The 115,343-nt window shown below is 32.8% G+C and carries 107 protein-coding genes and 1 tRNA gene (1 of these 108 only partly in view); 53 read left to right on the top strand and 55 right to left on the bottom strand.

All coding sequences use genetic code 11. The features are described from left to right. The 8 genes from EG242_RS02665 to EG242_RS02630 form a co-directional block, all read left to right on the top strand. Nucleotides 1-179: the end of a type I restriction-modification system subunit M gene (locus EG242_RS02665; RefSeq protein WP_124898373.1), read on the top strand. Its footprint begins 1,372 nt before the window's first position; the window shows 179 of its 1,551 coding nt (coding positions 1,373-1,551); its start codon lies off the left edge, out of view; the stop codon is at nt 177-179. A gap of 222 nt (nt 180-401) precedes the next feature. Continuing rightward, entirely contained in the window at nt 402-1,607 is a 1,206-nt protein-coding gene (locus EG242_RS02660) for a restriction endonuclease subunit S (RefSeq protein ID WP_124898372.1), read from the top strand. An 18-nt stretch (nt 1,608-1,625) separates the two neighbouring features. Then, nucleotides 1,626-1,793 (top strand): DUF3800 domain-containing protein, encoded by a 168-nt coding sequence (locus EG242_RS02655; protein WP_124898371.1) that lies wholly within the window; start codon nt 1,626-1,628, stop codon nt 1,791-1,793. 148 nt (nt 1,794-1,941) lie between these two features. Beyond that, nucleotides 1,942-4,797: a type I restriction endonuclease subunit R gene (locus EG242_RS02650; RefSeq protein ID WP_124898370.1), complete on the top strand. Its 2,856-nt coding sequence runs from the start codon at nt 1,942-1,944 to the stop codon at nt 4,795-4,797. A gap of 20 nt (nt 4,798-4,817) precedes the next feature. Then, nucleotides 4,818-6,290 (top strand): hypothetical protein, encoded by a 1,473-nt coding sequence (locus EG242_RS02645; RefSeq protein WP_124898369.1) that lies wholly within the window; start codon nt 4,818-4,820, stop codon nt 6,288-6,290. Between the two features lie 56 nt (nt 6,291-6,346). Continuing rightward, nucleotides 6,347-7,894, top strand: a complete 1,548-nt coding sequence (locus EG242_RS02640; protein ID WP_124898368.1) for an ATP-binding protein — start codon at nt 6,347-6,349, stop codon at nt 7,892-7,894. A 239-nt stretch (nt 7,895-8,133) separates the two neighbouring features. Beyond that, nucleotides 8,134-10,713, top strand: a complete 2,580-nt coding sequence (locus EG242_RS02635; RefSeq protein ID WP_124898367.1) for an AAA family ATPase — start codon at nt 8,134-8,136, stop codon at nt 10,711-10,713. Nucleotides 10,714-10,722: 9 nt separating this feature from the next. Further along, a complete protein-coding gene (locus EG242_RS02630) occupies nt 10,723-11,649 on the top strand; it encodes a hypothetical protein (RefSeq protein ID WP_124898366.1) in 927 nt (308 codons plus the stop codon). A 363-nt stretch (nt 11,650-12,012) separates the two neighbouring features. On the opposite strand, the gene EG242_RS02625 is transcribed toward EG242_RS02630, so the two are convergent. The 3 genes from EG242_RS02625 to EG242_RS02615 form a co-directional block, all read right to left on the bottom strand. Then, on the bottom strand, nt 12,013-12,408 hold the full coding sequence (locus EG242_RS02625) for a helix-turn-helix domain-containing protein (protein WP_124898365.1): 396 nt from the start codon (nt 12,406-12,408) through the stop codon (nt 12,013-12,015). A gap of 1,234 nt (nt 12,409-13,642) precedes the next feature. Then, on the bottom strand, nt 13,643-13,942 hold the full coding sequence (locus EG242_RS02620; RefSeq protein ID WP_124898364.1) for a type II toxin-antitoxin system RelE/ParE family toxin: 300 nt from the start codon (nt 13,940-13,942) through the stop codon (nt 13,643-13,645). Next, a complete protein-coding gene (locus EG242_RS02615; protein ID WP_124898414.1) occupies nt 13,917-14,186 on the bottom strand; it encodes a type II toxin-antitoxin system ParD family antitoxin in 270 nt (89 codons plus the stop codon). Before EG242_RS02615 ends, EG242_RS02620 begins: the two co-directional genes overlap by 26 nt. 871 nt (nt 14,187-15,057) lie before the next feature. On the opposite strand from EG242_RS02615, the gene EG242_RS02610 reads away from it, so the two are divergent. Both EG242_RS02610 and EG242_RS02605 read left to right on the top strand, forming a co-directional pair. Further along, nucleotides 15,058-16,650 carry a hypothetical protein gene (locus EG242_RS02610; RefSeq protein WP_124898363.1) on the top strand — a complete coding sequence of 531 codons (1,593 nt, stop codon included), beginning with the start codon at nt 15,058-15,060 and terminating at the stop codon, nt 16,648-16,650. Nucleotides 16,651-16,739: 89 nt separating this feature from the next. Next, nucleotides 16,740-18,269, top strand: a complete 1,530-nt coding sequence (locus tag EG242_RS02605) for a hypothetical protein (RefSeq protein WP_124898362.1) — start codon at nt 16,740-16,742, stop codon at nt 18,267-18,269. Between the two features lie 163 nt (nt 18,270-18,432). Here the strand turns inward: EG242_RS02605 and EG242_RS02600 are convergent, their stop codons facing one another. The 7 genes from EG242_RS02600 to EG242_RS02575 all read right to left on the bottom strand — a co-directional run bounded on the left by EG242_RS02600 (nt 18,433) and on the right by EG242_RS02575 (nt 22,744). Beyond that, on the bottom strand, nt 18,433-18,648 hold the full coding sequence (locus EG242_RS02600) for a hypothetical protein (RefSeq protein ID WP_124898361.1): 216 nt from the start codon (nt 18,646-18,648) through the stop codon (nt 18,433-18,435). Between the two features lie 32 nt (nt 18,649-18,680). Then, entirely contained in the window at nt 18,681-18,986 is a 306-nt protein-coding gene (locus EG242_RS02595; protein ID WP_124898360.1) for a hypothetical protein, read from the bottom strand. 70 nt (nt 18,987-19,056) lie between these two features. Beyond that, nucleotides 19,057-19,575, bottom strand: a complete 519-nt coding sequence (locus tag EG242_RS02590; protein WP_124898359.1) for a DUF421 domain-containing protein — start codon at nt 19,573-19,575, stop codon at nt 19,057-19,059. A 52-nt stretch (nt 19,576-19,627) separates the two neighbouring features. Then, nucleotides 19,628-19,753 carry a hypothetical protein gene (locus tag EG242_RS15115; protein WP_262673184.1) on the bottom strand — a complete coding sequence of 42 codons (126 nt, stop codon included), beginning with the start codon at nt 19,751-19,753 and terminating at the stop codon, nt 19,628-19,630. Between the two features lie 17 nt (nt 19,754-19,770). Then, a complete protein-coding gene (locus EG242_RS02585; RefSeq protein ID WP_124898358.1) occupies nt 19,771-19,980 on the bottom strand; it encodes a hypothetical protein in 210 nt (69 codons plus the stop codon). Nucleotides 19,981-19,991: 11 nt separating this feature from the next. After that, on the bottom strand, nt 19,992-20,564 hold the full coding sequence (locus EG242_RS02580; protein WP_124898357.1) for a YciE/YciF ferroxidase family protein: 573 nt from the start codon (nt 20,562-20,564) through the stop codon (nt 19,992-19,994). An 11-nt stretch (nt 20,565-20,575) separates the two neighbouring features. Then, nucleotides 20,576-22,744: a catalase gene (locus tag EG242_RS02575; RefSeq protein ID WP_124898356.1), complete on the bottom strand. Its 2,169-nt coding sequence runs from the start codon at nt 22,742-22,744 to the stop codon at nt 20,576-20,578. Nucleotides 22,745-23,312: 568 nt separating this feature from the next. On the opposite strand from EG242_RS02575, the gene EG242_RS02570 reads away from it, so the two are divergent. Genes EG242_RS02570 through EG242_RS02555 form a run of 4 tightly spaced genes read left to right on the top strand, consistent with a single transcriptional unit; the run spans nt 23,313 to nt 25,189 of the window. Continuing rightward, on the top strand, nt 23,313-23,504 hold the full coding sequence (locus tag EG242_RS02570; protein ID WP_124898355.1) for a hypothetical protein: 192 nt from the start codon (nt 23,313-23,315) through the stop codon (nt 23,502-23,504). 20 nt (nt 23,505-23,524) lie between these two features. Further along, nucleotides 23,525-24,172: a hypothetical protein gene (locus EG242_RS02565; protein ID WP_124898354.1), complete on the top strand. Its 648-nt coding sequence runs from the start codon at nt 23,525-23,527 to the stop codon at nt 24,170-24,172. Then, nucleotides 24,169-24,567: a thiol-disulfide oxidoreductase DCC family protein gene (locus EG242_RS02560; protein WP_124898353.1), complete on the top strand. Its 399-nt coding sequence runs from the start codon at nt 24,169-24,171 to the stop codon at nt 24,565-24,567. The genes EG242_RS02565 and EG242_RS02560 overlap by 4 nt, the downstream gene beginning before the upstream one ends. 58 nt (nt 24,568-24,625) lie before the next feature. Beyond that, nucleotides 24,626-25,189 carry a YciE/YciF ferroxidase family protein gene (locus EG242_RS02555; RefSeq protein WP_124898352.1) on the top strand — a complete coding sequence of 188 codons (564 nt, stop codon included), beginning with the start codon at nt 24,626-24,628 and terminating at the stop codon, nt 25,187-25,189. A gap of 80 nt (nt 25,190-25,269) precedes the next feature. Here the strand turns inward: EG242_RS02555 and EG242_RS02550 are convergent, their stop codons facing one another. Together EG242_RS02550 and EG242_RS14910 are read right to left on the bottom strand one after the other, a co-directional pair. Further along, nucleotides 25,270-25,827, bottom strand: a complete 558-nt coding sequence (locus tag EG242_RS02550) for an HD domain-containing protein (RefSeq protein ID WP_124898351.1) — start codon at nt 25,825-25,827, stop codon at nt 25,270-25,272. 85 nt (nt 25,828-25,912) lie between these two features. After that, the gene (locus tag EG242_RS14910) at nt 25,913-26,071 is read right to left on the bottom strand and encodes a hypothetical protein (protein ID WP_203227673.1); all 159 of its coding nucleotides are present in this window, start codon (nt 26,069-26,071) and stop codon (nt 25,913-25,915) included. A 445-nt stretch (nt 26,072-26,516) separates the two neighbouring features. Between EG242_RS14910 and EG242_RS02545 the strand changes: the two genes are divergently transcribed. From EG242_RS02545 to EG242_RS02530, 4 genes are all read left to right on the top strand, one after another. Further along, nucleotides 26,517-27,470 (top strand): YihY/virulence factor BrkB family protein, encoded by a 954-nt coding sequence (locus tag EG242_RS02545; protein ID WP_124898350.1) that lies wholly within the window; start codon nt 26,517-26,519, stop codon nt 27,468-27,470. Nucleotides 27,471-28,010: 540 nt separating this feature from the next. Beyond that, on the top strand, nt 28,011-28,199 hold the full coding sequence (locus EG242_RS02540) for a hypothetical protein (RefSeq protein WP_124898349.1): 189 nt from the start codon (nt 28,011-28,013) through the stop codon (nt 28,197-28,199). A gap of 154 nt (nt 28,200-28,353) precedes the next feature. Continuing rightward, nucleotides 28,354-29,367: a hypothetical protein gene (locus tag EG242_RS02535; protein ID WP_124898348.1), complete on the top strand. Its 1,014-nt coding sequence runs from the start codon at nt 28,354-28,356 to the stop codon at nt 29,365-29,367. 12 nt (nt 29,368-29,379) lie between these two features. Next, nucleotides 29,380-30,390: a T9SS type A sorting domain-containing protein gene (locus tag EG242_RS02530; RefSeq protein ID WP_124898347.1), complete on the top strand. Its 1,011-nt coding sequence runs from the start codon at nt 29,380-29,382 to the stop codon at nt 30,388-30,390. Between the two features lie 54 nt (nt 30,391-30,444). Here EG242_RS02530 and uvrA read toward each other — a convergent pair whose 3' ends face one another. Next, entirely contained in the window at nt 30,445-33,249 is a 2,805-nt protein-coding gene (gene uvrA / locus EG242_RS02525) for an excinuclease ABC subunit UvrA (RefSeq protein WP_124898346.1), read from the bottom strand. Between the two features lie 203 nt (nt 33,250-33,452). Between uvrA and EG242_RS02520 the strand changes: the two genes are divergently transcribed. Beyond that, nucleotides 33,453-34,037: an RNA polymerase sigma factor gene (locus EG242_RS02520; protein ID WP_124898345.1), complete on the top strand. Its 585-nt coding sequence runs from the start codon at nt 33,453-33,455 to the stop codon at nt 34,035-34,037. Between the two features lie 219 nt (nt 34,038-34,256). On the opposite strand, the gene EG242_RS02515 is transcribed toward EG242_RS02520, so the two are convergent. After that, nucleotides 34,257-34,916, bottom strand: coding sequence for an endonuclease III domain-containing protein (locus tag EG242_RS02515; protein ID WP_124898344.1), 660 nt, complete (start codon nt 34,914-34,916; stop codon nt 34,257-34,259). A gap of 39 nt (nt 34,917-34,955) precedes the next feature. On the opposite strand from EG242_RS02515, the gene bcp reads away from it, so the two are divergent. Beyond that, a complete protein-coding gene (gene bcp, locus EG242_RS02510; RefSeq protein ID WP_124898343.1) occupies nt 34,956-35,408 on the top strand; it encodes a thioredoxin-dependent thiol peroxidase in 453 nt (150 codons plus the stop codon). A gap of 35 nt (nt 35,409-35,443) precedes the next feature. On the opposite strand, the gene EG242_RS02505 is transcribed toward bcp, so the two are convergent. Then, nucleotides 35,444-36,457 carry a peptide-N-glycosidase F-related protein gene (locus EG242_RS02505; RefSeq protein WP_124898342.1) on the bottom strand — a complete coding sequence of 338 codons (1,014 nt, stop codon included), beginning with the start codon at nt 36,455-36,457 and terminating at the stop codon, nt 35,444-35,446. A 116-nt stretch (nt 36,458-36,573) separates the two neighbouring features. Here EG242_RS02505 and recG point away from each other — a divergent pair, with 116 nt between their 5' ends. The 4 genes from recG (at nt 36,574) to EG242_RS02485 (ending at nt 41,981) form a co-directional block, all read left to right on the top strand. After that, nucleotides 36,574-38,682 carry an ATP-dependent DNA helicase RecG gene (recG, locus tag EG242_RS02500; RefSeq protein ID WP_124898341.1) on the top strand — a complete coding sequence of 703 codons (2,109 nt, stop codon included), beginning with the start codon at nt 36,574-36,576 and terminating at the stop codon, nt 38,680-38,682. A 3-nt stretch (nt 38,683-38,685) separates the two neighbouring features. After that, nucleotides 38,686-39,267, top strand: a complete 582-nt coding sequence (locus EG242_RS02495) for a non-canonical purine NTP diphosphatase (protein ID WP_124898340.1) — start codon at nt 38,686-38,688, stop codon at nt 39,265-39,267. A 71-nt stretch (nt 39,268-39,338) separates the two neighbouring features. Continuing rightward, nucleotides 39,339-41,186, top strand: coding sequence for a DEAD/DEAH box helicase (locus EG242_RS02490; protein ID WP_124898339.1), 1,848 nt, complete (start codon nt 39,339-39,341; stop codon nt 41,184-41,186). A gap of 78 nt (nt 41,187-41,264) precedes the next feature. Beyond that, the gene (locus tag EG242_RS02485) at nt 41,265-41,981 is read left to right on the top strand and encodes a carboxypeptidase-like regulatory domain-containing protein (RefSeq protein ID WP_124898338.1); all 717 of its coding nucleotides are present in this window, start codon (nt 41,265-41,267) and stop codon (nt 41,979-41,981) included. A gap of 80 nt (nt 41,982-42,061) precedes the next feature. Here the strand turns inward: EG242_RS02485 and EG242_RS02480 are convergent, their stop codons facing one another. The 9 genes from EG242_RS02480 to EG242_RS02440 form a co-directional block, all read right to left on the bottom strand. Next, on the bottom strand, nt 42,062-43,858 hold the full coding sequence (locus EG242_RS02480; RefSeq protein WP_124898337.1) for an acyl-CoA dehydrogenase family protein: 1,797 nt from the start codon (nt 43,856-43,858) through the stop codon (nt 42,062-42,064). Nucleotides 43,859-43,899: 41 nt separating this feature from the next. Then, a complete protein-coding gene (locus EG242_RS02475) occupies nt 43,900-44,262 on the bottom strand; it encodes a four helix bundle protein (RefSeq protein WP_203227671.1) in 363 nt (120 codons plus the stop codon). 45 nt (nt 44,263-44,307) lie between these two features. Further along, a complete protein-coding gene (locus EG242_RS02470) occupies nt 44,308-45,492 on the bottom strand; it encodes an acetyl-CoA C-acyltransferase (RefSeq protein WP_124898336.1) in 1,185 nt (394 codons plus the stop codon). Nucleotides 45,493-45,768: 276 nt separating this feature from the next. After that, nucleotides 45,769-48,159, bottom strand: a complete 2,391-nt coding sequence (locus tag EG242_RS02465) for a 3-hydroxyacyl-CoA dehydrogenase/enoyl-CoA hydratase family protein (protein WP_124898335.1) — start codon at nt 48,157-48,159, stop codon at nt 45,769-45,771. A 21-nt stretch (nt 48,160-48,180) separates the two neighbouring features. Then, a complete protein-coding gene (locus tag EG242_RS02460) occupies nt 48,181-48,609 on the bottom strand; it encodes a MarR family winged helix-turn-helix transcriptional regulator (RefSeq protein ID WP_124898334.1) in 429 nt (142 codons plus the stop codon). A 92-nt stretch (nt 48,610-48,701) separates the two neighbouring features. Beyond that, nucleotides 48,702-50,135 carry a hypothetical protein gene (locus EG242_RS02455; RefSeq protein WP_124898333.1) on the bottom strand — a complete coding sequence of 478 codons (1,434 nt, stop codon included), beginning with the start codon at nt 50,133-50,135 and terminating at the stop codon, nt 48,702-48,704. Nucleotides 50,136-50,599: 464 nt separating this feature from the next. Further along, nucleotides 50,600-52,372, bottom strand: a complete 1,773-nt coding sequence (locus EG242_RS02450) for an AMP-dependent synthetase/ligase (RefSeq protein ID WP_124898332.1) — start codon at nt 52,370-52,372, stop codon at nt 50,600-50,602. Nucleotides 52,373-52,443: 71 nt separating this feature from the next. Continuing rightward, entirely contained in the window at nt 52,444-52,905 is a 462-nt protein-coding gene (locus EG242_RS02445; RefSeq protein WP_124898331.1) for a hypothetical protein, read from the bottom strand. Between the two features lie 2 nt (nt 52,906-52,907). Beyond that, nucleotides 52,908-53,921, bottom strand: coding sequence for a M28 family metallopeptidase (locus EG242_RS02440; RefSeq protein ID WP_124898330.1), 1,014 nt, complete (start codon nt 53,919-53,921; stop codon nt 52,908-52,910). A gap of 79 nt (nt 53,922-54,000) precedes the next feature. Here EG242_RS02440 and EG242_RS02435 point away from each other — a divergent pair, with 79 nt between their 5' ends. Beyond that, nucleotides 54,001-54,807, top strand: a complete 807-nt coding sequence (locus tag EG242_RS02435) for an SDR family oxidoreductase (protein WP_124898329.1) — start codon at nt 54,001-54,003, stop codon at nt 54,805-54,807. A 132-nt stretch (nt 54,808-54,939) separates the two neighbouring features. Continuing rightward, complete coding sequence (gene fsa, locus EG242_RS02430) at nt 54,940-55,596, top strand: fructose-6-phosphate aldolase (protein WP_124898328.1); 657 nt, start codon at nt 54,940-54,942, stop codon at nt 55,594-55,596. 98 nt (nt 55,597-55,694) lie between these two features. Here the strand turns inward: fsa and EG242_RS02425 are convergent. After that, nucleotides 55,695-55,775: transfer RNA gene (locus tag EG242_RS02425), tRNA-Tyr, on the bottom strand. Between the two features lie 286 nt (nt 55,776-56,061). Continuing rightward, nucleotides 56,062-56,820 (bottom strand): copper resistance protein NlpE N-terminal domain-containing protein, encoded by a 759-nt coding sequence (locus tag EG242_RS02420; protein ID WP_124898327.1) that lies wholly within the window; start codon nt 56,818-56,820, stop codon nt 56,062-56,064. Nucleotides 56,821-56,961: 141 nt separating this feature from the next. On the opposite strand from EG242_RS02420, the gene guaA reads away from it, so the two are divergent. Continuing rightward, a complete protein-coding gene (guaA, locus tag EG242_RS02415; RefSeq protein ID WP_124898326.1) occupies nt 56,962-58,494 on the top strand; it encodes a glutamine-hydrolyzing GMP synthase in 1,533 nt (510 codons plus the stop codon). A gap of 60 nt (nt 58,495-58,554) precedes the next feature. Further along, nucleotides 58,555-59,433, top strand: a complete 879-nt coding sequence (rlmF, locus tag EG242_RS02410; protein WP_124898325.1) for a 23S rRNA (adenine(1618)-N(6))-methyltransferase RlmF — start codon at nt 58,555-58,557, stop codon at nt 59,431-59,433. Between the two features lie 307 nt (nt 59,434-59,740). Here the strand turns inward: rlmF and EG242_RS02405 are convergent, their stop codons facing one another. Beyond that, nucleotides 59,741-60,319 (bottom strand): pentapeptide repeat-containing protein, encoded by a 579-nt coding sequence (locus EG242_RS02405; RefSeq protein ID WP_124898324.1) that lies wholly within the window; start codon nt 60,317-60,319, stop codon nt 59,741-59,743. 147 nt (nt 60,320-60,466) lie between these two features. Between EG242_RS02405 and EG242_RS02400 the strand changes: the two genes are divergently transcribed. The 6 genes from EG242_RS02400 to yidC all read left to right on the top strand — a co-directional run bounded on the left by EG242_RS02400 (nt 60,467) and on the right by yidC (nt 67,146). After that, nucleotides 60,467-62,350, top strand: a complete 1,884-nt coding sequence (locus EG242_RS02400) for a LysM peptidoglycan-binding domain-containing protein (protein WP_158608838.1) — start codon at nt 60,467-60,469, stop codon at nt 62,348-62,350. Further along, on the top strand, nt 62,350-62,754 hold the full coding sequence (locus EG242_RS02395; protein ID WP_124898322.1) for an OsmC family protein: 405 nt from the start codon (nt 62,350-62,352) through the stop codon (nt 62,752-62,754). Before EG242_RS02400 ends, EG242_RS02395 begins: the two co-directional genes overlap by 1 nt. Before the next feature lie 41 nt (nt 62,755-62,795). Then, nucleotides 62,796-63,221, top strand: coding sequence for a hypothetical protein (locus EG242_RS02390; RefSeq protein ID WP_124898321.1), 426 nt, complete (start codon nt 62,796-62,798; stop codon nt 63,219-63,221). 62 nt (nt 63,222-63,283) lie between these two features. Next, the gene (locus tag EG242_RS02385; RefSeq protein WP_124898320.1) at nt 63,284-63,514 is read left to right on the top strand and encodes a DUF3820 family protein; all 231 of its coding nucleotides are present in this window, start codon (nt 63,284-63,286) and stop codon (nt 63,512-63,514) included. Nucleotides 63,515-63,613: 99 nt separating this feature from the next. Beyond that, nucleotides 63,614-65,230: a CTP synthase gene (locus EG242_RS02380; RefSeq protein WP_124898319.1), complete on the top strand. Its 1,617-nt coding sequence runs from the start codon at nt 63,614-63,616 to the stop codon at nt 65,228-65,230. 38 nt (nt 65,231-65,268) lie between these two features. Next, nucleotides 65,269-67,146 (top strand): membrane protein insertase YidC, encoded by a 1,878-nt coding sequence (gene yidC, locus EG242_RS02375; protein WP_124898318.1) that lies wholly within the window; start codon nt 65,269-65,271, stop codon nt 67,144-67,146. Nucleotides 67,147-67,303: 157 nt separating this feature from the next. On the opposite strand, the gene EG242_RS02370 is transcribed toward yidC, so the two are convergent. Continuing rightward, nucleotides 67,304-67,735, bottom strand: coding sequence for a hypothetical protein (locus EG242_RS02370; protein WP_124898317.1), 432 nt, complete (start codon nt 67,733-67,735; stop codon nt 67,304-67,306). Between the two features lie 170 nt (nt 67,736-67,905). Continuing rightward, nucleotides 67,906-69,021: an NAD(P)/FAD-dependent oxidoreductase gene (locus tag EG242_RS02365; RefSeq protein ID WP_124898316.1), complete on the bottom strand. Its 1,116-nt coding sequence runs from the start codon at nt 69,019-69,021 to the stop codon at nt 67,906-67,908. A 193-nt stretch (nt 69,022-69,214) separates the two neighbouring features. On the opposite strand from EG242_RS02365, the gene EG242_RS02360 reads away from it, so the two are divergent. The 5 genes from EG242_RS02360 (at nt 69,215) to acs (ending at nt 74,523) form a co-directional block, all read left to right on the top strand. Further along, complete coding sequence (locus tag EG242_RS02360; RefSeq protein ID WP_124898315.1) at nt 69,215-69,847, top strand: toxin-antitoxin system YwqK family antitoxin; 633 nt, start codon at nt 69,215-69,217, stop codon at nt 69,845-69,847. Nucleotides 69,848-69,895: 48 nt separating this feature from the next. Continuing rightward, nucleotides 69,896-71,092, top strand: a complete 1,197-nt coding sequence (gene mnmA, locus EG242_RS02355) for a tRNA 2-thiouridine(34) synthase MnmA (protein WP_124898314.1) — start codon at nt 69,896-69,898, stop codon at nt 71,090-71,092. Between the two features lie 65 nt (nt 71,093-71,157). After that, complete coding sequence (locus tag EG242_RS02350; protein ID WP_124898313.1) at nt 71,158-71,577, top strand: hypothetical protein; 420 nt, start codon at nt 71,158-71,160, stop codon at nt 71,575-71,577. Nucleotides 71,578-71,589: 12 nt separating this feature from the next. Then, nucleotides 71,590-72,528, top strand: a complete 939-nt coding sequence (locus tag EG242_RS02345) for an NAD(P)H-dependent flavin oxidoreductase (protein ID WP_124898312.1) — start codon at nt 71,590-71,592, stop codon at nt 72,526-72,528. 87 nt (nt 72,529-72,615) lie between these two features. Beyond that, nucleotides 72,616-74,523 (top strand): acetate--CoA ligase, encoded by a 1,908-nt coding sequence (gene acs, locus EG242_RS02340; protein WP_124898311.1) that lies wholly within the window; start codon nt 72,616-72,618, stop codon nt 74,521-74,523. A 72-nt stretch (nt 74,524-74,595) separates the two neighbouring features. On the opposite strand, the gene EG242_RS02335 is transcribed toward acs, so the two are convergent. From EG242_RS02335 to thrS, 6 genes are all read right to left on the bottom strand, one after another. Next, nucleotides 74,596-75,102 carry a hypothetical protein gene (locus tag EG242_RS02335; protein ID WP_124898310.1) on the bottom strand — a complete coding sequence of 169 codons (507 nt, stop codon included), beginning with the start codon at nt 75,100-75,102 and terminating at the stop codon, nt 74,596-74,598. A gap of 191 nt (nt 75,103-75,293) precedes the next feature. Then, a complete protein-coding gene (locus EG242_RS02330) occupies nt 75,294-76,109 on the bottom strand; it encodes a 2,3,4,5-tetrahydropyridine-2,6-dicarboxylate N-succinyltransferase (protein WP_124898309.1) in 816 nt (271 codons plus the stop codon). A gap of 134 nt (nt 76,110-76,243) precedes the next feature. Beyond that, a complete protein-coding gene (gene rplT, locus EG242_RS02325) occupies nt 76,244-76,588 on the bottom strand; it encodes a 50S ribosomal protein L20 (RefSeq protein WP_124898308.1) in 345 nt (114 codons plus the stop codon). 112 nt (nt 76,589-76,700) lie between these two features. Then, on the bottom strand, nt 76,701-76,898 hold the full coding sequence (rpmI, locus tag EG242_RS02320; protein ID WP_091518998.1) for a 50S ribosomal protein L35: 198 nt from the start codon (nt 76,896-76,898) through the stop codon (nt 76,701-76,703). 50 nt (nt 76,899-76,948) lie between these two features. Then, nucleotides 76,949-77,470 (bottom strand): translation initiation factor IF-3, encoded by a 522-nt coding sequence (infC, locus tag EG242_RS02315; RefSeq protein WP_124898307.1) that lies wholly within the window; start codon nt 77,468-77,470, stop codon nt 76,949-76,951. Between the two features lie 70 nt (nt 77,471-77,540). Continuing rightward, on the bottom strand, nt 77,541-79,481 hold the full coding sequence (gene thrS, locus EG242_RS02310) for a threonine--tRNA ligase (RefSeq protein ID WP_124898306.1): 1,941 nt from the start codon (nt 79,479-79,481) through the stop codon (nt 77,541-77,543). A 230-nt stretch (nt 79,482-79,711) separates the two neighbouring features. On the opposite strand from thrS, the gene EG242_RS02305 reads away from it, so the two are divergent. The 6 genes from EG242_RS02305 to EG242_RS02280 are packed head-to-tail and all read left to right on the top strand — an operon-like array spanning nt 79,712 to nt 85,217. After that, the gene (locus EG242_RS02305) at nt 79,712-80,545 is read left to right on the top strand and encodes a GNAT family N-acetyltransferase (protein ID WP_124898305.1); all 834 of its coding nucleotides are present in this window, start codon (nt 79,712-79,714) and stop codon (nt 80,543-80,545) included. Between the two features lie 9 nt (nt 80,546-80,554). Beyond that, on the top strand, nt 80,555-81,652 hold the full coding sequence (locus EG242_RS02300; RefSeq protein ID WP_124898304.1) for a DegT/DnrJ/EryC1/StrS family aminotransferase: 1,098 nt from the start codon (nt 80,555-80,557) through the stop codon (nt 81,650-81,652). Then, on the top strand, nt 81,652-82,641 hold the full coding sequence (locus EG242_RS02295; RefSeq protein ID WP_124898303.1) for a hypothetical protein: 990 nt from the start codon (nt 81,652-81,654) through the stop codon (nt 82,639-82,641). The genes EG242_RS02300 and EG242_RS02295 overlap by 1 nt, the downstream gene beginning before the upstream one ends. Further along, entirely contained in the window at nt 82,642-84,108 is a 1,467-nt protein-coding gene (locus EG242_RS02290; protein WP_124898302.1) for an oligosaccharide flippase family protein, read from the top strand. It begins immediately after the preceding gene. Next, nucleotides 84,105-84,824 carry an LbetaH domain-containing protein gene (locus EG242_RS02285; protein ID WP_124898301.1) on the top strand — a complete coding sequence of 240 codons (720 nt, stop codon included), beginning with the start codon at nt 84,105-84,107 and terminating at the stop codon, nt 84,822-84,824. Before EG242_RS02290 ends, EG242_RS02285 begins: the two co-directional genes overlap by 4 nt. Continuing rightward, entirely contained in the window at nt 84,825-85,217 is a 393-nt protein-coding gene (locus EG242_RS02280; protein ID WP_124898300.1) for a sugar 3,4-ketoisomerase, read from the top strand. Here the strand turns inward: EG242_RS02280 and EG242_RS02275 are convergent. Next, the gene (locus tag EG242_RS02275; protein ID WP_124898299.1) at nt 85,202-86,089 is read right to left on the bottom strand and encodes a glycosyltransferase family 2 protein; all 888 of its coding nucleotides are present in this window, start codon (nt 86,087-86,089) and stop codon (nt 85,202-85,204) included. The two genes, EG242_RS02280 and EG242_RS02275, sit on opposite strands and share 16 nt — an antisense overlap. A 26-nt stretch (nt 86,090-86,115) precedes the next feature. Between EG242_RS02275 and EG242_RS02270 the strand changes: the two genes are divergently transcribed. After that, nucleotides 86,116-87,189 carry a glycosyltransferase gene (locus tag EG242_RS02270; RefSeq protein WP_124898298.1) on the top strand — a complete coding sequence of 358 codons (1,074 nt, stop codon included), beginning with the start codon at nt 86,116-86,118 and terminating at the stop codon, nt 87,187-87,189. Here EG242_RS02270 and EG242_RS02265 read toward each other — a convergent pair. The 15 genes from EG242_RS02265 to EG242_RS02190 form a co-directional block, all read right to left on the bottom strand. Beyond that, complete coding sequence (locus EG242_RS02265) at nt 87,173-88,114, bottom strand: glycosyltransferase family 2 protein (RefSeq protein WP_124898297.1); 942 nt, start codon at nt 88,112-88,114, stop codon at nt 87,173-87,175. The genes EG242_RS02270 and EG242_RS02265 overlap by 17 nt on opposite strands. Then, entirely contained in the window at nt 88,115-88,999 is an 885-nt protein-coding gene (locus EG242_RS02260) for a glycosyltransferase family 2 protein (RefSeq protein ID WP_124898296.1), read from the bottom strand. It lies immediately after the preceding gene. A 1-nt stretch (nt 89,000) separates the two neighbouring features. After that, complete coding sequence (locus EG242_RS02255; protein ID WP_124898295.1) at nt 89,001-89,978, bottom strand: class I SAM-dependent methyltransferase; 978 nt, start codon at nt 89,976-89,978, stop codon at nt 89,001-89,003. A gap of 3 nt (nt 89,979-89,981) precedes the next feature. Continuing rightward, on the bottom strand, nt 89,982-90,665 hold the full coding sequence (locus EG242_RS02250) for a cell division ATP-binding protein FtsE (RefSeq protein WP_124898294.1): 684 nt from the start codon (nt 90,663-90,665) through the stop codon (nt 89,982-89,984). Between the two features lie 75 nt (nt 90,666-90,740). Then, complete coding sequence (locus EG242_RS02245) at nt 90,741-91,349, bottom strand: hypothetical protein (protein ID WP_124898293.1); 609 nt, start codon at nt 91,347-91,349, stop codon at nt 90,741-90,743. Between the two features lie 2 nt (nt 91,350-91,351). Further along, entirely contained in the window at nt 91,352-91,762 is a 411-nt protein-coding gene (locus EG242_RS02240; protein ID WP_124898292.1) for a hypothetical protein, read from the bottom strand. Next, nucleotides 91,759-92,508, bottom strand: coding sequence for an acyl-[acyl-carrier-protein] thioesterase (locus EG242_RS02235; RefSeq protein ID WP_124898291.1), 750 nt, complete (start codon nt 92,506-92,508; stop codon nt 91,759-91,761). The genes EG242_RS02240 and EG242_RS02235 overlap by 4 nt, the downstream gene beginning before the upstream one ends. After that, complete coding sequence (gene miaA, locus EG242_RS02230) at nt 92,492-93,433, bottom strand: tRNA (adenosine(37)-N6)-dimethylallyltransferase MiaA (protein WP_124898290.1); 942 nt, start codon at nt 93,431-93,433, stop codon at nt 92,492-92,494. The genes EG242_RS02235 and miaA overlap by 17 nt, the downstream gene beginning before the upstream one ends. Then, nucleotides 93,408-94,256 (bottom strand): ion transporter, encoded by an 849-nt coding sequence (locus tag EG242_RS02225; RefSeq protein WP_124898289.1) that lies wholly within the window; start codon nt 94,254-94,256, stop codon nt 93,408-93,410. The genes miaA and EG242_RS02225 overlap by 26 nt, the downstream gene beginning before the upstream one ends. Nucleotides 94,257-94,258: 2 nt before the next feature. After that, nucleotides 94,259-95,578, bottom strand: a complete 1,320-nt coding sequence (locus EG242_RS02220) for an exonuclease domain-containing protein (protein WP_124898288.1) — start codon at nt 95,576-95,578, stop codon at nt 94,259-94,261. Nucleotides 95,579-96,069: 491 nt separating this feature from the next. Next, on the bottom strand, nt 96,070-96,303 hold the full coding sequence (locus EG242_RS02210) for a hypothetical protein (RefSeq protein ID WP_124898287.1): 234 nt from the start codon (nt 96,301-96,303) through the stop codon (nt 96,070-96,072). Nucleotides 96,304-96,359: 56 nt separating this feature from the next. Next, nucleotides 96,360-97,019 carry a YggS family pyridoxal phosphate-dependent enzyme gene (locus tag EG242_RS02205; RefSeq protein ID WP_124898286.1) on the bottom strand — a complete coding sequence of 220 codons (660 nt, stop codon included), beginning with the start codon at nt 97,017-97,019 and terminating at the stop codon, nt 96,360-96,362. A 77-nt stretch (nt 97,020-97,096) separates the two neighbouring features. Continuing rightward, nucleotides 97,097-98,311 (bottom strand): DUF1015 domain-containing protein, encoded by a 1,215-nt coding sequence (locus tag EG242_RS02200; RefSeq protein WP_124898285.1) that lies wholly within the window; start codon nt 98,309-98,311, stop codon nt 97,097-97,099. Nucleotides 98,312-98,546: 235 nt separating this feature from the next. Beyond that, entirely contained in the window at nt 98,547-99,434 is an 888-nt protein-coding gene (locus EG242_RS02195) for a 3-hydroxyacyl-CoA dehydrogenase family protein (RefSeq protein WP_124898284.1), read from the bottom strand. A 44-nt stretch (nt 99,435-99,478) separates the two neighbouring features. Beyond that, nucleotides 99,479-100,444, bottom strand: a complete 966-nt coding sequence (locus EG242_RS02190) for a Gfo/Idh/MocA family protein (RefSeq protein ID WP_124898283.1) — start codon at nt 100,442-100,444, stop codon at nt 99,479-99,481. Nucleotides 100,445-100,598: 154 nt separating this feature from the next. Between EG242_RS02190 and EG242_RS02185 the strand changes: the two genes are divergently transcribed. From EG242_RS02185 to mqo, 4 genes are all read left to right on the top strand, one after another. Beyond that, nucleotides 100,599-101,243, top strand: a complete 645-nt coding sequence (locus tag EG242_RS02185) for a protein-L-isoaspartate(D-aspartate) O-methyltransferase (RefSeq protein WP_124898282.1) — start codon at nt 100,599-100,601, stop codon at nt 101,241-101,243. Nucleotides 101,244-101,420: 177 nt separating this feature from the next. After that, a complete protein-coding gene (locus EG242_RS02180; protein ID WP_124898281.1) occupies nt 101,421-102,602 on the top strand; it encodes an AIR synthase related protein in 1,182 nt (393 codons plus the stop codon). A 13-nt stretch (nt 102,603-102,615) separates the two neighbouring features. Next, complete coding sequence (ruvX, locus tag EG242_RS02175) at nt 102,616-103,020, top strand: Holliday junction resolvase RuvX (RefSeq protein WP_124898280.1); 405 nt, start codon at nt 102,616-102,618, stop codon at nt 103,018-103,020. A 37-nt stretch (nt 103,021-103,057) separates the two neighbouring features. After that, complete coding sequence (gene mqo / locus EG242_RS02170; RefSeq protein WP_124898279.1) at nt 103,058-104,548, top strand: malate dehydrogenase (quinone); 1,491 nt, start codon at nt 103,058-103,060, stop codon at nt 104,546-104,548. A gap of 468 nt (nt 104,549-105,016) precedes the next feature. Here mqo and EG242_RS02165 read toward each other — a convergent pair whose 3' ends face one another. The 4 genes from EG242_RS02165 to tsaD all read right to left on the bottom strand — a co-directional run bounded on the left by EG242_RS02165 (nt 105,017) and on the right by tsaD (nt 108,508). Next, nucleotides 105,017-106,195 (bottom strand): THUMP-like domain-containing protein, encoded by a 1,179-nt coding sequence (locus tag EG242_RS02165; RefSeq protein ID WP_124898278.1) that lies wholly within the window; start codon nt 106,193-106,195, stop codon nt 105,017-105,019. Between the two features lie 11 nt (nt 106,196-106,206). Then, nucleotides 106,207-106,911, bottom strand: a complete 705-nt coding sequence (locus EG242_RS02160; RefSeq protein ID WP_124898277.1) for a 16S rRNA (uracil(1498)-N(3))-methyltransferase — start codon at nt 106,909-106,911, stop codon at nt 106,207-106,209. A 158-nt stretch (nt 106,912-107,069) separates the two neighbouring features. After that, nucleotides 107,070-107,456: a hypothetical protein gene (locus EG242_RS02155; RefSeq protein WP_124898276.1), complete on the bottom strand. Its 387-nt coding sequence runs from the start codon at nt 107,454-107,456 to the stop codon at nt 107,070-107,072. A gap of 32 nt (nt 107,457-107,488) precedes the next feature. Next, a complete protein-coding gene (gene tsaD, locus EG242_RS02150) occupies nt 107,489-108,508 on the bottom strand; it encodes a tRNA (adenosine(37)-N6)-threonylcarbamoyltransferase complex transferase subunit TsaD (protein ID WP_124898275.1) in 1,020 nt (339 codons plus the stop codon). Nucleotides 108,509-108,653: 145 nt separating this feature from the next. Here tsaD and EG242_RS02145 point away from each other — a divergent pair, with 145 nt between their 5' ends. From EG242_RS02145 to gap, 3 genes are read left to right on the top strand one after another with little or no spacing between them, the layout of a single operon-like run. Further along, nucleotides 108,654-113,120, top strand: a complete 4,467-nt coding sequence (locus tag EG242_RS02145) for a translocation/assembly module TamB domain-containing protein (RefSeq protein WP_124898274.1) — start codon at nt 108,654-108,656, stop codon at nt 113,118-113,120. Between the two features lie 50 nt (nt 113,121-113,170). Next, nucleotides 113,171-114,160: a 6-phosphofructokinase gene (gene pfkA / locus EG242_RS02140; protein WP_124898273.1), complete on the top strand. Its 990-nt coding sequence runs from the start codon at nt 113,171-113,173 to the stop codon at nt 114,158-114,160. A 3-nt stretch (nt 114,161-114,163) separates the two neighbouring features. Next, nucleotides 114,164-115,171, top strand: a complete 1,008-nt coding sequence (gap, locus tag EG242_RS02135; protein ID WP_124898272.1) for a type I glyceraldehyde-3-phosphate dehydrogenase — start codon at nt 114,164-114,166, stop codon at nt 115,169-115,171. Nucleotides 115,172-115,343 lie beyond the last annotated feature (172 nt).

Here is a 115,343-nt window from a genome sequence, read left to right as displayed (position 1 = left end):
TTGCCGAAAACGATTACAATTTAAACATACCGCGTTATGTAGATACGTTTGAAGAAGAAGAAGCTATTGACGTACAGCAAGTAACCGAGCGTTTAAAAGCTATTAATACCGAGTTATCAGAAGTAGATAAAAAGTTAGCTTCATTTTGTGATGAATTACAGATACCCACACCTTTTTAAATGCGTCAGTTCGAGTGATTTTCGAAGAAAATTGTATCGAGAACACGAATTTAATAACACAGAGAGCCTGTCATGTTGAGCTTGTCGAAACATCTCTAAAATGAATTTTTTGTCATTCTGAACTTGTTTCAGAATCTCACAAGAGGAGATTGTCACACTGAGCCTGTCGAAGTGCAGAATCTCATACAAAACTTAAAAGGTAAAACTTTAATAAAAAACAAAATGAAACAACAACATACACTACAACCTAAATTGCGATTTCCTGAGTTTGATGGAGATTGGAGTTTAAAAAAAATAAAAGATATAGCACCACTTCAACGTGGTTTCGATTTACCATCAACGGAATTAATTTATGGAGAATACCCTGTAGTTTATTCTAATGGAATTCAAAATTATCATAATTCATTTAAGGTAGATGGTCCTGGAATTATTACAGGAAGGTCAGGAACAATTGGGAAAATTCATTATGTAGAAGGTAAATATTGGCCTCATAATACTTCTTTATGGGTTACTGATTTCAAAGGAAATCAGCCAAAATTTATTTATTATTTTTTCTTGAAATTAGATTTCACAAAATATAATGCAGGATCAACTGTTCCAACTTTGAATAGAAATGATGTTCATGATTTAAAAAAAATAATTCCCTCCCTTCCCGAACAACAAAAAATAGCCGGTTATTTATCTACAATAGATAAAAAAATCAATTTATTAGAAGAAAAGAAAGAACAATTGGTGTTGTACAAAAAAGCCATGATGCAAAAGTTGTTTTCGCAAGAAATTCGTTTTAAACCTACTCAATGTCACACTGAGCCTGTCGAAGTGGAGCCTGTCGAAGTGGAGCTTATGGAAACATATCCAGAATGGGAAGAAAAGAGATTAAAGGAAATTTCGGAATTTAGAAGAGGTAGTTTTCCTCAGCCTTATGGATTAGCTAAATGGTACGATGACGAAAATGGTTATCCATTTGTTCAAGTTTATGATGTTGACGATAATTTTAAACTAAAACAAAATACGAAAAGAAAAATTAGTTCCTTAGCTACAAAATCAAGTGTCTTTGTGAAAAAAGGTACTTTATTAATTACAATTCAAGGATCAATAGGAAGAATCGCTATTACTGAATTTGATTGTTATGTAGATCGTACATTATTAATTATAACTTCCTTGGATATTAAACTACATATTGATTATTACAAATATTGTTTATTTCTATTATTTGAAATTGAAAAACACAAAGCTCCAGGAGGTACAATAAAAACGATAACTAAAGAAGTTTTAAGTGATTTTGTAATACCTTTTCCTTGTTTACCCGAACAACAAAAAATCGCAGATTTCTTGTCGGCTATAGATGAAAGTATAGAAAAAGTAAACGAGCAAATTAGTCAAACGCAAAGCTTTAAAAAAGCCATGTTGCAGCAAATGTTTGTTTAGGTAAAAGTGAAAGTAAGTATGAAAAAATATTATTTGTTTATAGACGAAAGTGGAGATCATGGTTTAGTAAATCTTGATCCTTCTTTCCCTGTTTTCTTACTTTGTGCTATACTTACCAGCGAGGATAATTATTTTGATATAAGAAATAATATCAATGCTATAAAAACGGAAGAATGTATGGGTTAAAGATTTTTCCCTAAAAACAAAAGCCCATCAAATGATAGGCTTTTGCTCGACCGGGGACACCCCAATCCTTTATTTCTTTAATTATTAAAGACGATTTTGTAGTACAAATGTATAACATAATATTGTTAAAAACAAATGTTTAACAAAAATGAACGCACAACCAGAACAACTCTTAGAAAATAATTTAATAGATCAATTGGTACAATTGGGCTATCAACGTATCGTTTTAAAACACGAAACCGATGTAGTGGCTAATTTCAAACAACAGATTGAAAAACACAATAAAGTTTCGCTTACCGAAACCGAATTAAACCAAATACTCCTTTACATCAATAAAGGCAATACGTTTGAACGTGCAAAAACGCTGCGTTCTCGTATTCCGTATATTAATGAATTGGGAGAAAATAAAACCATACAGTTAATTGACAGTAAAAATTGGTGTAAAAACGAATTTCAAGTAGCGAATCAAATTTCTATGAAAGGAAATTACGACAACCGCTACGATGTTACTATTTTAATTAATGGTTTGCCTTTGGTTCAAATTGAATTAAAACGTAGAGGTTTAGAGTTAAAAGAAGCTTTTAATCAAATCAATCGCTATCAAAGACATTCATACGGCGCAGGTTTTGGGTTGTTTCAATTTATTCAGTTGTTCGTTATTAGTAATGGGGTAAATACCAAATACTATTGCAATGGTCGTGTAAAAGATCGTTCATTTAAGCAATCGTTTTACTGGACAGATAAAGAAAATAAACTAATTACAAACTTAGCTGAGTTTGCAGATGATTTCATGAATCCGTGTCATTTATCTAAAATGATTACGCAGTATATTGTACTAAACGAAACGCAAAAAGCCTTAATGGTGTTACGTCCGTACCAATATTATGCGGTAGAAGCCATCATTAATCAAGTAAAAACAACTACCGAATACGGTTATATTTGGCACACTACGGGTTCTGGGAAAACCTTAACGTCGTTTAAAGCTGCACAAATACTTACACAGTTACCCGAAGTTCACAAAGTGGTTTTTGTAGTCGATCGTAAAGATTTAGATACGCAAACGGCAAAAGAATTTAATAGTTTTAGTAAAGGAAGTATCGATTCTACAAACGATACCAAAACCTTGGTAAACCAAATGACGGGTTCCAATAAATTAATAGTTACTACGATACAAAAATTAAACAATGCAATAACGAAACCGTATTATCTTAAAGCGATGAAAGCGTTAGAAAACGAGCGCATTGTTTTTATTTTCGATGAGTGTCACCGTTCGCAATTTGGAAAAACCCATGAAGACATCAAGAATTTCTTTAAAGGTTGTCAAATGTTTGGTTTTACAGGAACGCCCATATTTACTGAAAATGCCGGAACCAACGATTATGGAAAACGTACCACCGAAATGTTGTTTGGTAAGCCGTTGCACAAATATGTAATTACCGATGCTATTAGAGATGGAAATGTTTTACGCTTTGCCATTGAATACATTAGAACATTCAAACAAAAAGATACTATTGAAGACATTGAAGTAGAAAAAATCAATGAACCCGAAGTAATGAATGCGCCAGTTCGTAGAAAAGCTATTGTAAAACACATCATTCAAAATCATCACCGAAAAACGCATAATAAAGAGTTTACGGCTATGTTTTGTGTAAGCGATACCGATGCTGCTATTGCCTATTATAAATTGTTTAAAGAAGCAAAAGAGCAAGGTTTACACGATTTAAAAATTGCAACTATTTTTACTTATACAGCTAACGAGGAACAGAAAAAGAACAGCAACTATTCTATAGAAGAAGACGAATTTAATATTGCGGCAGAAAGTGATACACCTTATTTAGCAAAATACAAACGAGAAGAATTAGATGATTTTATTGAAGATTACAATAAAATGTTTCAACGAAATTATTCAACAAAAGACTCTGCTTTGTTTTATCAATATTACAACGACATTGCCGATAAAGTTAAAAACAAACAAATTGATATTTTAATAGTCGTAAATATGTTTTTAACGGGGTTTGATAGTAAAACATTGAACACCTTATACGTTGATAAGAATTTACAATATCATGGATTGATTCAAGCATATTCTCGTACCAACCGAATTTTAGATGAAGTAAAATCACATGGAAATATTGTTTGTTATCGCAATTTAAAAGAGGCAACAGATAAAGCGATAGAGTTATTTGCAAATAAAAATGCCGTAGGTGAAATCATAGAATTGCCTTACGAAGCTTTAGACCAAAAGTTACAGGAAAAATATGATGCTTTAGTAACGATTGCGCCAACAGTTGATAGTGTAAACACGTTACAAAACGAAGAAGAGCAAGCCGAGTTTATTAAGGCTTTTCGGGAAGTAATGCGATTGCTGAATAAAATGAAGCAATACGGTGATTTTAATTACGATGATTTACCAATTACGCATCAAGAATTTGAAGATTACAAAAGCAAGTATTTAGACTTATATGAAGAAAACAAAGGTTTACACAAAGAAGATGATAAAGGGCATTCTATTTTAGATGACCTTGATTTTGAATTAGAGTTGATTCATCGTGATGAGATTAATGTAACTTATATCATGAATTTATTGGTTCGTTTACAAGCAGCTCCACAGGCTGAAAAACAGAGCCAAGAAAAAATGATTCAAGACTTATTGAATTCTGATATTCAGTTGCGTAGTAAAAAAGAATTAATTGAAAAGTTTATTCAAAAGAATCTGCCGTTAATTGCAGATTCTGAAGATGTTATTGAAGCATTTGAAGATTTTGTAGAACAGGAGCGTAAAGAAGCTATTCAAGAAATAAGTAAAGAAGAAGCATTAGACCAAGATAAATTGGAACACATAATTGGTGAATATTTATTTACTGATAAACAACCATTACGTGAGGATATTGTTGGTTTAATGATTCAAAAACCAAGTTTAAAAGAACGCAGTACCAAAATTGAACGTGTTACCCATAAAATCTATGATTTTGTGAATACGTTTATCAGTGGATTTGCGAGGTAGATTATAATATAAATAACACTATGAGTGAATTTAAAATACTATTTTCAGATTATTTTGATATAGACAAAAATGTACTAGAAAAATATGGGGCTTTAAACATTTGTTTAAGTTCGGATTTACCGCTCTTTATAGATCCATTCTTGCTATTTGCTTCTAAGGATACTGAATACCAAAAACTTCATAAGATTTTAATTGAACATATTATGTTTCTAAAGAACGTAGCAATAGAAGATAAAGACTTTGCTGTAAATAATAGTATATTTAGATTTCCAGAAATAAAGCAAAATTGGTTAGGGGTCTCAAAAGATAGTAATGGAGGAAGAGGACTAGGTAAAGACTTTGCAAAAAAAATGATAAATTCTTTTAATGGATTCTATAAATCATTTGGCAATGAGAAAATAACTCAGACTTCACATATTGAAAAATTAACATTAATGAATCCTGGTGTAGGGAGAGACTTTATTAGCGACTTTACTACAAATATCATCTATGATTTCTTGCTTGAATACACACAAGCGTTTGCTATTAATAACCTGAAGGATCATCAAATTAGAGAATTTAAATTAAATTCAATTTTTAATAAAGAGTTTCAAAGATGGATGCCTAAAACATACAGACTACCGTATTTGTTTTTGGAGGATAATGGAGATTTTATTATTTTAACACCACTAGATATTCTAACAAAAGATGATGCTGCAATTAATAATTCAGAGTTTTATTCGAATTTCAAGAACATATCAAATAGCATTCGTAATGTAGACTTAAGAGATTCTATAAACAAATATTTTAGGGAAAATCTTCCTAAAGACCCCTCAACTAAAGAAAGAAATCTTACCATCAACAAAACAGTTAACAAATTTCCGGAAATTTTAGATCATTATATTAAATCTAAAGAAGATAATAAGGAAAATGTTTCTAAGTTAACTAAAGATAAAATTTCTAAAATCACTCAGGAGCTTACTGAAATTTTAATATCACTACCTAAGTTGTTGGATGAATTTAGTGATTTTTATAAATTTAAACCAGATAGCTATGAAGAAGCTCTTAAACGAGTAGTCTATCTGAAAGAAGTAATAGAAGATAATGATGGTTATAGGGTTTTTTATAATGATGGAATACCTATTGCAAAAGAAGAAACGATTCAAAGGATGTTTAGATTAACTTGGTATGCAACTCCTTTTGACGTTAATTCTGAAGTAAATAACGGAAGAGGTCCTGCGGACTATAAAATATCTAATGGCTCTAAAGATTCAACAATTGTTGAGTTTAAATTAGGGAAATCATCTTCTCTAAAGAACAATTTAAAAAATCAAACCGATATTTACAAAAAAGCTTCTAAATCAATAAGTGACATAAAAGTCATCCTTTGCTATAATGACAAAGAAATTGAAAAAGTTAATTCAGTTTTGAATGATTTAGACCTTAAAGAGCAAGAAAATATAATCATAATTAATGCTTCTCCTAAAAAATCCGCTTCAAAAGTAAATGATTGAGGTAATGAAAAGTAAATTAATTTAAAGCAATAATAAACTTAATAAAACATAGTAAAATGAAATTGCACTCGATAAAAATTAAAAATTTTAGAAGCTATAAAGAAGAAGTTGAAATTAAAATAGATGATTTAACAACCTTTGTTGGAAAAAATGATATTGGAAAGTCTTCCGTATTAGAAGCATTAGACGTCTTCTTTAATGATGGAAAAGGAGATTATGTTGTCAAGTTAGATAAAGATGATGTTAATAAATATGCGTTAGAGGAAGGTAATAAAGATATTTTTATTACTGCGGTATTCACAGATTTACCGCCTTCGATTACTATTGATGCTACCAACCCTACTACATTTGAGAATGAATATCTATTAAATTCTAATGGTAGATTGGAAATCATAAAAAAATACCCAAATGCAGGAGCAGCAAAAGTTTTTATCAAAGCACATCATCCAACCAATGAAAAATGTTCTGATTTATTATTAAAAAAAATTGGAGATTATAAAAAAATAATCAAAGATGAATCTATTGAGTGTGAAAATCTAACCGTAAATGCAATAATGCGAACAGCAATTTGGAATCATTTTGCTGATGATTTACAGTTAAATGAGATCGAAATTGATACTTCAAAAGAAGATGCTAAAAATATTTGGGAAAAAATACAAACTTATCTGCCATTATACTGTCTTTTTCAATCTGATAGAAAAAATAGTGATAATGACAGCGAAGTACAAGATCCTTTGAAGAAGGCAGTATCTCAAATTTTAGCAGATCAAGAGGTAATCTCAATGTTTGAAGATATAGCACGACGTGTTACTGTGCACCTAAATGCTGTTTCTGATACTACTTTGGCGAAATTGAGAGAAATGAATCCAGAGATAGCGAATTCATTAAATCCGATAATACCAACAGCAAGTGCATTAAAATGGATAGATGTATTTAAGAATGTTTCTATTTCTGGTGACGAAAATATCCCAATCAATAAAAGAGGAAGTGGTGTTAAAAGATTAATCTTATTAAACTTTTTTAGAGCCGAAGCTGAAAGAAGAATGCGTTCTGGGAACTCACAATCAGTTATTTATGCGATAGAAGAACCTGAAACATCTCAACATACAGATCATCAAAGATTGTTGATTAAAGCTTTTAAAGAATTATCTCAAGCAAATAAAACTCAAGTTTTATTAACAACACATAGCTCTATTGTTGTTAAAGGATTGGAGTTTGATAACTTAAGATTAATCAATAAAGATGCAGAAGGAAATAAATCTATTTCAGAAGTTTTACCTAGTCAATTACCATATCCTTCTTTAAACGAAATAAACTATGTTGCTTTTAAAGATTTAACAGATGAATACCATAACGAATTACACGGCTATCTTTTCGCTGAAGAATTATGGAACGATTTCAAGATTGGAAAAGATTTGATTGATTATACTAAAATTTTTAATAATGGTTCTACTAAAAATGAGCAAATTGTTTTGACGGAATATATTAGGCATCAAATTCATCATCCTGAGAATATTTTGAATCCGAGGTTTACATTTGTGCAATTAGAAGAGTCTGTAAATTTAATGAGGGAATTTATATTAAATAAAAGAAGTGAGTTATAAATTCACTTCTAATAAAATAATCGTAATAACCCTTGGTAAGGTAAAGAACGACAATGTTGAGTTACATTTTCAAGTTTACCGTAACGGATTCTTGTATATGCCCTCACAAATACAGGTTTTACACCTACGCAACTAATGCATTTCATAGCTTTAAACTTTATTGTTAATATCCTATCAACATAAAAGTGCTATTTGCAAGAGTTGAGCAAATATAAATTATTTTATCCAATTTAGAAAAAATGAGCTTCAAACTATTAGCAATACGCCCATTAGAGGGATGTGAAGAAAATATCCTAAATAATTTACAAGTAAATAAATTTTATTTTTTTGATGACTCTTACAAACAATATAAGGATCATGATTTTATTATAAAAAAAGAAAACTACAATGAACTTAATCCTGATTTTTATTATAGTAAAAATGAAAATACTGAATCCACACTTCAGTCTATTAATATAAATGCTATTGTTGGAAAAAATGGTAGTGGAAAAAGCTCTATCATTGAATTTTTATTGAGATTGCTAAATAACTTTTTTAAAGGAATTGATGAAAATAATAAACTAGAAAAACTTATTTGCGTTGAAGGAATAGTAGGTGAGCTTTATATTTTACAAGATGAAAAATTATATAAGATTTATATTAATTTTTCAATTAATAAGTATAAAGAAGATGCAAAAAATAAAAAAAATGAAATTAGAGAGTATATAAACGTTTTAGAAATACCACAGATTATTAGTGGTAAAGTTCTAGAAAATGATGGATTTAAAAATCAATCATATAAAAATGAAAAATATTCAGTCAAAAACGAAACTAAATTCAAGGTTGATGATTATTTCTTTACAATGTATGTTAATTATTCTTTATATGGTTTAGATGAGAAAGATTTCGAAGATGATGGTTTCATTTATGATAATCGTAATAAAGTAAATGTTTCATGGCTAAATAAAATTTTTCATAAAAATGATGGATACCAAACGCCTGTTGTTATTCATCCGTATAGAGAAAGTGCAATGATTGATGTCAGGCGAGAAAAAGAATTAATGAAGCAAAGATTAAGTGCACTTATATTTACAAATGAAGAATATAGAACAGTTATTCCTCAATACAGTTTTGATGAAATTAGATTTAGATTAAAAGCTGAAACTGCTTTAGATCATTTTTTAATATATCAATTTGAAAAGCAGGAAGAAGACAAAGCAACTCTTGACATTTTTCCAATAAATATTTCTAAAAATATTATAAATGAAAAGATAGGTTTTTTATCAAAATGGATTGATGATAATATTGTGCTTGTAAATTATTTTAACAAAAAAATTAAAGAAATAACGGAAGGAGAAAAAAAAACGTACGATATAAAAATATATTTATATGCTGCTTATGCATTTTTATACGATATTGAAGTTAGAAAAGATGAAGACATTGATTCTGAGGATATAAATAAACCGTTTTTATCATACATTATTAAAAACCAGTTTGAGCACAGTAAATTAGATTTTTTATCAGAGGAAATAAAGAAAACTTCACCTTTTAATAAAATTTTGGAAAAAACTTCTAATATGAGCCTTGAAACGCTAATTAGTCTTATTCAACTGACAATTAGTTATGATGTTTTTTGTAAACACCTGGGGTATGGAAATCATGAGATTTACTATAAATTAAATACTGATAAATTTGAATATCATTTATTTTGGTACTGTGTTGTTAAAACGGTAAAAACAATAAAATACAATACAAACAGACTTTTTTCAGAATCGTTTGAACCTAAAAATATACTTAAAAATAATAAAAGCGATCTACAATATTTAACTAAAAGATATTTCGTTGACATTATCAGAATTGATAAAAGTCATATAACTGACAAACTTCGAAGATCTATATTATTGTTAGAATTGATAAAAAATCCGATAAAGAAGACGTTACAAATTGATGGTGAATATAAAATTTTCAGTAGTTCAAGTTTAATTGACTATTACAGAAAGATTGTTAATAATGGTAGATCTACTAAATGGAATCTCCAAAACTGGGAGTTTTCTAGAGATATAGAAGAATTAGGAGATTTGATAAACAATACAAAAGCAATTTATTCTAGAAAAAATATTGAATTGACAGATTTGTTACCTCCGGCAATTTTTGACTATGATTTTTATTCTTCAATAAAAGAGAAGGAAAAAAAAATACCTTTATCAAAAATAAGTTCTGGGCAATTTCAAAAATTAGGTCTTTTAAGTTCTATTGTTTATCATTTAAAAAATTTAGATTCAATTCAAAAACGTGCTAATTTTAATTCATACAAACAAGTTTTGGTTGTGCTTGATGAAATAGAACTTTATTTCCACCCCGAACAACAAAGGGAATTTGTTAATGATTTAGTTCGACTATTGAAATTAAATAAGTTTAAACAAATTGAAAATATAAATATTTTTTTTATCACGCATTCTCCTTTTATTCTTTCAGATATTCCATCTCAAAATGTTTTAAGGTTAAAACAAGGAAAATCTTTACAGGATGAAAATGGACTTAATTCATTTGGAGCAAATATTCATGATTTATTAGCAGATGAGTTTTTTCTTGAAAATGGTTTCATGGGAGAATTTGCTACACTCAAGATTAATGAAATTTTTAATAGACTTAAAGAAATTAATTCAAAAATCTCAAAGGAACAGTATGATTCTTTATTAAGAGAAATAAATCTTATTGGAGAGATAATTATAAAGCAACCGCTTTTGGATTTACTTCATAATAAATTTAAGGATTCATTATCAGATAATGAATTACTCGTTAGATATTACGAAAACAAAATTAAAGAATTAACTAAATAGTTTTAGGATATGGGACTTCCTGTTATAAAATTTGATAAAAAGGAAATAGATTTATATTCCAAGACTAATTTTGATTTTGATAAAATCAAGAATCTTAAAAGGTTTAATGATGTGAATTACCAAAAATACTTAAGATATTTAAGTTTAAATATTAAAAGTATTTTGACTTGTAGTGTAGATGATTTAGATAAAATTGCTAAAAATTTTAAAAAAATTATTGACTTTAAAAATAAATTGAAGTGTACAAATAGGATAGGTAGAAAAAATTGTTCGAATTGTTCAAATTGTAAAAAAAATATTTTAGATAATGAGTTTGTAAGCAAAATCCAAGAAGTTTTAAAATACTCATCAAATTCTTTATCCCCATATTTTAAAGGTAGAACGAATTCAGCTTGTTATATATGTAATGCCCAATATACTATATTTGCAAACAATTCTAAAGGAAGTAAACTAATATTCGAATTTGATCATTATTATCCTAAAAGTTTATTCCCAGGCTTGTCAGTTTCACTTTATAATTTGATTCCAATTTGCGGTTCATGTAATAAATTTAAAGGTAATAGAGAATATGACATAAAAAGAATGCATTCTAATTTGAAATTTGAACTAGATAATTTGTCATTAGGTAATTACCTTACAAAAGGTTTGAAACTAAGTATTAAAATTAACGATGTAACTAATATCTCAAAAAAGTTTTATTTAAGTGAAATTTATGAACATCATACAGATTACATAGAAGAATTAATACAAAGAAAAATAAAGTATAACAATGCATATAAAAGTAAACTTGAAAAAAAATTTGGAAGAATTGTTGGAAATTTCAGCGCTATTGAAAATAGGCTTGAATTAGGTACTTACACAAGTAATGAAGGTATTTATAAGAGACCACTATCTAAATTTTTGCAAGATATTAATGATCAGTTGAATTCTCTTTAAATATAAAATGTGTTCCCAAACTATACTAAACAACATTTTTGTAAATAGTGTATTATTAAATAAGTATTAAATTACCTATATACGGTTTTCATAAACAATTGCTAGACTTAAATATTTACGAATATTATACATTTTTGCTGTATAGCGGCTATAAAATTAATAATTACGCAAAACACCCCAACCGAAAGATTTTCTAAAACAGCAACTAGGGGGATGCTCCGTAGATAAAGCATAGTAAAGGCTACCTTAATGCATGAAACACATTTTCGGTAAAAAAGCATATAAATAGAAAATTCGGCAATCTCTTTATGAAATAGCCGAATTTTTTACTTTTTCTGGTATGTTTTACTAATTGAGTAATTCTTATTTTTTTAACAATTGCTCTAAATATGTGGTTTTATCTTTTTCTGCCTGTAATAGGCGTTCGTATAATTTCTTGTTCTCATCATATGCCTCAACAAGCTTGTCTAAAGGGTTGAAATTACAGAAATTGTTATATATAGGACTATCTGTGATTGTACTATTAATTATATTTAACATCTTTTCGTCCGAATATTCTTTGATAGCGTTTGCCGGTACCTTCAATGCTTTGGCAATTTCGTTCAACTTGGCATCGTCTAATTCTTCTGTATTTTCTATTACCGACATTTTCTGCTGGCTGATACCCAGAATCTCGGCAAGTGTTTCTTGTTTCATTCCTTTCATTTCGCGTATGCGGCTGATGTTGCGTCCTAAATGCTTTTTTTGAGTCGTCTCCATAAGTCCTCTGTATTTTGATAAATTCAAATATACTCATTTTTTTTTTAACAACAAAAAACTATACTGACACAGGAGTAGCTTTAAAATACCCACAGATTATTTTAGTAGTGCGCTTACAGTAGAACTGTATATAATTTATTAATACCGTATGCTTTAATAACAGATAGTTTTAAGCGCCATTATCATTAAAACGAGCGTTGACAAGTTGAAACCGTAAGGTTAACGGCTTCCAAGTTGTAAGATAAAGTATGGACGTAATTGAGCGAAAAATCATAAGGGAGAGAAGCGAAATCGAAGATTCAAGAATACATTAATATAAAATAAAAAAGAGTGAATACTTTTTTATGATTTAGCTTGCAAAACGTAGTCGACCGTTTTAATGATGAGGCAAGAAATCGGAGATTCATGATTTCAAAATGTATAATAGATAATTGATCATACAAAAAGAAAAGATTTTTGTTTCTTTTGATCTTTCAAAAGAAGAAAACAAACTTCTCGATATACTACTTTACTCGAAATGACGCTTCTCAACTCAATAGGCTATTTATGAGAATCTAAAACGGGCATTCACGGCGGTGTGAGCGTCAGTGAGTTGAATACAACGTAAAATCAAAAGCTGTTTGAGCTTTGATAAAGCGAGTTTTTTTGATATAGTTGTAAAAACGTATACTGACCACGAGAAGTGGAGCTGAGGCATTTTGTTTCTTTTGTGCGGCAAACTGTTAGGTTCACGGCTTCCAAGCTGTAAAATAAAGCATGGACGTAAAAGAAAAAGACTTTGGTTACTGAATCAAAAGTGCATTTAGACCGATTAAAAATGCACCGCAATGAAAGATTTTTATTCGTGCTTTAATATTTTGTTTTAGTAATCATGAACACTCGCCTAAGACCACTCTGTAAAGAATATATAAATCAGAATAGGCTTGTGTGTGGTACTTTTTATCTTTAAAAAGTACAGAGAAAGCGAAAGGAATCCATTAAGTACAATAGAGATTGAGAATAGAATGAGACATTTCAGTCTGCTCAAGATAGCCGTCACTTCGGTTAAGTTTCACATAATAAGTTCTCGACAAGCTCGAACGGACGTGGAGGGAAATCTTAAGGAAGTTAAATATTAAAGTTCTCGACGAGCTCGAACCGACGGATGTTTGATAATTTTGAGACAGTTTGTCATTCCGAGGTACGAGGAATCTCTTCACTCAAGATAACCTTCAGTTCGGTAGCTAACATATTTTTATCCGAACATTTTATTTTTCAAGTCCATATCAGCACCAAGAATTCTAACAACTTCAATGTGTTGGGTACTGATAATTTTGTAGAAAATTATATGTTTATTAGCCGAAAACTTGAAAATTTCAAGACCTATTTCCTCAAAATTTTTTCCAATAGTTGGATTTTCTGCAAGTAATTCGCAATATTCAATTAATTCAAAATAATATTTTTCAGCTTGGAATTCAGACCAAAATTCAAAAGTATACTCATAAATCTTAGAAAGATCCTCAACCGCTTTATTGCTTAATTTGTAATTTGGCATTATTCTTCATTTTTTCCTTTAAAGATTCAAGATGTTTTTTAGCATCAAAATCTTCTGCTATTCCGCTATCAATACCTTCTTGAATTGCATTTTTAAGAATTTGAATTTTATTCTCCTCATCTTCTAATAGTCGTAATCCGGCACGGATTACTTCGCTGGCATTTTTAAATCGTCCTTGCGTAACTTTTGTATCCACAAAATTCTCAAAGTAATCTCCTAAAGAAACTGATGTATTTCGTCCCATCTCTATGGCTTTAATAATTAATACCCTAAAGTTACCAAATTTTGGTAATTTATACAAATTTATTAAAATCTTTAGAACAATCACCACTAACATTATAAGAATGAATATGTGTATCCGTGGTAAATAAATGCTTAATGAATGAACTTCATCAGAATAAAAAAAAAAACTGAAATAACTGGTTAGGAGAATCAAAGCGCCATTGGGTTGGAAGCGCCAGTTAAATTGTTGAAACAAGCGTAAACTAATCGGGGAGCAAAGCGCCGATTCGATATAGTTAGCTTGTAGGACAATATTTAACCGCTTTTAACCCGCGGCAAGAAAAAAGATTTTTGTTTCTTTTGATCTTTCAAAAGAAGAACATAATCTTCTCGATATACTACTTTACTCGAAATGATACTTCTTAACTGAATAAACTATAATTAACAGCTTTCAATCTTTAAAATAATACCTATACTTAATTGTACAAATAACAGAAATAAAGAAAAATAATTTATGCAGTACAATCTATAAAAACAGAAGAAGTTGTATAAACTAGCGGTATGCATTTTTATCAGCTTGTCCCGAGAATCGGGAAGTGTCTATACACTGAGTGAAGGGTAAATCGTTGGGTGGTCAGTGAGCCCGCCGAACTGCGGTGTAGTAGCTTCAAAGGTGCATTTCGACCGATTAAAAATACACCGCAATAAAAGACTTTTGCTTCTTTTAGTCATAAAAGAAGGAGTATTACAATCGTTACATTAGATAGGTAAAAAACACAGAAAACCGCCTGTCGGTATTTTACTACACCTTCATGGTACAATACACTCCTTCATAGTACGGTACACAAAAACAGTTATGCAACTTTGACTTATACAACTTTAAATCTGTTAGTATGAAAAGTTCAAACCACACAATACCCACCGAAATCCACGATTCGTTAAGGCAGTTCATCTTAAACGCTATAAGAATTTCTAATGTTTATATGGTGTTCTATACACCAGTTGTCAACAGCAGCCTTAAACTGCTCACATTGGTTGTAGCTAAAGATACCGATGGAGATACGCTGGCAGGTTTACAAAGCCAGATACAGGTATTGGACGCCTTAACACGGCACGATACTTTGATAAGTGTAAACTACCATACCGTAGCACCGCAGCATTCGCAGTTTCATTTTAGTTTTCTGCAACTGCATTTACAGCCTTGCTTTGTAGTGTATGCCGATCAGCCAAAGCGGTGGAACGGCTTGTTTCAAAATTTTTACAGTAACGATAAACAGAAAGCATCAATGCTTTTTGCAAATCATATCAAGGCTGTGGAGCATCGAGTAAAAGAGGCTGTAGTACTGCTTGTAGAACCATTGGTGAAGCAGCAGTTATATCAGGCGGCTCATGTAGCGTTACTCGAAACCTTTTCCTATTATATCGATGTGCTTAAAAACGTATTGCTTCCCAAGTCGGTACATCAGGATTTTAATGAGTCGGAATTAACCCGCTTTGTGGAGTTGTATTATCCGGAGCTTTCTAAAAATTTAAAACGAATTGCTAAAATAAAAACGGTGTCGTTTAATGATCAGTCACAATATGTAATAGGGCATTCCCACGAAAGTATTATAGAAAAGATAACAACAAGGGTAGTAGAGCTGCAAACGGGTTGCTTTAACAGGTTGAACAGGTTTTACACTAAAAGGCTCGAAAGTCAGGTTCTAGATACTATAAAGCAAGAAACGCTCCTGCTGAAACAGCTGGTCTCTTTTCTAACCAATTGTTATAAGATAGATGCTGTTTATCTGTTAAGCACCAATAGCATCATTAAGGCGGATTCAGACAATACTTATAAATTCAATCTGTTATTGATAGCTCCTGCAATGCGAGTACAGCAACACGATATGCTAACGCACAAAGTATCCCATTATTTCAAAGGAAGGGTAGAGGTATTCTGTGTGATACATACGCTTGATTGGCTGCAAAATAACGGCAACAGGTTTCAATTGTTCTTAAAAGAATTCGTCATACCTCAAAATTTACGGTATCTGAGAAACAACCTTACCATTAACGAAAACGTGCTTCAAAGTACCAGCACGGCTGATATAAAGAAATTACAAAAGCAGTATTGGAATGAACGTCTTACGTATGTTTCTCCTTGGTTTATCGCATTTCAACAGGAAAATTTAGTCTACAAGTCCGGACATATATTACTTCTTAAAAGTATGTTCCAGCATTTGGTACTCGGGCTTTTACATAAGAAAGTGCAGTACGTACCCGCTATGTACAGTTGCCGATACCTTATGCAGTTATTGGAAGCCTTCTTACCCGAAATTTTTAAAGTATGTGTGCATACTGATGATGTAAAGGAAATTCTTGATCTGTTAAATACCTCGATGTATTTTTATCCCAGATGCGATGGCGGACTGCCGGAACATGATCAGTTGGTTTTTACGAAAACCTTGTGTTTGTGCGAAAAGTTGTACAATCACGCCGCAACGTAGCTGTTCATTGGGGGGAGGAATGCTTAGGGGATAATTAAAACAAACCTTATGATCAATAAACCGACTATTAATTTTAAAATATAGAAATGATGGAAACAAAAAAAGAATTTTTCAAAAAGGTAGATTTTACTAAAAAATTACAAAACGGACTGACAACACTGGTTAGTCAGAAGTTACTTTGCATCGCATGGTATGGCAATGCGGTCAGCAATAAAAAAATAAAAATACTGTGGCTCTATGTAAAAAACAAAAAGGAAGCCGCTGCTGTTTTTTCTGATCAAAACAGGGCAGTATTTTTTGCAGATGAAGAAGTGCTGGTAGTATTGTTGGACGAAGATGATGTAACAAAACATAAAAAGCTCAACAGTCCCTTTATACATTTAAACCTGAGCAAAGCGGAAGTAATGTATACCGATGATGAAACCGCAATGCTTTCGGACTATTACTTCTGGGAACACTTCAAAAAATTTAAGGAACGGTATATTGAAAGACAACAGCTGTTAAAATCGTATACCGATGATTTTATAAAAGATGAATTAGAAGGAAGCTGTTACCTGTTCCTTAAAGGTTACGAAAAAGAATTGGAAACATTGGAGCTTTTATTTCTGGGTGCTGTAAATGTTAAAGGCAGCTTAACAGAGCGCTTACTCATTATTGAAAAAATATGCCCATTATTAAAATCGGTCTTTGTTAAACAAGGCAGCGATACTTTTTATCTGCTTGAACAGCAAAGCCTTTCAGACGCTGGAATTTATGATGATTGGGGAAAAGCACTGAAAAAAGCACAAAAGAAGATAAAGAAAATCATACTGCAGATATTTGAGGAGTTGGATAAGAACAAACAAATAGTCAGTCTGCAACAACAAGATACAGTTCCATTTAAATATTCAGATCATTTAAAACAGCTGCAAAGTAGCGAGGAGGTCGAAGAAATATTCCTGTTCCACGAAACAGTGAGCTATTTGGGTAACAAAACGGTGCGCTGCTTCTATCTGTTGTTGATTACGAAAGAAAAAGTTTCAAAACCACTGCAGGAAATCATCAGGGAAATTGAAACGGCAGATGATGAGGTGCAGTTCGCAATAATTGCCCACAACCGTTTTTATATACAGTATAATGTATATGTACAGCAGGGCTTTTATAAAAAGGTGTGTAAATCCGGCAACAGAATTCATACTTCGGGATATCAACCTGCCATCCATTGGCGCAATAACTGGTATTCTGATTATCATGAGAATTTGTTCGAAATTAAGTACTCAACGAAAAACATTGCAAATTTTGTAGATAATACTATACTCGTAACAGAAGATTATTTAGAAATACCATCAAAGAAATTGCGAGAATGCTTCGTATGCACGTTGCAAATATATATTCTGTATTATTTGGATTACGTACCTAACTCTAAAAATATAAACACCTTGTTGCAGTTGGTACGGTATGCCGGTATAACAAATGAAGAATTTGAACAACTGGTACAAAACATCAAACCGCTACTTTTTAATGATGAGGTAGACAGAAATAAAGTAAGGGAAAAAAATATTAGATTGCAAGGGCAGATGCTGCAAAATTTGCAGTCCTTTTTCAGAATAATAAATTTATCACAAGCCGAGATCGAATAATTACACCAATTATATAATGATTGCTATTTCAATGAAAACAGTAGGTTTTGTATGAAGTAGCAATCATTTTTTAGAATGGTAAAGGTTCAAACTATATGTAACCGCACTAATAAAAGCTAATACGAAACAAAACAGCCTTTTTGAAGATCATTTGTGATGTTTGTTATACATATAAAACCCTGCCCACAAAAGGTTGTTCGTGAATTTCAAAGATATCATTTTTAGCTTTGGTTACTACGTTTATTTCTTCGTACGAACCATCGGGTTGTAAAGCTTCTACACCAAATTTTCTGTTTTCAGCACCATTGCACTGCATGGTGAATACAAAACCTGTCAGCGTTTCTTTAAAATCTTGTTCTGTGAATGTTACGGTGTTCATCTTGTTCTACTTTTTTAAAATGTTGTAATTAATTAATCAAGTGATTGTTTTGATTGTTTTAGTTTAAGTTCTATTTTGTTGCTTGCATTACCGTCAGTAGTTTTTTGAAACGGAGCAGCATCATCAACTGTAATGTCTGGCTCGTAAAATAAATCGAAAGAATAGACTCCGGCATCTAAAATAGCTTCGTGCGGTTCGTATGTCACTTCACATTCTTGTTTTAGAGAATTTAGTTCACTAAAAATAATGCCTTTCTGTACTTGATTTTGTCCTACAGCAGAAAGTTCAACATAAACATCAGACTGTGGTTTTTCTGTATTGTCATTACTGTGATTCATAGCTTTTAAATTTTGAATAGGTAAAATGTATATAAATACTTACAAAAAACAGACCTAATTTAAGTAAAGGTCATTCTTTAATGATATCGTCTAAAGAGGTATGCTTGCTTAAAAAGTCAGATTTTTTCACAACCGTCATTTCTCCATTCAATTCCATTACCACCGCACGGACATCTTCAATACGTTCTATGCGGTATTGCCGTATTTCTGAGTAGATTTCTTCTTCTATAATCAGTTCTTTCTTCATGGCTTCTTTTAAAAATTCACCATTATAAAACAAAAGGGTAGGTGTGGAATTGATGGCTTTTTCCATGGTTTCTGATTTTTTTGCAAGAAATGCCAACAGATATTGAAGCGCAATAATAACCGTTAGTGCAGTGAGCCCTTCAGTTACCGTTACTTTTAATAAAATCATTGACGATAAAGTTGAACCAAGTGTTACCGAGACTACAAAATCAAAAGCGTTCAATTTGGCAAGGGTTCTTTTACCCGAAATCCGAATGAACAGAAATAAGGTGATGTACGATACCGTTGCGCAAATTAGTATATGATACAGGCTTTCCCAGTCTTTAAAAAATAAGTCTTTCATAATATTTGTTTACATTATTATTACACAAAATAAGCACCCGAAGGTGCTTTTATTATCGCTGAACCATACTGCTTGTATTGTTACTTTGCCTGCCGTTTAAATAATGAATGGCGGCTACAATAAGTAACGGACTCAGTATTGAAATGGCTGCTATTGCTAAAAGGGTATTCTTTTTCATGAGTCATTATTTTAAAGTTAAACATGTGGTGTTACTTTGAAAGGATTAAACGCATTGATACCATCGATTAATTTTTCGCGATCGTTAGAATCATACCATCTTTTGGTATTTCTGTCGAAGAATGACAAAACAGTCATGTAAACATTGTTGATTTTCCAATTTACAACGTACAGACCAGATTCCTCTGGCTGACTTTCCGGGTATTTTATCCATCGTGCTATTTTCATAAGTTTATGGTTTACAATTGTGAAGCATCCATATTAATGCACCCGGTTGCTACATCTGTTAAGATTTTATCGGCTTCACATTCTTCTGCCAATGTTTGCTGCAATAATTTTGCTGCATCATTCTCTCCCAAAACTTTTGCAAAGGCAAAAAGAGTTCCGTAAGTTGCCATTTCATAATGCTCAATCTTTTGTGAAGCTGCTATAATTGCTGCATCACGCACCGGTCCGTAAGCGGTTTCTTCTAGCATATTGTCGCCTTCTTTTAAAAGTCCGGCAAGTGCTTCGCATTTTTTACCTACGGCTTTTTCATTCAAAAGCTGAAAAATCTGCTCTAAACGAACTACCTGATTTTCGGTCATGGCATGATGATCCGAAATACTTGACTGCAATTTCGGCGATGAAGCATTGGCAACCATTTTTGGCAGTGCTTTTACCAAAGCTTGTTCTGCCCAGTAAATATCTTTCAAAGCATCTATAAATAATTCTTTAAGGTTGGTTGATGCGTTTTCTGCTGCTTCAACAACAGCTTCCTTATTGTTATTTATAGGGGCTGCTGTACTGTTTTGTTTTTCGTTATTTTTCATAATTTATTGGTTTATTTGTTCGTTCCTAATATTTCTTCGCGTTTCCAGAATCGGTGCATTTTAACGGCATCAATAAAGGCTGTTTCAAATGAATTTTTATGGGTATGACTGTTGGTTATAATTCCGCCGTCTTTCAAATCATCGCCTTTAGCCATAAACTGCGGTGCAGATAGCAAATCAATACCGTCGCCGTCTGTTCCGATAATTTTACAGTGTCTGTAGGCATCATTTAAAAATTCCATGACATCGGGATCTGATGCTAATCCTGCCTGATTTTCCCCATCGGGAATAAAAACGGCATCAAAAAGTACCGATGACGAAGTGAAAAAACTAAATTTCACTGCAATTTCTCCTCCTTCTTTGGTTGATACAAATCCAAGGTTCGGACCAATAATACATGCTTCGGCATCTTCTGCTACCAATGCTTTCTTCATTTTCATAACCGAGGCCTCACTTACCCCATGATTACATATAAAAGCAATTTTGCGTGATGCAATGGTTGGTTTTACCGTAGGATTTTTAATCATACTCAACGCATCGGACGTTACAATATTTTTTGAAATTTCTGTCGGCTCGTTACCACCAACTTTGTCTGCACCCACACCATGGTTCATTGGTTGTTCGGGTTGTGCAGGAACTTTTGCTCCCAAGCCTTCTGCAACCTTTTCTGCCAATTCACGATTTATTTTTGATAATAAGCCCAACATACGCACGCGGATTGCAGTTGTTTCTACTTTTCCAAGTTCAAAACGTAATGCTTTAACCATGTGCTGTTGCTCGATAGTTGTCTGACTTTCGTAAAACATGCGTGCCTGACTGAAATGATCGTTAAAGCTGTTGCTTCTTGCACGAACTTTATGCGCATCAACACGTTCGTTAAAACTGGTAAATCCGCCTTCTGCAATCATTGCCTGATAAGGGCAACCGCCACCTAACGAATTTGGATGATAGCTTACCCGACCTTTGTTTATTTCTTGTCGCATGTGCCCGTCGCGCTGGTTGTTATGCGTTGGCGAGATACTGCGGTTGATAGGGATTTCATGAAAATTAGGACTTCCTAATCTGGAAAGTTGCGTATCTGTATAAGAAAACAATCTGCCTTGAAGCAGTGGATCGTTGGTGAAATCGATTCCTGGAACGATATGTCCTGGATGAAAAGCTACTTGTTCTGTTTCTGCAAAGAAATTATCCGGATTTTTATTCAAAACCATACGTCCTACAATAGTAATAGGAACCACTTCTTCGGGAACTATTTTGGTTGGATCTAATAGGTCAAAATCGAATTTATGTTCGTCTGCCTCCGGAATAATCTGTAATCCTAGTTCCCATTCAGGAAAATTGCCTGATTCTATAGCTTCCCACAAATCCTGACGGTGAAAATCGGGATTATTTCCTGATATTTTCTGCGCTTCGTCCCAAACAACGGCATGCGTTCCCAATTTCGGTTTCCAATGGATCTTTACAAAATGCGATTCATTCTCTGCATTTATAAATCTGAAGGTGTGCACGCCAAAACCTTCCTGCATGCGGTAACTGCGCGGAATGGCACGGTCGCTCATCAACCACATAATCATGTGCATAGATTCGGGCATCAGCGAAATAAAATCCCAAAAGGTATCGTGTGCCGATGCAGCCTGTGGAATTTCATTGTGTGGCTCTGGTTTCACTGCGTGAACTAAATCTGGGAATTTAGCAGCATCCTGTATAAAAAATACGGGCATATTGTTGCCTACAAAATCATAAATACCTTCTTCTGTATAAAATTTTACCGAGAAACCGCGAACATCTCTTGCTAAATCGGTAGATCCTCTTGATCCGGCTACGGTAGAAAATCGAGTAAAGATTGGAGTTCGTTGCCCTGCTTTTTGTAGAAATGCAGCTTTTGTAAACTGCGGAATTGGGTTAGTAACTTCAAAGAAACCGTGAGCTCCCGATCCTCTTGCATGTACAATTCGCTCTGGAATTCGCTCGTGATCAAAATGGGTGATTTTTTCTCGTAGGATAAAATCTTCTAAAAGGGAAGGACCTCTTTCACCGCTTTTCAGAGAATTATTGTCATCGTTGACTTTTACTCCCTGATTGGTTGTTAGAAATTTATTGGTTCCGTCTGATTTGTTTATCGACAAATCGTCTTGCTTGTCTTCTTGTCGATTTGGTTTGTTAGTGTTGTTTTCTTTCATTGCAATTTATGTTTGTTTTGTTAATTAGTCAGGTTGTTACTATTTAAATATTCAAACAATATTCCAATACTATTTAAGTTAGAACCTATAAGGAATTATTAAAGAGAAGATGAATTTTTTTCACAAATAAGTGTGGTTTTAATATACATTTTGTGAACTATTTTCATTATAATTTTTTATGATAATATTGTTTTTATTATTTTTTTAATTTGATTAATATTATTAATATTTCTATGTTTTAACTTATTTATGTTGATTATTTCTTTTGTGATTGAATTTCCTCCATGGCTTTTTACAATTTTAACTTTTATAGCGAAAGATGATATTTTATTTAAATTTTTTGTTGTAAGCATTTGATAATTAACTGAATATACACAATTGTTAAAATGTAGATAACCAAAATTTAACTATGGTCATATAATAATCACTTCGGAAAATTTAAAAAAGCATCTAATGAGTAATATTCAATTGGTTTCAATTTTGCTTATCAAAATAGAGTACGCTGTAAATATCCTTATACATTAATAAATCCACTAAAATGCTATTTGTCTCACTAAATACAAAAGTTATGGATACAGATAAATCAATCAGTGTAAATAACGCCGGTTTTAATGATGCCCCACATAAAGAACCCGATTACCTTTCAGGCAAAGTGATCGACGGTTTAAACGGGAAACTGTTTAACACGGGTAAGGGTAGTTATGAATCAACTTATAAGAGTCAGGAACAGGATTTAAATTGTGACAATTGGATTAATTAGGATATCAAACACAAAATCTTATGGAAAATGATGATTTTAATGCTATTCCCGCACAAATAAAAAAATGGATACCGTTACAGAATAAAGGGAAGTACAGTGATACATACAGCAGTTTGGAAATTAAAGAACTAAACAATCCGGATATTGCTTATAAGAGTATTAGACACCGCTTGCTTGATGTTAACAATTGGGCACATTATGCAACGTTGACAAATGCCGAATTTATATTGTTGGATAACAACGGAAAGAACTTGGAAGGATTGGCTGCCGAAGGTTGTTTTATGAAAGTACGATTTTATCGGTTGCAGAAAATTATTTCTGCACGGCATGATTTCGTTTTAGTAAAAAGTATAATTACGGTACCTGATATTTTTGGTGATGCTGTTGTTATGCAATTGATACCTGCACATAATCCTGCAAAACCGGGATCAGAAATTGAACATTTTTTTACTGCAGAGGCATCTAATACATTGGTACTTTACCGCGATGCTGTAAAGATCCATCTATCTGTTCATGGAAGAAACGAACTGCCGAATTTTAAGGTAACAAAAACAGCTAAAAAAATTAGAAATATGGTGTTTGCTGTTTTAGGTATTTTGGCTGTGAGTAAGGTGCAGTGGAAATCGCTTGCACACGGATTGTTGAACTATAACGAGAAATTATTATGAAAGAAACCTATGTTTTATTGTACGACGGCGAATGCGGATTTTGTAATTTCTGGGTAAACTGGGTAATGCAAAATGATCGCAAAGGTATTTTCAACTTCGCATCGTTGCAGGGTAATTTCGGACAGAATTTCCTTACAAATAAAAGCTTACCGCTAAAAAGATTCAATACCCTTTATTTAATACGACCAGATGGTACGGTTGATGAAAAATCTGATGCGGTTATAAAAATCTGTAGTCTACTAGGCTGTTGGTATAAACTGGGAGTTGTATTTAAGATAGTTCCAAAATTTCTTCGTGATAAAATATACGATGTTGTTGCAAAAAACCGACGCAAACTAGCATCAGGTAACTGCCCGTTACCAACCAAAGAACAACGCAAGAAGTTTATCAATTAAAAATCAAAATTTCATTAAATATATCGAACACATTATTATTAATTAAAATAATTGAGCTATGAAAAATGTACAAAAGAAAGATGCAGCAAAATCGGAAAACGGAACAATGGTAAAACCGAAAAGTTCTGCTGCCGAAGGATTACGAGAACTGTTTGTTGACGAGTTGAAAGACATTATTTATGCCGAACGAGCACTTTTAAAAGCACTTCCTAAAATGGCTAACAACAGTAGTAGTATCAAACTTAAAAAAGCAATTGAAAAACATGTAACTGTTACCGAAAAACAAGTGGAACGTTTAAAGGAAATATTTGATATTTTAGGCGAATCAGACCGAGGTAAGAAATGTGATGCAATGGAAGGGTTGATTAAAGAAGGTGACAGTATTCTGGAAGAAACCGAACCGGGACCTGTACGTGATGCTGCCATAATTTCTGCTTCTCAAAAAATCGAACATTACGAAATTGCATCGTACGGAACATTGGTTGCTTTTGCTAAAACTTTAGGTGAAGATAAAGTAGCAACTTTATTGGAAGAAACCTTGAACGAAGAAAAAGATGCCGATGTAACGCTTACCAAAGCAGCTTATAACGACATTAATTTTGATGCTGTTGAAGAAAATTAATATTTACGGTATTTGATTTTCATAAAACCATCCTTGTTACAGGATGGTTTTATTTTATTCCTATAAACGTTGTAGAAGCACTATCGCTTTCTTAAGTTTTGTAATTCTGTTTCTACCTCCTTGTAAACTTTTTCATATAAGTGTTTATCGCCTTTTGTTGCTACTTTTAAAATCATCATACATTCATTAAGAAACCGTGGTGCAAAATTTGGGTCGGATGCTGCTATTTCTTTACAATTGTCTAAAATATCTGCATATTTAATTGTTTGCGAATCGGCACTTGTTTGTGCAATACGTAAGGTTTCTTTTTCCTTTCGCTGTTTCCTGTTTAAATGCGGATACGCTTCTTTTATATATACATCTGTAAGCTTCACTACAAGTTCAAGAGTTTGCTTGGCAACCTCGTTATCCATTACTGTTTCTAAAAAAGAAAAAAGTTCCTCTTCGGTAACAGGCGTATCTTCCAGAACATCATGAAGCAGTGCAGCAGCCAGTATTTGAATCTTATTAGTATATGCTGAACAGGTTTCCATAACCCGTATGGGATGCACAATATACCGTTCATCGCTGTACTTGCGTTTCTGTTCACCATGAGCAATATCTGCAAATTGCAGTATTTTATAAAGCGTATCATCCATAATATGATTGTTTTTTGATATATTTAAAGTACAAAAAAGCGGATGTTCTACACCCGCTTCAAAAATTGTTAGAAAATGAAACGCTTTATTTTTTGTCTTTCGTTTCTTTTTCGTTCGATGTAATATCGTCACCTTTTACTTTTTGTTCTTCGTGCACCCGGCTGTCCAAATTATCTTTATTGTCCGGTCTGTTATCTTGCGATTTTTTAACTGGGTCTGTGTTGTTTTTCTGTTGATCTTTCATAACATAAATATTTAGGTTAAACTTATCTTCAGATTGATAAAACACACACTCATTGACCGACCAAAGCAATGAGTGTGCAAAATTCTGTTATTCAAAACTGATAATATAAATCCAATAGTTGTGCCGTGATACTGTATAAAAGGATATTTTTTTACCAATACTGTTATGGACCTTGATATTTATTGTTGGTTATAAAATCATAAAGATAATTACTGATTTTCAATCGTTTAAAAGTTCTACATTTTGTGAAAAATTTCACATATTAGATGTGAAAATTAATTCACTTAAACTTCTTTTCAAAAAAAGAAACATTTTTTCAAAAGTTTGATTTGCAGGAGATAATTTATAATATGTCCATTTATGTGTTGAATAAATTGGACTTAATTAAAGGATAAAACTGTATGGTTTACTATTTGCTTTTTTATAAATAATAAATAAAGAAAACATGGAGAAAAAGACTTTTTTTAAAACAGCATTCGGAATTCTTAAAGAAACCGTGAATACTTTCTTAGATAATAAGGGATTAAAGCTCAGTGCATCCTTGGCATATTATACTTTGTTTTCAATGGCTCCACTGTTGCTGTTGGTAATTTCATTGGCAGGGGCTTTTTTTGGAAGGGAAGCGATTGAAGGCAGTGTATTCGGAGAATTAAACGGATTGGTTGGAAATGAGGCGGCTGCGCAGATACAGCAGATCATTAAAAATATGGAACTTTCGGGTAGTACCACCTTATCTTTGGTAATTGGTGCTGTAAGTTTGATAATTGGTGCTACTACTGTTTTCGGAGATATTCAGGATTCTGTAAATAAAATATGGAGCGTAAAGGCAAAACCAGAGAAAGGATGGCTTAAATTGGTTAAAGACCGTTTACTTTCTGGCTCTATCATCATCGGACTTGGTTTTTTATTGATAGTAGCTTTGGTAGTAAATGGTGCTGTTTCGGCTTTTGATTACCTGTTGAAGGGATGGTTGCCCGATTTTTCAGTTATTCTTTTAACCGCACTTACTGCGTTGGTAAATTTCTTAGTATTGACACTTTTATTTGGTATAATTTATAAGGTTTTGCCCGATGCTAAAATCAAATGGCGCGATGTAAGGGCAGGTGCATTGTTTACGGCGGCACTCTTTATGCTAGGCAGATATGTCATCGGGATCTATATCGATAAAGCCGATGTAGGATCACCTTATGGCGCGGCAGGTTCGCTTATTATTATCTTAATTTGGGTATATTATTCTGCGGTAATCTTATACATAAGTACTTCGTTCACTAAAGTATATGCTGCTGCAAAAGGCGAAAACATCAAGCCGTCTGATCATGCGGTCTATGTAGAAGAAAAAGAGGTGGAAAGCGAGAACGAATCGGTATTGAAAGATGTTGACCAGCAGAAAGAACTATAAAAAGCATCTTGACTTTTACTTAAGTATTTTAATATTCTTTTTTTTTGTTTTACAGAAATAGATCCCTAAATAAAAGTATTGAGAACTTCAGCTAAAGCACAAAACCTTTAGCAAAGAAAACTTTTATTAAAATCAAGAAGAAGATTATTATGTGTGTTCTATGGGTCAAAAAATGCACAAAACCCATGAAAGCACAAAAAAGCCAATGGAAACCGAAATATAGAAATAATTTTAGACGATATTTGTTAAAAGGAAACCAAAAAAACCGAGTTAGACTTTAAATTAATAGCTTTACCGCACAACTTAAGAAAGAAAATTGCTGTATAAGGGCAATTTTATGCATGAAACAAAGAATTTTTAGAAGCCGGTAAAAATCGATTGTCTGGAGATATAAGCCGTTAGGCTACCAGTGACGAGATTTTAGATCTAAAGAAAGAAAAACGCCCGCTTAAAAGAAATGGTTACCGATTTGGTTTTACGCTACGCTATTGTTAAAAAAAGTTCGGAAATGCTCTATTAATCAAACAGTACAAAAGCTATATGAGATTATCGGTACCGCATTTGGCAAACGCTTTGGTACACCATAACAGTCGTTTTCAAAAATTTGGACGCGATGCCATTGTTCGTTTATGTGAAAAGAAAGAATTTAAAGACCACTTTAAAAAATTGATTCCGTATTTGCCACAAGACGAACACGACGCCTTGAAAAAGTTAATGGAAGAGATATAATTTTTAAAGAATAAAAAAAAATGGTATTAAAAAAAGCTAAAATTTATTTTAGCTTTTTTTTTGTTTTATTTAACATTTTGTTAATTTTTTTATTATATTTACAATATTAACAAGTTTAAAAACAACGAATTATGAAAAAATTTACCAAAATTTTGTGGGGGGGGTAATTGCGCTAACTCTTACAGCATGTACAACAGACAGCGTTTTTTACGACGTAGATAACCCAAACAACAGTTCCCAAACAGCTAATGGAAACAATGGTGGTATGACAACTAATAGTTACACTGGAGATGCTGCAAATCCAGATGGTTACGGATCTCATTGGGACATCTTTAGACATGTAGAAATGTATTACCATTACGAAAATACAACCGAATATTCAGGTACGCCGGCAACACGTCTAGAATTTGTAGTTACACCTTATATTGGGCTGGCTTATTCTGATAATGATGTGAACGACGATACATTTTTTGATATGAGTTCATCTTTACCTGAAGGAGATTTTATCAATATGGCTAGTCAATATCCCAATATGTTTTTACCTACCGACAATGAAATCGGTAATTTTGTTCCAGCAAACCCCATAACGATATCAGGATTGGCTACACCACTTTGGGGTAATACTGCACTTAGGGTGTTTTCTTTAGATCATTGCCACGTTATTGGTCCTTTAGCACCTGTATATCATAATCCTAACGGTATATTTTTTGATATTTCCTCACCACCTGTACCTTATCAAACATCTACTACTTTGGAACAAGATTTTTTGTCTAAATACGGTAAAGTGTTCTTTTATTATTGGGAAGCCAGAGACCCTGCAACATTTGCAGTAATTCACAGTGGTTACGTTACACCCTATTGCGATACAAACAGAGCAACATATTGGCAAGATACCAATGTACCAGCATCAAACTTGCCAGGTATAGCGTCTGGTACTGCAAGATTATATGAAAATATTCGTTGTAATGATACAAATAATCCTTCTCATGAACTTGTTTTAGAAACCGATACGTACCCGTCTGAAACAGTATTTACGCATCCTGGAACTGGAGAAGAATACAGAGTAAGTATAGAAACTTTTAGAAGTGGTTATTATCCTTATGGTCCTGGTGTTGGCGGTATTAGTATGGGTGGTACCATTTCAACCCTAAAACTAGAATTAAATTAATATACAAAAACAATGAAAAAAATAGCCAAACATTTCACTATCTTGTATGTGTTTTTTATGAGTTTTACAACACAAGCACAAACTTTTTTTACCGAAGATTTTAACAGCTACCCCATAGGGCATTTAAATACCAACTATGATAACACCACCCCAGGACATGGGGGGTGGTTGGTATCACGTAATCTTAGTAGTTTAGCAACGGGAATGATTACTGCAGAGGCGGGTAAAGGCAATGTGTTAACAATCACTACAAATTCAACCACATCTGATGGTTGTGGTTTCACGCAAGAAGAGGGCTTTTTAAATACTTTGTGGAACAACCGTACCCCGGGTAACAACATCTTTAAATTTGAATATGAGTTTTATGGGGGGGGGACTTTTAATTTTGGAGGAAATGTAAAAATTTCTTACAAAGCGGGTAGTTCAACTTTAACTAATATTGCCTTTCAGTCAATGTCAAATTTAAATCGTATATTGGGTGGCTATTTAGAAAACACTAGCAGTAAATCAATTACTTTAAAAAGTTACACCGCCTCAACTTTTCCGTACAATATGTGGATAAAGGCAGAAATGTTTGTAGATTTCAATGCCAATAATGTGTATTTTTACATACCCATATTAAACCTACAAGCAACAGCACCCTTTAATCATAATTATATACCTGGAAATTTATATTTTGGCGCAGGAAATTTAAATACAACTTCTACAGTTAAAATAGATAATATTAAAGTTTCGGGTTTAAAAACCTTGCCGCCTTATATATTAAGTGCCAACGAGCAGTTGGCTGCAAAATTTAATATGTACCCCAACCCGGCTACTAATGTGGTTAACATAACCAACGCTGAAAATATGTTGGTGCAACAGGTTACAGTTTATGATATTGCAGGTAAACAATTAAGCACCCAAAGTTTTAATAACCAAACAGAAATACAGTTAAATGTAGAAAATCTGGCTAGTGGTACGTATATGCTATACCTACAAACAACAGAGGGTATTGCAGTTAAAAAGTTGGTTAAAAAATAAAATAAATTATATCACAATAAAAAAGCGTTTCAAATTTTGAAACGCTTTTTGTTTTTACTTTAATTTTTCTTTTAAATACAAACCTGTAATTGATTTTTTGTTTTTAACAATTTCTTCTGGGGTGCCGGTTGCAACAACGTTCCCACCGTTTTTACCGCCATCGGGACCAATGTCAATAACATAATCAGCACATTTAATCATGTCTAAATTATGTTCAATAACAATGATGGAATGTCCTTTTTCAATTAATGCCTGAAACGATTGCAATAATTTCTGAATATCGTGAAAATGCAAACCGGTTGTAGGTTCGTCAAAAATAAATAAAGCCCGTTCCTTTACAGCTCCTTTACCTAAAAATGTTGCCAGTTTTACACGTTGTGCTTCACCACCCGAAAGGGTAGATGATGATTGTCCCAAAGCAACGTATCCTAAACCTACATCTTGCAAAGGCTGAATTTTCTGTACAATTTTATCCTGTTTGTGTTTTGTAAAAAACTCCATTGATTCATCAACCGTCAAATTCAAAACATCAAAAATATTCTTGCCTTCAAAATTCACTTCTAAAATTTCCTTTTTAAAGCGTTTTCCTTTGCAGGTTTCGCATTCTAAATGCACATCTGCCATAAACTGCATTTCAATGGTAACCACGCCATCGCCTTTACAAACTTCGCAACGACCACCTTCCACATTAAAAGAAAAATGCTTTGGCTGATAATTTCGCATTTTAGAAAGCTGTTGTTTCGCAAATAAATCACGAATATCGTCGTACGCTTTTATATAAGATATCGGGTTAGATCTCGAACTTTTTCCAATTGGGTTTTGATCTACATATTCAATATGTTTGATGTGCGAAAATGATCCGGTAATTTCATTAAATTGTCCAGGTTTTTCGCTGGCTCCTGTCAAATGTTTTTCTAATGCAGGATACAGAATTTTTTTAACCAAGGTTGATTTTCCACTGCCCGAAACACCGCTAACCATAGTTAAACAATCTAACGGAAAAACAACATCTATGTTTTGAAGGTTGTTTTCGCGGGCACCTTTAACTTCGATATAATTTTTTACAGGTCTGCGTTTTTTAGGAACTTCAATATGTAAATCGCCGTTTAAGTATTTTGCAGTTAATGTATCGGCTTTTAAAATCTCTTTAAAAGTTCCCTGTGCCATTAACTTTCCGCCTAAAACTCCTGCTTCCGGACCAATATCTATAATCTGATCGGCAGCTTTCATTACATCTTCATCGTGTTCTACAATAATCACGGTATTTCCTAAATCGCGAAGGTCTTTTAAAACTTCGATCAATTTTTCAGAATCGCGCGAATGCAGACCAATACTAGGTTCATCTAAAATATACATAGATCCAACCAAACTACTGCCTAATGATGTTGCCAAATTTATACGTTGCGATTCGCCGCCCGAAAGGGTAGAAGACCTGCGGTTTATAGTTAAATAATCCAAACCAACATCGCTTAAAAACTGCAAACGGTTGTTAATTTCTAACAGCAATCTTTTGGCAACTTTACTTTCAAATTCGTTCAACTGAATGGTTTTAAAGAAATCGCGCAGTTCGTTAATTGGTAAATCAACTAAATCTGAAATGGTTCTATTGGCAACTTTTACATAATTTGCTTCTGGTCGCAAACGCTTACCGTTACAAACATTACATTTGGTTTTACCTCGATAGCGTGACAATAACACACGGTTTTGTATTTTGTAATTATTCGCTTCAAGATCTTTAAAAAAGTAATTAAGCCCGGTGAAATAACTGTTTCCTTCCCAAACCAACTGTTTTTGCTCGTATGTTAATTCGTAAAAAGGTTTGTGAATAGGAAAATCGAACTTATGTGAATTATTAACCAACTGATCGCGGTACCACGACATACTTTCGCCACGCCACGGATAAACAGCGTTTTCGTATACTGACAAAGCAGTGTTTGGAATAACCAAATCTTCGTCGATACCAATAGTTGTTCCAAAACCATCGCATTTTGGACAAGCTCCGTATGGATTATTAAAACTAAATAAGTGAATGTTAGGTTCTAAAAAAGTAATTCCGTCTAATTCAAATTTATTATTGAATTCTAACTGATTTCCCGTACCTAATTCATACAAATGCAAAACGCCTTTTCCTTCGAAAAACGCCGTATCAACAGCATCGGACAATCTATTGTAGAAATCTTCTTCATGACGAACAACCAAACGATCAATAATCAGCTGAATATCTTCTGCTTTTATTTTTTTCGATGCAAATTCTTCAACAAATTCATCAATTCTTTTGGTTTCATTCTTATAAAAAAGTCGTGAAAAACCTTGTTGTAACGCAATTTTTAACTGATCAATGATAGATCGTTCCTTAATTTCGTAAACAGGAGCAAGCAATAACCATTTAGATTCTTCGTCGAAGCTTTTTACGGTATCAATAACATCGGTTACTGTATGTTTTTTAACTTCGTTGCCTGAAATCGGCGAAAAAGTTTTGCCGATACGGGCATACAATAATTTTAAGTAATCGTAAATTTCTGTAGATGTACCAACGGTTGAGCGTGCATTGGTTGTGTTAACTTTTTGTTCAATAGCAACAGCAGGCGCAATACCTTTAATATATTCGACTTTTGGTTTGTTGATTCTACCTAAAAACTGACGTGCGTACGATGATAAACTTTCAACATAACGGCGCTGTCCTTCGGCATACAAAGTGTCAAAAGCCAAACTTGATTTGCCAGAACCCGACAAACCTGTTATAACTACCATTTTATTTCGGGGAATAACCACATCTAAATTTTTTAAATTATGAAGATGCGCTCCCTTAATAATGATATTCTGTTTTGGATCGATTTTAGAAAAATCTATTTTTTTCATTTTTGTAAAATAACTACAAAATTACAAATTTTTAAACGAAGAAGTTTTATAGCTAAGCGACAATTAATTTAAAAAAAAGTGAATATTTTTTTTAAGTTTTTTTTAAGAAACGATTATTTTTATATATTTGTTTAAATAAACTTTAAAACAAAAGCCTATTACGTATCTATACTTATAGTAAAAACCTAAAAACATAAGTTAAGATGGCAAATGAAATTTTGTCAGACGCAGTGTTGGTAAGCCAATATGCATCTGGAAATGAATGGGCTTTGGCGCAATTAATTGAGCGTCACAAATCACGTATATACAGTTTTATCTTCTCTAAAGTAAAAGACAGAGATTTATCGGACGATATTTTTCAGGAAACTTTTATTAAAGTAATTAACACCATAAAAAAACAGAATTACAATGAAGAAGGTAAATTTTTGCCTTGGGTGATGCGTATTTCTCATAATTTAATTATTGATCATTTTAGAAAACAATCTAAAGTGAAATTTCAACGCGATCAGGAAGAATATTCGGTTTTCAGCAAAATGATTGATTCTGAAATGAATATTGAAAACAGTTTGATCGCCGGACAGATTGAAGATGATTTACATACGTTGATTCAAAAATTACCTACAGATCAGCAGGAAATTATTCGTTTACGCCTGTACGACGATTTAACTTTTAAAGAAATTGCGGAATTAAACCAGATAAGCATAAACACCGCTTTAGGCAGAATGCGCTATGCGATTGTTAATTTGCGTAAAATGATCGATAAAAATCAAATTATTTTAAACGACTAACAATAATTTTATTTACTGTTGCGTTATATCATAAAATGAAACCTATTCTATGATAAAAAATTACAAAAACAACAGTAAACCACAAACAAACCTTTTGCCAAAACAAAGTACTGTAAACTTTATTCTTAACTATTCAAAAAGTACAGTTGTTTTAAAGAAAGGATCAATAAATTTCATAACTTTTCAAAACTAAAAAGGAACTTGTAAAAAGTTCCTTTTTTATTGTTTATTGATTTTCAAAAGTTCATTAATCAATGATTTTTTCCCTATTTTTTGGGTAATAATGTCTTTTTCCAGTTTCCATCCACGAGCAGGCGAATATTCACGTCCGTACCAAATCATTTGTAAATGTAACTTGTTCCATAAATCAATTGGAAAAATTCTTTTAGCATCATTTTCGGTTTGTACTACATTTTTACCCGAACTTAAATTCCAACGATACATTAAGCGGTGAATGTGTGTATCAACAGGAAAAGCAGGAACGTTAAAAGCTTGCGACATTACAACCGAAGCCGTTTTATGACCAACAGCTGGTAACAATTCCAAAGCATTTATATCTGCAGGAACTTCACCGTTATATTGATCGATCAAAATTTTGCTTAAACCGTAAATTCCTTTCGATTTCATTGGCGACAAACCACATGGACGAATAATATCTGCGATATCTTCAATAGTTAGTTTAACCATATCATACGGATTATCTGCTATTGCAAATAGTTTCGGCGTAATTTGGTTCACGCGAACATCGGTACACTGCGCAGAAAGTAACACGGCAATTAATAGTGTATACGGATCTTTATGATCTAACGGAATAGGAACTTCCGGATAAAGCTGTTCTAAAGTATCAATTACAAACTGAACTTTTTCTTTTTTGGTCATTATGCTAAATGATTTGTAACTTTACAAAAATAGTAAATTATGACCACACTAAAAATAGGCGATAAGGCTCCTAATTTTTCAGGAATAGATCAAAACGGATCAACCGTTCAATTAAAAGATTTTAAAGGGAAAAAAGTTGTTTTGTTTTTTTACCCAAAAGCATCAACTCCCGGATGTACTGCAGAAGCTTGCGATTTACAAAACAACATGGAACGTTTTGTAGCACAAAATTATCAGGTAATTGGCGTTAGTGCTGATTCACAAAAACGACAGTTGAATTTTGCAGTAAAAAATAATCTGCAATATCCTTTAATTGCAGATGAAGATAAAATATTGATTAATACTTATGGCGTTTGGGGACCAAAAAAATTTATGGGACGTGAGTTTGATGGTATTCACCGTACAACTTTTATTATTAACGAAGACGGATTTATTGAAGATATTATAGAAAAAGTGAAAACCAAAGAGCACACACAGCAGATATTAAAATAAAAAGAGTTCCAAATTTTTGGAACTCTTTTTTATTATTAATTAGTTATTGTTGGTTTATTAATTGGCGAATTACTTTTAACAACTACAAAGGTAGATATTGCGTAATATGCGCCCTCTTTATTACTTCCGTTGTCTGTCCAATTTTCAAATTCATATTCAAAGGTAAAAGCCGTACCAAACATACTTTTTTGAATATTATTAAAACGTACAGGTACAACCATTCCAGGACACCAACCTGCACGATCAGGTTTCCAATTGCCCGGTTCTTGGTTATCAACAGGGTTTTTAGCACAACCTATACCTTCTAATTTATGTTGAAAAGTGTTTGTGTTATTAAGTTTTATGTTATGTGTTTTTACACACCATTCAGCACAAGTTCCAGGTAAAGCATGACCCCAACCAGAAATAATAGTTCTAAAATAAGCGATTTCTGCATCGTTTGGTATGTTAATTTGTCTTGTTAGGTCAAATTTATTGGTATCAAATTCTTTACCGTAAGGAACACCATCAATTGAAGACTTATTGTATTGAATTACGGGTACAACAGCAGAATATTTATAATCAGGTGTGCCTTTTTCAAAATCAAATTCTACACTATATTTTCTTCCTTTAGCATTCCAAGTTTCTGTGTAAATTTTTAGTTCGGTAGAACCACTTAAAAGCGATTTAAAATCGGTCACATCAATTTCATAACCTCTTTCAAGTTTTTCATTTCCAACCCAATATGGATTAATAAAACGTCCTAATTCATACCATTCACCAGTAGTTTTGTCTTTAGCATATAAATTGGCATATCTGTCCCATTCATCACAATCTTTGTTTAGACAAATGTCTTTAATATACATTTTTATGGTTTTGACATCATCTAAATTTGCAGGAAAATTAAAAGTTCCTTCAGCACTTTGCGATAAACCTTCACCAAAAGCAACTTTTGCGTTATCAAAAGTTTTTATAGTGATTTTTGAAGGTTCTTCGTCCGGTTTTTCATCATCTTTACATGAAATTAATGTAAAAGAAGAAAGTAAAATTAAGGTTAATAGCTTTTTCATCTTTAAAATTGTTGTTAATTATTTGTAAATATATGTAAAACTTAAGTCTTTAAATGTGTTTAAGAACAAATTTTAAAAAGTAAATAATTCCTTTTAACTTTACCAAAAAACTAAAAATGCAACAAACTATTTTAGACACACCTATTGAATACCTTAAAGGCGTTGGACCGCAAAGGGCTGCTGTACTAAAAAAAGAATTGCAAATATTTACCTATAAAGATTTAATCAATTTTTATCCGTACAAATATTTAGATCGAACCAAGTATTATAAAATCAACGAATTAAATTCGGGAATTAATGCAGAAGTTCAGCTTGTTGGTAAAATTATTCGGTTGAAAACGGTTGAACAAAAACGAGGCAGTCGCTTGGTTGCTGTTTTTACCGATGGAACTGCCGAAATGGAATTGATTTGGTTTCAAGGACATAAATGGATTAAGGAAAATTTACAGTTAAATATTCCGTATGTGATTTTTGGAAAAATCAATCATTTTAACGGATTATTTTCTATGCCGCACCCAGAAATGGAAACGGTTGAAGAGCATAAAAAAAGTCTGCAGTCTGCGCTGCAACCGGTGTATCCATCGAACGAAAAATTAAATCAGAAAAATATTTCCAATCGAAGCATTACTAAAATGATGCAACAGGTTTTTATAGAAACACATCATTTGTTTAAAGAAGTTTTTCCTGAAAATTTAATCAACGAGTTACGATTGCTTCCTAAAAATGAATCATTTTTTAATATTCATTTTCCTAAAAGTGCCGAATTGTTAAATAGAGCGCAATTTCGTTTAAAGTTCGAAGAATTATTTTTTATTCAACTGCAATTACTCTCTAAAAATCTGGTTCGTAAACACAAAATTAAAGGATTTGCTTTTAATGTTGTGGGCGATTATTTTAATTCGTTTTATCACGATTATTTACCGTTTCCGTTGACCAATGCACAGAAACGAGTGTTGAAAGAGATTAGAATTGATATGGCACACGAAGCCCAAATGAATCGATTGTTACAAGGCGATGTTGGTGCGGGTAAAACCATTGTGGGTTTTATGAGTATGTTGCTGGCTTTAGATAACGGTTTTCAGGCGTGTTTAATGGCTCCAACCGAAATTCTAGCGAATCAGCATTTTGCAGGCATTAAAGAATTGGCTGATAAGATTAATGTTAAGGTGTCGTTACTTACCGGATCTGTCAAAACAAAAGAGCGCAACCAAATTCATGAAGAATTAGAAAACGGAACCATTCATATATTAATAGGAACGCATGCGTTGTTAGAAGATAAAGTTCAATTTAAAAATTTAGGCTTGTCGATTATCGATGAACAGCATCGTTTTGGTGTAGAACAACGATCAAAAATGTGGAAAAAAAATTCGTTGCCTCCGCACGTTTTGGTAATGACAGCAACGCCAATTCCGCGTACTTTGGCTATGAGTTTGTATGGCGATTTAGATGTTTCGGTAATAGATGAATTGCCACCAGGACGAAAACCTATTAAAACACTCCATTTTTTTGAAAATAAACGTTTGCAGGTTTGGCATTTTATTAAAGAAGAAATTGCAAAAGGCAGACAAGTTTATATTGTTTATCCGTTGATTCAGGAAAGCGAAAAGTTAGATTATAAGAATTTAATGGAAGGATACGAAGCGCTTTCACGCGATTTTCCTTTTCCAAAATACAGAATCAGTATTGTTCACGGGCAAATGCATTCTAAAGATAAAGATGCAGAAATGGATCGATTTGTAAAAGGCGAAACCCATATTATGATTGCAACAACAGTGATTGAAGTTGGTGTGAACGTGCCAAATGCATCGGTAATGATTATAGAAAGTGCCGAACGTTTTGGGTTGAGTCAGCTGCATCAGTTACGAGGTAGGGTAGGAAGAGGAGCCGAACAAAGTTTCTGCGTTTTAATGACCGGAAATAAGTTAAGTGCCGATACCAAAGTTAGAATGGATGCCATGTGCCGAACAAACGATGGTTTCGAAATATCAGAAATTGATTTAAAACTCCGTGGACCAGGAGATATAATGGGAACACAGCAAAGCGGTGTATTGAATTTACAAATTGCCGATTTAGTTAAAGATCAAGACATACTAAAATTGGCACGAACAAAAGCAATCGAACTATTAAAAGAAGACATTAATCTTGAAAAACCAGAACATCAGGCACTAAAATTTGTGTTTGAAATACTGGCAAAGAAAAATAATATTTGGAATTATATAAGTTAACGTATGAAAATCATATTTGCATCAAACAATAAAAACAAGGTACAGGAAATTCAGAACCAAGTACCAAAATCAATTCAAATTGTAACTTTAGACGAAATTGGCTGTACCGAAGACATAGAAGAAACGGGAACAACTATTGAAGAAAATGCCATAATTAAAGCCAATTATATCACAGAGAAATACGGTTTACCTTGTTTTGCTGATGATACAGGACTAGAAATTGATGCGTTAAACGGTGAACCAGGCGTTTATTCAGCTAGATATGCTGGCGAAGATAAAAATGCCGATAAAAATATGAATTTGGTTTTAGAAAAGTTAAATAATTCTACAAACCGAAAAGCACAGTTTAAAACCGTGATTGCTTTAAATATTAATAATGAGCAACATTTGTTTACCGGAATTGTAGATGGCGATATTAGAAGTAAAAAAACAGGAACCAACGGTTTTGGTTACGATCCTATTTTTGAACCTGAGAGTTTAGGTAGAACTTTTGCCGAAATGTCAATTGATGAAAAAAATAAATTAAGCCACCGCGGTAGAGCAGTTGAAAAATTAGTAGCATTTTTATCAATTTTTACAAAATAAATAATTTAACCTAACTATAAGATTAAAATTCGCAAAAATAACCGTACCTTTGCAAATATTTTAAATATTATATGAATAAATTCCAAGAATTAGGATTAAACGAATTGTTGTTAAAAGCAATTCAAGACTTAGGTTTCGAAAACCCTTCAGAGGTTCAGGAAAAAGCTATTCCCTTATTATTGCAACAAGACACGGATATTGTTGCACTAGCGCAAACAGGTACTGGGAAAACAGCTGCTTTCGGGTTCCCTCTGATTCAGAAAATTGATCCAGAGAACAGAAGCACACAGGCATTGATCCTATCGCCTACCAGAGAATTGTGTTTACAAATTACAAACGAGATTAAACAGTATTCTAAATATGTAAAGGGTTTACATACAGTTGCTGTTTATGGTGGTGCCAGCATTACAGAGCAGGCAAGAGAAGTAAAAAAAGGGGCGCAGGTTATCGTAGCTACCCCAGGACGTATGCAGGATATGATTAACAGAAACCTTGTTAACATTAAAAACATACAAATTTGTATTTTAGATGAGGCTGATGAAATGTTAAACATGGGATTCTATGAAGACATTACATCTATTTTATCTGATACACCCGATGAAAAAAACACTTGGCTTTTTTCTGCAACTATGCCACAGGAAGTTGCTAGAATTGCAAAAGAATTCATGAAAAGACCACAAGAAATTACGGTTGGTCATAAAAATCAAGGTTCAGCAACTATTTCTCACGAATATTATTTAGTAGGTGCGCGTGATCGTTACCCTGCTTTAAAACGTTTGGCAGATATGAACCCTGATATTTTTTCGGTTGTATTTTGTAGAACTAAACGTGATACACAAGCAGTTGCCGAAAAATTAATTGAAGACGGATATAACGCAGCAGCTTTACATGGCGATTTATCACAAGCACAACGTGATGGTGTAATGAAAGCATTCCGCGGACGCCAAATTCAAATGTTGGTTGCTACCGATGTTGCAGCTCGTGGTATTGATGTTGACGATATTACACACGTAATAAATTATCAGTTACCAGATGAGGTTGAAACGTATAACCACCGTTCTGGTCGTACAGGTCGTGCAGGTAAATTAGGTACATCAATCGTTATCGTAACAAAATCAGAATTCAAAAAAATTCAGATGATTGAGCGAATCATTAAAACAAAATTCGTTCATAAACCAATTCCAACAGGAATGGAAATTTGCGAAGTGCAGTTAATTCACTTGGCTAACAAAGTAAAATCAGTTGAAGTTGATTCTGAAATCGATCAATATTTACCTAAAATCGAAGAATTATTAGGCGATTTAACGAAAGAAGATTTGATCAAAAAAATGTTTTCTGTAGAATTTAATCGTTTTATTGAATACTACAAAAAACAAAATACTATTGATTCTCCTAAAGCTCGTGAAAATAGCGAAGGTAGAAGCACTATAAATTCTGATGGTTCTGTACGTTATTTCTTAAACTTGGGTTCACGCGATAATTTCGATTGGATGAGTTTAAAAGATTTCTTACGTGATACCTTAGATTTAGGGCGTGATGATTTATTTAAAGTTGATGTAAAAGAAGGTTTCTCTTTCTTTAATACCGATGCTGCACACAGTGAGCGTATTATCGAAATTTTAAACAACATGCATCACGAAGGTCGTCAGGTAAACGTTGAAATTTCTACAAGTGGTGGTGGATCTGGAAGAAGAGACCATAACGGTAGAGGCGGTAGAAGCAGCGGTGGTTTCCGTGGCGAACGTAGTGGCGGTTTCCGTGGCGAACGTTCTTCATCAGACAGAAGACCATCAGGCGGTGAACGTTTTAACAATGATCGTAAAACAGAAAGTAGATTTGGACGCAGCAGAGAAGATGATCGTCCGGCAAGAAGTGAAAGAAGAGCTGTACGTGGCGATCGTCCACGCAGATCTAACTAATATTTGTTGTTAATATTTACAAAATAAATAACTGAAACTGCAAAATATCCATTATTTTTGGTGCATACTAAAAAAGATATGAGATATTTTGCAGTTTTACTTTTTATACTATTTTCTGTTTCAAGTTTCGGACAAGAAAAAAACATTAAAGGTATCGTTTACAGTGAATTAAGTTACCACCCAGAAACCAAGGCTAATATTGTTAATTTGAGTTCTTTAAAAGTGGCTCAAACAACAAGCGATGGATCTTTTACTATTCTTGCAAAAGTTAATGATACATTGCATATTTCTTCAGAAGGATATCGTTCCTTAAAAATAAAAGTTACCAATGATTGGTATAAGGAGGGAAGTATGAATATTTTTATTAAAGACCTTTCAACTATGTTAGATGAAGTGGTAATTAATACCCTAAAGTTAACCGGAATATTATCTGTTGATACCAGATTAATTGCTTTAGCAGATTACCCATACTACCGCGATTTTACATCAACAGGTTTTAGTGCTAACTATAATAGTGGATTAAACCCCATTAATGGAATTTATAATGCAATAAAACGAAACTCACGTGAAACTAAAAAAATCAACCAAATTAGAAAAGAAGTTGAATTGATTGAGTTAATGAAGAAGAAACACGATCGTGAAATGGTTTCTGCTTTATTAAATGTATCTAAAGAAGATATTGTAAAAGTTTTACAGCGTTGCAACCACACCGAGCGTTTTATTTATACCGCAAACGATTTTCAAATTTTTAATGCTGTAAATGAATGTTATGATAGTTACAAGATAAGTAAGTAAAATTATTGTTTTTTTAAATTAAAACTCCGTTTCAGTGACTGAAACGGAGTTTTTGCTTAACAATTGAACTTAACAAACTATTAGAAACAATATTTATTTTCTGCAATCACTTTTGATGCGATGATCTCTCTTAATTCAATTACATTCGGATAGTTATCGTATTTTGTAAATCGGCGTAAGCCCATTAACATCATGCGTTGTTCGTCGCCTTCTGCAAAAGAAACGATTCCTTCTTTTCCTTTTTGTGCAATGATTTCAACAGCGTTGAACAAATACAGTTTTGCCATGGAAATTTGCTCTTTAATCGCATCTTCTCCTTTAGCTTTCGCTAATTTTTCAGTACGTAAAATGGTAGATTCCGCCATGTAAACCTCAATTAACATATCGGCTGCTGCTAATAACAACTGTTGGTTTTCTTCTAGTTCCGTTCCGTATTTTTGAACTGCCGATCCTGCAACCATTAAAAATGCTTTCTTCAATTTAGCGATAATCGCTTTTTCTTCTGCAAATAACTCATCATAATCAGGTGTTGAAAAATCAGGAATTCCCATTAATTCTTCGCCAACAGCCATTGCTGGTCCTAATAAATCAACATGACCTTTCATTGCTTTTTTAATCAACATTCCTACCGAAAGTAATCGATTGATTTCGTTGGTTCCTTCGTAAATACGAGTGATACGTGCATCTCTCCAAGCGCTTTCCATCGGTGTATCTTCCGAAAAGCCCATTCCACCAAAAATCTGAATACCTTCATCGGCACACGTTTGAGCATCTTCTGAAACAGCAACTTTTAAAATAGAACATTCAATCGCAAATTCTTCTACACCTTTTAATTCTGCTTCTTGATGAGAATTTCCATCAGCTAAACGACTATTAACTCTTGTTTCTATATCGCCAGCCGCTCTATATCCAGCCGATTCACCTGCGTAAGCAGAAGTAGCCATATCAGCAATTTTTTTACGAATGGCTCCAAAATTAGCAATCGGAGTTTTAAATTGAATGCGTTCGTTTGCATATTCTACTGCTTTAGAAATAATTCTTCGTTGCGAATCTAAACAAGCAGCCGCTAATTTAATTCGACCTACATTTAAGGCGTTCATGGCAATTTTAAAACCTTCTCCACGACCTGCCAACATGTTTTCAACAGGCACTAACGTATCATTGAAAAATACCTGACGCGTAGAACTTGCACGAATACCTAATTTGTGTTCTTCTTCACCTAAAGTAATTCCGTTGGTGTTTGCCGGATCGTAATCTACAATAAAACCTGTGATGTTTTTATCGTCTTCAATACGTGCAAAAACGATCATTACGTTACAAAAACCTGCATTAGAAATCCACATTTTTTGTCCGTTGATTTTATAATGTATACCATCAGCTGTTAATTCAGCTTTGGTTTTCCCAGAATTGGCATCCGATCCTGCTCCCGGTTCAGTTAAGCAATATGCACCAAACCATTCGCCCGATGCTAATTTTGGAACGTATTTATTTTTTTGCTCTTCATTTCCGTACAAGGTAATTGGCATGGTACCAATTCCGGTGTGTGCTCCGAAAGCTGTTGAAAACGATCCTGATGCACCCGAAATATAATCGCATGTTAACATCGTTGAAACGAACCCCATGCCTAAACCACCAAATTCTTCTGGAACAGCTACGCCTAAAAAGCCTAATTCGCCTGCTTTGCGCATGGTTTCCTCGGTAAAAGCGTAATCTTTTTTCTCGAAGCGTTCTTTATTTGGCCATAATTCGCGGTCTACGAATTCTTTTACAGAATCGCGCATCATTTGTTGCTCTTCTGTGAAATCTTCTGGAGTGAAGATGTTTTCTGCCTGTGTTTCTTTTACGATAAATTGACCTCCTCTTGTGATATTTTCCATTGTTTATAGTTTTTTTGAGAGAAAAGAAAATAGATAATAGATTATTTCAAATTGTTTTGAAAAGCCATTGTCATGCGTTGAAATTCTTCTATTTTATTTTCGAGTTGATTAAAAAGTACTTGATTGATATAATTTCTATGTTGTGCAATATGTAATTGTGTAAGTAATTCAAAAGATGATCCTAAGGAAATATCTAAAAAATGACTAAAAGATTTATCTGTTCTTGCAGAACCTTCTGCAATATTTGAAGGAATAGAAATAGAGCAACGACTAATTTGTGAGTTAAGAATATATTTTTCATGTGTAGGAAAATTTAATAAGACATCAGAAATGTCATTAGCTATCTCCAATGCTAACTGCCAAATCTTTAAATTCTTATAATTATGTCTTTTTCCTATACTCATAACAATCTATTTTCTTTTCTTTTCTCTATGTTCTATTCTCTTAAATTAAAGCAACTCATAAATCCCAGCGGTTCCTTGACCGGTTCCTACGCACATGGTTACCATTCCGTATTTGTTGCCACGGCGTTTCATTTCATCGAATAATTGAACAGATAATTTAGCTCCGGTACATCCTAATGGGTGACCTAAAGCGATTGCTCCACCGTTTACGTTGATGATTTCAGGGTTTAAATATAACTCGCGAATTACAGCTAATGATTGTGATGCAAAAGCTTCGTTTAGCTCGATCAACTCGATATCATTTTGTTTTAATCCGGCTTGATTTAATGCTTTCGGAATCGCTTTTACAGGGCCGATCCCCATAATACGTGGTTCAACACCTGCCGATGCGAAAGTTACTAATCGAGCAATTGGCTCTAAATTTAATTCTTTTACCATTTCTTCAGACATTACTAAAACAAACGCCGCTCCGTCTGACATTTGAGAGGAATTTCCTGCTGTAACCGATCCATCAGCCGCAAATACAGGGCGTAATTTAGCCAATGCTTCTACACTTGTACCTGCACGAGGACCTTCGTCTTTGGTTACGGTATAAGAAGTGGTTTCTTTTTTACCTTTTTCATTGACAAAAGTTTGCTCTACCGTAATTGGGACAATTTGATTATCAAATTTACCTTCGGCTTGCGCTTTCAAAGCTTTCATGTGCGATTCAAACGAAAACTGATCTTGATCTTCTCGAGAAACATTGAATTGTTTGGCTACCGCTTCGGCAGTTAATCCCATTCCCCAGTAGTAATCTTCGTTACCAGCAGCCGCAGCTTTGTAATCTGGCGTTGCACGATAACCACCCATAGGAATAAAACTCATTGACTCTGCGCCACCTGCAATGATACAATGCGCCATTCCTGATTGAATTTTTGCAGTTGCCATTCCAATGGTTTCCAATCCCGAGGCACAATAGCGATTTACGGTAACGCCTGGAACATCAGTTACTTTTAATCCCATTAAAGAAATTAATCGAGCCATGTTTAATCCTTGCTCGGCTTCAGGCATCGCGTTTCCAACCATCACATCGTCGATACGAGTTTTGTCTAATTGCGGCACTTCGTTCATCATAAAATCGATGGTTTCGGCAGCCAACTCATCTGGTCTTTTAAATCGGAACAAACCTTTTGGTGCTTTCCCAACGGCTGTTCGATATGCTTTAACTATGTATGCTGTTGTTGTCATTATTAACGGGTCGCCTCTACGAGGCTTTTAATTATTATAATTTTATCAAATCTATTATTAGGGTGCTCCTACGGAGCTAAAGTGATGTTCAAACATTATTTTATTATCAGGGCGCTCCTACGGAGCTAAAGTGATGTTCAAACATTATTTTATTATCAGGGCGCTCCTACGGGGCTAAATTGATATTCAAACATTATTTTACTATCAGGGAGCTCCTACGGAGCTAAATTGATATTCAAACATTATTTTATTATCAGGGCGCCTCTACGAGGCTAATTAATTTCTCAACGGTTTCCCTTTGGTTAACATAAACTGAATTCTTTCTAATGTTTTTCTTTCGGTACATAAACTTAAGAATGCTTCACGCTCCAAATCCAATAAATATTGTTCGGATACTAATGTAGGTTCAGATAAATCGCCACCTGCCATTACATAAGCTAATTTGTTGGCAATTTTACGATCGTGTTCAGAGATGTATTTTCCAGCCATCATTCCATCGGTTCCGACTAAAAAGGCACCTAAAGCTTGTTTACCTAAAACTTCGATGTCTTTTCTGCGAACGGGTTGGGTATAACCAGCTTCGGCAAGTAACAAAGCGTGTTTTTTTGCTTCGGCAATTTGTCGGTCTTTATTAACTATAACAATATCTTTTGTAGGTAAAAGTACGCCGTTATCAAATCCTTCGTAGGCTGATGTAGCTACTTTTGCGGTTCCGACAGTTAAGAAATATTCTTGAAGAATGTTCAGTTTCACATCGTTCTTTTTGAATTGATCAGATGCACGTAAAACCATCTCTTTTGATCCACCACCGCCAGGAATCACTCCAACACCAAATTCAACCAAACCAATATACGTTTCTGCTGCGACAACGGCTTTGTCTGAATGCATCACCAATTCACAACCGCCGCCTAATGTCATTCCGTGAGGAGCTGCAATTACCGGAATGCCGGAGTAACGTACACGCATCATGGTATCTTGGAACGATTTAATGGCAAAATTCAATTCGTCGTATTCTTGTTCTACAGCCATCATGAAAATCATTCCTAAATTAGCACCCACAGAGAAGTTGGCAGCCTGATTTCCTATAACCAATCCGTTGTATTGTTTTTCGGCAAGATCGATTGCTTTATTGATTCCAGAAATTACTCCACCACCAATTGAGTTCATTTTAGAATGGAACTCTAAGTTTACAATTCCATCTCCTAAATCAAATAGGGTAGCGTCTGAATTGCCCCAAACTTTTTTCGATTCACGGATATTATCTAAAATGATGAACGCATCTTGCCCCGGAACTTTTTTCTGAGATTTAGAATCGATATCATAATAATAATTTGCTCCTTCTTTTACTGTGTAGAACGATTTGTTGCCCGATGCTAACATTTCTTCCACCCAAGCAGCTGGTTTTTCACCGGCTTCTTTCATAAATTCCAAAGCCGTTTCTACACCAATAGCATCCCAAATTTGGAAAGGTCCGTGTTCCCAACCAAAACCGGCTTTCATGGCATCGTCGATTTTGTATAAATCGTCTGTGATTTCTGGAATTCGGTTTGAAACATAAGCAAACAGTCCTGCAAACGATTTGCGGTAAAATTCACCTGCTTTGTCTTTTCCTTTTACCAACACTTTGAAACGATCTACAACCTTATCTATCGTTTTGGTTAGTTCTAAAGTTTGGAAAGATGCTTTTTTGTTGGGGCGATATTCCAAGGTATTCAAATCGAGTGACAAAATATCTTTGTCTACTTTTTTATAGAAACCTTGTTTTGTTTTGCTTCCCAACCATTTATTTTCCATCATGTGATTAATGAAATCGGGCAATTTAAACAATTCATGTGCTTCATCGTTTGGACAATTTTCGTACAAACCATTGGCAACATGCACCAACGTATCCAAACCAACCACATCAACTGTACGGAATGTTGCCGATTTTGGTCTGCCGATTACCGGTCCGGTTAATTTATCGACTTCTTCAATGGTTAGATCCATTTCTTTTACCAAATGAAACAAACTCATGATGCCGTAAATACCAATGCGGTTACCAATAAACGCCGGAGTATCTTTAGCCACAACCGATGTTTTCCCTAAGAATTTTTCGCCGTAATTGTTTAAAAACGATAAAACTTCGGGTTTGGTTTTTGGTCCTGGAATAATTTCAAATAACTTTAAATATCTAACCGGATTGAAAAAGTGGGTTCCGCAGAAATGTTCTTGAAAATCTTCGCTTCTTCCTTCGCTCATAAAATGAATCGGAATTCCGGAAGTGTTTGATGTGATTAACGTTCCTGGTTTACGGAATTTTTCAATTTGCTCGTAAACTGCCTTTTTAATATCCAAACGTTCCACAACCACTTCAATAATCCAATCAACATCTTTAATTTTTTGAAGATCATCTGTTGTGTTTCCTGTCGAAATTCGGTCGGCAAATTTTTTGTCGTAAATAGGTGAGGGGTTTTGTTTTAAAGCAGTTGCTAGGTTGTCGTTCACCATTCGGTTTCTTACCACTTTATCGTTAAGTGTAAGCCCTTTTTTTTCTTCGGCTTCGGTAAGCTGGTTGGGAACAATATCCAAAAGCAATACCTGAACGCCAATGTTTGCAAAATGACAGGCGATGCCCGAACCCATGATTCCGGAACCAATAACAGCCACTTTTTTTATTAATCTATTCATAGTTTTATGAAGTTTGGTTTCTTAAAATTTCTTTTTTGTTACGATGATGTTTTGAATTTTCTCTGACATCTGTATAAAATTATCAATCTCTTGTTGTGAAAAGGTTTCTAAAAGTTTATTATTAAAATTGATGACCGTTTGTTTTGATAATCCCCGTTTTTCAACCCCAAGTGGTGTTAAATAGATGTTTACACCACGACCATCCACCGGATTTTTCTTTTTAACAATCAAACCTTTTTCTTCCATTGTTTTTAAGGTACGCGTTAAACTTGTAGGTTCCATACCCAAACGCGGCGCCAAAGCGGTTGACGGCGTTCCGTCTTTATCTATGTTTAACAAGGCGTAACCCAATGCCATGCTTGCACCGTATTGCGAAGCTTCTTCGTTATACATGCGTGCAATGGCTTGCCAGGTATTTTTTATTACTGAATCTAGTGTTTTATTTTTCATGAATTTATTTCGTTATACCAAATATAATAAAAAAATAGTATGCACGCATACTATTTTGAATTTAATTTTTCGTTAAAAGAATAATTTATTGTTTATTTCTTTGGATGTAATTTAGTTATGCAATTATCATTATACAAAAATTGTACTTCTCCATTTTTATCGAAAGAAAAACTTGATTTGTTTTTATAAACTTCTAATTCTATTGATGATAGGAGCTCAATATCAGTTAATGCTTTTTCCGTGTTTTTGTCAATTTCCATTAATTTAAGATTTTTAGTAGAATCCTTATATAATAAAATGATACTTTGATCTTTGTCAAAAATATCAAGAACATAGTAGCTTGAAATTTTTCCTGTTTTAAGAGCCTCAGAAACAAGATTATTTAATGTACTATACTCACTTTCGGGAAAAGGTATTTTGTATCGTGTGTCCTTTTTGTAATCATATATAAATTCACCAAAACGTAATAAAATCAATGATTTATTAAAAAGATAATCATGAAAATTTCTAAAAATTTTATATTTTATGTAATTATTTGGGATGTCATTATTGATAATTTCTTTTAAAATTAATTCATTAGGATTATTTTTATTTATTTCAAAAACTGACAAATATTTATCTGTCACTACTGGATCGCTTTCTGTTCGTAATGGAATAATATATTTATCTTCAATTATATGGAAATTAGAACCGTTAGGGAAATACTTTTTCTCTTTTAATAAGGTATGTGATCTATTAATATATTTAGCTGAAACAATTGCTTTATTTTTAATATTATAAGTTATTAAGAAGTTTTTTTGTAAAATTAATTCTTCATCACTATCAGTTTTTCTTTCAATAAATTTTATTATTGCCATAAACAAGAGTTCTTCGTTATTAATTTTCTCACCATATTCTATTGAAGGATTAACAGCAGGGTATTGCTCTGCCAAACTAATAATTTCATTGTATTTTTCTTTAACATCATTTTCTTTATAATAAATATCATATGCCTTTTTTACCCATTCTTCATCAGCAATGATATCTAATGAATTCTGCTTATCATAATATGACCATCGTGATAATTGTGAATTATATAATAATAACGATTCATCAAATTGTATATATTGTACACCCTGTTTCAAATTGTTAAAACACATGTTCTTTTTATCTGAATATACATTAATAAAATCATTAATATTTAATTTGTACAAATCAGCTGAATATATTTTTTCTTCATTCTCTATTATATTGATAGTTGATTTAATACCATTAGAATATTTTTCAAAAAGATCATCTGAATATTTTACAGTACTTGATTTATAATTATCTACACCTGTTCTTTTGTTAACTAATAAAGAATCTGGTTCTAATTCACTTTTAAAAATAAAAAGCATTTCTGGATTGTTTAATGAGCTATTTATTTGGTATAAAGATGCTGTGCAACTAATACAATCATTGAGACTTAAGGCTACAATAATTTTTTTGTTATTTGGAGTACTTATAAAGCTTGATAATAATACTAAAAAAGTAAATATTTTTTTCATATTTAAGTTGGTTATATTGAAAATAAAAAGGGTTGTAATTAAAACACCACACCCCTTTTATTTATATTAATTATATTTTACTAATCTTCTACCATTTGAAATTGTATGAAATAATCAGTGTTTCCGGGTAAATTAAGAGGTAAACTTTCAAGATCTTGACCATTTATTGTTATACCACTTTCTGGCATAACAATATCTAATTCTAATGCCGGAGCTGTAAATCTTACAAAACCACCATCACCAGGATATGGTGTTACATTTTACAGTAACGGAATCTTCAGTTTGACCCGATAAAAAAGCACTACCAGCAGCTGATCTAATTTGCGAAAATCCTGTTGTTGCTATTCCTAAAAATAATAACGTAGCTAATTTTTTTTCATAATAAAAATATTTTTGATTGTTTATTCCACTAAAATATATATCATTATATTAATTAACAAAATATTTTCTAAAAATTTAGATAATTAAGAATACATTTTCTCATACAAATCTTTATACTTTTCTAAAATAACTTTACGTTTTAGTTTTAAGGTAGGGGTTAATTCGCCTGTATCAATTGCCCAGACATTTGGTGTAAGTGCAAACTTTTTAATTTGTTCCCATTTACCAAATTGTGGATTAATTAAATCTATTTCTTTTTGAATGCGTTCTATCACCAATTCGTTTTTCACTACTTCGTCTAACGTAAAACCAACATTTACTTTGTTGCGGTTTGCCCATTCTTTAATAAAATCGAAATTAGGTTGTATTAACGCGGCAGGCATTTTTTGTCCTTCGCCCACCACCATAATCTGCTCTATAAAACGAGATTGTTTCATGGCATTTTCAATCATTTGCGGCGCAACGTATTTACCACCACTTGTTTTAAACATTTCCTTTTTACGATCGGTAATAAATAAAAAGCCGTCGGCATCAACTACACCGATATCTCCTGTGTGGAACCAACCGTCAATAAATGCTTCTTTGGTTTTTTCTTCGTCTTTATAATATCCTTCTGCAACTGATGGTCCCTGACAAAGAATTTCACCGTCTTCGCCAATTTTAACCGTTACATTGCTTAAAATTCTACCTACCGATCCAATTTTCCAACCCTTGTTTCTTTGGTCGTTTACAGAAATTACCGGTGAAGTTTCGGTTAAACCGTATCCTTCCATCACCGGAATATCGGCTCCTCCAAAAATGCGAGCCAAACGTGGCGATAATGGAGCAGAACCCGATACCAACAATTCTAAATTTCCACCCAAGGCAGCTTGCCATTTAGAAAAGATCAGTTTGCGTGCAATTTTCAGTTTAAATTCATAAAAACCACCATTTGCGTCGTAAGGTTTAAAATCTTCAGCCAAACGCAATGCCCAAAAGAATAATGCTTTTTTAATACCCGAAAGTTCTGATCCTTTGGCATAAATTTTATCAAATACTTTTTCTAAAACCCTAGGTACAACCGTCATTACTTGTGGTTTTACTTCTTGCAGGTTATCGGAAATTTTCTCAATAGATTCAGCAAAATAAATCGATACACCCATATATTGAAACAGATACAAAATCATGCGTTCAAAAATATGGCAACAAGGTAAAAAGCTCAAACCAGTGTACTTTCCACGTTCAAACGGCACGCGCTCTGACGAGCCTAACACATTACTAATAATGTTATTGTGCGTTAATAAAACACCTTTTGGTGTGCCCGTAGTTCCTGAAGTATATATAATAGAAGCTAAATCATTTGGTTCTACATTAGCTTTCGAAACTTCCAAATCGGCATCGTTCATAGCATCTTTACCGGCAGTTAAAATATCTTTCCAATTGGCGCAACCAGGAATTTCATCGAACGAATAAATGCCTCGAAGTTTAGGAATATTAAATTTTACACGATCTAATTTCTCTAATATTTCTTTATCTGAAACAAACACATAAATGCTTTCGGAATGCTTTATAATGTATTCATAATCTTGCTCCGAAATAGTTGGATAAATAGGAACGGTAACAGCACCGGTCTGCAAAATACCAATATCCATGATATTCCATTCGGTTCTGTTGGTAGAAGTAATTAAGGCAATTTTATCGCCCTTTTTAACGCCCATTGAAAGCAAAGCCTTAGAAACATAATTTGCTTGCTGTATATATTCCTGAATGCTTGTTGATTTCCAAACACCATTGTATTTCGTAGAAAAAGCTTTCTCTAACGGATGATTTTGTAACTGATAATAAGGAATATCAAATAATCTACCTATTTGCGACATATTTTTTCATTGTTTATGTTACTGCATTTGCAAAATAATATTTTTTTGGCACAAATACATTCTTTTTGTAATTACTTTTGAGTAAAATCTACTTCTTTTAATTTTTGGACCCCTTCTGCATATAATAAATTAGATGGAAGCTCTTTATTTTCGTCAGCTGTATTAATTAGTTGTCCATTTTTAAAGAAGTAATCTGCGTAACGCAATAATTTGTTTGCGTTGTTAGCATCGGTTTCTTCAACAATGCACGCAATAAGTTCATTCTGCTTGTAATAAAAAACTTTTTGCAGGGTGTATTTATCAAAAACAGTATAAATAATTGAAAAGACAGAATCATCTGCTAAAACGTAGTACGATAAGTCATAAGCTAAACCTTTGGCGTTTGTACCTGGCTTGTTTATAGGATCGAACCATTCATTTTGCGATGTTGACTGTATATAGGTTTGTATTGTTTTAATTTCGGCATCGTTATTCTGTGCAAAAACCGATGTTCCCAAAAACACACATACAAGTGTTAGAATGATATTTTTCATTATTATTTTAGTTTAATTCGTTCAGCTCTATTTGCTATTTCCCAAGCAGTTACAAAAATTAATTGCGTACGTTTAAGCATGTCGTCAAAATTAATTTTATCAACCGTATCTGTTGGTTTATGGTAATCTGTGTGTTCGCCGCTGTAATAAAAAATTACCGGAATATTGTATTTAGCAAAGTTGTAATGATCTGATCTGTAATAAATCATTTCGGGATGTTTGTCATTGTTATACGTATAATCTAAAACCAATTTAGTGTACTTTTTGTTCATGGCTTCAGAAATATCGTGTAATTCTGTGCTTAATTTATCACTCCCTACTAAATAAATATATTCTTTTTTTGATTTTTCGTAGGTAAAATCCCTTCTACCAATCATATCAACATTTAAATTAGCAACAATATTTTCTAAAGGAATAATTTTAGAATTTACAAAAAAACGTGATCCGTGCAAACCATATTCTTCACCGGTACAATGAAGAAAAATAATTGATCGTTTTGGTCCGTTACCGTTTTTCTCGGCAATTTTTAACATACGCGCCATTTCTAACAGCGCTGTAGTTCCGGTTCCATTATCATCGGCACCATTATAAATTTCACCATTTGCAATTCCAACATGATCGTAATGTGCAGAAATCACCAAGTATTCATCGGGTTTTTCGCTACCTTTTATATAGGCAACAACATTTTCGCTGTCGTTTAATTTAGGGCTGAACATACGTTTCATAGCTTCAGATGGAACCGGCTGATAATAATCATCTGTTCCTGGCAAAGCTGCAATTCCTAAATTTTTATAGACATTTCGCAGGTAATTAGCAGCCATTTTTTGTCCGGCTTCACCTGTTTTTCTGCCTTCCATTTCATCACCTGCAATTATAGAAAGATGTTTTATTAATTCTTCTTTCGATAGATTTTCCATCATTTCCTTTACACGGTCTTTTTGTTTTTGGGCATGAATAAAGCCCGAATTTAAAGACGCCACCGCGATAAAAAGAAACATTTTATTTTTAAATTTCATGTGTACAATTTTACTTTACAGATACTAAAAATACTACTTTTTACGATTTGCTATTGTATATTTGTTGAAAATATTAAAAATGAACAAAGTTGTATTGATAACTGGCGGATCATCAGGCATTGGCAAAACCGTTGGAAACTTTTTAATAACCAAAGGTTACACGGTTTATGGCAGTAGTAGAAATCCAGCAAGTGTTGCGAACAGCAGTTTTCCGTTGGTTGCAATTGATGTTAGAAACAATGAATCGATACAAAGTGCAGTTGCCGAAGTGATTGCGAAAGAAGGTAGAATTGATGTACTGATTAACAATGCAGGAGTAGGAATTACGGGACCAATTGAGGAAATTCCGTTAGATGAAATTCAGAATAATTTTCATACCAATGTTTTTGGACCAATTGAAGTTATGAAAGCGGTTTTACCACAAATGCGCGAACAAAAATCGGGTTTAATCATTAATGTAACATCGATCGCGGGTTATATGGGCTTGCCTTACCGCGGAATTTATTCGGCATCGAAAGGAGCTTTGGAACTGATTACCGAATCAATACGAATGGAATTAAAACCTTTTAATATTAGAGTTACAAATGTGGCTCCGGGAGATTTTGCAACCGATATTGCTGCTCGACGTTTTCATGCTCCAGTTTTAGATCAATCGCCATACAAAGAAATTTACGGTCAGCAGCTTGCAACAATTAATGAGCATGTAAATGATGGCGGAGATCCAATTGAAATGGCAAAAGCAATTGATGAAATCATTCAGGCAAAAAATCCAAAAGTTCATTATAAAGTAGGTGCTTTTATGCAGAAATTTTCTATCTTTCTAAAAAAGATTCTGCCAGATACTGTTTATGAAAAAATGCTGATGAATCATTATAAAATTAAATAATTTATTTGCTACAGTTTCGCAAATTTTCACTAACTTTTAGTTGGTATAAAATCTTACATAAAAATCATTAAAATTTAAATAATCTGAAGTTAAAGACCAATTAATTTTATAAATAATTAAAACTACAACACAATGAAATTTTTTATAGATACAGCAAACCTTGAACAAATTAAAGAAGCACAAGCTTTAGGAGTTTTAGACGGCGTTACAACAAATCCGTCGTTAATGGCGAAAGAAGGCATCACCGGAAAGAACAATATTTTAAAGCATTATGTTGATATATGCACTATTGTTGATGGCGATGTTAGTGCCGAAGTTATTGCGACCGATTACGAAGGAATAATTAAAGAAGGTGAGGAATTGGCGGAATTAAACGAGCAGATTGTAGTGAAAATTCCAATGACACAAGATGGTATTAAAGCCTGCAAATATTTTTCTGATAAAGGCATTAGAACCAATGTTACATTAGTGTTTTCGGCAGGGCAGGCGTTATTGGCTGCAAAAGCAGGTGCAACTTATGTATCGCCTTTTATTGGTCGTTTAGATGATATCTCTACCGATGGTTTAAACCTGATCGATGAAATTAGATTGATTTATGACAACTACGCTTTCGAAACTCAGATTTTGGCAGCATCAGTCCGTCACACAATGCATATTATTAATTGCGCTAAAATTGGTGCCGATGTAATGACAGGTCCGTTAAGTTCTATTTTAGGATTACTGAAACACCCGTTAACCGATTCAGGGTTAGAACAATTTTTAGCAGATTACGCTAAAGGGAATAAATAAAAAATATCTAAAATCCTGAATAGTTCTATTTAGGATTTTTTTTTTGGTATAAACTTTGTTTAAATTAAAAAAAGCTACCATTTCTGGTAGCTTTTTTGTGGGGAGAGCAGGATTCGAACCTGCGAAGGTTTCCCAACGGATTTACAGTCCGTCCTCGTTGGCCGCTTGAGTATCTCCCCATTGGCTTGCAACTCTAAAAACATACTTAATTTGTTATTTTGTAACAGCTATTTGTTTGTTTCTTTTGTTGTTTTCAACGGTGCAAATATAGAGTGGTTTTTTTAATTACCAAAGCTTTTATTGGGTTTTTTATGAAAAAAAATTGCTTTTTTTTTCTTGTATTTAGTAATCAGATAGTTGCTGAAAAAATAAAATTAAAAAAAAATTAAGTTTAAAATAAATTCTAATAAAAATAGATAAAATTAGATTCTCACCGCGGTTTTAATTCTTTATAAAAACTACAAATTATTGTCTTTTTGTATATGATGCTTGAAAAGGAACAAAACGCAAACTATCATTACAATTAAATTTCACAGAATCTTTATGAATGTTTTCAAACAAAACATGCGCTTCTTTTTTAGTAAACACAATTCTTAAATTCCCATCAGGTTTTAAAGCAGCATTTAATTGGTAACTATTATCTAAAATGGCGTTTAATTTCGTAGTACAATTTGTTAACGAGTCTAATTTATTATAAAAAGTAAAATGTAAATTATACTTATCGTTTTTTAAGTGTTCTATATTTAATTTATTAAATAAATTTAAGGTATCTCCAACAGTATAATCACCTTCAATAGAACTAAATTTAAATTTATCTTTTTTATGTAAAACGTAATCGGGAGCAAGTTCGCCCTTAACTTCTTTTAAATCGCTACCAACTCGTAAAATACTATTATGATCTTTAATTTTAAAGAACAACTTTTCGCGATCAAATGTAGCTATAAACACACTGTCTTTAAGTTTCCAAGTACCTACTTTAGTTAAAGGTAACTCGTTCTTAGCTTCGTAATAAATAGTTCGGGAAATAGTACTGTCTTTATATATTCTAATAGAAGTTTCAACACCGGGACAATCAGGGCAAGGAATAATCCCTTCAAACGTATTGCTAAAAATAGTATCTAACATTGCGGGTTCAATAATTACGGCAACCTTATCATCTTTTTTACAAGCGCTAAAGAAATACATAAGCAGTATTACAATAAAAGCTTTGTTAAACCATTTCATAACTAATACATTTAAATTTACAAGTACTTAACAAAAATAGTTCCAATTTTCAGCAAATCAAAAAAAATAAGTTTAAAAAAAAGCCGATATATTTTAAAAATGCAAGAATTAGCTTATTTTTGCACAAAGATACACAACACAATGACACAAGGTATTATTATTTTAGATTTTGGTTCGCAATACAATCAGTTAATTGCACGCCGAATTCGAGAATTTGGAGTTTACACTGAAATTATTCCTTACAACACTCCAATTGCCGAAATTAAGAAACACAATCCTACAGGAATTATTTTGTCGGGCGGACCTTCTTCTGTTTTTGGAGCCGACGCTGCTTTAATTGATAAAGAACTGTTTGAAATGGGCGTGCCTGTTTTAGGAATTTGTTACGGTATGCAGTTAATTTCGCATCTTTTGGGTGGTGAAGTTAAAAAAGGCGAAAAAGGTGAATACGGAAAATCAGAATTAACGGTTTTAGCACAAAACAGTTTGTTTAATGGCGTTCCAGAAAAATCTATTGTATGGATGAGCCATTTTGATGAAGTAATAAAAGCTCCGGAAGGTTTTGTTGTTTCAGGAAAATCGAACATTGATATTGCTGCTATTGCAAACGAAAGCAGAAATATTTTTGCGGTTCAGTTTCACCCGGAAGTTACTCATTCTGAATTTGGATCTAAAATGTTAGAAAACTTTGTTTTCAATATCTGTAAAGCAGAGAAAAACTGGGTTTTAAAAGATTTTATCGAAACCGAAATTCAACGTATTAAAGATGTTGTTGGTGATAAAAAAGTTATTTTAGGACTTTCTGGAGGTGTTGATTCTTCGGTTGCAGCGGTATTAATTCACCGTGCTATTGGCGATCAATTGACTTGTATTTTTGTTGATACAGGTTTATTGCGTAAAGACGAAGGCAAAAAAGTAATGGAAAATTACGGCAAGCACTTCCACATGAATATTAAAATGGTTGATGCTTCTGAACGTTTCTTGAACAGTTTGAAAGGAATCGATGAGCCTGAAGCTAAACGTAAGGCAATTGGTCGTGATTTCGTGGCTGTTTTTGATGAAGAATCTCAAAAATTTGGTGATGCGTCATTCTTGGCGCAAGGTACGATCTATCCTGATGTTATTGAATCACAGTCTGTAAAAGGACCATCGGCAACCATAAAATCACATCATAATGTTGGTGGTTTACCAGAACACATGAAGTTGCAGTTGTTAGAACCGTTACGTGAATTGTTTAAAGACGAAGTTCGTAAAGTAGGGGTTGAGTTAGGTATTCCGCGTGAATTAGTGTATCGTCATCCGTTCCCTGGACCAGGATTAGGAATCCGCGTTTTAGGTGAAGTTGACGAAGAAAAAGTTCGAATTTTACAAGAAGCTGATCAGATTTTTATCGATGAGCTTTACAGTCATAATTTGTACGACGAAGTTTCACAGGCTTTCGTAGTATTGTTACCGGTAAAATCGGTAGGAGTAATGGGCGATGAACGTACGTATGAATATACTGCGGTTGTTCGTTCTGCAAACACTATTGATTTTATGACCGCAACTTGGAGCAAATTACCTTACGAGTTTTTAGAATTGGTTTCAAACCGAATCATAAACGAAGTTAAAGGAATTAACCGTGTTGCTTACGATATCAGCTCTAAACCACCAGCAACCATTGAGTGGGAATAAATAATTACAACAGCCTTAAATATAAATTTTAAGGCTGTTTTTATATAAAATCGTTTCTAAATGAATAATACAAAAAATAAATTGCACCCGCGTAGTTTTCATAATCAACCTTATAATTTTCAGGAATTGATACTAAAAGTTCCCGAATTAAAACAGTTTATTGTAAAAAATAGAGAAGGAATGGATACGTTGCAGTTTGCCAATCCTAAGGCAGTTTATTTGTTGAACAAAGCGTTGTTGCTGCATTTTTATAATTTGGATTTTTGGGATATTCCTAATCAAAACTTGGTGCCACCTATTCCGGGTCGGGCTGATTATATGCATTATTTAGCAGATTTATTAAAGGTTGATGATTCACAGAAACCTACTGTTTTGGATATTGGTACGGGCGCAAGTTTGGTGTATCCGCTTATTGGAAGTTCTGTTTATAATTGGAATTTTGTGGCAACCGATATCGAACCAAAATCAATAGAAGTAGCACAAGAAATCATCGATAAAAATCCGCATTTAACTTCTAAAATCACATTACGAGTTCAATCTGATCATAAAAAGATACTTATAGGAATCATTAATAAAGAGGATTATTTTGATGCAGTAATGTGCAATCCGCCTTTTTTTAAGTCGAAAAAAGAAGCCGAAGCACAGACAACTCGAAAGTTAAAAGGATTGGATAAAGGTAAAAATCCAAAACTGATTAACAATTTTTCAGGCGAAAGCAATGAATTGTGGTGCAATGGCGGCGAATTAGCTTTTGTATTGAATTACATTAAAGAAAGTTTTCTGTTTAAAACGCAATTTGGTTGGTTTACGAGTTTAATATCGAACGAAGACAATCTGAAACCATTACAGATCGAATTAAAAAAATCAGCCAAAGAAATCAAAGTTATTGATATGTCGCAAGGCAATAAAAAGAGTCGAATTTTAGCTTGGAGGTTTTAATTTTGGTATAAATTTTTAAGATATTTCGATTTCACTACGTTTCACTCAATATGACAAAAAAACGTAGGGCATTCCGAAATTGATTCAGGCACGAGCTTGTGAACTGACGAAGTAATCTTGTCAAGTATTTACCTACACTTAAAATAAAATACCCACAGATGCACAGATTATTAAACCACAATAGAAAACATACTTACGCTATATTTATTTTGTAAGATACAAAAACTATGTAACCTAAAATTTGGTCAACAGTAAATACAGAATCTATGTGGTAAAAAAATAACTATTTGTTTTTATAAGTTTTCAATTAACTAAGATCCAACTTATATTTATGCAATAGACCTTCTAACTGATGGGCTGAAAATTTGGAGTTCTTCATTTTGTTGAATTCTGGATCAATCGAAAAATTGCGAGCATTTCTAAAATCGGCTTTTTCTAAAACAGAGTTTGAAAATCGAGCGCCTGTTAAATCAGCATCCTGAAAATTAGCCGAAGTTAAATTGCTTTCAGAAAAATCAACTTCTCTCAATGAACATTTTACAAAAGAGGTGCCTTTTAATTTCGATCCATAAAAAATACTGTAATCAAGCATGCAGCTTTCAAAATTAAACGAAAACATAAATTTGCTGCATTTAGAAAAATCTACACCCAAAATTTTACAGTTCGTGAAAACCACATTGCTTAAACCAACATTTCCAATCAAAGTCATAGAAAAGTTACAGTTTTCAAACACACAATCTTCAAAATTATTGTCTCGTAAATCGCTATTTGTAAAATTGCAACTTATAAAGGTACATTTAGCAAACTCTCTATCGCGCAAAGATTTATCAGAATAATCAATACTTTTAAACTCTTTATTTTCGTGATAGATTGTTTTATTGTCCATTGTTTGTTTTGTTTACAATTCGTGAAATTTCAATCTTTAAATATCCGAAATAAAACCACAAAGTACAAGCGTATTTTAATTTAAAAAGATATCATAATATTATGAAAACGGCATATAATGAACGATTTTGTTTTTATATTTGTTACTATGAAAAGAATATTATTTACATTATCAACTTTTATTTGCACAACCGTTTCGTTTGCGCAAACTGCTACAAAAACACATACTGTAGCTAAAGGGGAAACCATTACACAAATTGCAAAAAAATATAATACTACCAATAATGTATTGTTTTTACTGAACCCAGAGGCTGTTGACGGAGTTAGTGAAAATCAGGTTATTAAGATACCAACTACCGCAGCTGTTCAACATCAAGTGCAACCCAAAGAAACGGTTTACGGAATTTCTAAGCAATACAATATTGCTACGAAAAAGTTATATGATTTAAACCCAGGATTAAAAGAAAACGGCTTAAAAATTGGTCAGTTTTTAAATTTGTCACAAACGAACCTAAGTAACAGTAAGCAACAAAGTACTATTGGAACAAGTACTGTTATTGTTGAAAAAGGCGAAACTATTTATGGTATTGCCGTTAAAAATAATACTACGGTTTCTGTTTTGTATGAATTGAATCAGGGTTTGTTGGAAAACGGTTTAAAAGTAGGACAGCCGATCAACATTCCTGTTTCAGGTGAAGTTAAAAGGGAAATTGCAGATGCTTCTAAAAAGACAAAACCAAAAACCATAGTTGTTCAGCCAAAACAGACTATTTATAATATTGCAAAAACAAATAATGTTTCGCAAGAACAGTTAATGGAATGGAATCCTGATCTAAAGAACGGTCTAAAAGATGGATCGACTTTAATTGTAGGATATTCTTATGAAAAAGTAGCTTTTAATGATCATGCTGCTCCAAAACCAATCGAAAACAAACCAAATACAGTAAAAAAAGGAATTGAACTGTCCTTACCAAACGATGGTTCTACCAGAGATTTAGTACTATTATTGCCGTTTAATATAGCTAATAACAACTTTAATAATCCATCGATCAATCAAAGTATAAAAGAGGATGTTTTCTTAAATATGACTTTAGATTTTTATTCGGGAGCTAAAATGGCAATTGATGTTTTAAAAGATAAAAACTACAATTTAAACATAAAATTTGTCGATTCTAAAGAAACAAACCGCGCATTAGATGTAAATATGTTGAAAGGTGACTTTGATTTTTCTACAACCGATGTAATTATTGGTCCATTTTTTCAAAAAAACGTAGATGCAGTTTCTGAAGTTTTTAAAAATCAGCAAACTATTGTTGTTTCACCGTTATCAACCGAAAAAGGAAAACCATTTCCACGCCAAATACATACCATGCCCAACAATGAAATCGTAAAAAAAGAAATGTTAGAGTATGTACTTTCTAAAGAAGAACAAGTGATTGCAATTACAGATGGTAAAAAAACATCTAAAGCATTTTACAATAAAAATTATCCCGATATAACCACCTTAAGTGTAACAACCGATGAAAAGGTTAGCGCAACCATTTTAAAAAACCTACTTTCTGCAACAAAAAACAATTATATTGTTTTAGATGCAACATCATTAACTACAACAGTAGAATTGATTACTACATTAAAAAGTTTACAGAAAGATTTTAAAATTGAGTTAATATCGTTAGAAAAATTAGATGTTTTAGAATCGTCTGATATTAATATAAATGATTTAATTGCTTTAAAATACACTTTTCCATCTGTAACAAATGATGCTTCAAGCGCTAAAAAAGACAAATTTGTAAAAGAATATAGAACCATTTACGGAAAAAACCCAAGTAGGTTTGCAACCCGTGGATACGATGTTACTTATGATGTAATTAGCCGTATGTTTGAATCGGACGAAGATTCTAATATTTTCGATTACGGTTCACAGCATATCGAAAATAAATTTGCCTACATAAATGAAAACGGCGGTGTGTATAACAACGCGGTTTATATTTTATATTACGATAGAGATTTAACCTTGAAAGAAGCGAAATAATGAGCACAAGCAAAGTAGTTTACAAAGGCGATATTAGAACAGAATCGACCCATTTACAATCGGAAACCATAATTTTAACCGACGGACCAACTGATAATCACGGCAAAGGCGAAGCTTTTTCACCAACCGATATGGTTGCAAATTCGCTGGCTACCTGTATGTTTAGTATTATGGGTATAAAAGCAAACGCAATGAACTTAGATATAGAAGGATCTACCGCCGATGTTACTAAAATAATGCAAGCTGAACCCAGAATGATTAGTGAAATTGTTGTGGTTTTAAATATGCAGGGAGTTAATGATGAAAAATCAAGAATTATTTTAGAACGATCTGCAATGACTTGTCCGGTGTTTTTAAGCTTGCATCCTGATATTAAAAAAACAATTCGTTTTAATTGGGGGTAAAAATATTGAAAAAAATTTTAAGTTAATAAAAGAATAAAGTTATGAATAAAATATATGTCCTATTTACTTTGATTATAATGAGTAATTTATCATTAGCTCAAGATGAAAAATTAGTTGGCACATGGGTTGGTAATGATAAGGAAGGAATTTTAATTAAATTTATTTTTGATGATGAAGGATATGTTACTATGGTATCAGATGGTGTTGAATTTGGAGGAAAGAAATTTGATGTTAATGGAATTTCAGCTTCAATGAAGTATAAAACAGATCAGTCTGTAAATCCCCATAAAGTAAATTACTTATTAAAAGATTTATCAGGTGAATATCCAACAACTACTATGGGGGGTGTTTACCAATATATCAATGATAATAGTATAAAGTTTAGAATTAATCCTAATTTAGGTGAAAGCTACGATCGATTTGTAGATGAAGTAGATGAAGATACTTTTATTTTAAAGAAAGAATAGTTATAAAATATTCTCAATTTTTATATTGAATCACCAAAATTTATATCTGTATCATATAAAATATGGAAGATCAAAACAAAGAATTATTAGAATTAGCACATACAAAAATGCCCTTTGGAAAGTACAATGGGCGTTTTTTAGTTGATATACCAGAGCCGTATTATGTTTGGTACAAAAACAAAGGTTTTCCGGCTGGTAAATTAGGTAAACAATTGGCAATGATGTACGAAATTAAACTCAACGGATTAGAGGTTTTAATACGTAATATCAAGAACAAATATCCAAAGCCATAAGCAAGTATAATTGTTAATAGTAAAACTTTCAAAACCCGAATTATAGTTGTAATTTTGCCAAGTTTAGAATAGCACAACAACATACAACATATTTTACAAATGAAACAATGTAAATATATTTTCGTAACAGGCGGTGTAACATCATCACTTGGAAAAGGAATTATTGCAGCATCTCTGGCAAAATTATTACAAGCAAGAGGTTATAGAACAACCATTCAAAAGTTCGATCCGTATATTAATGTGGATCCTGGAACTTTAAATCCTTATGAACATGGTGAATGTTTCGTAACAAACGATGGTGCCGAAACCGATTTAGATTTAGGTCATTACGAGCGTTTTCTGAACGTTCCTACTTCACAGGCAAACAACGTAACAACAGGTCGCGTTTATTTATCGGTAATCGAAAAAGAACGTCGTGGCGAATTTTTAGGAAAAACGGTACAAGTAGTTCCGCACATTACCAACGAAATTAAAGAACGTATGCAGTTGTTGGGCAAATCGGGCGATTACGATATTGTAATTACCGAAATTGGCGGAACTGTTGGCGATATTGAATCGTTACCTTATATTGAATCTGTAAGACAATTAGTATGGGATTTAGGCGATAAAAACGCCATTGTGGTTCACTTAACATTAGTGCCTTACTTGGCAGCAGCAGGTGAATTAAAAACCAAGCCTACGCAACATTCTGTAAAAACATTAATGGAAAGTGGTATTAAGGCAGATATTTTGGTTTGCAGAACAGAGCATGAATTATCTTTAGATATTAAACGTAAACTGGCAGCTTTTTGTAATGTTTCACAAGAATCGGTTATTCAGTCAATCGATGCTTCAACAATATACGAAGTTCCAAACAATATGTTAGAAGAAGGTTTGGATATTGTTGCATTAAAAAAATTGGATCTTCCTGAAAAAGGATTACCTGATTTAACCAAATGGAACGATTTCTTACACCGATTAAAAAATCCGAAACATACCATTAATATTGGTTTGGTAGGAAAATATGTAGAATTACAGGATTCATACAAATCGATACTTGAAGCGTTTGTTCATGCTGGTGCATCTAACTATGCTAAAGTCAATGTAGTAAGTATTCATTCAGAGTATTTAACTACTAAGAATGTTGCCGAAAAAATGAAAAATTTAGACGGTATTTTGGTAGCTCCTGGTTTTGGATCTCGCGGTATCGAAGGCAAGATCGAAACGGTTCGTTATGCACGTGAAAACAACATTCCATTTATGGGAATTTGTTTGGGAATGCAAATGGCTGTTATTGAATTTGCGAGAAATGTATTAGGTTACGAAAATGCCAATTCAACAGAAATGAACGATAATACGCCGTATCCGGTAATTACGTTTATGGAAGAGCAAAAAACAATTACCGATAAAGGCGGAACCATGCGTTTAGGTGGTTGGGACTGTGAAATCAAGGAAGGCACAAAGGCTTTTGATATTTACCAAAGTAACTTAATTAATGAACGTCACCGTCACCGTTACGAGTTTAATAACTATTATACCGAAGCATTTGAAAAAGCAGGTATGGTACTTTCGGGTGTTAACCCTGAAACAAAATTGGTTGAGATTATAGAATTGCCAAATCATCCGTTTTTTGTTGCAGCACAATATCACCCAGAATACAAAAGTACTGTAGCAAATCCACATCCTTTATTTTCTGCGTTTATTAAAGCCGCTGTTGATAAAAAACTTAATTCGTAATAAAATTACTCGTTTTCAAGAAGTAATAAATTTCAAGAATGGAAGAAAAAAAATTAGACAAAAGTAGCCTTATAGGTATGGCTATAATTACCGTTTTATTGTTTTGGATGGTTTCTGGAACCATGTTTTCTGATAAAAAAGACGACAAAACAACCGAAACAGCTACAACCGAAAAGGCTGTATCAACTCCAATAGATCAATTGGCTGCAAATGCACAAAATGATACATTGGCATCTGCGCAACTTCAAAACCAATTGGGTTCTTTTGCTTATGGAGCAACTTTACCAACTGTTGTTAATGCTAAAGATATCGAAGTAAATAATGGTGTATTAACTGTTGTTTTTTCTAAAAAAGGCGGATACATCAAAGAGGTAATTGTTAACGATCAAAAACGAATTTCGAGCAAAAATGATGATTTGGTTAAAATCATCACGAACAATAACTCTAAATTAGATTTAAAATTAGCTACAAAAGACAATCGCCTTTTAAGTACAAAAGATATGTTGTTTGAGCCTACTTTATCAAAAGAAGGTGAAAACACAGTGGTTTCAATGAAGCTTAAAACATCTGAAACTGCTTATTTAGAGTATCGTTATGTATTAATACCTAACAAATATATGTTAGATTTAAGCATTAAATCTGTTGGTTTAAGTTCGGTTTTAAATACAGCAAACCCAGCAGAATTAACTTGGCAGTTAAAAGCTACACGGAACGAAAAATCAATAACTTATGAAAACCGTTATGCAGAAATAGTTTATGAGTACGAAGATGGTAAAGATGATTATTTGAATCCTGCAAAAACTACTTCAGAGGATGTAGTAGATTTATCTTACGTAGCATTTAAACAACATTTATTTACTTCGGTTTTATTAACGGATACTGCATTTAAAACTGCCAAAATAAATCAAGAAAATTTAGTTGAAGATGAAGATGATAATGCTAAATTTTTAAAAGATTTTACTGCTGTTATGCCATTAGAATTTAAAGGTGGCGAACTTACCTATAGCATGAATTTGTATATGGGACCTGCAGATTATAACATTTTAAATGATTACGACAGAAACTTAGATGAAATTGTTCCGTTAGGTTGGGGAATTTTTGGTTGGTTAAACAAATTAATCATTATACCGTTGTTTACTTTATTAACGAATTTAATTCCACACGGAATTGCTATTATATTATTCACGGTTGTAATTCGTTTAATAATGTCGCCGGTTCAGTATAAATCGTATGTATCGCAAGCAAAAATGAAATTAATTCGTCCGGAAGTGAACGAATTAAATGAAAAGTATGCTAAAGATCCAATGAAAAAGCAACAAGAAACAATGAAGCTTTACAACAAAGCAGGGGTTAATCCAATGGCAGGTTGTATTCCAATGTTGATTCAGTTGCCAATTTTCTATGCATTGTTCAGTTTCTTTCCATCAGCGTTCGATTTAAGACAAAAAGCATTCCTTTGGGCAGACGATTTATCCTCTTATGATAGCATCTATACATTGCCATTTAGTATTCCTTTTTACGGAAGCCATGTAGCTTTATTCCCAATTTTAGCTGCTTTAGCAACGTTCTTTTACATGAAAATGACAACAGGCGATCAGGCTGCAATGACTCCGCAACAAGAAGGTATGCCAGATATGGGTAAAATCATGAAAGTAATGATTTACATTTCGCCAATCATGATGTTGTTCTTCTTTAACAATTACGCATCTGGTTTATCGTTGTACTATTTTATATCGAATTTAATTACCATCGGTATTATGTATGTAATTAAAAACAAGATTGTTACAGAAGATAAAGTAAAAGTGATTATCGAAACAAACAAATCAAAAGACAAGCCTAAATCTAAATTCCAACGTAAAATGGATGAATTGATGGAACAAGCGCAACAACAAAAAGCGAATCAAAATAAAAAGTAATTCAATAAAATAAATTACATTTAAAGCATCCTTGAAAAAGGGTGCTTTTTTTTAGTATGAAATAAATCTATTTAAGTTACGAAATTTTGAATATAAAATAGAAGGTAGATATGAAAATTTTTTGTAAATTTTTAAGTTTTCAATTTACATAAGTATTTTATTTCCTTTTAAAATTAATATTAGTGTGATTTTCAGTATCAGTAAAATCATCAGGTCTAATATCATCAAAAGAAAAGTTTATACTTAAAATTCCATACTCTATTTTATATATACATTTCATTGTTCTAATTTCAAAACCTGTTTTGTTATCAATAACAATAATATTCATATTATTTGGTTGAATAGAATTGTCAATTTCATATTTCATAGCAGCTCCTTGAATGCCTGCAAAAAAATAATTTTCCCCACCTAGACTATCACCATCTTTAGAAGTGAATTTCACAATTCCATCTTTTTGAAAATTAGCACTAACAAATTGATCATATTCAATCATTTCCCATTCTCCAATAATAGAATTATTATTTTTAGGTGAGCAATTCATCAATGCTATTGAAATAACAAATAATAATAGTATTTTTTTTGTATTCATTTTTGAAAATTAAATTAAGTGTAAACTTACAAAATTCTAATCGTATAGTTAATAATATCGAAGTCCGTTATTATTGTTTTTACCGATATGCAAAGTCTCCGGCTACACAAAGTCTCTGACTTTGCGTAATAATGTTAGCATAAATCAGGTTTGTAGCCAAAAGAATATAACTAATCTATCAAATCCGCCAACTCTTCACCCACAATCGAACCAATCGCAATGCCTGTTCCTGTTAAACGAACGCCACAAAAAACATTGTCAGAAAGCTGTTTCACAATCGGACTTCGCTGTTCGCCCATACCCATAATGCCGCTCCAACGATGATCGATTTCAAATGCATGATTCGGTAGAATAACTTCTTTTAAATAAGTTTCCAATTGATTTTGAATTAAATCTGTCGTGCCGAATTCAGTTGTGGTTTCGCCTTCCAAATCCAGATTTCGCCCGCCGCCAAACAAAACGCGGTTGCCAATATTTCTAAAATAATAAAAACCTTCGTCCATGTGAAAACATCCTTTAAAAGGTAAATTTTCAATTGGTTTCGTCACCAAAACTTGTGCGCGAGCAGGAACGACGTCCAAATCGTATAATTTTTTGGTAAATGCGTTGGTACACAAAAAAACTTTTTTAGAATTGAAATGAAATCTATTTTCAAGTTCAATTTCTACTTCAGAATTCAAATCGTTGATTGATTTAACTTCTACATTATTTAAAATGGATATTTTATTTGAAATCACTAATTCCACAAAAGATTTCATCATTTTACCGGTGTGAATATGACCTTCAAAATCAGTTTCAATCATTCCAATTGTGTTTTTAAAACCAAAATCTTTATCAGATTTTCTGTAAACATTTTCATTAAAAATCGGTTTTAGCCAAGAATTAATTTTATCTAAATTGGATAAACTTTGCTCCATCAACTCTTTGTCATTTTCCCGAAAAATTTCATAACCGCCGAATTGATGATAATCCATTTTTTTATCAGGAATTAATGATCGTAACTTTTGCAAACCTTTGAATCTTCTTTCGACCAATTTGTAAACTTCTTCTTCAGAATTCGATTCCAGATACCAAAGGATTTCTGACAAAGTTCCGAAACAAGCAAAACCCGCATTTTTGACACTTGCGCCTTCGGGCAACATTCCTTTTTCAATGATTACGATTTTTGCTTCAGCATGTTTTTTTCGTAAGTGATATGCCGTACTCAAGCCGACAATTCCACTTCCGATGATGGTAAAGTCAACATTTTTAAAATAGGTTTCGAGTTCCCAAAAACTTAAATTCATTTTGAAGTTATTTGTTTCAAAAATAAGCTGTTTTGAATAATTTTCAACTTCAAACTATAAATTTTTGATTTTTAGTTTATAAATGAACTACAAAATTAAATTTGAAAAAATGAAACTATAATTTCTGGCAAAATAATTGCAAATACATAACTAGAAAATGTATTTTTGAAACAATTTAATCAAGCAAGCAAAAATGAAACAATATATTATAACATCATTGGCAATTTTAGCTACATCAACAGTTGTTTATGCGCAAGATGTCAACAAAACCAATGCGCAAGGTAATCGTGAAGGTGTTTGGGTTGGTTATTACCCTAAAACCAATTTTGTAAAATACGAGGGCACTTTTAAAGACGGAAAAGAAACCGGAACTTTTAAATTTTATGCTGATGAACCCGAAAAAAAGCTAATTGCAACCAAAGAATTTAAAGCCGATGGTTCTGTTTATACAGTTTTCTTCAACGGAAAAAAGAAAATGTCTGAAGGTTTATATATAAACAAGCTAAAAGAAGGAATCTGGAAGGTTTACCATGTTGATGGTCAGAATGTTCTATCAGAAGAACCCTATAAAAATGATAAAATTCACGGCTTAAAAAAAGTGTATTATATTTCCGGAAATCTGTCTGAAGAATTAGAATATAAAAATGGAGTGGAAAATGGAATTTCTAATCAGTATGCCGAAAATGGTGTGAAAATTAAAGAAACACAATATGTAAATGGTAGTTTAGACGGTAAAATTATCATTCGCGATGAAACAGGAAAAGTTACAGACGAAGCAAAATATGTTAACGGAAAGCTAATTGTGCCTAAAAAAGATTCTAAATAAAATGCAACTCAACCAATTATCGTAACTTTGCAGTTCGATTTTTAAACAATGAAAAAAAGAGTAGTAGTAGGTCTTTCTGGTGGAGTAGATTCAAGTGTTGCAGCACAATTACTTCTAGATCAAGGTTATGAAGTTATTGGCTTGTTCATGAAGAATTGGCACGACGACACGGTGACTATTTCCGACGAATGCCCGTGGTTAGAAGACAGTAATGACGCATTGCTTGTTGCCGATAAATTAGGAATTCCTTTTCAAACAGTAGATTTAAGCGAAGAATATAAAGAACGTATTGTAGATTATATGTTTTATGAATATGAAAACGGACGTACACCAAATCCGGATGTTTTGTGCAACCGCGAAATTAAATTCGATGTTTTCATGAAAATAGCTTTAGAATTAGGTGCCGATTTTGTTGCAACTGGTCATTATTGTCGTAAAGAAGAGGAAATTGTAAACGGAAAACCAGTTTATAAGTTACTTGCAGGTAAAGATCCCAACAAAGATCAATCGTACTTTTTATGTCAGTTATCACAAGAACAATTAGCCAAAGCTTTGTTTCCAATTGGCGAATATTTAAAACCCGAAGTACGTGAAATTGCTGCAAAAAACGATTTAATTACTGCTGATAAAAAAGATTCGCAAGGTTTGTGTTTCATTGGTAAAGTACGTTTACCTGAGTTTTTACAACAACAGTTAAAGCCTAAAAAAGGAATTATTTACGAAGTTTCAAAGGATCATCCCATTTACATTGATCAAAAACCGACTTTTGATTCTTTAATTGACGAATTAACGTGGGAAGCAACTTCTATAAAATACACACCCGAAATGGCTAAGAATGTTGGTGAGCACAATGGTGCACATTACTTTACAATTGGTCAGCGAAAAGGGTTGAACGTTGGTGGCACAAAAGAAGCGTTGTTTATTATTGATACAAACGTAATCGAAAATGCCATTTATACTGGTCAAGGTGCAATGCACCCAGGTTTGTATCGTAAAACCTTATTGGTGCAACCTCATGAAATTCATTGGATACGTGAAGATATGCGTTTGAACAACGGTGAAACAATGGAAGTTATGGCACGTATCCGTTACCGCCAACCATTACAAAAAGCAACCTTACATCAAACTGAAAAAGGAATGTTTGTAAGATTCAACGAACCACAATCGGGAATAACTGAAGGTCAGTTTGTATCTTGGCATATAGACGAAGAACTGATTGGGTCCGGAGTTATTTCGAAAATTTAATAAAATTGAAATTATAATTGCAAAACCAAACTAATTTTTTTAGTTTGGTTTTTAATTTTTACAGCTTGAAAAAAATTATTATTTTTTACTTTCTATTGCTTTTCGTTTCTTGCAAAACGTACGAACTTACACCGTTAAGTTTAAAAAATCAGTTAGAAAATAGTTCGTTAGAAAAAAAAGACATTCGTTTAAATAACGCATCTATTTTTTTAAATTCAAATTATATAGCGGTTAGCCTTGATTCTTTGGAGGTTTATGATAAAAAAGGAAAAATGTTTTATCTGCAAAACTCACCTTCCATAGAAATGCGTCTTATAAATTTTGAAGGCGAAAAATTCACTATGTATTTTGATACTGTTGTTATTAAAAATGATACATTAACAGGAAGCAGATCAAGATTTATGCCTAATTTTAAGCATCAAGTTCCTTTTAACACCATATCCAAAGTTTTTGTACAAGACGGTCATAAAGATTTTAAAAATTAAATTCTCAATAAAATGAACAGAATCACACAATTATTCAATATAAAATATCCAATTATTCAAGGCGGAATGATCTGGAACAGCGGTTACAAATTGGCAGCAGCGGTTAGCAATTCAGGCGGTTTGGGCATAATTGGTGCAGGATCTATGTATCCGGAAGTTTTACGTGAACATATTCAGAAGTGTCAAAAAGCAACCGGCAAACCTTTTGGAGTAAACGTTCCAATGCTGTATCCTAATGTTGAAGAAATAATGAATATTATTGTTGATGAAGGAGTGAAAATCGTTTTTACATCAGCTGGAAATCCAAAAACTTGGACTTCTTGGCTAAAAGAAAAGGGTATTACGGTGGTTCACGTTGTTAGTTCGTCAAAATTTGCGTTAAAAGCACAAGAAGCGGGAGTTGATGCTGTGGTTGCCGAAGGTTTTGAAGCGGGCGGACATAACGGTAGGGAAGAAACTACAACGTTAACGTTAATTCCAATGGTTAAACAGCATTTACAAATTCCCTTGATTGCTGCCGGTGGTATTGCAACAGGTAAAGCAATGCATGCTGCCATGATTCTAGGTGCAGACGGAGTGCAAATGGGAACTCGCTTTGCAATGACGATTGAAAGTTCATCTCACCAAAATTTTAAAGATACTTGTGTGAAAGCTCAAGAAGGCGACACCTATCTTACCTTAAAAGAACTAGCACCAGTACGTTTAATTCGCAATAAATTTTTTAACGAAGTACAAGATGCATACAGCAAATGTGCAACTACCGATGATCTAAAAACATTGTTGGGTAGGGCAAGAGCAAAACGCGGTATGTTTCAAGGAGATTTAGACGATGGTGAATTAGAAATTGGTCAGATTGTAGGTTTGATAAACGAAATTAAACCAGTAAGTGACGTTATGAAAGAGGTAATTGCAGATTTTAATAAATCGGTAAACACAAATATTTCTTTCTAAAATCATCATAAAAAATAAAAAGAAAGGAATATTTATTTAAGATATTCCTTTTTTAATTAAATTTAGTACCTATTCAATATAAATATTATGAGCTACTATAAAATTGCCGATTTAGAACAGTACTTTAAACATTATAAAAAATCTGTTCGTGAACCTCGAAAATTCTGGAGTAAAATTGCCGAAGAAAATTTTATTTGGTATCAGGCGTGGGATAAGGTTTTCGAGTTTGATATGGGTAAAGGCGATATAAAATGGTTTTTAAACGGAAAACTAAACATCACAAAAAATTGTATCGATAGACATTTATCTAAACGTGGTGATAAAACAGCTATTATATTTGAACCAAATAATCCTTCCGAAGAACCACAGCATATCAGCTATAACGAATTATACACCAGAGTTTCAAAAACAGCAAATGTATTAAAATCGTTAGGTGTAAAAAAAGGCGATAGAGTATGTATTTACTTGCCTATGATTCCTGAATTAGCTGTGACAATGCTAGCTTGTGCAAGAATTGGCGCCATTCATTCTGTAATATTTGCAGGTTTCTCCGATGCTGCTATTCGTTCTCGTGTAGAAGATTGTGGTGCTAAAGTTATAGTAACTTCAGACGGAGGTTTCCGTGGCGAAAAAACAATTAAAACCAAAGAAGTTGTAGATAAAGCTATTGAAGGTTTATCGGTTGTAGAAAAAGTTTTGGTTGTAAAACGTACCAACGAACCGGTTGCTTTTAATGATAAAATTGATGTTTGGTTTGATGAATTATATGAAGCTGCCGAAGCATCAAACATTGCAGAAATCATGGATTCCGAAGACCCACTTTTTATATTGTACACATCAGGTTCAACCGGAAAACCAAAAGGAATGGTTCATACAACAGCTGGTTACATGATACAAACCGCTTACACCTTCCAAAATGTATTCAATTATAAAGAAGGTGATATTTTTTGGTGTACTGCAGATTTAGGTTGGGTTACCGGACATTCGTATATTTTATATGGCGCATTATTAAACGGTGCAACAACTGTAATTTTTGAAGGAATTCCAACCTATCCGAATCCTTCACGTTATTGGGATATTATTGATAAATATCAAGTTACACATTTTTACACCGCACCAACTGCCATACGTTCTTTAATGACCAATGATTATTCGTATGTTACATCGCATGATTTATCATCGTTACGAGTTTTAGGGTCGGTAGGAGAGCCAATAAATGAAGAAGCTTGGCATTGGTTTAACGATTTTGTAGGAAAAAAACGTTGCCCTATAGTTGATACGTGGTGGCAAACCGAAACAGGTTCAATCATGATTTCGCCACTAGCATGTATTACACCTACAAAACCTACGTATGCAACTTTACCAATTCCTGGAATACAAACTGTTTTAATGGATGATAAAAACAACGAAATTCAAGGAAATCAGGTAACAGGAAGCTTATGTGTTAAATTCCCGTGGCCTTCAATTGCTAGAACAATTTGGGGAGATCACGATCGATTTGTAAAAACCTATTTTTCTGATTTTCCAGGTACCTATTTCACAGGCGATAATGCACTGCGTGATGAAGTAGGATATTACAGAATTACGGGTCGGGCAGATGATGTGGTGATTGTTTCGGGACATAATTTGGGAACAGCACCAATAGAGGATGCTATTAATCAACATCCGGCGGTAGCAGAATCGGCAGTTGTTGGTTTTCCACATGATATTAAAGGAAACGCTTTATATGCTTTTATTTCGTTAAAGGTAGAAGGAAGCACGCGTGATCGTGATAATTTAAAGAAAGAAATTAATCAGTTAATTGCAGATCATTACGGACCAATTGGTAAACTAGATAAAATACAGTTTGTAGACGATTTACCTAAAACACGCTCAGGAAAAATACTACGCCGTGTTTTAAGATCTATTTCATTAAATCAACTAGATAATTTTGGCGATACATCCACAATGATTAACCCAGAAGTTGTTGCAACAATTATAGAAAATAGATTGTAATTTAAAATACAAAATCCCTTTAAAATATTTTAAAGGGATTTTTTATCACTAAATAGAATATAAAACTGATTTTTAATTTTTCAGTCTTTTATATTCTCTGATCAAATCTTTAAGGTGTCTGTTAGAATCTACATCGATATCTTGATCCGATAAGAAATGCTTAAACCTAAAATTGCCAGATATTTTTTGTTTAACAAGCTCTTTTTCAATGGTATAAAGTTTTTCTCTTAAAGCAATTTTTTCATCTTCAAAAGCTTTTAAGCTGGCAAATTTTTCTTTAAAATCTCTTCTGAATGTATTTGAACTAAACGGAATTGAATTTAGAATTTGCATTTGTTTTTTAGATTTTTGATCTAACAAAGCAATTACTTTCATGGTAATATTTACAAGATCTGTTTTTGCTAAAGAATCAATATTATCTGGAATTTCGGTAACGCTTGATAATTTATTTTTTTCGACCGATTTTTTATCTCTTTGATTCGAAGACTTATCGCTGGTTAGAGAATTTACATAACCGCTTCCATGGCACATTTTACAATTAGAATCTAAACCTTTACAAGAACAAATTTGAAATGACATATATTAATTTTTCATGTTTTAAATTGACTTATAACGAAAGTTCTTTCTGTAGTTCTTTGTCTAAGTTGAATTATTTGCAAATGTATGAAATATTTATAGAAGAAGAGTGAAACTGTAAATTAGACTTTAGTAGATCATAAAAAAAGCAGTAACTAAATTATTACTACTTTTGATATAAATTGAAATCTTAATTAAACCGCTACATTATGCTCGCGTAATGCGTCGTTTAAAGATGTTTTTTTATCGGTACTTTCCTTACGTTTTCCAATGATTAATGCGCAAGGAACCTGAAAATCACCGGCTGGAAATTTTTTAGTGTAAGATCCTGGAATTACAACAGAACGTTCTGGAACGTATCCTTTAATTTCAATAGGAGTTTCTCCTGTTACATCAATAATTTTAGTTGAAGCAGTTAAGCAAACATTTGCGCCTAAAACAGCTTCTTTCCCCACGCGAATACCTTCTACAACAATACAACGAGATCCTATAAAAGCGTTGTCTTCAATAATTACTGGAGCTGCTTGTAAAGGTTCTAAAACACCACCAATACCAACACCACCAGATAAATGCACATTTTTACCAATTTGTGCGCAAGATCCAACGGTAGCCCAAGTATCAACCATGGTTCCTTCATCAACATACGCGCCAATATTAACGTAAGACGGCATTAAAATTACTCCTGCAGAAATATACGCACCGTGACGCGCAACGGCGTTAGGAACTACACGAATACCTTTTTCGGCATAATTGCGTTTTAAAGGCATTTTATCGTGGTATTCAAAAATTCCTGCTTCTAATGTTTCCATTTTTTGAATAGGGAAGTACATTACCACTGCTTTTTTAACCCATTCGTTAATTTGCCAACCGCCATCTACAGGTTCTGCAGTTCGTAATTGTCCGTCATCAATTAAATCAATAACTTTTCTAATAGTATTTTGTGTAGCTTCTTGTTGCAACAATTCTCTGTTTTCCCAAGCTTGCTCTATAATGTTTTTTAATTCTTGCATGCTGTTTTTTATTTTTTACAAATATATTAAATCTTTCTATTTGAATAAATTCAATGTTGAGATATAAACAAAAAAACCTGCCGTAAAGCAGGTTTTTTATATATGTAAGTAAGATAAACGGGTTTTACAAACGTTTATTTAATTTTATTAACGATAGCTGTGAAAGCATCTTGGTGGTTCATTGCTAAATCTGCTAAAACCTTACGGTTTAATTCGATGTTGTTAGCTTTGATTTTCCCCATGAATTGAGAATAAGACATTCCATGTAAACGTGCACCAGCGTTGATACGCATAATCCATAACGCACGGAAATTTCTTTTCTTTTGTTTTCTGTCACGGTAAGCGTAAGTCATTGCTTTCTCTACCGCGTTTTTAGCTACTGTCCAAACGTTTTTACGTCTTCCGAAGAAACCTTTGGCTTGCTTCAAAATTCTTTTTCTTCTTGCTCTTGATGCTACTGCATTATTTGCTTTTGGCATAATTTTAAATTTTTTTTGTAGTAGGGCGGATGTAAAAAACATCACTTTTGATCGGAATTTTTAATGATCAGCCCACTCCAGGGTTATTAAATTGTTTTAACCGAAAGAACGATTACATTATTCTTAATTGTTCTTTGATGCTTCTTTCATCTGCTTTATGTACTAAACCAGAGTGAGTTAAAGCTAATTTACGCTTTTTAGACTTCTTTGTTAAGATGTGGCTTTTAAAAGCGTGTTTTCTTTTAATTTTTCCAGAACCTGTAACGGTAAAACGTTTTTTGGCACTAGATTTAGTTTTCATTTTAGGCATTTGTTCCTAGGTATTTATGTTATCTTACTTAACAATATTTTGCAAAAATACTAATTTTTCTTCTTAGGTGCAATATACATGGTCATTCTTTTACCTTCAAGAACTGGCATAGCTTCAACTTTACCAAATTCTTCAAGATCTTGTGCTAAACGCAACAATAAAATCTGACCTTGTTCTTTATAAATGATCGAACGACCTTTAAAGAATACGAATGCTTTTAATTTTGAACCTTCTTTTAGAAATTTCATAGCATTTTTCTTTTTAAACTCGTAATCATGTTCGTCTGTCTGTGGACCAAAACGAATTTCCTTAACAGAAACCTGAGCAGTTTTAGCTTTCAACATTTTGTCGCGCTTTTTTTGCTCGTAGATAAATTTCTTGTAATCGATGATTTTACAAACCGGTGGCGTAGCGTTTGGAGAAATTTCTACCAAATCTAATCCTTGCGCATCGGCCATAGCCATTGCTTCGGTTGTTTTAAAAACACCTGGTTCAACATTATCGCCTACTAAACGAACTTCCGGCACACGGATTTTATCGTTTATTCTGTGTGCATCTTCTTTTTTCTCCAGAGGTCTAAAGCCTCTTCTGTTATGTACTGCTATGGTAATATGATTTAATGCTTATTAAAAGCGGTTTAACTTAAAATTGTTTTATTGTTTTACTAACTTCTTCGTTTATTAAAGATATAAATTCTTCAACTTTCATAGAAGTGTTCGATTTTCCTGATTCTCCTTGTTTTCTTACAGAAACGGTTGCATTGTTTTCTTCATCCTCGCCAATAATCAGCATAAACGGATACTTTTGCAATTCTGCTTCACGAATTTTCTTGCCTATTGTTTCGTTTCGATCATCAAGTTTGGCGCGAATTTCGTGATTTTCTAACAAATCTAAAACTTTTTTAGCATATTTTTCGTATTTCTCGCTCAAAGACAGGATAATAACTTGTTCTGGCATTAACCATAAAGGGAAATGACCACCTGTGTTTTCTAACAAAATTGCAATAAAACGTTCCATTGAACCAAAAGGAGCACGGTGAATCATAACCGGGCGGTGCATTTTATCGTCTGATCCTTTATAAGTTAATTCAAAACGTTCTGGTAAATTGTAATCTACTTGGATTGTTCCTAATTGCCAACGGCGTCCTAAAGCATCTTTCACCATGAAATCTAATTTTGGACCGTAAAATGCTGCTTCGCCAGTTTCAATTACATAATTTAAACCTTTGTCTTTGGCTGCGCTAATGATGGCATTTTCTGCTTTTTCCCAGTTTTCAACTGATCCGATATATTTTTCTGGTTTGTCTAAATCGCGAACAGAAACCTGTGCTGTAAAATTATCAAAACCTAAAGATCCAAATACGTAAAGTACTAAATCAATTACTTTTTTAAATTCTTCATCTAACTGATCTGGTGTACAGAAAATATGTGCATCGTCTTGTGTAAAACAACGAACACGAGTTAATCCGTGTAATTCGCCCGATTGTTCGTAACGATAAACCGTTCCAAATTCTGCATATCGTTTTGGTAAATCTTTGTACGACCAAGGTTTTGCGTTGTAAATTTCGCAGTGGTGCGGACAGTTCATTGGTTTTAACAAATATTCTTCTCCATCAACAGGTGTGTGAATTGGTTGAAAACTATCTGCACCATACTTTGCATAGTGCCCCGACGTTATATACAATTCTTTATGACCTATGTGCGGCGTTACAACTTGTTCATAACCTGCTTTTTTCTGTGCTTTCTTTAAAAATTGTTCTAAACGATCGCGTAAAGCGGCACCTTTTGGCAACCATAATGGCAAACCTTGACCTACTTTTTGAGAGAAAGTAAACAATTCTAATTCTTTACCTAATTTACGGTGATCGCGGCGTTTTGCCTCTTCGATCATTTCTAAATATTCGGTAAGTTCTTTTTGTTTAGGGAACGATATACCGTAAACACGTGTTAACTGCTTGTTTTTTTCGTCACCACGCCAATAAGCACCAGCAACAGAAAGAATTTTTGCAGCCTTGATAATTCCTGTATTTGGAATGTGACCACCACGACATAAATCTGTAAATGTAGCGTGATCGCAGAAACTAATTGTTCCGTCTTCTAAATTCTGAATTAATTCGGTTTTGTATTCGTTATCCTTATATAATTCCAATGCTTCTGCTTTTGATGCAGATCGCATTTTAAATTCGTGCTTTTCTTTAGAAATTGCTAAAATTCTATCTTCAATTGCTTTGAAATCGTTTTCAGATATTTTGTTTTCACCAAAATCAACATCGTAATAAAAACCATTTTCAATTGCTGGTCCAATAGTTAATTTAATACCCGGATACATTTCTTGTAAGACCTGCGCCATAACGTGCGAAGTAGAGTGCCAGAAAGCTTTTTTACCGTCGGCATCGTTCCAAGTATATAACGTTAAACTACCATTGGTGGTTAAAGGCGTAGTCGTTTCAACGGTGGTGCCGTTAAAGTTTGCTGAAATTACGTTGCGTGCTAAACCTTCGCTTATACTTAAAGCGACTTCGTGCGGAGTTACGCCTGAAGCGTATTCGCGAACCGAACCATCTGGTAATGTTATTTTAATCATTTTTACTATTGAAGTTTTTTATCACGCAAATATACTAAAGAATTATTTTATGTTAACAAAAAATAGTTCACTTTCATTATGAAATGTTGTTGTTTTTGTTTTATTTCGTTGTTATAATGATCAAGAAACATTCTATTAAAATTATAAGATACGAAAATCAGTTAAAAAATAACTGGAATTGTTTTGTAAACGAAGCAAAAAATGGGTGTTTTTTGTTTCAACGTGATTTTATGGAATATCATAGCGACCGGTTTTCTGATTTTTCGCTCATGTTTTTTTTAGATGATGAATTGGTTGCATTATTACCAGCTTGTAAGATTGATACGGTTTGTTACAGTCATAAAGGATTGACGTATGGAAGTTTGATCGTAAAAAAAGAATGTAAATTTGCTTTATACAAGGATATTTTTACAGCATTGCTTGATTTTTTAAAAGATCAAAATTTTACGGAATTAATTATAAAAACAATACCATTAATCTATTGTGAAGCAGGAAATGATGAATTGACGTTTTTGCATCAGTTTTACGAAGGTTCTGTAGAAATGAATATAGGATCAGTTATTTACAAGACAAAAGATGTTGCTTTTTCAAAATCGGTTGTTCGAAATGCAAAAAATGCCGTAAAAAAAGGAATCGAAATAAAAAAATCGAACGATTTTAAAACTTTTTGGAACGATTTGTTACTACCCAGATTAGAAGAGCGTTTTAATAAAAAACCAATTCATTCGTTAGATGAGATAATGTATCTTAAAGAGCGTTTTCCTGATGAAATTGAATTGTATGCAGCTTTTTTAAATAACGAAATGATCGCTGGAACTATTCTATTCAACAATAAAAACTTTGTAAAATCCCAATACATCGCAAGTAAATCAAGCTATAATAAATTGGGCGGCTTAGATTTGCTTCATTGTGAAATCATTCAAAATCTTAAAACAGATTATTTTGATTTTGGCACATCGTCACAAGATCATTCCACAATAGAAAACAGTTCATTGCTTGCTTGGAAAGAGCAGTTTGGTGCGCGAACCATTGTATTTCCTACTTATACTTTTAATATTAATTAGCCAAAAAACATGATTCCGTACTTAAATTTAAAAAAACTGAATGAACCTTATCAGGAAGCTTTTCTTGAAAAAACTAAATTGTTTTTTAACAAAGGACATTACATATTGGGCGATGAATTATTAAAATTCGAAGAAGAATTTGCACAATATTGCAAGGTATCGCATTGTATTGGCGTTGGTAACGGCTTAGATGCTTTGTTTTTAATTTTTAAAGGCTATGTAGAATTAGGTATTTTAAAGGAAGGAGATGAAGTTATTGTGCCTGCAAATACCTACATAGCAAGTATTTTGGCAATTATTAATGCAGGTTTAACTCCAAAGTTAGTCGACACGAATTTGCTGAACTACAATTTAACCTTAGATGTTTTACAACAACAGGTTACACAGCATACAAAAGCGGTTTTAATGGTGCATTTGTACGGACAAGTGAACGATGCGCTGAAAATTAAAACATTTTGCAAAGATTTTGGTTTGCTATTAATAGAAGATGCCGCACAAGCGCACGGTGCAACAGCAGAAAATATAAAAGCTGGGGCTATTGGCGATGCTGCCGGATTTAGTTTTTATCCCGGTAAAAATTTAGGTTGTTTGGGCGATGGTGGTGCGGTTACAACCAATAATTCTAAATTAGCAAATTGCATTAGAAGTCTACGCAATTACGGATCTGAGCTAAAATACCACAATATATATAAAGGTATAAATTCTAGGCTAGATGAATTACAAGCGGCTTTTTTACGTTTGAAATTGCCCGATTTAGATTTTGACAATAAAACCAGACAAGGAATTGCAAAAAGATATATTTCTGAAATTACAAATCCGTTGATTGTTTTACCATATATTGATGATTTTGAAGCACATGTATTTCATATTTTTCCTGTAAGAGTTGAAAATAGAGCAGATTTCCAAAACTATTTGCTGGAACACGAAATACAAACACTGATACATTACCCAATTCCGCCACATAAACAAGAGGCAATGCAAGAGTTTCACGGCTCACAGTTTCCAATATCAGAATTAATCCATCAGCAAATTGTAAGTATTCCGCTAAATCCGGCGTTAACTGTAAATGAGCAAGATTTTATCATTGAAAAAATAAATAATTATTAATGGATATCTATATAAAATCGTTTAATCGTGCTTATTTGTTGCATAGAACAATTGCCAGTATTTATCATTATTTGAATGATTTTGATGGAAGAGTTGTTGTTTTAGACGATGGAACACCGCAAAAATATTTAAATAAAATTATTGAATTATTTACTGATGTCCAAATTATAAAATCGCCTTATTACCAGCAGAAAAGTCAAGATATTTCTTTAAATAAAGTCCCTGAAAAAGTTATTCCTGCTAATTTTTGGTGCGATGAAGTTTTAAAAGGATCTGAATATTTTATTCTTTTAGAAGACGATATGTGGTTTAATCAACCAATAAATTATAAAGATTTTACTAAAGATGTTTATGATTTAAAATTGGATATGATAAAATTTTTATGGTTAAAAAACAGTAAACTGATTTCTGATAATATCACAAAAAAAACAAGTCATTTTAATATTGTTCAACCAAAAGTATTAACTAAAAATCCTTTTTTGTTTGATGCCATTTTTAGAACAAACAAATTTAAGTTAGGAAGTTTGGTTGTTAAAATGTTCGATCATAAATTAGAACTTTTAAAATATTACCATTTATATATGGTTGCTGGTGGTGTTTTTTCTAAACGATATTACGAAAATACTTGGAAAAATTCGCAAAATAAAGTTGATGAGTTGGCTAATATCTCAAAAGTTTTATATAAAATAAATGATTTTAAATTAGGAAACACCAAGCAAGAAATTTTAAAAACCACCGTTAAGTTTACAGCATCTGATATTCAAAAAGAAAAATTTGGAAATTCATTAGATGTCTTTAAATTTAATTACATCTTAAACGAAGCTTGGTATAATAACCAAAGTACTCACGGTTTAAATTTCACTAATGATATAAGTGATGAATGGATTAAAAACTGTTGTGCTAATTCTGACATAAAGTTCGATGTTTGGCAGAATTGGTACAATGATATTAAGAAAAATTATGAACTTATGGGTTGTAATTTAGATTAAATGAAAGAAGAAAAACACTATAAAACACTATTTAAAGCTACTTCACTTTTTGGATTGGTTGAGATTTTGCGCTTATTTTTAAGAATAATAACAAATGTTGCTGCTACTCATTTTTTAGGAACAAAAGGGTTTGGTTTATTAGGTTTATTAGAAAATGCGGTTCAGTTAATTGGTTCGTTTGCTAACTTTGGAATCAATTTTACAGGAGTAAGAGAAATTTCTTCGATTAAAGCTAACGACGAAGAATATGCAAAAACAATAAAAGCAGTTACGCAGTTTTCATTACTAACCGGTATTATATCTGCTATTATCTCCATTATTTTTGCGTATAATTTAAGCTTTATAACTTTTAAAACGGTCGAATATTTTTATTGGTTTATTGCTTTATCGGTTTATTTTGTTGCCACAAGTTATACCCAAAGTAGAATAATTTATTTAGAAGGATCGCAAAATTTTCAAAAGTTACTTCGCATTAATGTTCTTGTTAACCTACTGAATACTATTGTTGTAATAGCTGCGTATTACTTTTTTAGTACCCAAGGAATTATAATGGCAATGATTGTTAATTCCTTAGTGGCATTACTATTTTATTCAACATTAAGTACCGTTCCCAAAACAAAAGTTAAGTTTTCTGCAGAAGATCGAAAAATCTATTTTAAAAAATTCATAAAATCTGGGAGTTTATTAGCTTTAAACACGTTTATTGGTTTTCTATGTTTTTTTATAATTCGTACATACTTTAATAATGTTAGCGCAGAAACCTTAAGTTTCTATAATGCCAGCAACTTAATTATAATTGCTTACTTGGGAATTGTATTTATTGCCATGGGTAAATTTTTCTTTCCAAAATTATCACAGTCAATTGACAATCGTGAACAATCTGTACAGTTAATAAACAACCAGTTAGAACTAAGTTTGCTTATAATAGTACCGGCAATTGTATTAATTTATGCTTTTTCTGATTTTATTATAAAAACACTATTTTCGTCAGCTTTTTTACCGGTTAATCAAATACTTATTTTTGGATTAGCTTCTATTGTTTTTCGTAGTTTTAATTATGCGGTAGGTTACTTGTTGTTATCGCATCAAAACTTTAAACAATATTTTTATATAAATGCGGTTAGTGATTTGCTAAATGCGTTGCTTACTATTTTATTTTACGAAAAATGGGGGTTAATAGGTATTGGTTTATCCATTTTTATTAATTATCTTTTATCGGCAGTTTATATTTATTATTACACAAATAAAAAATACGCTTTTAAAATTAGTAGTTTTGTTAAAAAACAGTTTGTTGCATCATTATTTATAGTTTTTGCAATAATAGTTTTAAGTTTAGTTTTTGATAAAATGTATTTTAAAATTATAGCCAGCATTGTATTTTTAATATCTGCCGGATATAGCTTAATTAAAATAGATGAATATATTTTAGATTTTAAAATTCGCAATAAGTTTAAATCATTATTTTGATCAATAGGTTAAAACATTTTTTAAGTATAAATTGGTTCGCAACCTTACAAATTAACTTTAAAGCCTTTGCTTTTAAAGAAGCATTGTTGTTGCCTATTATTGTTTACCGTGGATTTAAAATAATGCAATTTAGAGGAAAAATTGTTTTAAATACTAAGCCGCATTTTGGTTTGGTTGGATTTGGTCAGTCGTACGAAATATTTAAAAGAAAAAATTCTTGTGGTGAAGCGATTATTAACGGTGTTATTGAAATTAATGGAAAGGTTCAGTTTGGTTTAGATACTAAATTATATGTAAAAAAAGATGCTGTGTTAAAATTAGGACACATAAACTCTTTTGCAAGCCGTACCGAATTAATTTGTTTTAAAAGTATATCAATCGGTAATTGGGTTCAATTTGGAAATGAATGCTTGATTACAGATACCAATTTTCACGAGTTGAAAGATTTGGTAACAAATACCAAACTTCCCATGAATAAAGAGATTATCATAGGTTCGTATAATTTTATTGGTGCGCGTTCTACAATAAAAGGGAATACTGTAACACCAAATAACTGCTTGGTAGGAACAAATTCTCTATTAAACAAAGATTATTGTTCTTTAGGTGAAAATATAATTTTAGGCGGAATTCCTGCTAAATTTATTAAAGAAAATATAGTTCGCGACTGGGAATCAGAAAAAAAAAGTTTAGAAAACTATTTAACAATTAAATTGTAAATGAGCAAAATAATTACACTACCAAAAATTGAAGATCCTCGAGGGAATTTATCTGTTATTCAAGGAAATACCATTCCGTTTGCCATAAATAGAGTTTATTTTTTGTACGATGTTCCAAGTGGAGCAGAACGTGGTGGACATGCACATAAAAACCAGCAGGAGTTTATTATTGCTGTTTCTGGTAGTTTTGAAGTGGTTTTAAATACTGGAACCCAAGAAAAAGTATATCATTTATTTAAGCCTAACGAGGGTTTGTATGTGCCAGTTAATACATGGCGCGAGTTGCGTAATTTTTCATCAGGATCGGTTTGTTTGGTGGTTTCTTCTGATGAGTTTGATGAAAGTGATTACATTCGCGAGTTTAATGATTTTAAAAATTACTTAAGCAAATAATATCTACATCTAATTTCGATTAAGGAAAGCTTTACAAAATCTACTAATTGCTTGTTTTTAAGCGATTGATCCATGCTGTAATGAATTCTATTTAATAAGGCTTTGTGTTCAACTTTAGATGTATTTCGTACCATTGATTCTTTATAAATCTGTCGGAGTGATTTATTTATTTTTCTAGAAAATTCATCGTTTTTATGAAATTGATTTCCTAAGGAATTCTGTAAAAATCTTTTTTCGACTAGAAAAACGTCCAAAAATTTTATTTCAAATACTTTAGAAAGTCTTAACCAATAATCTAAATCTTCAAAAAATAATTCTTCGTTGTATCCTTTTAAAATTTCAAAATGCTTTCGTGTAAACATAGATGCAACCGAACACATGATAACTCCTGTTGAAAGTAATCTTAAATAGTTGGTTTTGTGTAATAAAAAATCTGTTACTTTATCTCGTTCATCAACTTCAAAATAAGGTTTTACACGAGTTCCATTCTTGTTAATATGGTAAGCATTGCCAAAGATTAAACCTACATTATCAGGCTGCTGTGCTAAGAAATCCACCTGATTTTCAATACAATCTTCAAGTAAAACATCATCTGCCGATAAATCTATAAGATATGTACCCAAACTTTGTTTAAATGCTGTGTTAAATGCCTTGGTATTGCTGACTGTTTCGCTAAATCTTAAAAATTTTATCGCAGGGTTCTTTTGAATAATTTCCTGAATTATCGTGTAAGAATTGTCTGAACTTCCATTGTCAACAACAATTAATTCTATATTTTTATAGGTTTGATTTAATACCGAATTTATTGCGTATTCAACAAAAGCCTCGTGATTAAAACAAATACAGATAACAGAAACAACAGGTACAAACATTCATTTTTTTATTTACAACAAATATATTGGAAAAAAATAAAATAGCATTGGTTACTTATTCTTTATCGGCTGGTGGATTAGAGCGGGTAGTGGCAAATAGTACTTTTTTGTTCGAAAAAATGGGCTACGAAGTGCATTTATATGTGCTAGAATCTAAAATCGATTATCCGTTTACCGGAAAACTACACACATTTAACATTGATAATTTAAGTGTATTTTCTAAAATTAAAGCGTACCGTTCTATTCGTAACTCATTAAAAAACAATCAGTTTCAGTTAATTATCGATCATCGTTACCGATTAAATGGTTGGACAGAATTTATGTGGCAAAAGTTTATTTATAATAAGGAAACGGTACTAAATTACGTGCATAGTTCAAACATTTACAATTATTTATTTAAATCGATAAAATTCAATGAATTTTTATTTAAAAACCGACCTTTTATTTGTGTTTCAAAAGGGATTGAGCAACTTGTAGTTAAGGATTTTCCTTTATTAAAAACTACCACGATTTATAATTTTGTTGATGTTAAACTGCCTAAAACCCCTTTAAACGTATCTGAAAAATATATTTTAGCTATTGCACGAATGGATTTTGAAAATGTTAAGCAAATTGATGTTTTGCTAGAATGTTATGCTAAAAGTATTTTGCCGAAAAATGATATACGCTTGATTATTTTAGGAGACGGTATTCGATTAGAAGAAATGAAAATTTTAGCTAACAAATTAAATATTGCAGATTTTGTAGATTTCAAAGGATTTCAACCAAATACTGAAAACTATTACAAAAACGCATTTTTTACGATACTAACCAGTAAATATGAAGGTTTACCAACAGTTTTGGTTGAATCTTTAACCATGAACACACCAGTAATTTCTTTTGATTGTGAAACTGGTCCTAATGAAATTATTATAGATAGATTCAATGGTTTATTGATTGAAAATCAAAATCAAACTAAAATGATTAATGGTATGAATGAGTTAGTTGGTAACGAAGAATTGTATCAATCATTAAAACAAAACGCTCAAAATTCTGTCGAACAATTTCAGCTTAAAGCTATTTGCAATCAGTGGGAACAATATCTTAATGATAAACTGTAAAATCTATTCCGTAATTGCGTAGTTTTCGTTTAACCGTAAGTAATCCATTTAGTAAAAACGGAGGTAATTTTAATAAAAATCGCGTTTTATAGTTCATATTTTCAGCATCTACATACATTAAATATTCGGTAGATTTCTCTTTTAAACCCAACATATAATAATGCAAACCATATTCAATTCTGTAAATATCTAAAAAAGCTTGTAGGCTTTTATTGTCTTTTTCAAACGATCTATATTGGTTTAAATCGGTTAGTTTATGGTATTTAGAATTGTCTTTTGATAAACTTTTATTGGCATTTATAAAGTTATACGTTAATGTAGTACTTGCTGTAATTGCAATTTTATATTTTAAGGCAATTTTAATCCAATAATCTAAATCTTGATCACTTTTTAATGCAGGATCAAACCCACCAATTTCAGTAAAAATATCTTTATGAATGCAAACTGCAGACGTTAATGCAACTCGGTTTATTAAACTGCTTTTAAAAAAATCGGTTACATAACCTTCATAGTTTTCGTCAATATCAATAAAATTATTATTTATAAAGGTGTTTTTTGAAATTTGAGTAACATATCTGCCACAATACATTTTTGCTTCTGGAAATTTAGCTATTGTATCGTAAAAAACTTGTAAGTGGTTTGTTTTCCACAAATCGTCTGCGTCTAAAAAGCACAAATAATTCGCCTTAGCATGAGCCATTCCGGTATTTCGGGCAACAGAAACACCTTGATTTTTTTGATGAATAACTATTAAACGTTCATCTTTATATTCTTCAACAACTTTTATGCTATTATCGGTAGATCCATCATTAACAACAATAACTTCAAAATCGACAAAAGTTTGATTAAAAACACAATTTAATGTATTTTTAAGGTAGTTTTCTTTGTTATAAAGCGGAATTATTACTGAAAAAAAAGGTTTCATTTAAAGTTTACTAAAATATCCTAAACGGTAAATATCATAAATAAATAACGAAGGTTTACTACCTAATAGGTTTTTTTTGAATTTAGTTTTGAACGATTTATAAAGCAAATTAACAATCCAAAGCAGATGCGTTTGCTTTAAAAGTTTATAAATAGCAGTTAATTTTGAATAATCGGCTGGTAAATAGTTGTTTTCAAGTAAAAATTGCAATCCTTTTAAAGAGTCATTGGTTTTTTGCAGAAAAAATTCGCTGGTTTCAATTCCGTTATGAACCACTTGATTATTTATATGTTGTAACAATACTTTATTTTTCATTAAATCGTATGAAAACAATAAATCTTCGTATCGCAAATTTGGAATTTCTTCGTTAAATTTAACTTTAGCAAAAACATCTTTTTTAATTAAAAAATTCAGCGTTAAAAAAGAAACATATACATTTTCATTACGTTTTTCTGCAGATAAAGCTTCGCGTTCATTTCCATAAATCCATCGTAGCAACTGATTGGTTTCAGGTTGATTTTCTTGATAAACAATTCCACCATAAACCACCTCATAATTAGAATTGTATTGTATAAAACTCAAATAATTTTTAATGAATTGTTTATTAATTAATCGAACATCTGCATCTAAAAACAATAAATTAGTAAACGTTGCTTTTGTTGCAAGCAAATTTCTAATTGCACTTCTTCCAATATTTTGATTTAGAATCTGATATATACAATTACTTAAAGTGTTTGTTTTATTATTTTCTGTATGAAATTTTATCGAACAATCATCTAAAACTATAATTTCAAATATTATTTTTTGTTGAATACATTGCTCGTGTAGCTCTTGTACCAACGGAAATATATTGTAATTATATGTAGGAATTAATATAGAAAGCATTTTATTTTTTTTGATAAAATCCGACTAAAAAATCGGGGTTATTTTCCTTTAAATAATCATCTTCCATTTTAAATAATTTATCTAAAATTTGCTGTTTTTCGTCGTTCAAATCAACAAAATGATAAGCGATATCTTTAAAAACACTCATTAAAATATTCCCGCCAAAAGATCGTTCTTCAATTACGTTAAAATAATTGTAAACGGTGTCTAAAATATTTGCTGACGAAACACTCTCTGATGGATCTGCCAAATAAACACGCAGCAAACCGTTACCGTAAAACTTGTTTTTTGTTAAATTAGTTGCACCTCGTACCTTATATTTTTTTGGAATGATACTTAGTGCATTGTTAATAGCTTGGATTTGCTTCTGGGGAAATTGAAATCTGTTTGCACCAACATATTCGTTAATAAACAAGCATCCGTTATCTTTTAAAGTTGGAATTATTTTGTTTTTAAACAATTCGTCTAATGGCGAAAAATGATGAAGCGATGCGTGAAAAACAACCAAATCGTAATAATTATCTTTAAATGTGGTTTTGTAAATATCTTCGCACTTAAAATGAATGTTGTTTAATTGTTTTTCTTGTGCGATTTTTTGAGCTTTTTCTATGTTGTTTAAGCCTAGATCGACACATAAAATCTCACTGAAAATATTAGTGAAGCCTGCATAATAAATTTCATGCTGACAAGTGCCTGAACCTAGCGAAAGAACTTTTAAATCTTTTTTATCTTTTAAATGGTGGTTGATTAAATAATCTCGAAAATCGGTATTTTCATTGCCCGAAATCATTTTATTCCAACGTGTTTGTACTGCAGGAACATCCCACCAATTGGTGTTTTCTAATCGAAAAGTATTAAAAGCGCTACTGATTCTTGATTCTTTTTTAAAAGAAAACTTCGATGCAATAAAGCCAAAACCTCTTTGGTTAAGCTTGGTGTAAACATCAATAAAATCTTCTTTTGTAAGTAATCGAATCATTTTTTAAACTGTTTTCTGAACTACTTCAAAAACTTTACCTTCATCACATTTCAATGTTTTAGCAGGATATTTCAACAATAAAGCATAATCATGCGTAGCCATTAAAATAGTACGTCCGTTTTGGTTGATTTGCTGTAGAACTTCCATTACTTCAACACTTGTTTGCGGATCAAGATTTCCAGTTGGTTCATCGGCTAAAATCAACTCGGGATCATTTAACAAAGCACGTGCAATTGCCACACGTTGCTGCTCGCCACCCGAAATTTGATGTGGCATTTTACGAATATGTTGCAACATACCTACACGGTCTAAAACGTCTTCAATACGTGCATTCATATCCACTTCGTTTGTCCAACCGGTTGCTTTTAAAACGAACAATAAATTTTCGAAAATATTTCTATCTGGAAGTAATTTAAAATCCTGAAAAACAACACCTAATTTACGTCTTAAAAAAGGAATATCGTTTTGTTTTAATGTTCGTAAATCATAATCAACAATAACGCCTTCGCCTTGTTTCAAATCTAAATCGGCATAAAGCGTTTTCATTAAACTACTTTTACCAGAACCGGTTTTGCCAATTAAATAAATGAATTCACCTTTGTGAATATCAATATTAACATCGGCTAAAATAGGCTCGGTATCTTGAAAAATGGTTGCGTTATGTAGTTTTAATATAGATGCTGACATGGATTTTTTTTGTAAAAATATCAAAAGTTATGCGTTAATAAAAATTCAATCTTAAAAAATGAAGTTTTAATTTTTTTACAATCTGTTTTTAGAAAAAGTAAAACCAATTTTAGCAGTCATATAATTATAATTGTTTATATACTTTTCCCAATTTGGATGCGTTTCTGTACGCATTTTATTAAATGTGTATTTTAAACCAAAAGTTACATACGCTCTGTTGCCAATTTTATGTTGATAATCAAGCCCTAATCCCAATCCGTCACTTTCTGCATTCAATTCTTTACCATAGCCTTTTGTGGTGTATTGTGAATTATCATAAGAAAGGTAAGGTTCAATTAAACTTTCTTCAGTTATTGGCTGATAATAGCTTAAATAGAAACCTGGTGTAAAAACAGTTGTTTTTTCAAAATGACCAAAAAAATCGTTACTTTTCACGTCCATTCTATGCAAATTTAAATGCAAACCAATTGTAAATCGGTTATAACTAAAAATTCCTAAACGCGCACCAATTGCCGGAAATGCTTCGGAATGTGCATCACCCATCATACTCTCATTAGGTGCTAAATTTGAAAACCCCAAAGTAAATTGAAACGTATTAACAAAATCAATATTCGATTTTTTTTCTTCTTGTGAATAACTTGATAACGATACCAATACGCACATTAATACAAATATCTTTTTCATAATTAATAATTTAAAGTACCTAAATTAACGTAATAATTACTAGTGTTGTATTGAGATATGTATCCGTAATACTTACTATTATAACCATTACTAATCTTTATGGCATAAATGTTTGTATTGATGTTTCGTGGTAAACTTGTATTAATTTTGCCTGAAGCATCGGTCTTTGTTTTTATAATGGTATGACCATCATCTGCATAGTCATTAGAATTATTAAAGGTTATTTCGCCAATAGTGCCCGAGCTAGGTGAAGCATTGTAAACAGGATATATACGTACTTCGGTATTTTGCAATGGTACGTTATTACGCATTACTTTGCCTTCAATAATAATTCGCTCGTCATTTTCGTAGTAATCTCTAGTACAATTTGAAAACAATAATGGTGTTAAAGCTAATAAAAGTAATTTTTTCATAAGTTATTTGTTAGTTCAAGTTTCATTGCGAAACAAACAATTTCGTCTAATTTAATATAAAAATAGATTTCTTTTTCATTTATTAAAGAATAAATTGCAGCTTTTTGGTTAAAGGTTACTTCTTTTAAGTAATTAATATCTATTGCTTTTATGAGATTCTTTTCAAGAATAGTTAATGGTAAACAATCTAAACACCATTCAATATATTTAACGTTGTTTACATGATTTAGTGCATCTAAATCTGAAAATACGACTTGATGATGACTGACTAATTCTGCGTTTTGTAAAAGATCAATCTTACCAAACTTCTTTAGAGTTGCTTTTTTTTCAGGATATTTCTCTAAATGATCGTGAGCGATTGCTATAGCTTCGGGTCTGCGTTTTTCGGTATTTAAAACCACCCAAAGACTATTTCCACCGATTATTTTTTCGCCGTTCAAGAAAACATCAAAATCGCGAATGGTTTTTATGCCCGCAAGTGTTTCAATCCACGTTTCAATCTCAATAGTTTCGTGCCATTGTGGTAAATTTTCAATTTCGATACGCATGCTGCTCAAAACCCAAGCCTGATTATTTTGTTGCATATCAAAATAACTCATTCCGCCTAAATCTGAATGTTTTCCGGCAACTGCCTGCAATAAATTCATTAAATCGGTAATGCGAATTTTAGAATTTACAGCACATTTATCTATTGTTACGTGGCACGAACCTTTGTATCTTGATGAAAACTTATCGGGTAAATTCATTTATATAGCTTAAAATATTTTTTAAAGGTGTTTGATACGAAAACCATTTGGTATCCTCATTGCGTTTAAACCAGGTAATTTGTCGTTTGGCAAATCGGCGGGTATTTTTCTTGATTTCTTCAACAGCATTGGTTAACGAAATTTTCTCATCAAAATAATCAAATAATTCTCGATAACCAACCGTTTGCAAGGCATTTAATTGTTGGTATTCCTTTAAATTGGCAACTTCAAGCAACAATCCGTTGTTTAACATTATATCTACACGTTTGTTAATTCTATCGTACATAACTTCGCGCGGAGCTTCTAAACCAATAACAATAGGAGTGAAGTTGCGCTTGTTTTTTTCTTGATTTAAAAACGATGAATAAGGTGCATTTGCCGCCATTGAAACTCCAATAAAACGTTTCATTCGCTGTTGATTTACCAACGTTTGAGGATTGGTTGTCTTCAAAAAATCGAAATAGAAAGGATCTAACTGCTGTAATTTTTCCTGAAGATATTCAAATCCGTTTTCTTCGTAATTTTTATCAATTTCGACTTTAATTTCATGTGAAACATCCGGAAATTCATCAAATCCTTTTAAAATGGCATCAACATATAAACCTGATCCACCAACAACAATCTGAATATTACTTTTTAGAAATAATTCATCTAACAAAGGCAAAACTTCTTTTTCGTAATCGCCAACACTGTAATTTTCGGTGATTGATTTATTTTGAATAAAATGATGCGTTGCTTGTTTTAGCTCATCGGCAGACGGAACTGCTGTACCAATAGTCATTTCTTTATAAAACTGTCGACTATCACACGAAACAATATCACAATTAAAATGTTTTGCTAGTTCAATAGATAACGCAGTTTTGCCAATAGCGGTTGGTCCTACAATTATGATTAGGTAATTATTCGTCGATTTTAACTTCTCCATCAATAAATTTTTCGCCACAATTGTAGCAGTAATTTGCATACTCGTTGTAAATAAAGGTTTTACAGCGCGGGCAGTTGTTTTTTACGTTTTTATTTTTTCTGTTTTTAGATAATTCGGCAGTAACAATTCCGGTAGGCACGGCGATAATTCCGTAACCCATAATCATGATAAACGATGCTATTGTTTTACCAATTGGTGTAATGGGGGCAATATCGCCATAACCAACCGTTGTCATGGTTACAATACACCAGTAAATACTGTTTGGAATATTGGTAAAACCGTTGTGACGACCTTCTATTACAAACATAATTGTGCCTAAAATAACCGACATTACCAAGATAAAATAGACAAAAACCACAATTTTGTTGGCACTTGCCTTTAATGATTCTTTTATGTGTGATGATTGATTTAAAACTGGAATTAAATCTAAAATAGCGAATAAACGCAGTAATCGTAACGATCTAATTACTACTAAAGCTTCGGATCCTGGAAAGAAAAAGCTTAAATACATTGGTAAAAGCGACAGTAAATCTACAAAACCATAAAAACTAAAAATATAATTCAGCGGTTTTTTGTTACTTATAATTCGTAAAATATATTCCAGCGTAAAAAATACGGTAATAATCCATTCGCTGATAACAAAAAAATCGTGATGAATTTTGTCATACCGCACCACACTTTGCATCATAATTAAAAGTACACTCAGCAAAATTACGGCAAGCAATAGTAAATCGAAGGTTTTTCCAGCAATGGTGCCCGATCCGTAAATTACTATGTAAATTTTCTGACGAAGTAATTCGTATTTAGATTTTATATGTTTCATTCCTAAAACGATATAATTTTATAGTCTTTCTTTGTGGAAAGATAATGCTTCACAGTATTCAGCACATCTTTTGTGTAAATAAGCGGAATTAAAATTTTATTTAAAACCTGTGCATTTAGGATCTGATAATTCAGATCGAAAAAACAAAATCCTTTAAAAATTCCGTTCTCAATAACAACCGCGCTTTTTTCGTTTAAGTTTCTCCCCTTTAAAACAATAATTAAATTGTTGAATTTAAGTTGATTTCCAATTATTAACGAACTAAAAAGTTCATTGTGCAAAGCAGTTGGATAGTTAATGTTTTCTGCAGATGATAGTGCGTTTTGAACTTCTTCTACAATTTCGTTTTCTTTGTACAAATCATTAATAAACTGCAAGGCGTTTTTTTGATTTTTAAAAGATTGAACCGCATTTTTACGGCCATCGCTTTTATGAATTTTCAAGGTTTGGTAACCGTTCTCCAGTTTTTCTTGATAAACCGACCATAAAAAAGGCGATTTACGTTGCGTTGGATTTAAAACCGGTTTGTTGTGCAGTAATTCTTCGCGTTCTTTCAACAATGCGATTAATTCGTTTCCTGTTTCTTCAAAAGTTACGGTATAAACCTCTTTTTGAATACGTTTGGCAATTTTGGTATCGGCAGTAAAAATCTGATTTAATTTTTTGCGGATATTATTGCTTTTTCCTATAAAAATAATGTTTCCTTTATCGTTATGAATGTAGAAAATTCCAATTGATGAAGGTATATTTTCTAAAATATCGAACAACTTCGGAGAAATTCCCTGATGAACTTCGTTCTTGATTTGCTGTTTTACAATTTGTTTGTCGATATCTTTATCTAACAACAACTTAAAAAGTTTAAGCGTAGCCATGGCATCACCGCTTGCTCTGTGTCTATCAGCGATTGGAATTCCTAAAGATCGAACCAGTTTACCTAAACTATATGCTTGCGCATCGGGCAACAAATTTTTTGACATTTCTACCGTACACAATGTTGATTTTTGAAATTTGTAACCTAATCGGTCAAATTCTAACTTCAAAATACGGTAATCAAACGGAGCGTTGTGGGCAACAATAATGCAGCCTTCGGTAATTTCAATGATGCGCTTGGCAACCTCAAAAAACTTTGGCGCCTGACGTAACATCGCATTATTTATTCCGGTAAGTTTAACAACAAACGGCTGAATTGGTATTTCGGGATTAACCAGACTTATAAACTGATCTACAATTTCAACACCGTCAAACTTATAAATAGCAATTTCGGTAATTCCTTCTTTATTAAATTGCCCGCCGGTGGTTTCTATATCTATTATTGCGTACATTCTTCAATGTCAATTTCAATTTCAAAAATCAATGACAATATTAAATACAATTTTTTAAAATTGAAATTTGCAATTGATATTGTAATTGCTATTGAAAAACTATTTTTTATTAATTATCATTTTCGAAGAAATTGCTATTAATTCTTCAACTTCGTTTAAAAAGCTAAAATACGAAAAATGTTAATGAAGTAGATAATTATGTTTAATCTGTTTCAAATTATTTCAGCTTTTTTTGATATTGCTTTTGATGTTGAATTGTAAGTATAAAGCGTGCTTTCAATAAGTTCATAATACAATAAATAATTATGAATTACTTTTACAAAAACATTTTTAATGTCGGTTTTTCTGCCAGTTAGCGGAAATTGTTTTAAAAAGATTTAATTGTTCAAATATTAAAGAGTTTAGCTTTATACCGAAAGATTTTGATTTATTGCGATTATTCCAATATTGAAGTATTTCTGTTAAATCATTTTTGGCTTTAATTGTCCAAACTATTTGCTCAACCATTTATTCATCTCATTTTCAACTTCGGTATGTGATAGAATTTCGCCATTTTTTACTTGATTTCTACCCTCTAAAACAGCTTTTTTTTCATCTTCGTTTGTGTAATACACAGTATCATCACTCTGAAATTGGAGTAACTGCAATAACTCTTTTAATTGAACCACATCGGTAATTTGAGTGATTTTATTAATTAGATTGAGTTTTAATTCGGCTGAATTCATAATACTTGTAATTTATTGATAGTAGTAAAGTTACGAAAAAATAATTTCAATTTATGTTACCTTCCTCCGAAAATCGAACTTCCAATTCTAACAATGGTACTTCCGCATTCAATGGCAATTTTGTAATCGCCACTCATGCCCATAGAAAGTTGCTGAAAATGACAGTTTGGTAACTGATAAGGTTGTAAATAATCGAAAATATCTTTTAATGATTGAAATTCTTTACGAATTACTGCGTTATCTTCTGTAAAAGATGCCATTCCCATTAAGCCGATTATTTTTATGTTTTCTAACGATTTAAATTCGTCTGAATGTATCAATTGCAATAATTCATCATGAGCTAAACCAAATTTCGATTCTTCGGTTGCGATATAAACTTGTAACAAACAAGGAATCACGCGACGCCATTTTTTTGCGTTTCGATTAATTTCAACCAATAATTTTAAACTGTCAACACCATGAATTAAACTTACATAAGGTGCCATGTATTTTACCTTGTTGGTTTGTACGTGACCAATCATGTGCCATTGAATATCTTTGGGCATTTGTTCCCATTTTTCGGTCATTTCCTGAATTTTGTTTTCACCAAAAATTCGTTGTCCAGCATTATAAGCTTCCAACAAATCGGCAACAGGTTTTGTTTTAGAAACAGCAACCAAATGAACATGTTCAGGTAAAGTATTTTTTATATTTTGTAAGTTTTCAGCTATGCTCATTTTTTTAACCACAAAGTTTTTAAGTTTTTACACAAAGTTTTAAAGAATCGTTTATAATTATTTTAAATAGGTTTAACTTAAAATTCGTAAATAATTAAACCATTACGCAGTTTAGGTTCTATGTAAGTACTTTTTGGAGGCATGGTTAAATCGTTATCGGCAAGGGTTTTAATTTCGTTTACCGATGATGGATACAATATAAAACCAATTTTAAATTCACCATTATCTACTTTGTTAACCAGTTCCATAATATTTTTATTTCCCGGTATGTAACTAATTCTGTTATCGGTTCTTAAATCTTTAATGTTTAATAAAGGATTTAATATTAAATCGTACAGAATTTGAGCGTCTAAATTATCGCTTATCTGTTCTTTATCAGGAATATTCTTTAAAGTTAACGAATAAAACGATCCTTCCAAATACATACCAAACGTATATTTTTCTGTCGGTTTCCAATATTCGTGAACCTTTTCAACCGAGAATTTTTCATTTAGAATATTCAGAAATTCATCGGTTTCCATACCGTTTAAATCATGAATTAATCGGTTGTATTCGTTAATCTGTATCAGCTTTTCGCAAATTAAAAAGCTCATAAAATAATTCATATTATTGCTGGCATTCTTGCTGTTTTCTTTTAAAAGTAAATCTGAAGTAGCAGAACGATGATGTCCGTCGGCAATATATAAATTTGGAATTTCCTTAAAAGTTTTTTGAATAAAATTTAATTCTTCTTCAGAATCAATTTTCCAAAGTACATGTCGTTCACGATTGGTTGTTGAAAAATCATACAAAGGCGTTTGATTCATTTTTTTGGCAATCCATTGTTCCAATTCGTCACAATTTGGATACATCATTAAAACCGGTTCGGTATTAAACTTGGTTTCTTTAAAATAATCCTTTAAATTTTCAACGCGATATTTTAAGGTGTTTTCGTGTTTTTTAATCACATTGGTTTCGTAATCTTTCAACGAAGTTCCTGCTAAAATTCCAACGAAATTATTTTTTTTCGATTTAATCTGATACAGATACATTGCCGGATTTTCGTCCTTAATTAAAATTCCATCGCGCTTAAAATCCTGATACTTTGTTGCCACCATTTTATAACGACGCAATGGATCGATCTTTTCCTGATTGATAAATGCTAAATTAACAATATGAAGAAACGAAAATGGATTAAAATCGAGCCACGAAGCCAGTTCGGCTGCCGAATAATCATCGTACGGACGCGTAGTTACCAACGAAACTTTATCTGCCGCTGGGCGAACTGCTTTAAAAGGAATTATATCTGCCATTAAATAAAAACTTAATATAAACTAGGTAACGTTTTTTGTCATTCTGAGTTTGTTTAGGAATCTCATATCAAATATAAATAATGAGAAGCCGCACTTCGGCTACGCTCAGTGACCAGTTCGGAATGACAAAAGGTTTGAAATTAGTATGTATAAAGGTACTAAATGTATCTATTAAAAATGCATAAAGACAATTGAACAGCGTTCAATCGTCTTTAAAACTTTATTTTATATCAATTTACGAAAACATTTTTGCAACTTTTTCTGCTTTTTTGCTTTCAGAATAATCATAAAAACCTTCACCAGATTTTACGCCTAATTTTCCTGCCATAACCATGTTTACCAATAATGGGCAAGGAGCGTATTTAGGATTTTTAAATCCGTCGTACATTACGTTTAAGATCGATAAACAAACATCTAAACCAATAAAATCGGCTAATTGTAATGGTCCCATTGGGTGTGCCATTCCTAATTTCATCACCGTATCAATTTCGCTAACACCGGCAACACCGTTGTACAATGTTTCGATAGATTCGTTAATCATTGGCATTAAAATACGGTTTGCTACGAAGCCTGGATAATCGTTTACTTCGGTTGGAGTTTTTCCTAAAGCAACAGATAAATCCATGATTTTTTTGGTAACTTCATCACTCGTGTTGTATCCACGAATAATTTCTACCAATTTCATAATAGGCACCGGATTCATAAAGTGCATACCAATTACGCGTTCCGGGTTTTTAACAACCGCTGCAATCTGCGTGATAGAAATAGAAGAAGTGTTTGATGCCAAAATAACATCTTCTCTACAAACTTCACTTAATTCTTTAAAGATGTTTAATTTTAGGTTGATGTTTTCTGTAGCAGCTTCAACAACTAAATCTACATTTACAACACCGTCTTTAACATCGGTATACGTAATAATATTTTCAATAGTAGCTTTTTTATCAGCTTCGGTAATTGATCCTTTCGCAATCATACGGTCTAAATTAGACACAATTGTGTTCATTCCGCGTTCTATTGCTTTGTCTGAAATATCAATTAAACAAACTTTAAATCCTTTTTGTGCAAATGTATGGGCAATTCCGTTACCCATTGTTCCTGCACCAATTACAGCTATATTTTTCATTTTTATGTTTTAATACGAATTTATGCGAATATACTTTTTTTAATTTATTTACCGAAACAATTAATGATTCTGTGCGCAATTCTTAATGCTTCTGTACCGTCTTCTAATGTTACAATTGGCGTGGTATTGTTGTTAATGGCATCGGCAAAAGTTTCCAATTCATCTAAAATGGCATTGTTGCTTTCTACCGAAGGATTATCGAAATAAATCTGTTTTTTAACGCCTTCTGCATTTTGAAGAATCAAATCGAAATCGCCCGGAACTTCTGGTGCATCTTTCATTTTTACAACTTCACAGATTTTATCAAGATAATCGACAGAAATATAGGCGTCTTTTTGGAAAAATCGAGCTTTACGCATATTTTTCATTGAAATTCTGCTTGATGTTACATTGGCAACACAACCGTTTTCAAACTCAATACGTGCATTGGCAATATCGGGTGAATCGCTAATTACGGCAGTTCCCGTTGCATGAATATTTTTAACCGGCGATTTTACAACGCTTAAAATGGCATCGATATCATGAATCATTAAATCTAAAACCACAGGAACATCGGTACCGCGCGGATTAAATTCTGCCAAACGGTGCGTTTCTATAAACATTGGGTTGTGAATTTTATCTTTCACCGCTTTAAATGCAGGATTAAATCGTTCCACATGACCAACTTGCCCTTTTACATTATATTCTTTTGCAAGTTCAATAATATGTTCGGCTTCTTCAACAGTGTTCGAAATTGGTTTTTCCAGAAAGATGTGTTTACCTGCTTTAACCGCCTCAACTGCACAATGATAATGCGAAAGGGTAGGTGTTACAATATCAACCACATCAACCGCTGAAATTAAATCGCTTATAGAATCGAATGATTTATACCCAAATTCTGCAGAAACTTTTCCGGCATTTTCTTTAGAGGGATCGTAAAAACCGACCAATTTGTATTTTAATGATTCATTTAACAATCGTAAATGGATTTTTCCTAAATGACCTGCGCCTAGTACGCCAATTTTTAACATAATGAATGTTTTTTGCAAAGTTAGAATATATTTGAAAACCGAAGTGTTTTATTAGCTGAAAGTTACACAACAGCTAAAAAAGATTCTATTGAAAAGCTTGTATTAACATTGAAATTATGTGTAATTTTGGACTGTAATGAAAGGATATTAAAACGTGAAAGATACTGCAAAACATCAAGGCTTACGAAACCAATTGGTAAAATTACTAGCACAAAAAGGCATTTACGACACCAATGTTTTAAATGCTATGAATGCGGTGCCACGCCATTTGTTTTTAGAATCGGGATTTCAAGATTTTGCGTATCAAGACACTGCTTTCCCAATTGGTGCCGGACAAACCATTTCACAACCTTACACCGTGGCTTTTCAATCGCAACTACTACAAGTTAAAACCGATGATAAAGTGTTGGAGATTGGCACGGGATCGGGTTATCAAACAGCAGTTTTGTGCAAAATGGGTGCGAAGGTTTTTACTATTGAACGTCAGAATGAATTATATCGAAAAACATCGGTTTTATTACCAAAATTAGGCTATCGACCGCGAGTTGTTTCGTTTGGTGACGGATACAAAGGTTTACCTAAAGACGCACCTTTTGATAGTATTATTGTTACTGCTGGTGCACCCTTTGTTCCACAACCATTATTGGCGCAGTTAAAAATAGGAGGCAGGCTGGTTATTCCTGTGGGAGATGATGTTCAGGTAATGACGTTGTTAATAAGAACATCGGAAACGCATTTTGAACAACATGAATTTGGCGATTTTAAGTTTGTACCTATGTTAGAGGATAAGAATAGGTAGTTTTTTATTGTAAATTAGTTTCTATTAAAACAATATTCCTTTTATCCCAAATCCTTATTTTCTACACTACATTCATTAATCTTAAACACTTAGTTATAAAACTATCACAATAAAATTTACATTCCATTGCAAAACATTGTTTTTAGATGTAAATTTGCACAGCAACACACAAAAAATATGAGTTCAGACAATTCTACAAATCGTTATGCGCAACGCGGGGTATCTGCCCAAAAAGAAGATGTGCACAATGCTATTAAAAATATAGATAAAGGATTATTTCCTAAAGCTTTCTGTAAAATAGTTCCCGATTATTTAACAAATGATGAAGATTATTGCTTGATTATGCATGCCGATGGCGCTGGTACAAAATCGTCTTTGGCGTATCTTTATTGGAAAGAAACCGGCGACTTATCTGTTTGGAAAGGTATCGCACAAGATGCCCTTATTATGAATATCGACGATTTGTTGTGTGTTGGTGCTACTGACAATATTATGTTATCATCTACAATTGGTAGAAATAAAAATCTGGTTCCAGGCGAAGTTATTTCGGCTATTATTAATGGAACGGAAGAATTAATCAATGAATTAAAAAAATTCGGGGTGACCATTCATTCTACGGGTGGCGAAACAGCTGATGTAGGTGATGTTGTTCGAACAATTATTGTAGATTCTACCGTTATGGCTCGAATGAAACGCAGTGATGTAATTGACAATGCCAATATTAAACCAGGTGATGTTATTGTTGGATTAGAATCTTTTGGTCAGGCAACTTACGAAAGTGAGTACAATGGCGGAATGGGAAGCAATGGTTTAACATCTGCACGACATGATGTTTTTGCACACTATTTGGCTGAAAATTATCCGGAAAGTTTTGATCCTTCAGTACCAAAAGATTTGATTTATTCGGGTGCTAAAAAATTGACAGATGAAGTTGAAGGATCTCGAATAAACGCTGGTAAATTAGTACTTTCTGCAACTAGAACGTACGCACCAATTATAAAAGAAATTTTAGCAAAATACAATGCAAATGATGTTCACGGAATGGTTCACTGTTCTGGTGGCGCGCAAACAAAAATTTTGCATTTTGTAGATAATGTTCACGTAATTAAAGATAATTTGTTCGATGTTCCACCATTATTTAAGTTGATACAAGAGCAATCGCAAACCGGTTGGAAAGAAATGTATCAGGTTTTTAACTGCGGACACAGAATGGAATTGTACGTTAAACCTGAAATTGCAGAAGAAATTATAGCTATTTCAAAATCGTTTAATGTAAACGCACAAATTGTTGGAAGGGTAGAAGCTTCTACTTCTAAAAAATTAACCATACAATCTAATTACGGAACGTTTGAATACTAATAATTTCAAGCTTATGGCAATTGATTACGGGGGAAAACGCACTGGAATTGCCGTGACAGACGAAATGCAGATCATTGCATCGGGATTGACAACTGTTGAAACAAAGAACATTTTTCCGTTTTTAGAAAATTATTTTAAAACAGAAAAAGTTTCAAAAATCATCGTTGGCGAACCAAAGCGTATGAATAATGAAGCATCTAGTATTGGAGCTGAAATTAATAAGTTCGTAGAAAAATTAGCAAAACTGTATCCGCAGATAGAAATTATCAGGCTAGATGAACGTTTTACCTCTAAAATCGCTTTTCAAACAATGATCGATAGCGGTTTAAAGAAAAAACAACGTCAAAATAAAGCGCTTGTAGATGAAATTGCAGCAACCATTTTACTGCAAGATTATATGAGCAGCAATAGATTTTAAAAGATAACGGAAGTTTAAAATAACAGGTCATTTTAAAATGTCAACAAACAAAAATACAGAAAGCGATGCAGTATTAATTGGTGCAGGTATCATGAGCGCTACACTTGGATTGTTGCTAAAGGAATTAAATCCTAAGGCAACCATTGAAATTTTAGAGCGTTTAGATAGTGCTGCCCAAGAAAGTTCAGATGCCATGAACAATGCTGGTACGGGGCATGCGGCTTTCTGTGAACTAAATTATACTCCAGAGAAAAACGGAGTGGTTGATACAACCAAAGCACTGAATATTTGTGAGCAATTCGAAGAATCGCGCCAATTTTGGTCGTATTTGGTTAAAAAGAACATTATTCAAGCGCCTAAATCGTTTGTAAATACAGTTCCTCACATGAGTTTTGTGTGGGGCGAAGAAAATGTAACGTTTTTAAGGAACAGATTCCAAGCGTTGAAAAAACAGCCTTTGTTTGCTGCTATGGAATATAGTGAAGAAGCTGTAACCATTAAAAATTGGGCGCCTTTAATCATGGAAGGTCGCGACTCTAAAGATAAAGTAGCTGCTACGCACATGAATTTAGGTACCGATGTGAATTTTGGGGAATTAACCCGTCAAATGATCAAGCATCAGGTAAATCAAGATGGGGTGAATGTTTCGTTTCAGACTGAAGTGTACGATTTAAAGCGCACAAAAGACAATAAATGGAATGTTTTTATAAAGGATTTAAAAACAGGACAAAAACGAACCATTACTACTAAATTTGTTTTTATTGGTGCTGGTGGCGCGTCTATTTTATTGTTAGAAAAATCGGGCATTCCTGAAGGAAAAGCCTACGGTGGTTTCCCTGTTTCTGGGCAATGGTTAGTTTGTGAAGACGAAAAGTTGGCAGAACAACATTTTGCTAAAGTGTACGGCTTGGCTTCGGTCGGAGCACCACCTATGTCAGTTCCGCATTTGGATACACGATATGTAAACGGTAAAAAATCATTGTTGTTTGGTCCGTATGCCGGATTTTCGACTAAATTCTTGAAAACAGGATCTTATTGGGATCTTTTTAAATCTATTTCTACAGGTAATATAGGTACTATGGTAGGCGCTGGTTTAGATAATATGGATTTAACCAAATACTTGATTTCCGAAGTAATGGCTTCAGAAGATAAAAAAGTTGAAGCCTTAAAAAAATACTTCCCTAATGCTAAAAAGCAAGATTGGCGTTTAGAAATTGCAGGTCAACGTGTACAAACCATGAAACGCAATAAAGAGGGTAAAGCCGAATTAGCTTTTGGAACGGAAGTGGTAAACGCTGCCGATGGTAGTTTGGCGGTATTGTTGGGTGCTTCGCCAGGTGCATCAACTACCGTAAACATTATGTTGAAATTAATTGCAAAATGTTTCCCTAACGAGTATAAATCAGCTGAATGGCAGGAAAAATTTAAAGAAATGATTCCTTCATTTGGATTGAAGTTAAACGATCACCCGGAATTATTAAATGAATTAAGAGCGGAAACTTCTAAAACGTTAGAATTGAAATATTAAAAGATAAATGTCTCTGTAATTTACAGATTGGTGTCACTTCGAGTAGGTTTTTCGCAATGTCCCGATAGCTATCAGGATGAAGGAAAATTGTATCGAGAAGTTTAGTATTGAAAGTTCTCGACTTCGCTCGAACTGACGGAGGTTTAGTAAATTTCTATTGAGTTTAAAATTCACTGCTCGTTTGTCATTCCGTAGAAATCTAAAAATATGCATTCAGTATAAAAACTATAAATGATTATCGGGAAGATTACACCAAGTTTTAATTTTATCGGCAATGTCATGCTGAACTTGTTTCAGCATCTCACAAGATCAAATAAAGATGAGATTCCGTGTCAAGCACGGAATGACACGCAGTATATAGACAAAAAGTGCTTTCTATATTTAATTTATGACACATTCTCAATATTTTGGTACAAGGTTTCAGATAATCATTAAACTATATATAAATCATAAAAAAATAACGACCGATTAATTATCGGTCGTTATTTTTTTACAAATCACCACAATTTTATCATTATTCAAATCAGTCGTAAAAAAGACATACGAATCGCCACCGTCTTTTATTTTATGTTTTTTACGGATTTCTTCTACTTTTAAAGGAAAATTACGCGTGGTAACATTGGCTTTGGTATTTTCTAAATACTTAATGTCTTTTTTATTGTACGAAATAACTTGTTCTATTTTAAAACATCGTCCCGGAAAATCAACTAATTCATCCGAGGTATATAAATGCGAATGCTTGTGCAGTTTACTAACGTTAAATACTTGAGCCACTTGATTATAAGCACCTGTTTTTAAATAACTACTGAATGGTTCGTATAAATAGTTTAGTGGATTAGACATCTGTGAATCAATAGTATCATTTAAAGAAAAAGTATCATGATGAATAGTTCCATTGTTGGAAATATTGACAGCGATCAATTCTGGCTGATCAATAAAACCTTTTTGCAGAACAATTAAAAGCTCTTTCACCTCGTTATGCAAACCAATAGCGTAAATTGTTTTAACGTTGACTAATTCGTTTAAAATTGACGAAATATCAAGTAACGGAGCTACTTTAATTAGAATGTTATCCGATTTTTCAAATAAAAATTCTTGTAATTCAACTACGTTTGGCGTACAATCTTTCAAAAGAAAAACTTTCGTTTTTTTATCATCTCTTCGAGCAGGATCAATGTAAATCCAATCAAATTTTTCAGTTGATTGCTCAAGATGAGAAATACTGTCGCCAGATATGGTTTCAATATTATCAACATTCATCACCTTAAAATTATGTTGAACAATTGCCGATAAATCTTCTTGAAATTCGCAATGAACAACTTTTTTAAAACGCTTTGCAAAGTAATAATCATCTACGCCAAATCCGCCTGTCAAGTCAATAAGTTTTTCACCAGAAATTAATTCGCTTTTAAATTTTGCCAAGGTTTCCGATGAAGTTTGTTCGATAGATAATGTACTCGGAAAAATAACATCTTCATTTGAAAACCAAGTCGGTAATTTCTTTTCAGCTTTTTGTTTTGATTGAATCTGATTTAAAATCCACGACCATTCGTAATCAGGAAACGGATTTTTCTTTAAAGCCAAAATATTAATGTTTTGCTTTAAGTTTTTGTTGATAAACTCTTTTAAATCAGATGTTAATAGCATAGGAATTTAAACTAATTATTCGCTAAAACAAACGTATGGCAACCAACAAGGGCAGCAGTTTCGGTACGCAAACGTGTGTTTCCTAAAGCAACGGGCAGGTAACCATTTGCAAGTGCTTTGTTTATTTCGTTTGTAGAAAAATCGCCTTCAGGACCAATCAATAAAGTATAATTCTGTTGTGTTTCAATTCGGTCTTTTAATTCAACTTTATCGCTTTCTTCACAATGTGCAATAAACTTTTGTCCACTGATTTCCTTCGATAAAAAATCAGTCAGTTTTATAGGTTCGTTTAAAACGGGCAGATACATTTGATTAGATTGTTTCATGGCACTGATCAAAATCTTATCGAAACGTTCGGTCTTGATAATCTTTCGTTCGGAATGATCACAGATAATAGGTGTAATTTCATCAACACCAATTTCGGCAGCTTTCTCCAAAAACCACTCGTAACGGTCGTTCATTTTTGTTGGTGCAACAACCATGTGAATTCTGAAATTTCTTGGCTCGGTAAATTGTGATTCATTTATTTTAACCACACATTTTTTTTCTGATGCTAAAATAACTTCACAAATAAATAAAAAACCTTTTCCGTTGGTAATGTGTAAAATAGAGCCTTCTAATTTGCGTAAAACTTTAATAATGTGTTTGCTTTCTTCTTTGTCAAAAACAAACTCATTTGTTTCATTGTCAATATCCGGAGCGTAAAATAACTGCATATTAATTATCAAATATTATTTTTAAAAGCTTTTAACTTTTCTCGTTGAATTCTTTTAAGTTGTCTTTTAGATTTATCTGTAAAAAGATGTCGTGACGTCACATATTGTTCATTTTTTATCCATAATAAGTATCTTTCTTTAAAATCAGATAAACCACTTTAATGTATGTAAGGTAAATAATATTCAATTAGGTTAGCATTCCCATTACAAAATTCAGCTAGACAATTCTGAAGTAAAGTTAATCTGTAATAATTCATTCCATCAATTCTATCTGCAATAATGATTGCAAGTTCACCAATGGTCAAATATCTTTCCAAACAGTCAGAATATACTTTAGTTTTGTTTGAGTCTAAGAAAAATTCTGATAATAGAGTTGCAGCTTTCCAATCATAAGCTAATATAACTTTACCAGCGTTTGTGTTTACGATTTCTCGAGAGTCTTTAGTTAAAGATATTTCTTTCAGTAATGAATATACTTCAATATTAGTTTGTGAAAAACAATTTAACTTCAAAAACAAAAAAAGAATTACTAAAATGTTCTTCATAACTATAGGGAAGATTTAAATAAGATTAACTTTTAAAACTCTAATCTAGCTTTAGAAACTACTTCATCATCACTGAAAATTCCTAAGCGGAATTTATGATAACCAACAATACCAATCATTGCAGCATTATCGGTTGTGTATTCAAATTTTGGTATAAAGGTTTTCCAGCCGTATTTGGTTTCGGTTTCTTTTAATGCTTTGCGAATGCCCGAATTTGCCGAAACACCGCCGCCAATTGCAATCTGGGTAATTCCGGTTTGTTCAACGGCAAGCTTAATTTTATCCATTAATATTTTAATGATGATGTTTTGCACAGAAGCACAAATATCATCGATATTCTCTTTAATAAAATTCGGATTTTTATGAACTTCTTTCTGAATAAAATATAAAATCTGCGTTTTTAATCCCGAAAAACTAAAATTCAATCCATCTACTTTTGGTTTGGTAAAGGTGTAAGCTTTTGGGTTTCCGTTTTGCGCATGTTTGTCGATCAAAGGACCGCCAGGATATGGAAAACTTAATATTTTTGCAGTTTTATCGTAAGCTTCCCCAACAGCATCATCCGTCGTTTCGCCTAAAATTTCCATATCAACAAAAGAATTCACTTTCACAATCTGTGTATGTCCGCCACTAATTGTCATCGCCAAAAACGGGAATGTAGGTTTATCAAATCCTTCTTCATCAATAAAATGAGCCAAAATATGAGCGTGCATGTGGTTTACGGCAATCAACGGAATATCCAACGCCATACTTAACGATTTTGCAAAAGAACCGCCCACCAGCAAAGAGCCCATTAAACCCGGGCCTTGTGTAAAAGCAATAGCACTTAAATCGGTTTTTTGTATGCCGGCTTTTTGCAACGCTACATCTACAACAGGCACTATATTTTGTTGATGCGCGCGCGAAGCCAACTCGGGAATAACTCCGCCGTACAGCTCGTGAATTTCCTGCTTTGCCACCACATTGCTCAATACTTTATCGTTGCATAATACGGCTGCACCGGTATCGTCGCACGAACTTTCAATAGCCAAAATGTACTTTAATTGTTCCATTGTAAAAAATCGGTATAATTTATGTGTATAAAGTCTACTAAATACCGTATTAACTTACATAAATTAGTATTTTTGTTTCTTTAAATTAAAAAGCAAATTTAAAACAAATAAGGCTATCAAAAAACTTTTTAAAATACTGTTTGGATTGCTGTTGGGCTTGGCGCTGGTTTTTATACTGGCAGCAGTAATTATTACAACACCCATAGTTCAGACAGAATTGGCGCATTACGCGACTACCAGAATTAACGAACAATTCAATATCCGAACATCGATCGGGCAGGTTGCCGTGCAGTTGGACGGAAGCGTTCTGTTGAAAAAAGTTCATGTTTTAGACGACCGAAATAACGATTTAGCCTATATTGACCGATTATATACCGATATTACCGATTTTAAACAGCTGACCGAAGGTAAATTGTTGTTTGGTAGTACCGAAATTCAGGATGTCAATTTTTTTATCCACAAATACAAAGGCGATACTTTAACCAATTTAGACAAGTTTATTGCTGTCTTTGACGATGGAAAACCCGGAAGCGGTAAGTTTTTAATGAAGATTGATCATCTTGATTTAACAAATGGAAGGTTCAAAATCACCGACGATAATACCGGAAATACCCCGATTGATTTTAAAGAAATGAACGGTTCTTTAGATAAATTGTTGGTACAAGGCGCGAATATTAATGCCGATATTAACAAGTTATCGTTAAAAGACAAGCGCGGCATTTACATAAAAGATCTGGTTACAAGTTTTTCTATGACGAAAACCGGCATGGATTTGAAACCGTTTGCTGTTGAAACCGAAGAATCGTACATCAAAGGAAATATTGCCATGCGCTATGCCGAAGGCGATTTGAAGTATTTTACCGAAAAGGTAAATTTGGCGGTTGATTTGAATAAATCAAAGGTTGCAACAAACGATTTAAAGTATTTTTATAAAGAATTTGGTGCCGATAACGTTCTGTACCTAACCACAAAAGCAACAGGTACGCTGAATAATTTTAAGCTGGAAAACACGCAGCTTTCTGATAAATTTGGATCTGAAATCATTGGAAACTTCACTCTAAAAAATCTGTTTGTAAAGAAAAATCCTTTTCGTGTTGAAGCAAATTTGAATCGCTTGAATATCACGCGTTCTAATGCCGTTGCGCTGCTTCCTAATGTTTTTGGAAAATCGCTGCCGGTTCAATTGGAAAAATTGGGTTTGCTTAATTTGCAGGGTTTTGTAGCGTACGAAGATTTTTATGTGGATGCCAATGTGGAAGCCACTACAAATCTTGGTTTTGCTAAAGCCGATGTGGAATTATGGAACGTAAATCAAAAACAAAATGCCACTTATAAAGGCGATATTGCACTTGATAATTTTGATATTGGCGGATTGATCGAAAACGAAAAAATCGGAACAGCAACGTTAACAGCAAGTGTAGATGGTAAAAGTTTTGATCCGGAATCTTTCAACACCATCATAAAAAGTCAGGTGCAGCAGTTTACGTTTAACAATTATTCGTATAAAGATATTACAATCGACGGTAATCTGAAGCTGCCTGCATACACTGGAACTTTGGTAAGTAAAGATCCAAATGCGCTGCTTGATTTCAACGGAACTTTAGATCTTTCAACAGACAAAACCGCAGTTGATTTTAAAGCAGATATCGAGTATTTGAATATGAATGCTTTGAATATTGTAAAAGATTCGCTGGGTGTTTTTAAAGGTCATTTTGAATTGGCGGGGACAGGAAAGAACTTGGATACGTTTGAAGGTACTGTTCTGGCGCAAAATGCAACCTATACCAATTCTAAAGAAACGTATGCATTTGACAGCCTTTCTATTAAATCGGAATTTCAAGAGAACAACATCCGCAGAATCGATATTAAATCAAATGATATTGTAAACGGATACATTCGCGGAAATTTTAAATACGACCAGTTAAAGGGAATTGTAGAAAACTCGTTGGGAAGTCTGTATAAAAACTATTCGCCTAATAAAATTGCCACCAATCAGTTTATCGAATACAATCTGGACATTCAGAATAAGATCGTCGATCTGTTTGTTCCAAAATTGGAGATTGCCGACGAAACATCTATTTCAGGAAAAATCACGGCAGATAACGGCGAATTTGTTTTAATAATGAACACGCCTTTTGTGAAGTATGGCGACAATAAACTGACCAATATTCAGATTGATGTCAACAGTCTGCGCGAAAATCAGAATGCATTTATCGCCATTGATACCATAGATTTAAAGGCTTACAAAGCGTACGATTTTGTATTGAACAATGCCAAGAAAAACGATACGTTGTATGTTGACACGCAGTTTAAAGGTGGAACTGAAGCTGCCGATAAGTATTACCTGAATTTCTATCACACGATTGATGAAGAAAATAAATCGGTAGTCGGAATCGAAAAATCAGAGATTCAGTTTAAAGAATCGCTTTGGTTTTTAAATGAATTCAACAACGATAAAAACCGAATTATTTTTAATAAGGAAATTAACGATTTTGTTATTGAAGACATTCAGCTTTCGCATAACGAACAAATGGTTTTGCTGAACGGAAGCATGCACGGAAATAATTACAAGGATCTGAATTTGGAATTCGAAAATGTGGAATTAGATAAAATAACGCCCGATTTAACCAATTTAACCTTTGCCGGATTAATCAACGGAAATGTTTCGTTTGTACAAGAGAACAATGTTTTTAAACCGAAATCAAAGTTGAATGTCGAAAATTTAGAGATTAACGATGTATTGCTTGGTCTGTTTAATTTTGAAGTTGAAGGAGATGAATCGTTGCAAAATTTCAATGTTCGATCTAATATTGTGAATGATTTTACAGAAAACTTTTACATGAACGGATTAATTTCTGTAAGCAAAGGTCAAAGCCGTTTAAATTTAGATGCCGGTTTTAACAAATTCAACCTAAAAGCCATTGCACCGTTTTTATCATCAATAATGTCAGATGTTCGTGGCGATGCTTCTGGTCGTGCTACCATTCAAGGAACACATAAAAATCCTGATATCGAAGGAAAATTGTATCTAACAAATGCCGGAATGCGTCCTGTTTTTACAGGTGTTGATTATCTTTTTGATGAAAATGCGCCGTTAGATGTTACCGAAAGTCAGTTCATTCTTAGAAACGTAAACATTACCGATTCTAAACACAAAACAAAAGGCTTGTTAAACGGAACAATATCGCACAATAAACTAAAAAACTGGAATATCGATGCCAAGTTATCATCAAATAATTTATTGGCATTAGATATAGATTATAAAGAAGGAACACCTTATTACGGCACTGCTTTTATAGATGGATCTGCAACCATTAAAGGACCTGTAGAGAATTTGGTGGTAAGTATTGAAGCGGAATCAAGAAAAGGAACAAACATTAAAATTCCTTTAGACGATGCCGGTGGTTTGGGCGACAATAATTTCGTTCACTTTTTATCACCACAAGAAAAAGCCAATCGTTTAAAAGGCATTGAAACTCCCGTAACAAACACTCGTTTTGGTGGTGTTCAGTTAAATTTTGAATTTTACATAACGCCCGATGCCGAAATTGAAATTCTGTTAGATCGCGAATCTGGTCACGGAATGAAAGGTAGTGGTGCTGGTTTTATTACTATGGAAATTAATACGCTTGGACGATTCAATATGTGGGGCGATTTTATGGTTTACAGTGGCGAATACAACTTTAAATACGGCGGAATCATTGATAAAAAACTCGATGTTGTTAAGTATGGAACCATTCGCTGGGATGGGGAACCATTAAATGCCATATTAGATTTAAAGGCGCTTTATAAAACACAATCTAATCCAGGGTTAATTATAGAAAGTTCACAAATTGATCGCAAAGTTGATACCGATGTATCTATAGTACTGCAAGGAAATTTAAGTAATCCCGAAATTGATTTCTTAATTGATTTTCCTAATGTAAGTTCAAGTATAAAATCAGAAATTGAATACAAACTTGCCGATAAAGATACACGCGAAACACAAGCGATGGCATTGCTGGCAACAGGCGGTTTTATCACAGCAACAACTGGTGGAAATGCAGTTTATGGAAGTTTGTTTGAACGTGCCAGTAGTTTGTTCGATGATTTATTTTCTGATGATGAAGGTAAATTCCGTGTTGGGTTGAATTATTCACAAAGTGAACGAAATCCGTTTAGAGATGATACCGATGCCGCTCGTGTTGGTGTAACTTTTTCTACACAAATTAGCGATCGTATTCTAGTAAACAGTAAATTGGGGGTGCCAATTGGCGGTCGTGAAGAGAACGTTATTGTGGGTGATGTGGAAGTTCAGTTGCTTTTAAATGACGATGGTAGTTTACGTGCGCGTGTTTTTAATCGTGAAAATGATATAAACTATATTGGTGAAGGCATTGGTTACACACAAGGAATTGGTTTAACTTATGAAGTTGATTTTAATACGTTTAAAGAATTGCTAAAGAAAGTTTTGGTAAATGCAGACAAACGTTCAAAAGCTAAAAAAGAAAATAAAAATAATAGCAACAACAATTCTTCTGATGACGATTACGGTGTAGATTATTTAAAGTTTCAAGAAAAACGTAGAGAAGATAATTCAGAAAATCAAAAAGATAAGCCAGAACCTAAATAGATTCTGGCTTTTTCAATTTATTTTGTATCTTTAAAATATTAGGATTAGATATGAAACCAAATAAAATAAAAAAAATAGCCGTCTTAACTTCAGGTGGCGATGCTCCGGGAATGAACGCTGCAATCAGGGCAGTTGTACGTGCTTGTACCTATTATGAAATTGCCTGTTACGGCGTTTTTCGTGGTTTTCAAGGATTGATAGAGAATGATTTAAAAGAAATGGGACCACGCGATGTAAAATACATTATTTCTAAAGGCGGAACCATTTTAAAATCAGCCCGATCTAAAGATTTCACAACTGCCGAAGGTCGAAAAAAAGCCTTTGAAACCATAAAATCAAATCAGATTGATGCCTTGATAATCATTGGGGGCGACGGTAGTTTTACCGGCGGAATGGTCTTTTCTAAAGAGTTCAACATTCCTGTCATAGGTATTCCCGGCACAATTGACAATGATATTTACGGAACATCGCACACCGTTGGCTACGATACAGCTTTAAATACGGTGATTGATGCTGTTGATAAAATTCGAGATACAGCAACATCGCACAAACGTATTTTCTTTGTAGAAGTTATGGGGCGCGATGCCGGTTTTATTGCGTTGAATTCAGGTATTGGCGCAGGAGCAGAAGAAATTTTAATTCCAGAAGAAAATATTGGTTTACCAAAGTTGTTAGAGAAACTGAAACGAAGCAAAGCTTCAGGGAAATCGAGCTGTATTGTCATTGTTGCCGAAGGCGAAAAATCGGGTAGAAATGTATACGAATTAAGTGATTATGTAGAAAAACATTTGCCAGATTATGATGTACGTGTGTCCGTAATCGGTCATATTCAGCGCGGTGGTTCGCCAAGTTGTTTCGATCGCGTTTTAGCAAGCAGATCCGGTGTTGCAGCCGTAGAAGCGTTGCTGAAAGGAAAAGAAAACGTAATGATTGGTCTTCAAAACGATTTAATAGCTTATACTCCGTTAGAAAAAGCAGTGAAAGGCGAAGCAAAAATCGACAATGAATTAATAAGAATATCAGATATATTATCTATTTAAGTTATGGAAAAAGTAAAAATTGGAATAAACGGTTTTGGAAGAATAGGAAGATTGGTTTTACGCGAATCATTTAAACGTAACGATGTGGAAATTGTAGCAATAAACGATTTAATGGAAATTGATCAATTGGCTTATCTTTTAAAATACGATTCGGTTCACGGAACGTTTAAAAAAGAAATTTCTGTCGATGGATCGAATTTGATCATCGATGGAAAAAAAATAAGAGTTACAGGAGAAAAAGATCCGTCCTTATTAAAATGGGACGAAGTTGGTGTAGAAGTAGTGGCTGATTGTTCGGGTATTTTTAAAACAATGGACAAAGCAGGTTTGCATTTGCAGGCAGGCGCGAAGAAAGTAGTAATTTCATCGCCGTCAGACGATATTCCAATGTTCGTAATGGGCGTTAACGATGAAAAAATCACGGCAAACGATACCGTTTTATCAAACGCATCATGTACCACAAACTGTCTGGCTCCGATTGCTAAAATATTAAACGATGAATTCGGTATTGTAGAAGGATTAATGACCACCGTTCACGCGGCAACAGCATCGCAATTGGTTGTAGATGGCGCTTCAAAAAAAGATTTCCGTGGTGGTCGATCTGCTTTAAATAATATCATACCAGCAAGTACAGGTGCAGCAAAAGCGGTTACCAAAGTAATTCCTGAATTAGAAGAAAAATTGACAGGAATGGCATTTCGTATTCCAACACCAAACGTTTCTGTAGTAGATTTAACTGTGAAATTGGCAAAACCTACAACGTACGATAACCTGATGAATGTTTTTAAAAAAGCATCAGAAACTAATTATAAAGGAATTTTAGGTTTTACAAACGAACCGGTTGTTTCGCAAGATTTTCTATCGGATACTCGTACATCAATCATCGATGCCGATGCTGGAATAGCGTTAAACGATACATTTTTTAAAATTGTATCGTGGTATGATAACGAATATGGTTATTCTGCCAAACTTTTAGACTTAATCGTTTATGTAAATAGTTTGAAAGCATAAATGCTACAAAATATAGTGTAGATTCTCTTAACAGTGTCAAAGCTTAAAACTTTGACACTGTTTTTTTATGTTCAACAGTTCAACGATTCAACGATTCAACGATTTAACAGTTCAACAAATCAACAGTTCAACACCCATCATCCAACATCCAACATCCAACATCCAACATCCA

The organism is Paenimyroides viscosum (genome assembly GCF_003858535.1).
In the GTDB taxonomy this organism is placed as follows: Bacteria; Bacteroidota; Bacteroidia; order Flavobacteriales; family Flavobacteriaceae; genus Flavobacterium; species Flavobacterium viscosum.
Note: the sequence above shows the minus strand (reverse complement) of the source record. Positions and strands in the feature narration are given on the sequence as shown.

Excerpts from the sequence above, each read along its gene's own strand:
- EG242_RS02660 (WP_124898372.1), top strand. The coding sequence starts at position 402 with ATGAAACAACAACATACACTACAACCTAAATTGCGATTTCCTGAGTTT.
- EG242_RS02655 (WP_124898371.1), top strand. The coding sequence starts at position 1,626 with ATGAAAAAATATTATTTGTTTATAGACGAAAGTGGAGATCATGGTTTA.
- EG242_RS02650 (WP_124898370.1), top strand. The coding sequence starts at position 1,942 with ATGAACGCACAACCAGAACAACTCTTAGAAAATAATTTAATAGATCAA.
- EG242_RS02645 (WP_124898369.1), top strand. The coding sequence starts at position 4,818 with ATGAGTGAATTTAAAATACTATTTTCAGATTATTTTGATATAGACAAA.
- EG242_RS02640 (WP_124898368.1), top strand. The coding sequence starts at position 6,347 with ATGAAATTGCACTCGATAAAAATTAAAAATTTTAGAAGCTATAAAGAA.
- EG242_RS02635 (WP_124898367.1), top strand. The coding sequence starts at position 8,134 with ATGAGCTTCAAACTATTAGCAATACGCCCATTAGAGGGATGTGAAGAA.
- EG242_RS02630 (WP_124898366.1), top strand. The coding sequence starts at position 10,723 with ATGGGACTTCCTGTTATAAAATTTGATAAAAAGGAAATAGATTTATAT.
- EG242_RS02625 (WP_124898365.1), bottom strand. The coding sequence starts at position 12,408 with ATGGAGACGACTCAAAAAAAGCATTTAGGACGCAACATCAGCCGCATA.
- EG242_RS02620 (WP_124898364.1), bottom strand. The coding sequence starts at position 13,942 with ATGCCAAATTACAAATTAAGCAATAAAGCGGTTGAGGATCTTTCTAAG.
- EG242_RS02615 (WP_124898414.1), bottom strand. The coding sequence starts at position 14,186 with ATGGGACGAAATACATCAGTTTCTTTAGGAGATTACTTTGAGAATTTT.
- EG242_RS02610 (WP_124898363.1), top strand. The coding sequence starts at position 15,058 with ATGAAAAGTTCAAACCACACAATACCCACCGAAATCCACGATTCGTTA.
- EG242_RS02605 (WP_124898362.1), top strand. The coding sequence starts at position 16,740 with ATGGAAACAAAAAAAGAATTTTTCAAAAAGGTAGATTTTACTAAAAAA.
- EG242_RS02600 (WP_124898361.1), bottom strand. The coding sequence starts at position 18,648 with ATGAACACCGTAACATTCACAGAACAAGATTTTAAAGAAACGCTGACA.
- EG242_RS02595 (WP_124898360.1), bottom strand. The coding sequence starts at position 18,986 with ATGAATCACAGTAATGACAATACAGAAAAACCACAGTCTGATGTTTAT.
- EG242_RS02590 (WP_124898359.1), bottom strand. The coding sequence starts at position 19,575 with ATGAAAGACTTATTTTTTAAAGACTGGGAAAGCCTGTATCATATACTA.
- EG242_RS15115 (WP_262673184.1), bottom strand. The coding sequence starts at position 19,753 with ATGAAAAAGAATACCCTTTTAGCAATAGCAGCCATTTCAATACTGAGT.
- EG242_RS02585 (WP_124898358.1), bottom strand. The coding sequence starts at position 19,980 with ATGAAAATAGCACGATGGATAAAATACCCGGAAAGTCAGCCAGAGGAA.
- EG242_RS02580 (WP_124898357.1), bottom strand. The coding sequence starts at position 20,564 with ATGAAAAATAACGAAAAACAAAACAGTACAGCAGCCCCTATAAATAAC.
- EG242_RS02575 (WP_124898356.1), bottom strand. The coding sequence starts at position 22,744 with ATGAAAGAAAACAACACTAACAAACCAAATCGACAAGAAGACAAGCAA.
- EG242_RS02570 (WP_124898355.1), top strand. The coding sequence starts at position 23,313 with ATGGATACAGATAAATCAATCAGTGTAAATAACGCCGGTTTTAATGAT.
- EG242_RS02565 (WP_124898354.1), top strand. The coding sequence starts at position 23,525 with ATGGAAAATGATGATTTTAATGCTATTCCCGCACAAATAAAAAAATGG.
- EG242_RS02560 (WP_124898353.1), top strand. The coding sequence starts at position 24,169 with ATGAAAGAAACCTATGTTTTATTGTACGACGGCGAATGCGGATTTTGT.
- EG242_RS02555 (WP_124898352.1), top strand. The coding sequence starts at position 24,626 with ATGAAAAATGTACAAAAGAAAGATGCAGCAAAATCGGAAAACGGAACA.
- EG242_RS02550 (WP_124898351.1), bottom strand. The coding sequence starts at position 25,827 with ATGGATGATACGCTTTATAAAATACTGCAATTTGCAGATATTGCTCAT.
- EG242_RS14910 (WP_203227673.1), bottom strand. The coding sequence starts at position 26,071 with ATGAAAGATCAACAGAAAAACAACACAGACCCAGTTAAAAAATCGCAA.
- EG242_RS02545 (WP_124898350.1), top strand. The coding sequence starts at position 26,517 with ATGGAGAAAAAGACTTTTTTTAAAACAGCATTCGGAATTCTTAAAGAA.
- EG242_RS02540 (WP_124898349.1), top strand. The coding sequence starts at position 28,011 with ATGAGATTATCGGTACCGCATTTGGCAAACGCTTTGGTACACCATAAC.
- EG242_RS02530 (WP_124898347.1), top strand. The coding sequence starts at position 29,380 with ATGAAAAAAATAGCCAAACATTTCACTATCTTGTATGTGTTTTTTATG.
- uvrA (WP_124898346.1), bottom strand. The coding sequence starts at position 33,249 with ATGAAAAAAATAGATTTTTCTAAAATCGATCCAAAACAGAATATCATT.
- EG242_RS02520 (WP_124898345.1), top strand. The coding sequence starts at position 33,453 with ATGGCAAATGAAATTTTGTCAGACGCAGTGTTGGTAAGCCAATATGCA.
- EG242_RS02515 (WP_124898344.1), bottom strand. The coding sequence starts at position 34,916 with ATGACCAAAAAAGAAAAAGTTCAGTTTGTAATTGATACTTTAGAACAG.
- bcp (WP_124898343.1), top strand. The coding sequence starts at position 34,956 with ATGACCACACTAAAAATAGGCGATAAGGCTCCTAATTTTTCAGGAATA.
- EG242_RS02505 (WP_124898342.1), bottom strand. The coding sequence starts at position 36,457 with ATGAAAAAGCTATTAACCTTAATTTTACTTTCTTCTTTTACATTAATT.
- recG (WP_124898341.1), top strand. The coding sequence starts at position 36,574 with ATGCAACAAACTATTTTAGACACACCTATTGAATACCTTAAAGGCGTT.
- EG242_RS02495 (WP_124898340.1), top strand. The coding sequence starts at position 38,686 with ATGAAAATCATATTTGCATCAAACAATAAAAACAAGGTACAGGAAATT.
- EG242_RS02490 (WP_124898339.1), top strand. The coding sequence starts at position 39,339 with ATGAATAAATTCCAAGAATTAGGATTAAACGAATTGTTGTTAAAAGCA.
- EG242_RS02485 (WP_124898338.1), top strand. The coding sequence starts at position 41,265 with ATGAGATATTTTGCAGTTTTACTTTTTATACTATTTTCTGTTTCAAGT.
- EG242_RS02480 (WP_124898337.1), bottom strand. The coding sequence starts at position 43,858 with ATGGAAAATATCACAAGAGGAGGTCAATTTATCGTAAAAGAAACACAG.
- EG242_RS02475 (WP_203227671.1), bottom strand. The coding sequence starts at position 44,262 with ATGAGTATAGGAAAAAGACATAATTATAAGAATTTAAAGATTTGGCAG.
- EG242_RS02470 (WP_124898336.1), bottom strand. The coding sequence starts at position 45,492 with ATGACAACAACAGCATACATAGTTAAAGCATATCGAACAGCCGTTGGG.
- EG242_RS02465 (WP_124898335.1), bottom strand. The coding sequence starts at position 48,159 with ATGAATAGATTAATAAAAAAAGTGGCTGTTATTGGTTCCGGAATCATG.
- EG242_RS02460 (WP_124898334.1), bottom strand. The coding sequence starts at position 48,609 with ATGAAAAATAAAACACTAGATTCAGTAATAAAAAATACCTGGCAAGCC.
- EG242_RS02455 (WP_124898333.1), bottom strand. The coding sequence starts at position 50,135 with ATGAAAAAAATATTTACTTTTTTAGTATTATTATCAAGCTTTATAAGT.
- EG242_RS02450 (WP_124898332.1), bottom strand. The coding sequence starts at position 52,372 with ATGTCGCAAATAGGTAGATTATTTGATATTCCTTATTATCAGTTACAA.
- EG242_RS02445 (WP_124898331.1), bottom strand. The coding sequence starts at position 52,905 with ATGAAAAATATCATTCTAACACTTGTATGTGTGTTTTTGGGAACATCG.
- EG242_RS02440 (WP_124898330.1), bottom strand. The coding sequence starts at position 53,921 with ATGAAATTTAAAAATAAAATGTTTCTTTTTATCGCGGTGGCGTCTTTA.
- EG242_RS02435 (WP_124898329.1), top strand. The coding sequence starts at position 54,001 with ATGAACAAAGTTGTATTGATAACTGGCGGATCATCAGGCATTGGCAAA.
- fsa (WP_124898328.1), top strand. The coding sequence starts at position 54,940 with ATGAAATTTTTTATAGATACAGCAAACCTTGAACAAATTAAAGAAGCA.
- EG242_RS02420 (WP_124898327.1), bottom strand. The coding sequence starts at position 56,820 with ATGAAATGGTTTAACAAAGCTTTTATTGTAATACTGCTTATGTATTTC.
- guaA (WP_124898326.1), top strand. The coding sequence starts at position 56,962 with ATGACACAAGGTATTATTATTTTAGATTTTGGTTCGCAATACAATCAG.
- rlmF (WP_124898325.1), top strand. The coding sequence starts at position 58,555 with ATGAATAATACAAAAAATAAATTGCACCCGCGTAGTTTTCATAATCAA.
- EG242_RS02405 (WP_124898324.1), bottom strand. The coding sequence starts at position 60,319 with ATGGACAATAAAACAATCTATCACGAAAATAAAGAGTTTAAAAGTATT.
- EG242_RS02400 (WP_158608838.1), top strand. The coding sequence starts at position 60,467 with ATGAAAAGAATATTATTTACATTATCAACTTTTATTTGCACAACCGTT.
- EG242_RS02395 (WP_124898322.1), top strand. The coding sequence starts at position 62,350 with ATGAGCACAAGCAAAGTAGTTTACAAAGGCGATATTAGAACAGAATCG.
- EG242_RS02390 (WP_124898321.1), top strand. The coding sequence starts at position 62,796 with ATGAATAAAATATATGTCCTATTTACTTTGATTATAATGAGTAATTTA.
- EG242_RS02385 (WP_124898320.1), top strand. The coding sequence starts at position 63,284 with ATGGAAGATCAAAACAAAGAATTATTAGAATTAGCACATACAAAAATG.
- EG242_RS02380 (WP_124898319.1), top strand. The coding sequence starts at position 63,614 with ATGAAACAATGTAAATATATTTTCGTAACAGGCGGTGTAACATCATCA.
- yidC (WP_124898318.1), top strand. The coding sequence starts at position 65,269 with ATGGAAGAAAAAAAATTAGACAAAAGTAGCCTTATAGGTATGGCTATA.
- EG242_RS02370 (WP_124898317.1), bottom strand. The coding sequence starts at position 67,735 with ATGAATACAAAAAAAATACTATTATTATTTGTTATTTCAATAGCATTG.
- EG242_RS02365 (WP_124898316.1), bottom strand. The coding sequence starts at position 69,021 with ATGAATTTAAGTTTTTGGGAACTCGAAACCTATTTTAAAAATGTTGAC.
- EG242_RS02360 (WP_124898315.1), top strand. The coding sequence starts at position 69,215 with ATGAAACAATATATTATAACATCATTGGCAATTTTAGCTACATCAACA.
- mnmA (WP_124898314.1), top strand. The coding sequence starts at position 69,896 with ATGAAAAAAAGAGTAGTAGTAGGTCTTTCTGGTGGAGTAGATTCAAGT.
- EG242_RS02345 (WP_124898312.1), top strand. The coding sequence starts at position 71,590 with ATGAACAGAATCACACAATTATTCAATATAAAATATCCAATTATTCAA.
- acs (WP_124898311.1), top strand. The coding sequence starts at position 72,616 with ATGAGCTACTATAAAATTGCCGATTTAGAACAGTACTTTAAACATTAT.
- EG242_RS02335 (WP_124898310.1), bottom strand. The coding sequence starts at position 75,102 with ATGTCATTTCAAATTTGTTCTTGTAAAGGTTTAGATTCTAATTGTAAA.
- EG242_RS02330 (WP_124898309.1), bottom strand. The coding sequence starts at position 76,109 with ATGCAAGAATTAAAAAACATTATAGAGCAAGCTTGGGAAAACAGAGAA.
- rplT (WP_124898308.1), bottom strand. The coding sequence starts at position 76,588 with ATGCCAAAAGCAAATAATGCAGTAGCATCAAGAGCAAGAAGAAAAAGA.
- rpmI (WP_091518998.1), bottom strand. The coding sequence starts at position 76,898 with ATGCCTAAAATGAAAACTAAATCTAGTGCCAAAAAACGTTTTACCGTT.
- thrS (WP_124898306.1), bottom strand. The coding sequence starts at position 79,481 with ATGATTAAAATAACATTACCAGATGGTTCGGTTCGCGAATACGCTTCA.
- EG242_RS02305 (WP_124898305.1), top strand. The coding sequence starts at position 79,712 with ATGGAATATCATAGCGACCGGTTTTCTGATTTTTCGCTCATGTTTTTT.
- EG242_RS02300 (WP_124898304.1), top strand. The coding sequence starts at position 80,555 with ATGATTCCGTACTTAAATTTAAAAAAACTGAATGAACCTTATCAGGAA.
- EG242_RS02295 (WP_124898303.1), top strand. The coding sequence starts at position 81,652 with ATGGATATCTATATAAAATCGTTTAATCGTGCTTATTTGTTGCATAGA.
- EG242_RS02290 (WP_124898302.1), top strand. The coding sequence starts at position 82,642 with ATGAAAGAAGAAAAACACTATAAAACACTATTTAAAGCTACTTCACTT.
- EG242_RS02280 (WP_124898300.1), top strand. The coding sequence starts at position 84,825 with ATGAGCAAAATAATTACACTACCAAAAATTGAAGATCCTCGAGGGAAT.
- EG242_RS02275 (WP_124898299.1), bottom strand. The coding sequence starts at position 86,089 with ATGTTTGTACCTGTTGTTTCTGTTATCTGTATTTGTTTTAATCACGAG.
- EG242_RS02265 (WP_124898297.1), bottom strand. The coding sequence starts at position 88,114 with ATGAAACCTTTTTTTTCAGTAATAATTCCGCTTTATAACAAAGAAAAC.
- EG242_RS02260 (WP_124898296.1), bottom strand. The coding sequence starts at position 88,999 with ATGCTTTCTATATTAATTCCTACATATAATTACAATATATTTCCGTTG.
- EG242_RS02255 (WP_124898295.1), bottom strand. The coding sequence starts at position 89,978 with ATGATTCGATTACTTACAAAAGAAGATTTTATTGATGTTTACACCAAG.
- EG242_RS02250 (WP_124898294.1), bottom strand. The coding sequence starts at position 90,665 with ATGTCAGCATCTATATTAAAACTACATAACGCAACCATTTTTCAAGAT.
- EG242_RS02245 (WP_124898293.1), bottom strand. The coding sequence starts at position 91,349 with ATGAAAAAGATATTTGTATTAATGTGCGTATTGGTATCGTTATCAAGT.
- EG242_RS02240 (WP_124898292.1), bottom strand. The coding sequence starts at position 91,762 with ATGAAAAAATTACTTTTATTAGCTTTAACACCATTATTGTTTTCAAAT.
- EG242_RS02235 (WP_124898291.1), bottom strand. The coding sequence starts at position 92,508 with ATGAATTTACCCGATAAGTTTTCATCAAGATACAAAGGTTCGTGCCAC.
- miaA (WP_124898290.1), bottom strand. The coding sequence starts at position 93,433 with ATGGAGAAGTTAAAATCGACGAATAATTACCTAATCATAATTGTAGGA.
- EG242_RS02225 (WP_124898289.1), bottom strand. The coding sequence starts at position 94,256 with ATGAAACATATAAAATCTAAATACGAATTACTTCGTCAGAAAATTTAC.
- EG242_RS02220 (WP_124898288.1), bottom strand. The coding sequence starts at position 95,578 with ATGTACGCAATAATAGATATAGAAACCACCGGCGGGCAATTTAATAAA.
- EG242_RS02210 (WP_124898287.1), bottom strand. The coding sequence starts at position 96,303 with ATGAATTCAGCCGAATTAAAACTCAATCTAATTAATAAAATCACTCAA.
- EG242_RS02205 (WP_124898286.1), bottom strand. The coding sequence starts at position 97,019 with ATGAGCATAGCTGAAAACTTACAAAATATAAAAAATACTTTACCTGAA.
- EG242_RS02200 (WP_124898285.1), bottom strand. The coding sequence starts at position 98,311 with ATGGCAGATATAATTCCTTTTAAAGCAGTTCGCCCAGCGGCAGATAAA.
- EG242_RS02195 (WP_124898284.1), bottom strand. The coding sequence starts at position 99,434 with ATGAAAAATATAGCTGTAATTGGTGCAGGAACAATGGGTAACGGAATT.
- EG242_RS02190 (WP_124898283.1), bottom strand. The coding sequence starts at position 100,444 with ATGTTAAAAATTGGCGTACTAGGCGCAGGTCATTTAGGAAAAATCCAT.
- EG242_RS02180 (WP_124898281.1), top strand. The coding sequence starts at position 101,421 with ATGAGTTCAGACAATTCTACAAATCGTTATGCGCAACGCGGGGTATCT.
- ruvX (WP_124898280.1), top strand. The coding sequence starts at position 102,616 with ATGGCAATTGATTACGGGGGAAAACGCACTGGAATTGCCGTGACAGAC.
- mqo (WP_124898279.1), top strand. The coding sequence starts at position 103,058 with ATGTCAACAAACAAAAATACAGAAAGCGATGCAGTATTAATTGGTGCA.
- EG242_RS02165 (WP_124898278.1), bottom strand. The coding sequence starts at position 106,195 with ATGCTATTAACATCTGATTTAAAAGAGTTTATCAACAAAAACTTAAAG.
- EG242_RS02160 (WP_124898277.1), bottom strand. The coding sequence starts at position 106,911 with ATGCAGTTATTTTACGCTCCGGATATTGACAATGAAACAAATGAGTTT.
- EG242_RS02155 (WP_124898276.1), bottom strand. The coding sequence starts at position 107,456 with ATGAAGAACATTTTAGTAATTCTTTTTTTGTTTTTGAAGTTAAATTGT.
- tsaD (WP_124898275.1), bottom strand. The coding sequence starts at position 108,508 with ATGGAACAATTAAAGTACATTTTGGCTATTGAAAGTTCGTGCGACGAT.
- pfkA (WP_124898273.1), top strand. The coding sequence starts at position 113,171 with ATGAAACCAAATAAAATAAAAAAAATAGCCGTCTTAACTTCAGGTGGC.
- gap (WP_124898272.1), top strand. The coding sequence starts at position 114,164 with ATGGAAAAAGTAAAAATTGGAATAAACGGTTTTGGAAGAATAGGAAGA.